The sequence below is a fragment of the Enterococcus sp. DIV2402 genome (assembly GCF_017426705.2).
GTDB classification, from domain to species: Bacteria; Bacillota; Bacilli; order Lactobacillales; family Enterococcaceae; genus Enterococcus_F; species Enterococcus_F lowellii.
In genome coordinates this window covers 2,302,160-2,417,502 of record NZ_CP147251.1, presented here as the reverse complement: position 1 = coordinate 2,417,502, position 115,343 = coordinate 2,302,160, and the positions used below count along the sequence as shown (strand labels likewise).

Annotated in this window: 107 protein-coding genes, 1 pseudogene, 2 CRISPR repeat arrays and 1 other annotated feature (2 of these 111 running past the window's edge); of the genes and pseudogenes, 92 read left to right on the top strand and 16 right to left on the bottom strand. The window is 35.5% G+C overall.

Annotated features, from left to right (window positions below):
• From ptsP to DOK78_RS11720, 3 genes are all read left to right on the top strand, one after another.
• Positions 1-11 carry the 3' end of a phosphoenolpyruvate--protein phosphotransferase gene (gene ptsP, locus DOK78_RS11730; protein ID WP_207940180.1) on the top strand. 1,720 nt of this gene lie to the left of the window's left edge, so only the last 11 of its 1,731 coding nucleotides appear in the window; its start codon lies beyond the left edge, outside the window; its stop codon occupies positions 9-11.
• Positions 12-166: 155 nt separating this feature from the next.
• Positions 167-1,000 (top strand): SPFH domain-containing protein, encoded by an 834-nt coding sequence (locus DOK78_RS11725; RefSeq protein ID WP_243430406.1) that lies wholly within the window; start codon positions 167-169, stop codon positions 998-1,000.
• Between the two features lie 2 nt (positions 1,001-1,002).
• Positions 1,003-1,152, top strand: coding sequence for a hypothetical protein (locus DOK78_RS11720; RefSeq protein WP_207940181.1), 150 nt, complete (start codon positions 1,003-1,005; stop codon positions 1,150-1,152).
• 146 nt (positions 1,153-1,298) lie between these two features.
• Here DOK78_RS11720 and DOK78_RS11715 read toward each other — a convergent pair whose 3' ends face one another.
• Complete coding sequence (locus tag DOK78_RS11715; protein WP_339076401.1) at positions 1,299-2,270, bottom strand: dipeptidase; 972 nt, start codon at positions 2,268-2,270, stop codon at positions 1,299-1,301.
• Positions 2,271-2,502: 232 nt separating this feature from the next.
• Between DOK78_RS11715 and DOK78_RS11710 the strand changes: the two genes are divergently transcribed.
• The 4 genes from DOK78_RS11710 to DOK78_RS11695 all read left to right on the top strand — a co-directional run bounded on the left by DOK78_RS11710 (position 2,503) and on the right by DOK78_RS11695 (position 6,034).
• Positions 2,503-3,543, top strand: a complete 1,041-nt coding sequence (locus tag DOK78_RS11710) for a glycosyltransferase (RefSeq protein WP_207940183.1) — start codon at positions 2,503-2,505, stop codon at positions 3,541-3,543.
• A complete protein-coding gene (locus DOK78_RS11705; RefSeq protein ID WP_207940184.1) occupies positions 3,540-4,772 on the top strand; it encodes a glycosyltransferase in 1,233 nt (410 codons plus the stop codon). The genes DOK78_RS11710 and DOK78_RS11705 overlap by 4 nt, the downstream gene beginning before the upstream one ends.
• 66 nt (positions 4,773-4,838) lie before the next feature.
• Positions 4,839-5,717, top strand: coding sequence for an NAD(P)-dependent oxidoreductase (locus DOK78_RS11700; RefSeq protein ID WP_207940185.1), 879 nt, complete (start codon positions 4,839-4,841; stop codon positions 5,715-5,717).
• An 86-nt stretch (positions 5,718-5,803) separates the two neighbouring features.
• Positions 5,804-6,034, top strand: a complete 231-nt coding sequence (locus DOK78_RS11695; protein WP_016175387.1) for a YkuJ family protein — start codon at positions 5,804-5,806, stop codon at positions 6,032-6,034.
• Between the two features lie 33 nt (positions 6,035-6,067).
• Here the strand turns inward: DOK78_RS11695 and DOK78_RS11690 are convergent, their stop codons facing one another.
• A complete protein-coding gene (locus tag DOK78_RS11690) occupies positions 6,068-6,913 on the bottom strand; it encodes a GIY-YIG nuclease family protein (protein ID WP_207940186.1) in 846 nt (281 codons plus the stop codon).
• 337 nt (positions 6,914-7,250) lie between these two features.
• Here DOK78_RS11690 and DOK78_RS11685 point away from each other — a divergent pair, with 337 nt between their 5' ends.
• The 12 genes from DOK78_RS11685 (at position 7,251) to DOK78_RS11630 (ending at position 16,652) form a co-directional block, all read left to right on the top strand.
• Entirely contained in the window at positions 7,251-7,691 is a 441-nt protein-coding gene (locus tag DOK78_RS11685; protein WP_207940187.1) for a MarR family winged helix-turn-helix transcriptional regulator, read from the top strand.
• Positions 7,692-7,701: 10 nt separating this feature from the next.
• Positions 7,702-8,670: a beta-ketoacyl-ACP synthase III gene (locus DOK78_RS11680; RefSeq protein ID WP_207940188.1), complete on the top strand. Its 969-nt coding sequence runs from the start codon at positions 7,702-7,704 to the stop codon at positions 8,668-8,670.
• Between the two features lie 53 nt (positions 8,671-8,723).
• Entirely contained in the window at positions 8,724-8,948 is a 225-nt protein-coding gene (locus DOK78_RS11675) for an acyl carrier protein (RefSeq protein ID WP_207940189.1), read from the top strand.
• A 116-nt stretch (positions 8,949-9,064) separates the two neighbouring features.
• A complete protein-coding gene (gene fabD, locus DOK78_RS11670) occupies positions 9,065-9,988 on the top strand; it encodes an ACP S-malonyltransferase (RefSeq protein ID WP_207940190.1) in 924 nt (307 codons plus the stop codon).
• Positions 9,989-9,997: 9 nt separating this feature from the next.
• Positions 9,998-10,735 carry a 3-oxoacyl-[acyl-carrier-protein] reductase gene (gene fabG / locus DOK78_RS11665; RefSeq protein ID WP_207940191.1) on the top strand — a complete coding sequence of 246 codons (738 nt, stop codon included), beginning with the start codon at positions 9,998-10,000 and terminating at the stop codon, positions 10,733-10,735.
• Between the two features lie 15 nt (positions 10,736-10,750).
• The gene (fabF, locus tag DOK78_RS11660; RefSeq protein ID WP_207940192.1) at positions 10,751-11,986 is read left to right on the top strand and encodes a beta-ketoacyl-ACP synthase II; all 1,236 of its coding nucleotides are present in this window, start codon (positions 10,751-10,753) and stop codon (positions 11,984-11,986) included.
• A 2-nt stretch (positions 11,987-11,988) separates the two neighbouring features.
• Positions 11,989-12,474: an acetyl-CoA carboxylase biotin carboxyl carrier protein gene (gene accB, locus DOK78_RS11655; protein WP_207940193.1), complete on the top strand. Its 486-nt coding sequence runs from the start codon at positions 11,989-11,991 to the stop codon at positions 12,472-12,474.
• Positions 12,475-12,485: 11 nt separating this feature from the next.
• Positions 12,486-12,905, top strand: coding sequence for a 3-hydroxyacyl-ACP dehydratase FabZ (gene fabZ, locus DOK78_RS11650; protein ID WP_207940632.1), 420 nt, complete (start codon positions 12,486-12,488; stop codon positions 12,903-12,905).
• Between the two features lie 7 nt (positions 12,906-12,912).
• Positions 12,913-14,277 carry an acetyl-CoA carboxylase biotin carboxylase subunit gene (locus DOK78_RS11645; protein ID WP_207940194.1) on the top strand — a complete coding sequence of 455 codons (1,365 nt, stop codon included), beginning with the start codon at positions 12,913-12,915 and terminating at the stop codon, positions 14,275-14,277.
• 11 nt (positions 14,278-14,288) lie between these two features.
• The gene (gene accD, locus DOK78_RS11640) at positions 14,289-15,155 is read left to right on the top strand and encodes an acetyl-CoA carboxylase, carboxyltransferase subunit beta (RefSeq protein WP_207940195.1); all 867 of its coding nucleotides are present in this window, start codon (positions 14,289-14,291) and stop codon (positions 15,153-15,155) included.
• Positions 15,155-15,940, top strand: coding sequence for an acetyl-CoA carboxylase carboxyl transferase subunit alpha (locus tag DOK78_RS11635; RefSeq protein WP_207940196.1), 786 nt, complete (start codon positions 15,155-15,157; stop codon positions 15,938-15,940). Before accD ends, DOK78_RS11635 begins: the two co-directional genes overlap by 1 nt.
• Before the next feature lie 187 nt (positions 15,941-16,127).
• A complete protein-coding gene (locus tag DOK78_RS11630) occupies positions 16,128-16,652 on the top strand; it encodes an acyl-CoA thioesterase (protein WP_207940197.1) in 525 nt (174 codons plus the stop codon).
• 40 nt (positions 16,653-16,692) lie between these two features.
• Here the strand turns inward: DOK78_RS11630 and DOK78_RS11625 are convergent, their stop codons facing one another.
• On the bottom strand, positions 16,693-17,091 hold the full coding sequence (locus DOK78_RS11625) for a VOC family protein (RefSeq protein ID WP_207940198.1): 399 nt from the start codon (positions 17,089-17,091) through the stop codon (positions 16,693-16,695).
• Positions 17,092-17,269: 178 nt separating this feature from the next.
• Between DOK78_RS11625 and DOK78_RS11620 the strand changes: the two genes are divergently transcribed.
• Positions 17,270-18,115 carry a transporter substrate-binding domain-containing protein gene (locus DOK78_RS11620; RefSeq protein ID WP_207940199.1) on the top strand — a complete coding sequence of 282 codons (846 nt, stop codon included), beginning with the start codon at positions 17,270-17,272 and terminating at the stop codon, positions 18,113-18,115.
• Between the two features lie 14 nt (positions 18,116-18,129).
• Entirely contained in the window at positions 18,130-18,819 is a 690-nt protein-coding gene (locus tag DOK78_RS11615; protein WP_207940200.1) for an amino acid ABC transporter permease, read from the top strand.
• A gap of 372 nt (positions 18,820-19,191) precedes the next feature.
• On the opposite strand, the gene argH is transcribed toward DOK78_RS11615, so the two are convergent.
• Entirely contained in the window at positions 19,192-20,562 is a 1,371-nt protein-coding gene (argH, locus tag DOK78_RS11610; RefSeq protein WP_207940201.1) for an argininosuccinate lyase, read from the bottom strand.
• Positions 20,563-20,576: 14 nt separating this feature from the next.
• Positions 20,577-21,779 carry an argininosuccinate synthase gene (locus DOK78_RS11605; RefSeq protein ID WP_207940202.1) on the bottom strand — a complete coding sequence of 401 codons (1,203 nt, stop codon included), beginning with the start codon at positions 21,777-21,779 and terminating at the stop codon, positions 20,577-20,579.
• Positions 21,780-21,984: 205 nt separating this feature from the next.
• On the opposite strand from DOK78_RS11605, the gene DOK78_RS11600 reads away from it, so the two are divergent.
• The 25 genes from DOK78_RS11600 (at position 21,985) to DOK78_RS11480 (ending at position 49,649) form a co-directional block, all read left to right on the top strand.
• Entirely contained in the window at positions 21,985-23,445 is a 1,461-nt protein-coding gene (locus tag DOK78_RS11600; RefSeq protein ID WP_207940633.1) for an amidase, read from the top strand.
• 107 nt (positions 23,446-23,552) lie between these two features.
• Positions 23,553-24,077: a YqeG family HAD IIIA-type phosphatase gene (locus DOK78_RS11595; RefSeq protein ID WP_207940203.1), complete on the top strand. Its 525-nt coding sequence runs from the start codon at positions 23,553-23,555 to the stop codon at positions 24,075-24,077.
• Positions 24,077-25,186 carry a ribosome biogenesis GTPase YqeH gene (yqeH, locus tag DOK78_RS11590; RefSeq protein ID WP_207940204.1) on the top strand — a complete coding sequence of 370 codons (1,110 nt, stop codon included), beginning with the start codon at positions 24,077-24,079 and terminating at the stop codon, positions 25,184-25,186. Before DOK78_RS11595 ends, yqeH begins: the two co-directional genes overlap by 1 nt.
• 10 nt (positions 25,187-25,196) lie before the next feature.
• A complete protein-coding gene (gene yhbY, locus DOK78_RS11585) occupies positions 25,197-25,508 on the top strand; it encodes a ribosome assembly RNA-binding protein YhbY (RefSeq protein WP_207940205.1) in 312 nt (103 codons plus the stop codon).
• 60 nt (positions 25,509-25,568) lie between these two features.
• Positions 25,569-26,168: a nicotinate-nucleotide adenylyltransferase gene (locus tag DOK78_RS11580; RefSeq protein WP_243430471.1), complete on the top strand. Its 600-nt coding sequence runs from the start codon at positions 25,569-25,571 to the stop codon at positions 26,166-26,168.
• On the top strand, positions 26,158-26,745 hold the full coding sequence (gene yqeK, locus DOK78_RS11575; protein ID WP_207940207.1) for a bis(5'-nucleosyl)-tetraphosphatase (symmetrical) YqeK: 588 nt from the start codon (positions 26,158-26,160) through the stop codon (positions 26,743-26,745). The genes DOK78_RS11580 and yqeK overlap by 11 nt, the downstream gene beginning before the upstream one ends.
• A gap of 32 nt (positions 26,746-26,777) precedes the next feature.
• Positions 26,778-27,119, top strand: coding sequence for a ribosome silencing factor (rsfS, locus tag DOK78_RS11570; RefSeq protein ID WP_207940634.1), 342 nt, complete (start codon positions 26,778-26,780; stop codon positions 27,117-27,119).
• Between the two features lie 2 nt (positions 27,120-27,121).
• Positions 27,122-27,850, top strand: coding sequence for a class I SAM-dependent DNA methyltransferase (locus DOK78_RS11565; RefSeq protein ID WP_207940208.1), 729 nt, complete (start codon positions 27,122-27,124; stop codon positions 27,848-27,850).
• A gap of 297 nt (positions 27,851-28,147) precedes the next feature.
• Positions 28,148-29,382: a CRISPR direct-repeat array (repeat unit 32 nt; unit sequence GTTGCAGTCTTCATGACTGCATGGATTGAAAT).
• A gap of 256 nt (positions 29,383-29,638) precedes the next feature.
• Positions 29,639-29,876, top strand: a binding site (T-box leader).
• Positions 29,877-29,936: 60 nt separating this feature from the next.
• On the top strand, positions 29,937-31,304 hold the full coding sequence (gene trpE / locus DOK78_RS11560) for an anthranilate synthase component I (RefSeq protein ID WP_207940209.1): 1,368 nt from the start codon (positions 29,937-29,939) through the stop codon (positions 31,302-31,304).
• Positions 31,301-31,861, top strand: coding sequence for an aminodeoxychorismate/anthranilate synthase component II (locus DOK78_RS11555; protein ID WP_207940210.1), 561 nt, complete (start codon positions 31,301-31,303; stop codon positions 31,859-31,861). Before trpE ends, DOK78_RS11555 begins: the two co-directional genes overlap by 4 nt.
• A complete protein-coding gene (gene trpD, locus DOK78_RS11550) occupies positions 31,862-32,875 on the top strand; it encodes an anthranilate phosphoribosyltransferase (protein ID WP_207940211.1) in 1,014 nt (337 codons plus the stop codon).
• Positions 32,875-33,642, top strand: coding sequence for an indole-3-glycerol phosphate synthase TrpC (trpC, locus tag DOK78_RS11545; RefSeq protein WP_207940212.1), 768 nt, complete (start codon positions 32,875-32,877; stop codon positions 33,640-33,642). Before trpD ends, trpC begins: the two co-directional genes overlap by 1 nt.
• Positions 33,629-34,240, top strand: coding sequence for a phosphoribosylanthranilate isomerase (locus tag DOK78_RS11540; protein WP_207940213.1), 612 nt, complete (start codon positions 33,629-33,631; stop codon positions 34,238-34,240). The genes trpC and DOK78_RS11540 overlap by 14 nt, the downstream gene beginning before the upstream one ends.
• Positions 34,221-35,408 (top strand): tryptophan synthase subunit beta, encoded by a 1,188-nt coding sequence (trpB, locus tag DOK78_RS11535; RefSeq protein ID WP_207940214.1) that lies wholly within the window; start codon positions 34,221-34,223, stop codon positions 35,406-35,408. Before DOK78_RS11540 ends, trpB begins: the two co-directional genes overlap by 20 nt.
• On the top strand, positions 35,405-36,169 hold the full coding sequence (trpA, locus tag DOK78_RS11530; RefSeq protein WP_207940215.1) for a tryptophan synthase subunit alpha: 765 nt from the start codon (positions 35,405-35,407) through the stop codon (positions 36,167-36,169). The genes trpB and trpA overlap by 4 nt, the downstream gene beginning before the upstream one ends.
• Before the next feature lie 638 nt (positions 36,170-36,807).
• The gene (ilvB, locus tag DOK78_RS11525; protein WP_207940216.1) at positions 36,808-38,514 is read left to right on the top strand and encodes a biosynthetic-type acetolactate synthase large subunit; all 1,707 of its coding nucleotides are present in this window, start codon (positions 36,808-36,810) and stop codon (positions 38,512-38,514) included.
• A 1-nt stretch (position 38,515) separates the two neighbouring features.
• Positions 38,516-38,989, top strand: coding sequence for an acetolactate synthase small subunit (gene ilvN, locus DOK78_RS11520; protein WP_207940217.1), 474 nt, complete (start codon positions 38,516-38,518; stop codon positions 38,987-38,989).
• Positions 38,990-39,055: 66 nt separating this feature from the next.
• Positions 39,056-40,051, top strand: coding sequence for a ketol-acid reductoisomerase (ilvC, locus tag DOK78_RS11515; RefSeq protein WP_207940218.1), 996 nt, complete (start codon positions 39,056-39,058; stop codon positions 40,049-40,051).
• Between the two features lie 24 nt (positions 40,052-40,075).
• Positions 40,076-41,332 carry a threonine ammonia-lyase IlvA gene (ilvA, locus tag DOK78_RS11510; RefSeq protein ID WP_207940219.1) on the top strand — a complete coding sequence of 419 codons (1,257 nt, stop codon included), beginning with the start codon at positions 40,076-40,078 and terminating at the stop codon, positions 41,330-41,332.
• Between the two features lie 84 nt (positions 41,333-41,416).
• Entirely contained in the window at positions 41,417-42,457 is a 1,041-nt protein-coding gene (locus DOK78_RS11505) for a hypothetical protein (RefSeq protein WP_207940220.1), read from the top strand.
• A gap of 9 nt (positions 42,458-42,466) precedes the next feature.
• A complete protein-coding gene (locus tag DOK78_RS11500; RefSeq protein ID WP_207940221.1) occupies positions 42,467-43,723 on the top strand; it encodes a tetratricopeptide repeat protein in 1,257 nt (418 codons plus the stop codon).
• A 10-nt stretch (positions 43,724-43,733) separates the two neighbouring features.
• Entirely contained in the window at positions 43,734-44,291 is a 558-nt protein-coding gene (locus tag DOK78_RS11495; protein WP_207940222.1) for a YpiB family protein, read from the top strand.
• A gap of 270 nt (positions 44,292-44,561) precedes the next feature.
• Positions 44,562-45,928: direct repeats of the CRISPR family, unit length 32 nt; unit sequence GTTGCAGTCTTCATGACTGCATGGATTGAAAT.
• A gap of 662 nt (positions 45,929-46,590) precedes the next feature.
• A complete protein-coding gene (locus tag DOK78_RS11490; protein ID WP_207940223.1) occupies positions 46,591-47,667 on the top strand; it encodes a hypothetical protein in 1,077 nt (358 codons plus the stop codon).
• Positions 47,664-48,830, top strand: coding sequence for a nucleotidyltransferase (locus DOK78_RS11485; RefSeq protein WP_207940224.1), 1,167 nt, complete (start codon positions 47,664-47,666; stop codon positions 48,828-48,830). The genes DOK78_RS11490 and DOK78_RS11485 overlap by 4 nt, the downstream gene beginning before the upstream one ends.
• A 99-nt stretch (positions 48,831-48,929) precedes the next feature.
• The gene (locus DOK78_RS11480) at positions 48,930-49,649 is read left to right on the top strand and encodes a YebC/PmpR family DNA-binding transcriptional regulator (protein ID WP_207940225.1); all 720 of its coding nucleotides are present in this window, start codon (positions 48,930-48,932) and stop codon (positions 49,647-49,649) included.
• 41 nt (positions 49,650-49,690) lie between these two features.
• On the opposite strand, the gene DOK78_RS11475 is transcribed toward DOK78_RS11480, so the two are convergent.
• Complete coding sequence (locus DOK78_RS11475) at positions 49,691-50,020, bottom strand: hypothetical protein (protein WP_207940226.1); 330 nt, start codon at positions 50,018-50,020, stop codon at positions 49,691-49,693.
• Between the two features lie 127 nt (positions 50,021-50,147).
• Here DOK78_RS11475 and DOK78_RS11470 point away from each other — a divergent pair, with 127 nt between their 5' ends.
• The 3 genes from DOK78_RS11470 to cls all read left to right on the top strand — a co-directional run bounded on the left by DOK78_RS11470 (position 50,148) and on the right by cls (position 52,717).
• A complete protein-coding gene (locus tag DOK78_RS11470) occupies positions 50,148-50,318 on the top strand; it encodes a hypothetical protein (RefSeq protein ID WP_207940227.1) in 171 nt (56 codons plus the stop codon).
• A 132-nt stretch (positions 50,319-50,450) separates the two neighbouring features.
• On the top strand, positions 50,451-51,092 hold the full coding sequence (locus DOK78_RS11465; RefSeq protein ID WP_207940228.1) for a hypothetical protein: 642 nt from the start codon (positions 50,451-50,453) through the stop codon (positions 51,090-51,092).
• A gap of 56 nt (positions 51,093-51,148) precedes the next feature.
• Positions 51,149-52,717, top strand: a complete 1,569-nt coding sequence (cls, locus tag DOK78_RS11460) for a cardiolipin synthase (protein WP_243430409.1) — start codon at positions 51,149-51,151, stop codon at positions 52,715-52,717.
• Between the two features lie 42 nt (positions 52,718-52,759).
• Here the strand turns inward: cls and helD are convergent, their stop codons facing one another.
• The gene (gene helD / locus DOK78_RS11455; protein WP_207940229.1) at positions 52,760-55,030 is read right to left on the bottom strand and encodes an RNA polymerase recycling motor HelD; all 2,271 of its coding nucleotides are present in this window, start codon (positions 55,028-55,030) and stop codon (positions 52,760-52,762) included.
• Between the two features lie 100 nt (positions 55,031-55,130).
• Here helD and DOK78_RS11450 point away from each other — a divergent pair, with 100 nt between their 5' ends.
• The 6 genes from DOK78_RS11450 to DOK78_RS11425 all read left to right on the top strand — a co-directional run bounded on the left by DOK78_RS11450 (position 55,131) and on the right by DOK78_RS11425 (position 62,670).
• Positions 55,131-55,970, top strand: coding sequence for an aminoglycoside 6-adenylyltransferase (locus DOK78_RS11450; protein WP_207940230.1), 840 nt, complete (start codon positions 55,131-55,133; stop codon positions 55,968-55,970).
• A gap of 14 nt (positions 55,971-55,984) precedes the next feature.
• Entirely contained in the window at positions 55,985-56,509 is a 525-nt protein-coding gene (locus DOK78_RS11445) for a GNAT family N-acetyltransferase (RefSeq protein ID WP_207940231.1), read from the top strand.
• 212 nt (positions 56,510-56,721) lie between these two features.
• The gene (gene asnB / locus DOK78_RS11440) at positions 56,722-58,581 is read left to right on the top strand and encodes an asparagine synthase (glutamine-hydrolyzing) (protein ID WP_207940232.1); all 1,860 of its coding nucleotides are present in this window, start codon (positions 56,722-56,724) and stop codon (positions 58,579-58,581) included.
• Between the two features lie 136 nt (positions 58,582-58,717).
• Positions 58,718-59,986: a carboxylate--amine ligase gene (locus tag DOK78_RS11435; protein WP_207940233.1), complete on the top strand. Its 1,269-nt coding sequence runs from the start codon at positions 58,718-58,720 to the stop codon at positions 59,984-59,986.
• Between the two features lie 6 nt (positions 59,987-59,992).
• Positions 59,993-60,718, top strand: coding sequence for an aspartate/glutamate racemase family protein (locus tag DOK78_RS11430; protein ID WP_207940234.1), 726 nt, complete (start codon positions 59,993-59,995; stop codon positions 60,716-60,718).
• Between the two features lie 113 nt (positions 60,719-60,831).
• Entirely contained in the window at positions 60,832-62,670 is a 1,839-nt protein-coding gene (locus DOK78_RS11425; RefSeq protein ID WP_207940235.1) for an FAD-binding protein, read from the top strand.
• 53 nt (positions 62,671-62,723) lie between these two features.
• On the opposite strand, the gene DOK78_RS11420 is transcribed toward DOK78_RS11425, so the two are convergent.
• Positions 62,724-63,329: an NUDIX hydrolase N-terminal domain-containing protein gene (locus tag DOK78_RS11420; protein ID WP_207940236.1), complete on the bottom strand. Its 606-nt coding sequence runs from the start codon at positions 63,327-63,329 to the stop codon at positions 62,724-62,726.
• A gap of 75 nt (positions 63,330-63,404) precedes the next feature.
• Between DOK78_RS11420 and DOK78_RS11410 the strand changes: the two are divergent.
• The 3 genes and pseudogenes from DOK78_RS11410 (at position 63,405) to thrS (ending at position 66,290) form a co-directional block, all read left to right on the top strand.
• Positions 63,405-63,772, top strand: a pseudogene (locus DOK78_RS11410) (DUF488 domain-containing protein).
• A gap of 35 nt (positions 63,773-63,807) precedes the next feature.
• Positions 63,808-63,984 (top strand): 2-hydroxymuconate tautomerase, encoded by a 177-nt coding sequence (locus DOK78_RS11405; RefSeq protein WP_207940238.1) that lies wholly within the window; start codon positions 63,808-63,810, stop codon positions 63,982-63,984.
• A gap of 371 nt (positions 63,985-64,355) precedes the next feature.
• Positions 64,356-66,290: a threonine--tRNA ligase gene (thrS, locus tag DOK78_RS11400; RefSeq protein ID WP_207940239.1), complete on the top strand. Its 1,935-nt coding sequence runs from the start codon at positions 64,356-64,358 to the stop codon at positions 66,288-66,290.
• A gap of 191 nt (positions 66,291-66,481) precedes the next feature.
• Here thrS and DOK78_RS11395 read toward each other — a convergent pair whose 3' ends face one another.
• On the bottom strand, positions 66,482-67,930 hold the full coding sequence (locus DOK78_RS11395; RefSeq protein ID WP_207940240.1) for a helix-turn-helix domain-containing protein: 1,449 nt from the start codon (positions 67,928-67,930) through the stop codon (positions 66,482-66,484).
• Positions 67,931-68,253: 323 nt separating this feature from the next.
• On the opposite strand from DOK78_RS11395, the gene DOK78_RS11390 reads away from it, so the two are divergent.
• The 16 genes from DOK78_RS11390 (at position 68,254) to ribF (ending at position 86,205) form a co-directional block, all read left to right on the top strand.
• A complete protein-coding gene (locus DOK78_RS11390; RefSeq protein WP_207940241.1) occupies positions 68,254-72,036 on the top strand; it encodes a vWA domain-containing protein in 3,783 nt (1,260 codons plus the stop codon).
• A gap of 1 nt (position 72,037) precedes the next feature.
• Positions 72,038-72,820 (top strand): pilin N-terminal domain-containing protein, encoded by a 783-nt coding sequence (locus DOK78_RS11385; RefSeq protein WP_207940636.1) that lies wholly within the window; start codon positions 72,038-72,040, stop codon positions 72,818-72,820.
• Between the two features lie 76 nt (positions 72,821-72,896).
• Positions 72,897-74,375 carry a SpaH/EbpB family LPXTG-anchored major pilin gene (locus DOK78_RS11380; protein WP_207940242.1) on the top strand — a complete coding sequence of 493 codons (1,479 nt, stop codon included), beginning with the start codon at positions 72,897-72,899 and terminating at the stop codon, positions 74,373-74,375.
• 94 nt (positions 74,376-74,469) lie between these two features.
• Positions 74,470-75,660, top strand: a complete 1,191-nt coding sequence (locus tag DOK78_RS11375; protein WP_207940243.1) for a class C sortase — start codon at positions 74,470-74,472, stop codon at positions 75,658-75,660.
• A complete protein-coding gene (locus DOK78_RS11370) occupies positions 75,657-76,505 on the top strand; it encodes a class C sortase (protein WP_207940244.1) in 849 nt (282 codons plus the stop codon). Before DOK78_RS11375 ends, DOK78_RS11370 begins: the two co-directional genes overlap by 4 nt.
• Before the next feature lie 160 nt (positions 76,506-76,665).
• Complete coding sequence (locus DOK78_RS11365; protein ID WP_207940245.1) at positions 76,666-78,042, top strand: helix-turn-helix domain-containing protein; 1,377 nt, start codon at positions 76,666-76,668, stop codon at positions 78,040-78,042.
• 166 nt (positions 78,043-78,208) lie between these two features.
• Entirely contained in the window at positions 78,209-78,646 is a 438-nt protein-coding gene (locus DOK78_RS11360; protein ID WP_207940246.1) for a DUF4234 domain-containing protein, read from the top strand.
• Positions 78,631-79,002, top strand: a complete 372-nt coding sequence (locus DOK78_RS11355; protein ID WP_207940247.1) for a DUF2752 domain-containing protein — start codon at positions 78,631-78,633, stop codon at positions 79,000-79,002. Before DOK78_RS11360 ends, DOK78_RS11355 begins: the two co-directional genes overlap by 16 nt.
• A 129-nt stretch (positions 79,003-79,131) precedes the next feature.
• Positions 79,132-79,605, top strand: coding sequence for a ribosome maturation factor RimP (rimP, locus tag DOK78_RS11350; protein ID WP_207940248.1), 474 nt, complete (start codon positions 79,132-79,134; stop codon positions 79,603-79,605).
• Between the two features lie 20 nt (positions 79,606-79,625).
• Positions 79,626-80,768: a transcription termination factor NusA gene (gene nusA, locus DOK78_RS11345; protein ID WP_207940249.1), complete on the top strand. Its 1,143-nt coding sequence runs from the start codon at positions 79,626-79,628 to the stop codon at positions 80,766-80,768.
• Positions 80,769-80,785: 17 nt separating this feature from the next.
• On the top strand, positions 80,786-81,082 hold the full coding sequence (rnpM, locus tag DOK78_RS11340; protein ID WP_207940250.1) for an RNase P modulator RnpM: 297 nt from the start codon (positions 80,786-80,788) through the stop codon (positions 81,080-81,082).
• The gene (locus DOK78_RS11335) at positions 81,075-81,377 is read left to right on the top strand and encodes a YlxQ-related RNA-binding protein (protein ID WP_207940251.1); all 303 of its coding nucleotides are present in this window, start codon (positions 81,075-81,077) and stop codon (positions 81,375-81,377) included. The genes rnpM and DOK78_RS11335 overlap by 8 nt, the downstream gene beginning before the upstream one ends.
• A 12-nt stretch (positions 81,378-81,389) precedes the next feature.
• Positions 81,390-83,825 (top strand): translation initiation factor IF-2, encoded by a 2,436-nt coding sequence (gene infB / locus DOK78_RS11330; protein ID WP_207940252.1) that lies wholly within the window; start codon positions 81,390-81,392, stop codon positions 83,823-83,825.
• 31 nt (positions 83,826-83,856) lie between these two features.
• A complete protein-coding gene (gene rbfA, locus DOK78_RS11325; protein ID WP_207940253.1) occupies positions 83,857-84,204 on the top strand; it encodes a 30S ribosome-binding factor RbfA in 348 nt (115 codons plus the stop codon).
• Positions 84,205-84,328: 124 nt separating this feature from the next.
• Positions 84,329-85,249, top strand: coding sequence for a tRNA pseudouridine(55) synthase TruB (gene truB, locus DOK78_RS11320; protein ID WP_207940254.1), 921 nt, complete (start codon positions 84,329-84,331; stop codon positions 85,247-85,249).
• Between the two features lie 14 nt (positions 85,250-85,263).
• Positions 85,264-86,205 carry a riboflavin biosynthesis protein RibF gene (gene ribF, locus DOK78_RS11315; RefSeq protein WP_207940255.1) on the top strand — a complete coding sequence of 314 codons (942 nt, stop codon included), beginning with the start codon at positions 85,264-85,266 and terminating at the stop codon, positions 86,203-86,205.
• Between the two features lie 30 nt (positions 86,206-86,235).
• Here ribF and DOK78_RS15800 read toward each other — a convergent pair whose 3' ends face one another.
• The 4 genes from DOK78_RS15800 to hemW all read right to left on the bottom strand — a co-directional run bounded on the left by DOK78_RS15800 (position 86,236) and on the right by hemW (position 89,908).
• Positions 86,236-86,496 (bottom strand): DUF3923 family protein, encoded by a 261-nt coding sequence (locus tag DOK78_RS15800; protein ID WP_422389683.1) that lies wholly within the window; start codon positions 86,494-86,496, stop codon positions 86,236-86,238.
• A 139-nt stretch (positions 86,497-86,635) separates the two neighbouring features.
• Complete coding sequence (locus DOK78_RS11310) at positions 86,636-87,616, bottom strand: CAP domain-containing protein (protein ID WP_243430411.1); 981 nt, start codon at positions 87,614-87,616, stop codon at positions 86,636-86,638.
• A gap of 275 nt (positions 87,617-87,891) precedes the next feature.
• Positions 87,892-88,665 (bottom strand): HAD family hydrolase, encoded by a 774-nt coding sequence (locus DOK78_RS11305; RefSeq protein WP_207940258.1) that lies wholly within the window; start codon positions 88,663-88,665, stop codon positions 87,892-87,894.
• 79 nt (positions 88,666-88,744) lie between these two features.
• The gene (gene hemW, locus DOK78_RS11300) at positions 88,745-89,908 is read right to left on the bottom strand and encodes a radical SAM family heme chaperone HemW (protein WP_207940259.1); all 1,164 of its coding nucleotides are present in this window, start codon (positions 89,906-89,908) and stop codon (positions 88,745-88,747) included.
• A gap of 241 nt (positions 89,909-90,149) precedes the next feature.
• Here hemW and hrcA point away from each other — a divergent pair, with 241 nt between their 5' ends.
• The 8 genes from hrcA to DOK78_RS11260 all read left to right on the top strand — a co-directional run bounded on the left by hrcA (position 90,150) and on the right by DOK78_RS11260 (position 98,822).
• Positions 90,150-91,190, top strand: a complete 1,041-nt coding sequence (gene hrcA, locus DOK78_RS11295) for a heat-inducible transcriptional repressor HrcA (protein ID WP_207940260.1) — start codon at positions 90,150-90,152, stop codon at positions 91,188-91,190.
• 91 nt (positions 91,191-91,281) lie between these two features.
• Entirely contained in the window at positions 91,282-91,776 is a 495-nt protein-coding gene (gene grpE / locus DOK78_RS11290; protein ID WP_243430473.1) for a nucleotide exchange factor GrpE, read from the top strand.
• Between the two features lie 49 nt (positions 91,777-91,825).
• Positions 91,826-93,649 (top strand): molecular chaperone DnaK, encoded by a 1,824-nt coding sequence (dnaK, locus tag DOK78_RS11285; protein ID WP_207940262.1) that lies wholly within the window; start codon positions 91,826-91,828, stop codon positions 93,647-93,649.
• Positions 93,650-93,817: 168 nt separating this feature from the next.
• Entirely contained in the window at positions 93,818-94,978 is a 1,161-nt protein-coding gene (dnaJ, locus tag DOK78_RS11280) for a molecular chaperone DnaJ (RefSeq protein WP_207940263.1), read from the top strand.
• Positions 94,979-95,275: 297 nt separating this feature from the next.
• On the top strand, positions 95,276-95,761 hold the full coding sequence (locus tag DOK78_RS11275; protein ID WP_207940264.1) for a hypothetical protein: 486 nt from the start codon (positions 95,276-95,278) through the stop codon (positions 95,759-95,761).
• The gene (locus DOK78_RS11270; protein ID WP_207940265.1) at positions 95,758-96,945 is read left to right on the top strand and encodes an efflux RND transporter periplasmic adaptor subunit; all 1,188 of its coding nucleotides are present in this window, start codon (positions 95,758-95,760) and stop codon (positions 96,943-96,945) included. Before DOK78_RS11275 ends, DOK78_RS11270 begins: the two co-directional genes overlap by 4 nt.
• Positions 96,946-97,629, top strand: a complete 684-nt coding sequence (locus DOK78_RS11265) for an ABC transporter ATP-binding protein (RefSeq protein ID WP_207940266.1) — start codon at positions 96,946-96,948, stop codon at positions 97,627-97,629.
• Entirely contained in the window at positions 97,626-98,822 is a 1,197-nt protein-coding gene (locus DOK78_RS11260) for an ABC transporter permease (protein ID WP_207940267.1), read from the top strand. The genes DOK78_RS11265 and DOK78_RS11260 overlap by 4 nt, the downstream gene beginning before the upstream one ends.
• A gap of 146 nt (positions 98,823-98,968) precedes the next feature.
• Here the strand turns inward: DOK78_RS11260 and DOK78_RS11255 are convergent, their stop codons facing one another.
• Both DOK78_RS11255 and DOK78_RS11250 read right to left on the bottom strand, forming a co-directional pair.
• Positions 98,969-99,706, bottom strand: coding sequence for an amino acid ABC transporter ATP-binding protein (locus DOK78_RS11255; protein ID WP_207940268.1), 738 nt, complete (start codon positions 99,704-99,706; stop codon positions 98,969-98,971).
• A gap of 1 nt (position 99,707) precedes the next feature.
• On the bottom strand, positions 99,708-101,861 hold the full coding sequence (locus tag DOK78_RS11250; protein WP_207940269.1) for an amino acid ABC transporter substrate-binding protein/permease: 2,154 nt from the start codon (positions 101,859-101,861) through the stop codon (positions 99,708-99,710).
• A gap of 254 nt (positions 101,862-102,115) precedes the next feature.
• Here DOK78_RS11250 and uvrB point away from each other — a divergent pair, with 254 nt between their 5' ends.
• The 5 genes from uvrB to whiA all read left to right on the top strand — a co-directional run bounded on the left by uvrB (position 102,116) and on the right by whiA (position 110,048).
• On the top strand, positions 102,116-104,101 hold the full coding sequence (gene uvrB / locus DOK78_RS11245) for an excinuclease ABC subunit UvrB (protein WP_207940270.1): 1,986 nt from the start codon (positions 102,116-102,118) through the stop codon (positions 104,099-104,101).
• Positions 104,102-104,119: 18 nt separating this feature from the next.
• Positions 104,120-106,945: an excinuclease ABC subunit UvrA gene (gene uvrA / locus DOK78_RS11240; protein ID WP_207940271.1), complete on the top strand. Its 2,826-nt coding sequence runs from the start codon at positions 104,120-104,122 to the stop codon at positions 106,943-106,945.
• A 260-nt stretch (positions 106,946-107,205) separates the two neighbouring features.
• A complete protein-coding gene (gene rapZ / locus DOK78_RS11235; RefSeq protein ID WP_207940272.1) occupies positions 107,206-108,090 on the top strand; it encodes an RNase adapter RapZ in 885 nt (294 codons plus the stop codon).
• A complete protein-coding gene (locus DOK78_RS11230) occupies positions 108,087-109,094 on the top strand; it encodes a gluconeogenesis factor YvcK family protein (RefSeq protein ID WP_207940273.1) in 1,008 nt (335 codons plus the stop codon). The genes rapZ and DOK78_RS11230 overlap by 4 nt, the downstream gene beginning before the upstream one ends.
• Positions 109,095-109,112: 18 nt before the next feature.
• A complete protein-coding gene (gene whiA, locus DOK78_RS11225; protein WP_207940274.1) occupies positions 109,113-110,048 on the top strand; it encodes a DNA-binding protein WhiA in 936 nt (311 codons plus the stop codon).
• Between the two features lie 69 nt (positions 110,049-110,117).
• Here the strand turns inward: whiA and DOK78_RS11220 are convergent, their stop codons facing one another.
• Positions 110,118-110,630, bottom strand: a complete 513-nt coding sequence (locus DOK78_RS11220; RefSeq protein WP_207940275.1) for a thioredoxin domain-containing protein — start codon at positions 110,628-110,630, stop codon at positions 110,118-110,120.
• A 183-nt stretch (positions 110,631-110,813) separates the two neighbouring features.
• Between DOK78_RS11220 and cdaA the strand changes: the two genes are divergently transcribed.
• From cdaA to DOK78_RS11195, 5 genes are all read left to right on the top strand, one after another.
• Positions 110,814-111,704, top strand: coding sequence for a diadenylate cyclase CdaA (cdaA, locus tag DOK78_RS11215; RefSeq protein WP_207940276.1), 891 nt, complete (start codon positions 110,814-110,816; stop codon positions 111,702-111,704).
• On the top strand, positions 111,704-112,897 hold the full coding sequence (locus DOK78_RS11210) for a CdaR family protein (protein WP_207940277.1): 1,194 nt from the start codon (positions 111,704-111,706) through the stop codon (positions 112,895-112,897). Before cdaA ends, DOK78_RS11210 begins: the two co-directional genes overlap by 1 nt.
• A 2-nt stretch (positions 112,898-112,899) precedes the next feature.
• A complete protein-coding gene (gene glmM, locus DOK78_RS11205) occupies positions 112,900-114,252 on the top strand; it encodes a phosphoglucosamine mutase (RefSeq protein WP_207940278.1) in 1,353 nt (450 codons plus the stop codon).
• Positions 114,253-114,351: 99 nt separating this feature from the next.
• Positions 114,352-115,281, top strand: a complete 930-nt coding sequence (locus tag DOK78_RS11200; protein WP_207940279.1) for an AAA family ATPase — start codon at positions 114,352-114,354, stop codon at positions 115,279-115,281.
• A 4-nt stretch (positions 115,282-115,285) separates the two neighbouring features.
• On the top strand, positions 115,286-115,343 hold the beginning of the coding sequence (locus DOK78_RS11195; RefSeq protein WP_207940280.1) for a DUF58 domain-containing protein. 956 nt of this gene lie beyond the right edge of the window; the window shows 58 of its 1,014 coding nt (coding positions 1-58); the start codon lies at positions 115,286-115,288; the stop codon falls past the right edge of the window.

Here is a 115,343-nt window from a genome sequence, read left to right as displayed (position 1 = left end):
TTGCTGAATAAGCATTAAAAAATTAATTTTAAACATCCTGTCTTTAGAGATGGGATGTTTTTTTATTTCTCAGCCTTTAGACTGGTTTTTAAATAATCAATTGATAGAAATAAAAAAACATGTAATAATTAAAACAACAACTAAATAAGAAAGAGTGGATAATAAGATGAAAAAAGCTGGAGTAAATAAAACCGGTACAAACAAAGCTATTAAAACAAGTCTGACGGCAGTTGTGGTATTAGGAGCGGTGATTGCAGGGGCTTTTGTTTTTTTTGAAAAGATTGAAAACGGTTATGTTGGGGTGCGTTATTCTATTAATGGCGGTGTACGTGACGAAACCTTAGGACAAGGAATTAAATTTGTAGGATTGGATAAAGTAACACAATATCCAATTCGCTTACAAACAATTCAAGCAGAAAGTGTTTCAATTGCCACATCAGATGGTAAAAAGACCTCTGTAAATATTAAATATGATTATAAAATCGATCCGACTAAAACATCAGCAATGTATAAAGAATTTGGTAACATTACTTCAGAAGATATTGAAGAAGGCTGGTTAAAATCAAAATTACAAAAAGAAGCAAGAGAAGTTTATTCTCAATATACTATTTTAGATATTTTATCTGGTAAATCTTCTGAAGCAGAAGGAAATTTATTAGCGAATTTTTCTAAGTCAGTTGAAACAAAAGGATTTGTTGTGGAAGATGTAACGGTAGGGGTTCCTGAAATTGATGCAGAAACACAAAAATCAATTGATGCGATTGTATTATCTGGGCAAGAAAACGAAAAAGCTAAATTAGATGCTGAAACAAAGAAAACTCAAGCAGATGCTAAAGCTTATGAAATTACTAAACAAGCCGAAGCCGAGGCAGAAGCAAATAAAAAAATTGCTGAATCTGTAACTGAAAATCTAATTAAATATGAAGAAGCACAAGCTCGCAAAGAACATGGCTGGGTTACAGTCAATGGTGCGAATGCTGTTGTGACAGATGGTGAGTAGATATGTTTTTCTTTATTTTTAGAATATTATTAATTGTATTAGCTGCTGTTGCCATCTATTCTTTAATAGTAGAATTAAAGAAAAAGAAAAGAGAAGATAAAAAGAAAAATATTTCTGACAAAACAGATGATGATAGCTGGAGTGAATTTTAAATATGAAAGAGTGATAGGTCTTATTTTAGGTCTATCACTTTTTTGTTATAAGGATTAGCGAAGTATGGAGTGACCAATAATTTGTATTGAAATTGCAAAAAGAATCTAATGAAATTGCCGTTAGACTCTTTTTGCATAAGAAAGTGTTAAATTAATAGTTCTTTATATAAACGCAACACATTTTGATGAAAAATCTTTTCAATTTCTGAGGTAGTAAATCCAGCTTTTTGAAAAGCATCATAAATAGTAGGGAAAATGGTTGCATCAGGTAATTCATGGCTAACTGGAATCCCATCAAAATCAGAACCAAAACCAATAACATCAATTCCACCAATATTCTTCATATGAATAGCATGTGTCACTAACTGATTAATAAGTGGTAATTTTTGTTGTCGGGTTCTTAAAAAATCTTCAGAAAAATTCAAGCCAATCACACCACCACGGTCAGCAATTTTTTTGATTAGCGAATCAGGTAAATTACGAAAGTGCGGGAAACATGCTCGAGCGTTAGAATGACTGGCTACAAAAGGTGCGGTGGTATGTGTCAGAACGTCTTCAACTAATTGATCCGATCCATGTGAAACGTCAATAATCATACCTAATTCGTTCATTGCCTGTGCAATCTCAATGCCTCTTTTGGTTAATCCTTGTTGAGATGAAAGTGTCTGTGTTTCAGAATTCCAATAACGTGCGTTAGGAAAACCAATCTCATTGGTATAGTTCCAAGTTAAAGTCAGCATGCGGACACCTAATTGATAAAATTCAGCTAACTTTTCGACATTGCCTTCAAGAGGTGCACCTTCTTCCATTGTTAATAAGGCACTTAAGATATGCTGCTGATCGTTCTGAATGATTTCTTCATAACGAGTCACAGGTCGAATGATTTGAGAATATTGTTCCATTTGCTGATAAAAGCAATTAATCATTGCTTTAGCTGTTTGATAGGGAGAGTCTTCAGCTTCTTTGTCTAAAAAAATAGCAAAATTTTGTAATAAATAATCACCTTGTCTCATTTTTTCTAAATCAATTTGTAAATTATTTTCAGCTAAATTGGCAGTTGAAGTGAAAATTCGCATAATTGTATCGCAGTGCATATCGATAACTTTCAAGTAAAACACCTCCAAAATGTATATTCACCGTATCATGAATTGTTAAAATAAACTAGTTATTTTTATAAAAATTCATGAAAATAAACGAACAGTTTTGTAATACTAAAAATAAAAAGCTTGAATTGACAGTCTTTTGAAAGTAAAGTGTAAAAATAGTCTGGAAACTAAGACTATAGTTGGAGTATTCTAAGGTGGGGCTATGATATACTGAATAATAAACATAACAAGGGAGGAGACTTTTTTGAAAGTACTTCTTTATTTTGAAGGAGAACGAATGCTGGAAAAATCTGGTATCGGTCGCGCCTTTGAACATCAAAAAAAAGCATTAACATGTGCAGGCGTCGATTATACAATAAATGCTAACGATGATTATGATATTTTACACATTAATACGTATGGCTTTAAAAGTCGTCAGATGATTCGTCGTACTAAAAAAAATGGTAAAAAAGTCGTGTATCACGCACATTCAAATGCTGAAGATTTTCGAAATTCGTTTATTGGGTCAAATCAAGTGGCTTCATTATATAAAAAATATTTAATTTATTTGTATTCTCATAGTGACCATTTAATTACACCAACTGTTTATGCTAAAAAAATTTTAGAAGGCTATGGTATTCGTCGACCAATTAGTGTGGTTTCTAACGGCATTGATTTAGATAAATATCAAGTAAGTAAAAAGAAAGAAGAAAAGTTTCGAGCATTCTTTCAATTGGATCCAGAACAAAAAGTGATTATTTCTGTAGGTTTATATTTCCATCGCAAAGGCTTGACTGATTTTATCGAAATTGCTAAACAGTTGCCTCAATATACCTTTATTTGGTTTGGGCATACTCCGATGTATACCATTCCAAAAGATATTCGGGAGATTGTTAAAGGAAATCACCCTGACAATGTAATTTTTCCAGGATATATTAAGGGAGAAATTATTGAAGGGGCGTATTCCAATGCTGATTTATTTTTCTTTCCTTCCTATGAAGAGACAGAAGGAATTGTAGTATTAGAAGCATTAGCAAGTCATCAAAATGTGCTTGTTCGAGATATCCCTGTATATGAAGGTTGGTTAAAAAAAGATTATAATGCTTATATGGGAACAACGAATGCAGAATTTTGTCAAAAAATTGAAGAAATTGTTGAGAAACAAGTGCCAGATTTAACGAAAGCTGGCTATGAAACAGCACAATCAAAAAGTATTCAGCAAATAGGAACAGAATTAAAAAAAGTCTATGAAACTGTGCTGAAGGGGAGTGCAGTAGACAGTCGGAGTTTGGAGGGAATGTCGTGAAGATTGGGTTCTTTACAGACACTTACTTGCCTCAAGTAAGTGGTGTTGCTACATCTATTCGGACACTAAAAGATGAATTGGAAAAAATGGGACACGAGGTATTTATTTTTACGACCACGGATCCTAATGCACCGGAATTTGAAGAAGGAATTATTCGAATGCCTAGTGTACCTTTTATTTCATTTAAAGATCGCCGAATTGTTGTACGTGGCATGTGGTATGCCTATTTGATTGCCAAAGAATTAGAGTTGGATTTAATTCATACCCACACAGAGTTCGGTGCCGGTCTTTTAGGTAAGATGGTGGGTAAAAAAATGCGTATACCAGTTATTCATACGTATCACACTATGTATGAAGATTATCTACATTATATTGCAAAGGGAAAAGTTGTTCGTCCAGTCCATGTAAAATATTTTTCTCGATTGTTTGCCAATCACTCAACTGGTGTAGTTTGTCCAAGCGAACGTGTAATTGAAAAGCTAGAAAGCTATGGCGTCGTAGCACCAATGCGAATTATTCCGACAGGGATTGAAATTGAGAAGTTTAAACGACCTGATATTACAGAAGAAATGAAACAAGACTTGCGTACAGCATTGGGCATTACAGAAAAAGAATTGATGGTATTATCGTTAAGCCGTATATCTTATGAAAAAAATATTCAAGCAATTATTCAAGGTTTACCAGAAGTACTCGCTGTTTTGCCGAATGTCCGAATGGTTATTGTAGGGAAAGGTCCGTATAAAGAAGAATTAGAAGAACTAGTTACCGAAAAAGGTTTAATGGAATATGTTCAATTTGTTGGTGAGGTACCAAATGATGAAGTGGCCTTATATTATCAAGCTGCAAATTATTTCGTTAGTGCATCAACCTCAGAAACACAAGGATTGACCTATACTGAAGCAATGGCAGCAGGGACACAAATGGTTGTTGAAGGTAATGATTATTTGAACACATTAATTAGCGATGCCTCATTTGGTGTCACATTTGAAAAAGATGAAGATTTTGCTTCTTGTTTTATTGAGTATGTTCAAGCGGGTATTCAGAAAAATCAAGAAATATTAGATCAAAAAATGTATGAAATTTCTGCCGAATATTTTGGAAAAGCTATAATTGAATTTTATAACGATATGATTACTTTTTATGAAGAAAATCATTCAGAAAATGAATTGACGGAAACGATGGATAAATTGAAAACACGTTTACGATCATTTAAAGGAACTTCAGAATAAATTATATTCAAGTTCACGTTTTTAGCGTATACTAAAAACGTGAACTTTTTTTGAGGGGGAATCGACATGAAAATTGGATTTATCGGAACAGGTGTCATGGGACATGCGATTGTAGAACATTTAATAGCGGCAGGTCATGATATAACTGTCTACAATCGAACAAAAAGTAAAACTGATGATCTAATAGCAAAAGGTGCTACGTGGCAAGATTCACCAAAAGCAGTAACAAAAGGAAGTGAATTGATTTTCACGATGGTAGGCTATCCACACGATGTTGAAGAAACCTATTATCATGCTGTCACAGGGATTTTTGCCACCGATGTGAAGGGAAAAATTTTAGTTGATTTAACAACAAGTACACCTTCTTTAGCTGTTAAAATTGCCCAAACTGCAAATGAAAACGGGGCAGAAAGTTTAGATGCACCAGTATCTGGTGGCGATTTAGGCGCAAAAAATGGAACACTAACAATTATGGCTGGCGGTTCAGAAGCCGCTTATCAAAATGTCCTACCTGTTTTTGAACAATTTGGTAAAACATGTATGTTGCATGGAGGCTCTGGAAAGGGGCAGCATGCTAAAATGGCCAATCAAATTATGATTGCTGGTACTATGACCGGGATGACAGAGATGCTTGTTTATGCAAATCAAGCAGGATTGGACTTGTCTAAAATATTGGATACCTTAGCTGGTGGAAGTGCAGCTAACTGGTCAATGATTAATTATAGCCCACGCATTTTGGCAGAAAATTATTCCCCAGGCTTTTTTGTAAAACATTTTGTTAAAGATTTGAAAATTGCTTTAGATGAAGCAAATAACATGGGAATCGACTTGCCAAGTACAACTTTGGCTGAACAACTCTATGAAAAACTAGAAAAGGCTGGTTATGGAGACGATGGGACACAAGCATTAATTAAACTTTGGTGGCAAGATGGGAAAAAATCTTAAAATTTAAAAAAATTTTGCAAAAACAATGCACGTAACCCAGTCATTTGATACAATGTAACAGAAATGAAAAAAGGGAGGGACTACGAATGAAAAGTTCGCAATTAGTCGCTATCATCAAACGTCTTGAAGCTATGATTGAAGCGCAAGACAGTGAGGTACAAGTTCGTCGTTTTGAAAAAGAAGGCGTTGAAAAATGTATCGTCACTTATGACAACTCGACAGAGACCTTTGAATTAACGGAAGCTGAATCTAATCAGCCGTATCAATTTGATAATGTTGATATTGTTGCAATGGAAATTTACGATTTAATTCAATAGTAAAAAGACGTCTAAAAAGGAAAAAGCGAAATGCTAGCCCTTTTTAGATGTCTTTTTCATATAATTCATTAAAATTAGTAAGGGGTCAATGGTTGTTTTCGTTAAGCTGAAAGGTTTTACTCTGCTTTCAATTGGTTGAAATGCTTCATTTAATGAGAGAATTTGCGTATGAATGATTTGACCAAAAGAAATTTGATAATATTTATTTGTTGTTTCAGTTAACGGTAGTGAAAAAATAAGTTTTTTTTGTTGTGAAAAACGCACGAGTTCTTTGTTTTGTAAGAAAAAATAGTTTAATATGTTAAGCTGTTCGGTTAGAGCTTGAGCGAGTTCAAAGTGTAAGTGTTCAGATAAATAAGAAATTCGTTGTTCCATCCAAGGAAGATAGCTTTGCTCAGTCCCTTGAAAAAAAGCGGTAATTTCATTTAACCGTTGATTTAATGGGATTTTTTGCATTTCAGGTAATTGTTTAATCAAAGCATGCATTGTAATGTGGTTGACCCAAGGCATTTGATAAATTTCACTCAGAACTTGACTTACTATCGGAATTTTTTTATATTGTCGAAAAGGGCCTAGACTATTTGAAGAAACCATTGAATTGATTTCAATACCCTTTGGAGAAACTGTCACATAACTATAACGTAACGAATGATTCATTTGTTGGTTATACAATGGATGATACGTTTGAATTAATTGGCACTCAAGTAATAAGGCATCAAGTTCGGTATCCACTTGGATAATATCAAAATCATGAATATTAAAAACCATGCGCAGCACTTTTTTTGAGTGCTGGCTATTTTTTTGAAAGTAAGAGCGGACACGTTGTTTTAAATTTTTGGCTTTTCCAACGTAAATAATCTCATCATATTGGTCTTTCATGAGATAAATTCCAGGTGTGGTTGGTAAAATCTTTACTTTTTCTTTTAAATTAGCCAATAGTTGATTTCACGCCATTTCTATAAGGAGATTTGACTCGAAGATAGCAGAAAATTCAAATTAAAACAAGTGGAAATAAAGTTATTAAGGTATTTTTTTAATAAATATGGTAAAATTGTTTTGAAAATCAAAGTATTTGAAAGGGGAATATTTTTTATATTTACAGAAAATAAGATGGAAATTTAAAAAAAACTGAAAATACTCTTGCTTTTCTAAAAAATATGAATTATAGTTTGATTGTCAAATGATTTGATAATCAAAGTATTCGGATGGTGAAGCAATGAAACCAGATTTTGAAAGAATTAATAGCTTACTAGTGGATGTCTTTAATGACATTTTAGTAATCGAAGAATCAGAATTGAAAAAATCACGATTCAATGACCTTTCGATTACCGAAATGCACACAATCGAAGCGATTGGTATGTACAAAAAAAAGACAACTTCTGAAGTTGCAAAAGAACTTTCAATTACAGTGGGTACATTGACCATCGCGATTAACCGATTAGTGAAAAAAGGTTACGTTGAAAGAATTCGTAGCGAAGATGATCGACGAGTTGTCAAATTATCGTTGACAAAAAAAGGGAAATTATTGTATCGTGTGCATCAACATTTTCATAGTCAAATGATTAAAGAAATTTTGGTAAACATGGAAGAAGAGGAACAACATGCTTTATTAAAAGCGTTGGATAATCTTCATCAATTCTTACAAGAATATAAGTGAGCGTATGTATATGACAAATTTTGGACAGATTACTGCAACAGCCAGTTACGTGCCTGAAAAAATTGTAACGAACGATCAGTTGGCAGAAATCATGGACACAAGCGATGAATGGATTTATTCTCGCACAGGAATAAAAACACGACATATTGCGACAGACGAGAATACTTCTGATCTATGTATCCATGTTGCTAAGCAATTAGTACAAAAAAGCGGTACAGCTCCAGAGGAATTGGATTTTATTCTTGTTGCAACAATGTCCCCAGATTACAATTCACCTTCTGTGGCATGTATGGTGCAAGGGGCAATCGGTGCGACAAATGCGTTAGCGTTTGATTTAAGTGCAGCGTGTGCCGGCTTTGTCTATGCGTTGTCGATGGGTGAAAAAATGATTCGTACAGGTTCAAAAAAAGGATTAATTATTGGCGGCGAAGTACTTTCGAAAGTTTTAGACTGGCAAGATCGCTCAACAGCGGTATTGTTTGGTGACGGAGCAGGTGGTATTTTATTAGAAGCAACAGAACAACAACACCTCTTAAAAGAAAGCTTACATGCAGATGGTACAAGAGGCATGTCATTGACTTCTGGTTATCGTGCGATTAATAGTCCTTATGGATCAGTGAATACTAGTCAGAGTTCTTGTTTAACAATGGCTGGACGAGACATCTTTGATTTTGCGACACGTGACGTAGCAAAGGCAATTGATGAGCTTATTAGTGAAGAGAAAGAAGAAATTGATTATTTCTTACTTCATCAAGCAAATTCGCGTATTTTAGATAAAATTGCGCGGAAAATTAAAGTTCCTAGAGAGAAATTCTTACAAAATATGGATAAATATGGAAACACATCTGGAGCAACAATTCCGTTGTTATTAGATGAATCCATTGCCTCAGGAGTCTTAACATTAGGTAGCAACCAAAAAGTGGTACTTTCAGGTTTTGGTGGTGGGTTAACATGGGGAACCGTGTTGCTGACTTTGTAAACCTGTAGTCATATAAAATTAAAAATGTACAAAACAATTGGAGGAATATAAACATGGTATTCGAAAAAATTCAAGAAATCGTAGCAGAAGAATTAGGTAAAGATAAAGAAGAAATCAAATTAACTACAAACATCCAAGAAGATTTAGAAGCAGATAGCTTAGATTTATTCCAAATCATCAACGAAATTGAAGACGAATTTGACGTGAAAATCGAAGTTGAAGACGGCATCAAAACTGTTGAAGATTTAGTGAAATACGTAGAACAACAACAAGCTTAATTTTTAAGGCTGGGCCAAAAGCCTAGCCTTTCCTTTTATATAGAAAATCCAACGTTGAGTAGATATGAATCGAATACTTATCCTCAAATATCAACGGGAATTTAAAGGAGAGAAACATGAAGACAGCTTTTTTATTTAGTGGTCAAGGTGCACAATATGTTGGCATGGGACAAGAATTATTCGATCAGGAAGAAATTGTTCGTCAAACATTTGCTGAGGCGAGTGAAATCTTAGGCTACGATATGGCAGAATTATGTTTTACAGAAAATGAACGATTAAATCAAACAGAATATACTCAACCAGCGATTCTAACGGTTAGTGTGGCTTTTTGGCGTGTATTAGAAGCAAAAGGTTATCATGCAGATGCTGTTGCTGGATTAAGTTTAGGTGAATATACTGCTTTAGTAGCCAGTGGCGCATTAGACTTTAAAACAGCAGTTGCATTAGTTGCCAAACGCGGTTCATACATGGCAACTGCAGCACCACAAGGAACAGGTAAAATGGTAGCGATTATGAATGCACCTATTGAAACGATTGAAGAAGCGTGCAAACAAGCGAGTGAACAAGGAATTGTGTCACCAGCTAACTACAATACACCACAACAAATTGTCATTGGTGGAGAAGTTGCAGCAGTAGATCAAGCACTTGAGTTGTTAAAAGAAGCCGGTGTGAAACGAATGATTCCATTAAACGTTAGTGGTCCATTCCATACAGCTTTATTGAAGCCCGCCGCAGACAAGTTGAAAATTGCCTTAGAAGAGGTTTCTTTTAATGAAATGGCTGTTCCGGTTATTAGTAACACTACTGCTCAAGTAATGCAACAAAACGAAATTAAAGAGTTATTGGAACGTCAAGTGATGTCACCAGTTCGTTTTTTTGAAAGCGTAGCAACGTTAAAAGAATTGGGAATTGAACGTGTGATTGAGATTGGTCCAGGAAAAGTTCTTTCAGGTTTTATCAAAAAAATTGACAAAACATTAGTGATGTCTCGTGTAGAAGATGATAAGACGCTACAAGAGACAGAGGCATTATTATCCTAGGAGGAAAAAATGGAATTAAAAGATAAAACGGTTTTTGTTACAGGTAGTACGCGAGGCATTGGTTTAGCCATCGCAAAAGCATTTGCCAAAGAAGGGGCAAATATTGTCTTAAATGGTCGTCGTGATATTTCAGAAGAACTAATTGCTTCTATAGAAGAATTTGGTGTGAAATGTGTGGGCGTTTCTGGCGATATTTCAGACTTTAAAAATGCAGGCGAAATGATTAAAGAAGCAGAAGAAAAATTAGGGGCGGTAAATGTCTTAGTCAATAATGCAGGCATCACTAATGATAAGTTGTTGCTTCGTATGACAGAAGAAGATTTCGAACAAGTCTTGAAAATTAATTTGACAGGTACATTTAACATGACCCAACAAGTCATGAAAAAAATGTTGAAACAACGTGAAGGCGTAATCATTAATCTTTCAAGTGTTTCAGGATTGATGGGAAATGCAGGCCAAGCAAATTATGCAGCAAGTAAAGCAGGTGTTGTTGGTTTTACTAAATCAGTAGCCAGAGAAGTAGCGCCACGAGGCATTACTTGTAATGCGATTGCTCCTGGATTTATCCAAACAGACATGACAGATGTTTTATCTGATAAAGTGAAAGAACAAGTAACACAAACGATTCCATTACAACGTTTTGGAAACGTAGATGATGTTGCTCAAACTGCTATTTTCTTAGCAAAAAGTCCATATATCACTGGTCAAGTCTTAAATGTTGACGGTGGATTGGTCATGCACGGTTAAGAGAGGAGAAAATTTATGAATCGAGTAGTAATTACAGGTTATGGTGTCGTTTCACCAATCGGAAATGATCCAGAAACATTCTTAACAAGTTTAAAAGAAGGTACCAATGGAATTGGTCCAATTACAAAATTTGATGCAGAAGCAACAGGAATTTCTGTTGCAGGTGAAGTCAAAGATTTTCCATTAGAAAAATATTTTGTTAAAAAAGATACGAAACGTATGGATGAATTTTCACTTTTCGGTATTCATGCAGCTTTAGATGCCATTGAAATGGCACAACTAGATACGAAAGCGATCGATGCAGATCGTTTTGGTGTGATGGTTGGTTCAGGCATCGGTGGCTTACCAACAATTCAAGATCAAGTAACACGAATGAATGCGAAAGGCCCTAAACGTGTCTCACCCATGTTTGTACCAATGTCAATCGTAAATATGGTTGCTGGAAACATCGCATTACGTGTAGGCGCTAGAGGAATTTGTACTACGACAGTAACTGCATGTGCGTCAGGTACACATTCTGTCGGAGAAGCGTTCCGTAATATCAAACATGGTTATGCAGACGTTATGCTTGCAGGCGGTTCAGAAGCAACGATTTGTGAAATCGGTATTGCTGGATTTGCTTCCTTAACAGCTTTAACAACTGAATCTGATCCGAATAAAGCATCTACACCATTTGATAAAGACCGTAGTGGTTTTGTTATGGGTGAAGGAGCTGGAGTTCTATTATTAGAATCCTTAGAACATGCTCTAGCGCGTGGTGCAAATATTTTAGGTGAAGTTGTAGGCTATGGTGCAAACTGTGATGCGTATCATATGACTGCTCCAAATCCTGATGGTTCAGGTGCAGGTAAAGCGATAAAATTAGCCATGTCAGAGGCAGGGATTGAACCTTCAGAAGTTGGTTATATCAATGCTCATGGTACAAGTACACCAGCTAATGATGTATCAGAAGCAACTGCTATTCATTATGGATTAGGAGATAGTTATAAAGAGACGTATGTAAGTAGTACGAAATCTATGACTGGTCACTTATTAGGAGCAGCTGGTGGAGTGGAAGCCGTTGCGACATTATTAGCGTTACAACATCAATTTATTCCACCCAATATTAATGTGACAGAACAAGATCCAGAAATTGACTTAAACGTTGTGATTAATGAAAGCAAACCTGCAGAATTAACCTATGCGATGAGCAATTCACTTGGTTTTGGTGGTCATAATGCAGTTATTTTGATGAAACGTTGGGAGGCATAAGGATGGAACTGAATGAGTTAAAGGACTTACTTTCTCTTTTTGATCAATCCACATTAACTGAATTTAATCTAAAAGATGGAAATTTCGAATTATATTTAAATAAAAATAGCGTATCACGCACACAAAATACTGTGCCGGTAGTACAATCAGCACCAGTACAACAACCTCAAGTAATTGAAGCAGCTGTTCAACCAGCTTCTGCACCGGTTCAAGCTACACCAGCACAACCAGTGCCAGAAGTAATTGCGGGAACAGAAATTGTTTCACCCCTAGTAGGTGTAGTATACTTAAAACCAAGCCCAGACAAACCAAACTTCAAACAAGTTGGCGATCGTGTCCAAAAAGGCGAAGTTGTTTGTATTGTTGAAGCAATGAAAGTCATGAATGAAATTACAAGTGATATTTCGGGTGAAGTTGTAGAAGTTTTAGTAGAAAACGAACAAGTGGTTGAATTTAACCAACCGCTGTTCCGTGTGAAAGAAGGTTAATTATGACTGTATTGAATATTCAAGAAATCAAAGAGATTATCCCTCATCGTTATCCGATGTTATTGATTGATCGCGTAGAAGAATTAGTAGACGGCGAACGTGTTGTTGCTAAGAAAAACGTAACAATCAATGAACCATTTTTCCAAGGTCATTTTCCTCACGAACCAGTAATGCCTGGTGTCTTAATTGTTGAAGCGATGGCTCAAGCTGGCGCAGTAGCATTGTTATCATTAGAGCAATTTCGTGGTAAAACAGCTTATTTCGGTGGAATTGATAAAGCAAAATTCCGTAAAAAAGTAACACCAGGAGATACACTAATTCTAGAAGTGGAAATTATCAAAGTAAAAGCTTCTGCTGGAATTGGTAAAGGTGTAGCGAAAGTGGATGGCAAAAAAGTTGCCGAAGCTGAATTAACCTTCATGATTGGATAGGTGACTTATGTTTTCAAAGATATTAATTGCAAATCGCGGAGAAATTGCGGTACGTATCATTCGTGCTTGTCGTGAATTAGGCGTACGAACAGTCGCAGTTTACTCAGAAGCAGACAAAAATGCATTACATGCTGAATTAGCAGATGAAGCCATTTGTATTGGCCCTGCTAAAGCTTCCGATTCTTATTTGAACGTGCAACAAATTTTAAGCGCAGCTATTGTAACAAAAGCTGAAGCAATTCATCCTGGTTTTGGATTTCTTTCCGAAAATAGTCGTTTTGCCTCAATGTGTGAAGAGTGCAATATTGTCTTTATTGGACCGAAAAGCAAAACAATTGATGATATGGGAAATAAAATCAATGCACGTCGTTTGATGATTGAAGCCAATGTACCAGTCATTCCAGGTAGTGATGGCGCTGTTGCGGATGTGGAAGAAGCACTGACGATTGCTGAAGAAATTGGCTATCCTGTAATGTTAAAAGCTGCAGCAGGCGGTGGAGGTAAAGGAATTCGTAAAGTTTTAACAAAAGAAGAATTACCTCAACATTTCTCATCTGCACAACAAGAAGCTAAAGCGGCCTTTGGTAACGACGATATGTATATTGAAAAAATCGTATATCCAGCTCGTCATATTGAAGTACAAATTTTAGGTGATAACTTTGGAAATATCATTCATTTAGGCGAACGTGATTGTTCATTGCAACGTAACAATCAAAAAGTTTTAGAAGAATCACCTTCTGTTGTTATTTCTGCTGAAAAGCGTCAAGAAATTGGTATGGCGGCAGTTCGAGCAGCTCAAGCTGTAGATTATCAAAATGCAGGTACCATTGAATTTTTAATGGATGAAGCCGGTTCATTTTACTTTATGGAAATGAATACACGAATTCAAGTAGAACATCCTATTACAGAGATGGTTACTGGTGTGGATCTAGTAAAAAAACAATTGGAAATTGCTAGTGGTGAAGAGCTAGGCTTAAAACAAGAGGATATTGTGTTAAAAGGCCATGCGATTGAATGCCGTATTAATGCCGAAAACCCTGCGTTTAACTTTGCACCATCGCCTGGTAAAATTCATAACTTATTGCTACCAAGTGGTGGGATGGGCTTACGCGTTGACAGTGCGATGTATTCAGGTTATACGATTCCACCATATTATGATTCAATGATTGCAAAAGTTATTGTTTATGGAGATAATCGTTTTGAAGCGTTGATGAAAATGCAACGTGCTCTAAGTGAGTTAGTTACAGATGGTGTTGTGACTAATGCAGAATTTCAACTGGATTTAATTAGTCATCCCAAAGTAATTGCTGGCGATTATAGTACAGCATTCTTACAAGAAGAATTTTTACCAAATTGGACGCCTGAAGTTTAGGAGGGAAATCTATGGCATTATTCAAGAAGAAAAAGGATTATATTCGTATTAATCCAAATCGAGACACAACGCCAATCAATGAACCTTCTGTGCCAGATAATATGTGGGCGAAATGTCCAAGTTGTAAACATACCCTTTATACCAAAGAAATTGGGGCAGAAAAAGTCTGCCCTAATTGTGGTTATAATTTCCGTATTACAGCTTGGGAACGAATTGCTTTGACGATTGACGAAAAAAGTTTTGAAGAATGGGATACGGACATTGAAACAACGGATCCGTTAAACTTTCCAAATTACAAAGAAAAAATTCAACAAATGCGTGAAAAAACGCATTTACATGAAGCTGTATTAACCGGCAAAGCAGTTGTTTTAGGTGAAGAAGTTGCTTTAGGAATCATGGATTCTCATTTTATCATGGGAAGTATGGGAACGGTTGTAGGTGAAAAAATTACCCGTTTATTTGAAAAAGCAACTGAATTAAATTTACCCGTTGTTTTGTTCACTGCTTCTGGTGGTGCAAGAATGCAAGAAGGTATTTTTTCATTAATGCAAATGGCAAAAATCTCGGCTGCGGTTAAACGCCACAGTAACAAAGGCTTATTTTATCTAACGATTTTGACTGACCCTACGACGGGTGGTGTAACTGCAAGCTTTGCGATGGAAGGCGATATTATTTTAGCTGAACCACAAGCTTTGATTGGTTTTGCAGGTCGTCGCGTGATTGAGCAAACAATTAAGCAAGAATTACCAGAGGATTTCCAGAAAGCTGAATTCTTATTAGAACATGGCTTTGTTGACCAAATTGTGCAACGTACAGAACTACGTGATCGCATTCATTCTTTGGTAAAAATGCATACGATGAAAGGATGGCGTGAATAATGGGTAGACCAGCACATGAAATTGTTCAATTAGCGCGCGCAAAAGAGCGCTTGACTGCATTGGACTACTTTGAACGCATCTTTGACAATTATCAAGAATTTCATGGAGACCGTTTATTTGCAGATGACGAAGCAGTTGTCGGTGGTGTCGCTTTATTAGATGACAAACCTGTCACTGTTATTGGTATTCAAAAAGGACGTAATCTACCTGAAAACTTGAAACGTAATTTTGGTTCACCACACCCTGAAGGTTACCGTAAAGCATTGCGCTTGATGAAACAAGCAGAAAAATTTAATCGACCGGTTATTACTTTTGTAAATACAGCAGGTGCATTTTGTGGAATTGGCGCAGAAGAACGTGGTGAAGGCGAAGCAATTGCTCGTAATTTATTAGAAATGTCAGATTTAAGTGTCCCAATTATTGCCATTATCATAGGTGAAGGTGGTAGTGGGGGTGCCTTAGCATTAGCCTTAGGCGATGAAGTTTGGATGATGGAACATTCAATTTATGCCGTGTTATCTCCAGAGGGATTTGCTTCAATTCTTTGGAAAGATGGTAGTCGTGCCAAAGAAGCAGCTGATTTAATGAAAATCACTGCACAGGAATTAAAAGAATTAGGTATTGTTGAACGTGTGATTCCGGAAACATTTCGTGGTGAGCCTTTGTCAGAAGCTGCAATAGTAAAGCGAATGAAATCAGATTTGATTCGAAAGCTAAAGGAATTATCAGCAAAAGATTTACCAGAATTGTTAGAAGCACGTTATCAACGTTTTAGAAAATATTAAACAAACGATAACATCCGAACTAAATGGAGTGTGAGACGTTAATTCTCTTTTGAATTTGCGACGAGAACCTGCTAGGTAGCAGGCGGCACACTCTCTGTAGTTCGGATATTTTATTGTTAATAGATGTATGTTATAATTTTGGTTCTTATAATAAAATTTGTGCTAAACTACAGCTGAGGTGATTTATTTGCAAGAAACTTATTGTCGATTATCGAAAGTTATTCAAACGCATCGTATTTTTCCATTTGATTTGAATCCGTTTGGTTTTTTATTTGGTGGAAAACTAATGACTTTGATTGATGATGCAGCCTCCATTTCAGTTACAAGACATTGTCGAAGAGGCGCGGTAACGGCATCGTTAGACCAGTTGAATTTTTTAAAACCATTACATAATAACCACTCTGTATGTATCGAATCGTATGTGTCTGGAGCACATAATCGATCAATGGAAGTATTTGTCAAAGTAATTGGAGAAGACTTGGTGACTGGTGAACGTTATCTAGCAGCAACGTGTTTTACAACGTTTGTTGCAGTACCTTCGCATATGAATGAAGAAACGGAATTCACTGTTCCAAAAGTAATTCCTGAAACCGAGGAAGAACAATTGGTTTGTGGTGGCTACGAAAAACGTCGAGCTAGTCGCTTAGAAGAACGTAGCGCGTATAAAGAATTCGCTGCTAAATTATCAATTGATTTACCATGGTCAGAATAAGAAAAGCCGAAATTCAACAATTTTGAATTTCGGCTTATTTTTATACTTGCATCCAGGTTGGTTCAAGTGTATTTCCATCTAAATCGATTACTTCTAATCCATACATTTGATCTTCAGGAATGCCCATATCTACTTTATAAACACTACCACCATTTTCTTCAGCAATTTTGCCAAAGTTTTTAACTTCTTCGGCACTATTCAATGAAAAAGCAATTAACGTTGCACTTTGTGTTTTTGTATCTGCAATTGTACGATCTTTGATGAATAATTGATAAAATGAATGATCTAATAACATAATCCAGAAATTATCATCCCAAACCATTGAACTTGTTTGTTCAGTTGAAAACTCCTCATTTTTTTTGAAACCCAACTTTTCATAAAAAGCTGTAGAAGCAGCAACATCTTTTACGGGGAAATTGACAAATACCATTGTAGACATATAAATTCCTCCAATCCTTTTCTTTATTATCGTTTGAAAAGCTAAAATTTGCAAGAATATATACGAAAACAACAAATAATGCATATTTGTTGTTTATTTTTTATTAATTATATGATAAAGTGCATATATAGTTAAAAAAAGAAATATTTATGTATAAATATTAAAAGGGGAAATTAGTATGAAAAAAATAATTGGTTTAACGAGTATCGTAATAGGTTTATTTGCTTTAGCAGCTTGTGGTGGTGGTGAAACAGCTGGTTCAGGTTCTAGTAAAGCTTCTGAAGCAACTAATCAATTAGAAGAAATTAAAGAAGCAGGCGTGCTTAAAGTGGGAACATCTGCGGATTTTGCACCTTTTGAGTTTCATGCAATGATTGATGGCAAAGATACCATTGTTGGTGCTGATATTGATATGGTGAATGCTTTAGCGAAAGAACTAGGTATTCCTAAAGTTGAGTTTTCTGATATGGAATTCAATGCCGTTTTAGCTGCTTTGGAACAAGGTCAAGTGGATATTGCTGTCTCTGGTATTTCTGCGACAGAAGAACGTAAGAAATCAATTGATTTTACAATGAATTATTTCTTACCAGAACAAAAAGTAATCGTGCATAAAGATAACTTAGATAAATATAAAGAAGTTAGTGATTTAAGTGGTAAAAAAGTGGGTGCACAAAAAGGTTCGATTCAAGAATCAATTGTAAAAGATCAACTACCAGATTCTCAGATTGTTTCTGTTCCAAAAGTACCTAGTCTAGTTCTTGAATTAAAACAAGGTTCTATTGACGCTTTAGTTGCAGAAAGTGCCGTTGCCGAATCATATGTTGGACAAAATGATGATATCGCAATCGCTGATGTAGCTTTAGAAACAGCGGAAGATGAAGCATACGCAATTGCTTTGCCAAAAGGTAGCACTGAATTACAAGAAGCATTAAATGAGGCGCTACAAAAATTAATTGATGACGGGGAAATTGCTGAGTTTGTCCAAAAAAATACCGATTTAGCAAATGAGAATGCCTCTAAGTAGAAGGGGAGAATATTATGGATTACTCTTTTTTATCTACGTATTATAATTATTTTATTTCTGGCACACTCGTGACCTTGATTATTTCATTTATCACGATTATCTTAGGTACGATATTGGGCGTTATCTTTGCTTTAATGAAATTGTCGTCTGTACGTCCTTTCCGTTGGCTTGCAAATATTTATATTGAAGTTTTTCGTGGAACCCCAATGTTAGTACAAATTTTGATTAGTATTGGATTGCTGCATAAAGTTTTTAATTTGCCAACAATTCCAATTGGCGTGTTAGATATTGACTTTGGTCGCTTATTACCAGGGATTATCGCACTGTCTTTGAACTCTGGTGCTTACGTTGCTGAGATTGTTCGGGCAGGAATTAATGCAGTAGAAGTTGGGCAATCAGAAGCAGCAGGGTCGTTAGGATTACGACCAGCTCAAACCATGCGTTACGTTATCTTGCCACAAGCAATGCGTAATATTTTACCGCCATTAGGAAATGAGTTCATTGTCTTGATTAAAGATTCATCTTTACTTTCGACAATTGGTATTTATGAACTGATGAATAGTGCTCAAATTGTGATTACTTCGTCCTTTATTCCAATGAAGCCACTGTATGTTGCGGCATCTATTTATTTCATTTTAACTTTCACTACTTCACAAATTTTGAAGATATGGGAGAAAAAATTAGGCAAAGGCTATCGCCGGTAATTTTATTACAACAAGCAATCCCTCTATGTGAGTATTCACTTACATAGAGGGATTTTTGTTTAAAAATTAAGTAATGTTTATTTAAATTTAGAAAAAACAGCTGATAGATATAATTGGATAGCTAATTTATAAAGAAGACATCGAACGGTTCATCCTAACCATTAAATGGCTCGCTACAGAAAAGTTATCAGCAGCATCTATCAAATGGATTTCTTACTACAATCATTAACGAATCCAAACGAAACTTGGCTGTCGTTCAGTTCAATCCCATGAACGACAAATCGCATAAACCCCGACCAAATTTCTTCGGTCCGGGTTTGGTGTAACTATTGAGACGCACGTTAGAACATAACTGTCTAGCGTGCGTTTATTTTATAAGTGTTGTTTGGCTTGTTCAATTTGTTTTTCAATTTGTGCAAAACCGGTACCACCTAATGAGTTACGATTTTTGACAGCTGTATAAGAACTTAATTTATCATATAAATCTTCTTCGATAGTAGGAACAATAGATTGATATTCTTCAAGAGGAATATCTTGAAGATAAATACCTTTTTGAATACAAGAAAAAACTAACTTACCAACAATCTCATGTGCTTCTCTAAAGGGAATCCCTTTATTTGCGAGGTAGTCGGCTAATTCGGTAGCATTGGAAAAATCTTTTTCCGTAGATTCTAACATATGTTTTTGATTAACTTGCATCGAAGCAATCATTCCTGACATAATAGTCAAACTTTTTTCAACGGTTTCTACTGTGTCAAACATCCCTTCTTTGTCTTCTTGAAAATCTTTGTTGTATGCAAGAGGTAAGCCTTTCATCACCGTTAATAGACCAAATAAATCACCATAGACGCGTCCTGTTTTCCCACGAATTAGTTCGGCCATATCTGGATTTTTTTTCTGAGGCATAATCGAACTACCTGTCGAAAATGTATCTGATAATTGAACAAATTGAAATTCGTGACTACACCATAGGATAATTTCTTCGCAAAAACGAGAAAGGTGCATCATTAAAATTGAAGAATTGCTTAAAAATTCTAAGATAAAATCACGATCACTGACCGCATCTAAACTATTAGCATAGACTGAACCAAACCCTAATTCTTTAGCTGCGAATTCACGATCGATAGGGAAAGTGGTTCCAGCTAAAGCAGCTGCTCCTAATGGCGAACAATCAATTCTTTTTAGATTTTCCGATAAGCGTTCTTGATCGCGTGTGAGCATTTGGTAATACGCCAATAAATGATGTGCAAATGAAATTGGCTGTGCATGCTGAAGATGCGTATAACCAGGCATGATTGTTTCAATATTTTCTTCTGCTTTAGTGACCAATACTTTACGTAAGTCGTGAATTTTTTCTAAAATATCTTGCACCTTTTCTTTTAAATAAAGATGCATATCTGTTGCAACTTGGTCATTTCTAGAACGAGCGGTATGTAATTTACCAGCTACGGGTCCAATTTCTTCATGTAAAAAAGATTCAATATTTAAATGGATATCTTCATTTTGTACAGTATAATCCAATTCGTCATTGGCAACTTTTTGCTGAATGATAGTTAATCCATCAATAATTTGTTGGCCTTCTTCTTGAGAAAGTATCTTCGTATGAACAAGCATTTTGACATGTGCTAAACTACCTAAAATGTCTTGTTTTGCTAATGCTTGGTCAAAGAAGATAGATGCGCCAAACGCATCTATCCAATCTTCATTTTTTCCATCAAAGCGACCACCCCAAAGTTTCTTCATGTAGTGAACCTCCGTTATGCATTGTTTTGTTTTGCTTGAATTTCTGCATGTACTTTACTTGGTAAGCCCCAAAGTTTAATGAAACCAACGGCTGCATCTTGGTCAAATGTATCTGCAGAAGTGTAAGTTGCTAAGTTTTCATCATATAAGCTGTTTTCTGACTTTCTACCTTCACAAATAATATTGCCTTTGAACAGTTTGACACGAACTACACCATTCACATATTCTTGTGTACTCTTTAAGAAAGCAATTAGTGCATCAGTTAAAGGATTAAACCATAAACCATTATAAATTATTTGAGCTAATTGTTGTTCAATGATTGGTTTAAAATGAGCTAATTCGCGAACAAATACTAAATCTTCTAATTCTTTATGAGCTGCCATCAACGTCATCGCGCCAGGACATTCATAAACTTCTCTGGACTTAATCCCAACTAAACGGTTTTCAATGTGGTCAATACGACCAACTCCATGATTTCCAGCTAATTGATTTAATTCTGCTACAAGAGAAGATAAATTCATTTCTTTCCCATCTAATGCTACCGGTACACCTTTTTTGAATGTAATTTGTACAATATCTGCTTGATCTGGTGTGTCTTCTAATTCTTTTGTTAGCTCATAAGCCCCTTTAGGAGGAGTTGCCCATGGGTCTTCTAATACACCACATTCACATGCACGGCCCCATAAGTTTTGGTCAATTGAATAAGGATTATCCAAGTCTGCAGGGATTGGCACACCTTTTTCTTGTGCATAAGCAATTTCTTCTTCACGTGACCATTTCCATTCACGAACAGGAGCAATGACTTTTAAAGAAGGGTCTAAAGCTGCGATAGCCACTTCAAAACGAACTTGGTCATTTCCCTTACCAGTACAACCATGTGCAATAGTTGTAGCATTTGTTTCATGTGCTAATTCAACTAATTTTTTTGAAATTAATGGACGTGATAAAGCAGAAACTAAAGGATAAGAATTCTCATAAAAAGTATTTCCTTGTAAAGCAATTAAGGCGAAATCTTGTGCAAATTCTTCACGAGCATCAATTGCATAAGACGCGCTAGCGCCAACTGTTAAGGCTTTTTGACGAATCGATTCTGTATTTCGACCTTCACCAACGTCTAAACAACAAGCAATAACATCGTAACCTTCGTCAACCAACCATTTTACAGAAACAGAGGTGTCTAATCCTCCAGAGTAAGCTAAAATAACCTTTTCTTTCATATTTATATAATACCTCGCTTTTAATGTGATGACGTTATAGTATCAGAAAATATTCTAATAGGCAATAGAAAAGAGAATAAATATTCAATATATGTAAATAAAAAGGGTAAATATACATTTATAAATAATTTAGAAATCAAAATATGCAAAAAAATTATGAAATTTTATTAATTTATGTTAAAAAGAAAGGGAGGTGAAGTAGATGATGAAAGATGGATTATTTTGGGCAGAACAATTAAAAATAAAACAAATATCTTTTCAAGAATATGTAGAAGAAATTGAACGTAAGGTCTTAAAAGAAAACCCACTGTTAAATGCCTTAGTCACATTTGATAAAGAGTCAGCATTGAAGCAATATAATGAAACAAAAAATATTCAAGAGACACCTTTTGCAGGATTACCGATTCCATTAAAGATGTTAGGACAATCTAAAAAAGATTGGTTAACGACATCTGGCAGTCGTTTATTTATTAACCAACGTGCATCATATACGAGTCATTTTGTTCATTCATTAGAAAAAAATGGTTTCATTCCTTTAGGACAAACCGCTGCACCAGAATTTGGTTTTAAAAATGTAACGGACGCTAATATTTATGGCGATACGAGAAATCCCTGGAACTTAGCATATTCAGCAGGCGGTTCAAGTGGAGGAGCTGCTGCTGTTGTAGCTGCTGGTTTTTTTCCGATTGCTGCTGCTAGTGATGGAGGTGGTTCCATTCGTATTCCAGCTTCTTTTAATGGATTAATTGGGTTAAAACCAACGAGAGGAACGATACCAGTAGGACCTACAGGCTGGCGTGGCTGGCAAGGAGCCTCCATTTCTTTTGGATTGACTGTTTCGATGCGTGATACACAAGCACTGTTTTATGGGATGAGAGGAACAGAGCTTGCTGCACCATATCACGCGCCCCAAGTAGAGTGGCAACATCAACAAGCTACGCAAAAAAAATCATTGCGGATAGCTTTTTCAACAATTTCTCCAGTAGGTACAACAGTTTCTGAAGAGGCGATTCAGGCGGTGAAAGAAGCGATTGACTTTTTAGAAAGTCAAGGACATGAAGTGACAGACATTTCTTATCCAGTTGACGGACCACGATTGATTCGTGATTATTATCAAATGAATGGGGCGGAAACAGCAGCTATGTTTGAAGAGATTTCACATGGATTACAGCGTGAAGTTACCAAAGAAGACATGGAGTTGATGACTTGGGGGATTTATCAATATGGCACCAAATTATCGGCAGCAAGCTACGTCCATTCGTTGCAATCGTGGGATGAAGCAGCATACCAGATGGAGACCCTTTTTGAAACATATGATTTATTTTTGACACCAACTACTGCATATCCCGCACCTAAAATAGCTACGGATTTACAAAGTGATGAGATTCGTACACGCTTAGCAAATGCAGCAGAGCTCTCAGCAAATGAAGCAGCTCAAGTCGTGTATGATATGTTTGAAGCAAGCTTAGCATTGTCGCCATACACGCAACTAGCTAATTTAACAGGACAACCAGCCATTAGCTTACCAACTTTTGTCACAAACGAAGGATTACCATTAGGCATTCAATTTATGGCGTCTAAAGGACGAGAAGATTTACTTTTACAAATCGGTTGGGCCTTTGAAGAGAACCAACAGTTTAAACTTCCTAAAATTTATCGCAGATAATGAAAGTTTTAAGTAGATAACTTTTATTTTGTAACATTTTATTGTATAATCAACGGTTGAGGAGTACATCGGAGTACTCCTTCATTTTTTGACTACGAGGAGAAAATATGTTTTCAAATTACAAACCAACTTGGATGGTAGATGCGATTTATAAAGTGACACCTGAACAATTAAATAAGCATGGTATCAAAGCTGTGTTGACTGATTTAGACAATACTTTAATTGCTTGGAACAATCCCGATGGTACAGAAGAATTACGTATATGGCTTGAATCCATGAAAAAAGCTGAAATTCCTGTCATTGTGGTGTCAAACAATAATGCTGAACGTGTCGGACGAGCACTTCAAGCTTTTGAACTTGATTTTGTTGCACGTGCATTAAAACCTTTTGCGAAAGGAATTAATAAAGCATGTAAGGATCTTGGCGTAGAAAAAGATGCCATTGTAATGGTAGGCGATCAAATAATGACTGATATCCGGGCAGCTAATCGTGCTGGTGTGAAGAGTATTTTGGTACGTCCGGTTATTGATACAGATAGCTGGAAAACACAATTAAACCGTAAAATGGAAAAAAAAATTATGAACTATCTTTTAAACAAACATCCAGAAATGAAATGGCAAGGTGAAATATAATGACAGAAACAATTCAATGTATCGGTTGTGGGGTAACTATCCAAACTGAGAATAAAGACGAATTAGGCTATACACCTAATGCCGCATTAGAAAAAGGGTTAGAAACAGGAGACGTTTATTGCCAACGCTGTTTTAGATTGCGTCATTATAACGAAATTCAAGATGTTTCTTTAACAGATGATGATTTTTTACGTCTATTAAATGAATTAGGGCAAAAGGACGCATTAATTGTCAATGTGGTGGATATATTCGATTTCAATGGCTCCCTTATTCCAGGATTACACCGTTTTGTAGGAAATAATCCAGTGTTATTAGTAGGGAACAAGGTGGATATCTTACCTAAATCATTAAAAAAATCAAAATTAACACAATGGATGCGTGAACGGGCCCATGAAGCTGGTTTACGCCCAGTGGATGTTTTGTTGACGAGTGCGAAAAAACCACATGAATTATCGACGTTATTGGATGCGATTGAAGAATATCGTGAAGGACAAGATGTCTATGTTGTGGGAGTAACGAATGTTGGAAAATCAACGTTGATTAATCAAATTATTCGTCAATCAGCCGGTGTCCAAGAATTAATTACTACTTCCCGTTTTCCAGGAACAACATTAGATAAGATTGAAATTCCTTTAGAAGATGGTCAGTTTTTAATTGATACACCAGGGATTATTCATCGACATCAAATGGCTCATTATTTAGGGAAAAAAGATTTAAAAATTGTTGCACCACACAAGGAAATTAAACCAAAATCTTACCAATTAAATGCTGAACAAACATTATTTTTAGGTGGATTGGCACGCTTTGATTTTATCCAAGGTGAGCGTAGTTCATTTATTGCATATGTTTCAAATGATGTAGAAATTCATCGAACAAAATTGGCAAAAGCAGATGAATTTTATAACAAGCATGTAGGAGGACTTTTACAACCACCGCGTGCAGAAGAAGTTTCTGAGTTTCCAGAACTTGTTCGCTTTGAATTTTCAGTGAAAGAAAAAACAGATATTGTTTTTGCTGGACTTGGTTGGATTACTGTAACAAAACCTGGTGTTGTTGCAGGTTGGGCTCCAAAAGGGGTCGACGTTCTAAAAAGAAAAGCATTGATATAAGGAGAAAAACATGGAATTAAGAGGAAAACAAAAGCGTTTTTTACGCAGTGAAGCACACCATTTACAACCAATTTTTCAAGTAGGAAAAGGTGGCTTAAATGATGCAATGATTACTCAAATTGGCGAAGCGTTAGAAAAACGTGAACTAATCAAAGTATCCTTGCTACAAAATACCGATGAAATTGCTGAAGATGTAGCAGCTGAATTAGAAGCTGCTTTACACTGTGATATTGTTCAAATTATTGGACGCGTCTTAGTGGTATTTAAACCATCATCAAAAGAAAAATATCAAAAAATTTCATCACGTGTTCGTTCAATTTAATGAAGGAGGTCTTTTGAGTTGCAAGGTGAAACTTTTAGTCGTGTACAAACATTTACAAAAATGGAACCAATTCGTACCTCACCGCGAAAGCAAGTAGGGATTCTTGGCGGGACATTTAATCCCGTCCATATCGCTCATCTCATTACGGCCGATCAAGTGGGAAAAGCTTTAGGTTTAGAAACTGTGGCGTTAATGCCTTCGAACCAGCCCCCACATCAAGATGAAAAAAAGACGATTGATGCAGTTCATCGTTTGCAAATGTTGGAATTAGCGATTGTTGATAATCCGCTACTATCCATTGAACCGATTGAATTACAACGTGCAGGTAAAAGCTATACGTACGATACTATGAAGTTATTGACAGAACAAAATCCAGATACCGATTATTATTTCATAATTGGTGGTGATATGGTGGAGTATCTACCCAAATGGTATAAAATAGATGAGTTAATGCAAATGGTGAATTTTGTCGGTGTTCGTCGACCTAATTATCCGACTGAAACAGAATATCCAATTATTTGGATTGACGTACCACTGATGGATGTTAGTTCTACTCAATTGCGTAAAAAAATTGCACAAGGTTGTTCTGTAAATTACCTCGTTCCGCCAAATGTGGTAAACTATATTCAAGAAAAGGGGCTGTACCTAGATGAAATATAGTGGAAATTATACCCAATTAGAACGAGAATTATTGATGCAATGCGTGCAAATGCAAATGAGTGAAAAACGTTTCCGACATGTTTTAGGTGTGGAAGAAACCGCAATTGCTTTAGCAGGACGATATGGTGCTTCTCTTGAAAAAGCAAGTATCGCTGCATTGACGCATGATTATGCCAAAGAACGTTCTGACGATGAATTTAAATTAGTTATTCGCCGTGATAATTTTGATTTAGATTTGTTAAATTGGGGAAATGAGATTTGGCATGGGCTAGTAGGTGCTAATTTTGTTCAACGTGAGCTAGAAATAGATGATGAAGAAATTCTACAAGCTATCCGTGTGCATACAACCGGAGCTGCCGAAATGTCGTTATTAGATAAAATTATTTATGTGGCAGACTATATTGAACCTGGTCGTAATTTTCCTGGAGTAGAAGAGGCGCGAGAAATTGCCTTGAGAAACTTAGATAATGCAGTTGCTTATGAAACGAAACATACACTATTACATCTTGTAAGTAAAGAAGTACCAATTTATCCAAAAACAATTGAAACATATAACAAATGGGTTGCAAAAAAGTAACCAAGGAGGGAATTATCATAGATAGTAAACAAATTTTAGAAATCGCTGTTCGTGCAGCTGATTCTAAACATGCAGAAGACATTATGGCATTAGACGTACATGAAATTTCATTATTAGCAGATTATTTTGTAATTTGTTCAGGAAACAGTGAGCGTCAAATTAATGCGATTGTTGATGAAATTATTGAACAAGTAGAAAAACAACAAGTAGAAGTGAAACGCGTAGAAGGTAAAGATGGTGGCAAATGGGTATTAATCGATTTAAGCGACGTTATTATCCATGTATTCAGCAATTCTGAGCGTGATTTTTATAATCTTGAAAAACTTTGGTCAGATGCACCATTAGTTGATATCAATGAATGGGTCGTTGAGTAATCATGGCTTATGAAACTTTTGCATTCGTTTACGATGAGGTAATGGATACTGATTTATATAAACGTTGGCTAGATTTTTCATTACGTCATCTTGGCGAGCGCAAGCAAATTTTGGAGTTAGCTTGTGGTACAGGTGCATTAGCAGTTGAATTTGCAAAAGGTGGTTTTGATGTGACTGCCTTAGATTTATCAGAAGAAATGTTGATGATTGCAAGTGGACGCGCACAAGAAGCAGAAGTAGCTATTCAATTTGTTGAAGGAGATATGTTAGATTTATCTGATGTCGGTACTTATCAAGCAATTACTTGTTTTTCTGATTCTATTTGTTATATGCAAAATGAAATGGATGTTCAACAAGTTTTTGATGGCGTATATCAAATCCTTGAAAATGATGGGATTTTTATTTTCGATGTACATTCAACCTATCAGATTGATGAAGTATTCCCTTCATATAGTTATCATTATCAAACGGAAGAGTTTGCTTTTTTATGGGATAGCTATCAAGGCGAAGAAGCCCATAGCATTGAGCATTTCTTGACATTTTTTGTTCAAGATGAAGACGGTCATTTTATTCGTGAAGATGAATTGCATCAAGAAAGAACGTATTCATTAGATACCTATCTAATGTTGCTAGAAAATGCTGGTTTTAGTCATGTTGAATCATATGCTGATTTCATTGATAGTGAACCGAATGAAAAAAGTCGTCGTTGGTTTTTTGTTTGCCATAAATAGTAAGAAGACTGAGGAAAAACTCAGTCTTTTTTATTTTGAAAATAGTTGTTTAAATTGAAGCGTGGTATACTTAGTTAAAGTAACTAGTAATTTTCTCAATAAGAAATTAGTGCGAATAGTAAGCTCCCATAAAATCCCTAGGAGATTCGCACCAATAAAATGAACGAAAGTGAGAAAATGATGAGAAATAAATACGATTATATCCTATTTTGCCTATTTTGAGACAAAAAATAATTATAATCGGGCGATATTCATCAAAAGTAACGCGTTTTTGTCTTATTTTTACTAACAATCGCCGTTGCAGTCTTCATGACTGCATGGATTGAAATCAAAGTTTGGGCGATATCAGTCTAAGCGATATCGGTTGCAGTCTTCATGACTGCATGGATTGAAATCCATGTCTTACCATCCTCCATGACCTTTATTTTTTGTTGCAGTCTTCATGACTGCATGGATTGAAATTTGAGCAGATACGTTGGGCGCTGTCATGTCTCCCGTTGCAGTCTTCATGACTGCATGGATTGAAATAATTGGGCTGACAGAAAATTGTAGTCGTCCGGATAGTTGCAGTCTTCATGACTGCATGGATTGAAATCATAGTTAACGTTATTTTTACCTGCTAATTTGATGTTGCAGTCTTCATGACTGCATGGATTGAAATTACGACATCCAGTATATTATCAAACGACATATCAACGTTGCAGTCTTCATGACTGCATGGATTGAAATGGGTCAGTGCTATATTTCTTCAACGTAACGGGTTGTTGCAGTCTTCATGACTGCATGGATTGAAATCACGTTATACCCAAGTTCATCCAAGGTTCGGAGGGTTGCAGTCTTCATGACTGCATGGATTGAAATTTTGCTATATTGATCTTGAACTAATAGTGAAGCAGTTGCAGTCTTCATGACTGCATGGATTGAAATTACTACCGGTTGGAAAACAATATCGGACTTATGTGTTGCAGTCTTCATGACTGCATGGATTGAAATTTATTGCCAATAGGCGGCGAAGCTTGTTTATTACCGTTGCAGTCTTCATGACTGCATGGATTGAAATCGAATCCAGTCACCTATACCGCCTACAAAATCTTGGTTGCAGTCTTCATGACTGCATGGATTGAAATTATAGATGCCAAAGATTTGCTATGGTTTAAGATTGTTGCAGTCTTCATGACTGCATGGATTGAAATAGAGAATAAAGCTGAAATCAGTAATTATCAGTTATTAGTTGCAGTCTTCATGACTGCATGGATTGAAATTCCAAGCAAACGAGACCAAACATAATTCGATGGATGTTGCAGTCTTCATGACTGCATGGATTGAAATCTTGGGGTCCCTGTAACCCAGCAATCCCTTGTGGACCGTTGCAGTCTTCATGACTGCATGGATTGAAATAAGTCTTCAACGTCCTGCATTATCTCAGTTAATTGTTGCAGTCTTCATGACTGCATGGATTGAAATCACAAGTTGAGGCATACTCACGCTACGCTTCTTTTAGTTGCAGTATTCACAACTTCATAGATTGAAATTTTCTAAAATATTCTAGGTGATTTGTCACTAACTCGTTGCAATTGTCATAACCCTGTAGAGTAGATCTCTTACAATTTGATTAAGAAGGGTATCATGAATATTTATTTTTACTAAAAATTTTCAAAAAATAGTTCTCGTATTAGCTGTAAAATACGAGAACTGTTTTTGTTATAGATATCCTTAAAAAATAATTTTTAATAAAATAATAAAAATATGTTGACAATTAGATGAGAAGAATGTAATATTCTGATTAAATATTAAGCGGACAAAAGAAGAGTAACTTTTTTGATACTTTACAGGGAGCTGACGGAGGGTGCGAGTCAGTAAGTTAAAAAGAGTGAATGGGCTTTTGCGCTGAGGCATTGAACTGAAGTAGGTGACTCCGGGAACTCCCGTTATAGAGGAAAATCGTTGATAGACGATTGATAACGAGAATTTGAATAAAATTATTCAAATTAATTGAGGTGGCACCGTGAATTTATTCGCCCTCAGACTTACTTTTAGTGAGTCTGAGGGCTTTTTTGTATTTAGCAGTCATGAAAGGATGAATAAAATGAAAATTACTCGACAAATACAAGGGGATTATTTAACGCCGGTATCTATTTTTTTAAGAATTCAACATGATAAAAAATTTTTATTAGAAAGCAACCCTCGTGAAGCTGAAGAAGGAGCACGTTATTCAATTGTTGCACTTGATCCTGTTAAAGTATTACGTTATCAAGAAGGGATTTTTTCAGTAAATGGCGAAAGTTTTCCTTGTTCCGATCCACTAAAAGAATTGGAGAAGCACATCCTTCATGACGAAGAAATAATTCCTGAAATTCCATTCCAGGGTGGAGCGATTGGGTACGCGGGTTATGATGTGGCTGCTTGTTATGAAAATATTGGACAAATTCCAAAAGATGAATTAGATGTACCAGATATCTATTTCTACGTTTTTGAAACTTTTGTTGTATACGATCATCGTACTGAAATAGTGACTATCGTTCATTCAAATGCCTACAGCAAAAAAACAGTCGTTGAAATGGAAACGCGTATTCAAGAGATTGTTGGCTTTTTACAAACACCAACATCAAAAGAATTAATTGAGAAAAAAGACATCAATTTACCATTCACTAGTAATGTTAGTCAAGAAGAATTTGAAAATCGTGTTCGTAAAGCGAAAAAATTAATTGAAGAAGGCGATTTATTCCAAATTGTTTTATCACAACGGCTACAAGCCGAATTTGAGTTAGATCCATTTGATTATTATCGCTACTTACGTCTCTCCAATCCGTCTTCGTATATGTATTTCCTCAATTTTGAAGAATTACAAGTGGTAGGTTGTTCACCAGAAAGTCTTGTTAGTGTAAAGAATGGACTTGTGACAACTAATCCGATTGCTGGTACTAGAAAGCGAGGCGCAACAGTTGAAGAAGATGTGGCGTTAGCAGAAGAATTATTAGCAGATGAAAAAGAACGTGCAGAACATATGATGTTAATCGATTTAGGAAGAAATGACATTGGACAAATTGCTAAACGTGGGACTGTACGATTACCAATAAATATGACCATTGAAAAGTATCGTTATGTCATGCACATTGTTTCTCTAGTAACTGGAGAGCTAAAAGAAGATTTAACACCAATGGATGCATTAAGAGCAACCTTACCAGCAGGTACTGTCAGTGGGGCTCCGAAAATTCGTGCTATGACTCGTATCTATGAATTAGAACCAGTCAAACGAGGCATGTATGCTGGGGCTGTGGGATATTATTCTATGGATAATCAAGCCGACTTTGCAATAGCCATTCGTACCATGCTAATTAAAGATAAAAAAGCTTATATTCAAGCAGGTGCAGGCATAGTGGCAGATTCAGATCCAACAGCTGAATATTATGAGACATTACAAAAAGCTAAAGCCCTTTTGGAGGTGGGAAGATGATTTTATTAGTTGATAATTATGATTCGTTTACACACAATTTGGCACATCAATTTAATGCAGAACTTGTCATTTTACGAAATGATGATCCTGCATTAATTGAAACAGCTAAAAAAGCATCCGCAATTGTCTTTTCACCTGGGCCAGGAAGACCAGATGAAGCTGGTTTAATGGAAGAAATCATTCGTCGTTTTTACAAAGAAAAACCGATGCTAGGTATTTGCTTAGGGCATCAAGCATTAGGAGAGGTTTTCGGCGGGAAAATTAGTATTGCTACAAAAATTATGCATGGGAAAGTTTCTAAATTAAAGCATGAGCAACAAGGATTGTTTCGTGATGTAACTTTAGATACAGATATCATGCGTTATCACTCATTAATTATTGAACCAGATACATTACCAGAAGTTTTTGAAGTATATGGGTATGCAGATGATGAAATTATGGCGATTAAGCATAAAGAATACCCTGTTTATGGATTACAATTCCATCCAGAATCAATTGGTACAATAGAGGGTCAGACAATGATTGATACATTCCTAGAGGTAGTGGAGGATAAATAAATGAAAGAAATATTTGAAAAATTATATCAAGGAAATGATTTGACTGAATCAGAAATGACCCAATTAGCAGAAATGATTTTTACAGGTGAATTAAAAGATACACAAATTTCTGCTGCATTGATTGCTTTAAAAATGAAGGGCATTACATCAACAGAAATGGCTGCAATTGCCAAAGTTATGCAAAAAAATGCTTTAACAATTGAAAATGCACCAACTAATGCAATGGATAATTGCGGAACTGGTGGCGATCATTCGAACAGTTTTAATGTGAGTACAACAACTGCTTTTGTTTTAGCAGCAGGTGGGATACCAATGGCAAAACATGGGAATCGTAGTATCTCTAGTCGTTCTGGTAGTGCCGATGTTTTAGAGGAACTAGGCGTGAAACTGACGACATCACAAGAGCAAATTAGCCAACTATTAAATGAAATTGGAATTGCCTTCTTATTCGCACAAGCAATGCATCCTAGCATGCGTTATGTCATTAATGTTCGCCGTGAACTAGCAACGCCAACTATTTTAAATTTAATTGGTCCACTAACCAATCCAGTAAACTTGGAAACACAGCTAATGGGAACTTTTGCGGAAAGCTTACTCAAAGAAACAGCAGAAACGCTTGGTAAGCTTGGACGTAAACGAGCGATTGTTTTGCAAGGAGCATATGGGATGGACGAAGCTAATTTAGCTGGAGATACAAAATTTGCATTACTAGAAAATGGTAAGGTTGAAGAATTCACGATTTCTGCTGCGGATGCGGGATTACCAGAATATCCTTTAGAAGCAATAGTTGGCGGAGATTCTAAACGTAATGCAGAAATTCTTGTTTCAGTTTTAGAGAATCAACCATCACCTTTTCTAGATACCGTTTTATTGAACGCAGGATTAGGTTTTTATGCAAATGGAAAGGTGAATAGCGTAAAAGAAGGCGTAGAAGAAGCGAGAAAAATCATTGCTTCTGGGGCTGCTCGCGAAAAATTAGCACAATTAATTGAGAAACAAAAGGAGGTCCAGTAATGGATTTTTTAGAGAAAATTTTAATTGAAAAATGTAAAGAAGTCGCGCAATTACCAATTGTTGAACGAAAAAATCAAGCAAAAGCCTATCCTTTTTACCAGCAAGTAAAAGAACATCCAGAAAAACTTCATGTAATTGGAGAAATTAAGCGGGCTTCTCCTTCAAAAGGAGAAATCAATGTCGATGTTGATATTGTCGCACAAGCAAAATCTTATGAACAAGCGGGTGTTTCAGCAATTTCAGTTTTAACCGATGAAGTATTTTTTAAAGGAAATATGACAGATTTACAAACAGTTGCTAAAAATGTTCAAGTACCTGTTTTGTGTAAAGATTTTATTATCGACGAAAAACAGTTATTCCGTGCAAAAAACGCAGGAGCAAGCATGGTCTTGTTAATTGTTGCAGCATTACCTTTCGATAAACTAAAAGAATTGCATGAAAAAGCAATATCTCTTGATTTAGAGGTTTTAGTTGAAACACATAATACTGAAGAAATGGAAAAGGCACACGCAATTGATGCTAAAATCATTGGCGTAAACAATCGTAATTTAAAAACATTTATTGTAGATATTCAGCACAGCTTAGATTTAGCTCAGCCTGATGATGGTCCAATCTACATTAGTGAATCTGGCTTTGTTACCGGTGAAGATGCCAAACGAGTAGCAGAAGATTATCATGTTATTTTAGTTGGAGAGACGTTGATGCGTGCAGAAAATCCAAAAGCAAAAATTGCAGAATTGCGAGTGAGTCGTCATGACGAAAATTAAAATTTGTGGCTTGATGGATAAACATACAGTAGATGAAGTATGTCGTTTGGGAGCAGATTATCTGGGGTTTGTCTTTGCAAAAAGCAAACGCGAGGTGACATCTGATCAAGTACGATTAATGACGACTGATGTACCCGTGACAATTCAAAAAGTAGGAGTATTTGTGTCTCCAACTATTGAACAGTTACAACGAACCGTTCAAGAAGCTGGATTAGACTTGGTTCAAATTCATGGAGACTTTCCTAACGGGTCATGTGGTGTTCCTACGATTCAAGCGAAAAGTGTAAATGGAAACGAAAAAGAGTTTAAGACAACCGCTGATTTTTTACTATTAGATGCACCACCGAAAGAGTTTTATGGAGGAAATGGCGAAACATTTTCATGGAAAGCTGTTCAACTGAACTTGTTGCCTCAAGAAAAATTGTTCATTGCTGGTGGATTGACAGCAGAAAATGTTCAACAAGCAATTACCTATTTTCAACCATTTGGCGTCGATGTATCTAGTGGTATCGAGACAAATGGTGTGAAGGATTTAGCGAAAATTCAAGCATTTATTAATCAAGTAAAGGAGTATGACCATGTATCAACAACCAGATAATAAAGGATTTTACGGTAATTTTGGTGGGCAATTTGTGCCTGAAACTTTGATGTATGCCGTGAAAGAATTAACACAAATTTATGAAGAAGCAAAAAATGATCCAGAATTCCAAACAACATTGGACTACTATTTAAAACAATATGTTGGTCGTGAAACGCCTTTGTATTATGCTGATAATTTAACCAAACATCTTGGCGGAGCCAAAATTTATTTAAAACGTGAAGATTTGAACCATACCGGAGCGCACAAAATCAATAATGCGATTGGTCAAGTATTGTTAGCAAAACGTATGGGAAAAAATAAAATTGTTGCCGAAACAGGTGCTGGTCAACATGGCGTAGCTACTGCAACTGCTGCAGCACTCTTCGGCATGGAATGTATTATTTTCATGGGTGAAGTAGATGTGAAACGCCAAGAGTTAAACGTTTTTCGGATGGAATTGTTAGGAGCAAAAGTCGAAAGCGTCCTTTCAGGTAGCCGTACGTTAAAAGACGCTGTAAATGAAGCGTTACGTTACTGGGTGGCAACGGTAGAAGATACGCACTATGTATTAGGCTCAGCCTTGGGTCCACATCCATTCCCAGAAATCGTTCGTGACTTTCAAAGTGTGATTGGGACTGAAGCAAAGCGCCAATATTTAGAAGTCGAAGGAAAATTACCTGAAGTAGCATTAGCATGCGTCGGTGGCGGAAGCAATTCAATTGGTTTGTTCTATCCATTTATCAATGATGATGTCCGATTAATTGGGGTGGAAGCAGCTGGAAAAGGTTTGGACACTGAAGAACATGCTGCTTCAATCACAAAAGGTGATGTTGGTGTGTTACACGGAAGTAAAATGCACCTTTTACAAGATGATGATGGACAAGTATTAGAAGCCTTTTCTATTTCAGCTGGTTTAGATTACCCTGGCATAGGACCAGAACACTCGCACTTGTATACTTCTGGAAGAGCAGAATACAAAACAATTACTGATGAAGAAGCACTTGAAGGTTTCCATTTGTTATCACGTACAGAAGGTATCATACCAGCATTAGAGAGTTCACATGCAATTGCCTATGCAATGAAATTAGCGAAAGAAATGTCGTCAGAAGAAAGTATTTTAATCTGTTTATCTGGTCGTGGGGATAAAGATGTGCAACAAATCAAAGAAAGGATGGCACAGGAATGAAATCATTAACACATGTATTACAACAAAAAAAAGACAATGGAAATAAATTATTTATTCCGTATATTATGGCTGGTGCAAATGGCTTAGGACGTTTGGCTGATGAAATTGAAATGTTAGCTGACAGTGGAGCAAGCGCAATTGAATTAGGTGTGCCTTTTTCTGATCCAGTAGCTGATGGACCTGTTATCCAACTAGCAGGGATTCATTCGCGCGAACGTGGAACAACTTTAAAGAAGATTATTACTTTTTTAAATGAATTTAATTCGCCAGTTCCTTTAATTTTGATGGGCTATTTTAATTCTTTTTTTCATTATGGCTTAGACAAATTAGTAGAAGATTTAAGTTCGACAGATGTCAAAGGAATAATTATTCCGGACTTACCTTATGAGCATCGAGAAATGTTTTTAGAACCAGCAAAAGATAGTGATATTGCGTTTATACAACTGGTGACTCTAACTAGTTCCGATGAACGAATTGAACAATTAGTAAGTGATGCGGATGGATTTATTTACGCAGTAACAATTAACGGAACAACCGGTGTTAATCGAAACTATCAGGATAACCTTTATCAACATTTGCAAAAAATCACCGAAAAAAGCCCAATCCCAGTTTTAGCAGGATTTGGTGTGTCGAAACCAGAGCACGTTCAAACATTTAACAATTATTGCGATGGTGTCATTATTGGAAGTTGTATTGTACAAACTTTAGAACAAGATGGCGTAGATCAGACACAAGAATTAATTGAATCGTTATTTGCATAAAAAGGAGTGCGACAATTTTGTCGCATTCCTTTTTTTAGAATACATTTACTTAACATTCATTTGTTTTTCATGTACAATGGTAAAAAGTTGTTAAATTCTAATTCTTTTTTCATTTTTAAATCCACAGTGTGGTAAAATTTACCATTTGTGCAGAAAATAAAAAAAATTCAGAAAACTTATTGACTTTTATTTTGATTAACGTTATATTGTAAAAAATCAACAAAATAAACCAGAGATAAAAATAGATTTTTCAACTTGTAAGGAGACGATTCACATGCACAAAGAAAGACAATACTTATTGGTCATTATTAGGTAAGTGGACTTAGAACACGGAAAAAAATCCGGTTGTTTGAGTCCTATTTGTGTTAGTGAATGGGATTCTTACAAGAGAGCATCCCATTCTACTTTGTTAGAAGGATGCTCTTTTTTTCAGAAAAATCTGGCATAAGGAACTAGGAGTGGTACGATTAGAAGTGACCAAATAAAAGTAAATATTGAAATATCTAATGAAGAAATAGCTGAACGTGAACAGACATGTTTCAAATTAAAACATGGTTGGTTAGTAGCTATACAGCATTAGTAACATCTGCCCATACAGGTGGAATTATGCGAGTACCAAAAGACTAGGAGGAAAATTAATGAAGAATCAAGATCAAGAAATAGCTCAAAAAATGTCAGGAGCACAGCTTTTATTAAAAAGCTTGCAAAAACATGATGTTGAATTAGTTTTTGGGTATCCTGGTGGTGCGGTTCTTCCATTATATGATGCTTTATACGATGCAGAAATTCCCAATATCCTAACAAGACATGAACAAGGTGCAGTACATGCGGCAGAAGGATATGCCAAAGCAACAGGCAAACCTGGTGTAGTAATTGTAACAAGTGGTCCTGGAGCAACAAACGTTGTGACGGGGATTGCAGATGCGATGGGCGATTCTGTTCCTCTAATTGTTATTACAGGACAAGTTGCAACACCTGGTATTGGGAAAGACGCTTTTCAAGAAGCAGATATTTTAGGAATTACACTACCCATCACAAAACATAATTACCAAGTTCGTGATGTGGAAGAATTAGAAAAAACCATTGATGAAGCTTTTCATATTGCAACAACTGGTCGTAAAGGACCTGTTGTTATTGATTTACCAAAAGATATTTCAATTATTGAGGGCACCTATACGCAACGGACGAAACCAGTCAATTTGATTAGCTATCAGCCAACAACCAATCCTTCACAATTACAAATAACTCGCTTGATGGAGCAACTCAAAAAAGCGAAAAAACCAATTGTATTAGCTGGTGCGGGGATTACGGCTGCAAATGCGGCAAAAGAGTTACAAGAGTTTGTTGAACGTTACAAATTACCGACTGTCACAACTTTACTTGGTTTAGGAACATTGCCAGCAGATTGTCCGTACTTTTTAGGTATGGGCGGAATGCACGGAAGTTATGCTTCCAACATGGCGTTAGCTGAATGTGACCTACTCATTAATATAGGTAGTCGTTTTGATGATCGTTTGGCTACGTGTCCAAGTCAATTTGCAACAGGAGCAGTGATTGCGCATATTGATATTGATCCAGCTGAAATTGGAAAAATCATTCCAACAGATATTCCGATTGTGGGAGATGCAAAAAATGCTTTAGAAAAATTATTAGCTTTTGAACCTTTTGAAGTGGATAGTCAAGCATGGCAAGAACTTTGCATAGAACGCAAACAAAAATACCCATTTAAATATGATCGTGAAAACAAAGATGAGATTAAGCCACAACGTGTTATTGAAAAAATTGGAGAAATTACAAAAGGACAATCTTTTGTCTCAACTGACGTTGGTCAACATCAAATGTGGGTTGCACAATATTATCCATTCAATTTTCCAAATCAATTAATTACAAGTGGTGGACTTGGAACGATGGGCTTTGGAATACCAGCTGGAATTGGAGCACAATTTGCTTATCGTGATCGTCCTGTAATTGTTTTCGTTGGTGATGGTGGTTTCCAAATGACTAACCAAGAATTTGCTATTTTAAATGAAAATGGTTTGAACGTTAAATTTGTATTAATTAACAATGGTTCTTTAGGAATGGTTCGTCAATGGCAAGAACGATTCCATAATGAAAGACGTTCTTCTTCTGTTTTTGATGGACAGCCAGACTTCATTAAATTAGCAGAGGCTTATGGCATTGATGCTGTACGTATCATGAATCCTGCCACTGTCGATAGTGAACTAGAAGCAGCCTTTGCAAAAGAAGGGCCAATGTTGATTGAAGTAATTGTTTCAAATTCGGAACACGTTACGCCAATGGTTCCTGCGGGAGTTCCTAATGATCAGATGATAGGGGTGGAGTGAAATGAGACGAATTATAACAGCAATCGTGTATAATAAATCTGGTGTACTTAGTCGAATTACGAGTGTATTAAATCGTCGACAAGTAAATATCGAAAGTATTTCAGTCGGCGTAGTTGAAGCAGAAATTTCTCGGATGACAATTGTTATTAATGTGAACACTTTGTCAGAAGCAGAGCAAGTAACAAAACAATTAAACAAACAAATCGAAGTTGTGAAGGTATCAGATATTACGGATGATCCACACATCGAAAGAGAATTAGCTTTAATTCAAGTAAATGCACCAATGAGTGTTCGTTCTGAGATTCAAGCAGTTATTGCACCATTTCGTGCTGATATCGTTGATGTGGCACAAAAAACTATTATTGTCCAAGTGGCAGGTACTCATGACAAAATTAACGCATTTATTGATGTGTTACGTCCATATGGTATCAAACAATTGGCAAGAACCGGTATTACCGGAATAAAAAGAGGTTAAACGCATTAAAATGCTTTTAATATATATAAAATAAAAGAAGATTATAACTTTGGAGGGAATAGATTTATGGTAAAAGTTTATTATGAAGATGCAGTAGTAGAAAATGCACTAGAAGGAAAAACAATTGCGGTTGTGGGATACGGTTCTCAAGGACATGCCCATGCACAAAACTTAAGAGATAATGGCCACCAAGTTATCATCGGAATTCGTGAAGGTAAATCAGCAGAAGCAGCCCGTGAAGATGGCTTTGATGTTTTTGAAGTAAGTGAAGCAGCAAAACAAGCAGAAGTAATCATGATTTTAGCACCAGATGAAATTCAAGGTTCACTTTATGAAAAAGAAATCGCACCTAACTTAGAAGCAGGAAATTCATTAGTATTTGCGCATGGATTTAACATTCACTTTGATGTTATCACTCCTCCAGCAGATGTTGACGTATTTTTAGTTGCACCAAAAGGACCAGGCCATCTAGTTCGTCGTACATTTACTGATGGATTTGCTGTACCAGCATTATTTGCGGTATACCAAGATGCTACTGGCAAAGCGAAAGAAACAGCATTATCTTACGCTAAAGGAATTGGTGCAACTCGTGTAGGTGTTTTAGAAACAACATTTAAAGAAGAGACTGAAACTGACTTATTCGGTGAACAAGCAGTTCTATGTGGTGGCTTAACTAGCTTGATTGAAGCAGGTTTTGAAACATTAGTAGAAGCTGGTTACCAACCAGAATTAGCTTACTTTGAAGTATGTCATGAAATGAAATTAATCATCGACTTAATTTATGAAGGTGGATTCGCTAAAATGCGTAATTCTATTTCAAACACTGCCGAATATGGTGACTACGTTTCTGGACCACGTGTTATCACAGAAGTTGCTAAAGCAAACATGAAAGAAGTCTTAACAGACATCCAAAATGGTACATTTGCAAACAACTTTGTAAAAGATAACGAAAATGGTTTCCCAGAATTCAAGAAAATGCGCGCAGAACGTGCTGGACACCAAATCGAAGCTGTTGGTGCTGAATTAAGAAAAATGATGCCATTCGTAAAAACAATCGACTAAGACATAAGTAGGGGTGTGAATAATTTGGGGTTAGTAACAAGAAATGATGTAGACCAAGCGTATCAGCTACTCAAATCAGCTGTTGCTCATACACCATTACAATATGATCGATATCTATCAGAAAAATATCAAGCAACAATCCTACTAAAACGAGAAGACTTACAAAAAGTACGTTCATTCAAATTGCGTGGCGCTTATTATGCGATTAAAAAGCGTCCGCAAAGTGAATTAGAATCAGGTGTTGTGTGTGCGAGTGCCGGAAATCATGCGCAAGGAGTTGCTTATACTTGTCGAGAAATCGGAGTACAAGCAGTCATCTTTATGCCAAGTACAACCCCACAACAAAAAGTATCACAAGTTTCTTTCTTCGGTGGCAATAATGTCACGATTGAATTAGTAGGAGATACCTTCGATGCTTCGGCAGCAGCAGCTAAAGCTTTTGCAAAAGAAAAAGGAATGGCATTTATCGATCCTTTTGATGATCCAGCAATTATTGCTGGTCAAGGAACGTTAGCAGTTGAAATGATGGCAGATGCATTAGCAGAAAGCTATCAGCCTGACTATGTATTTGCAGCAATTGGCGGTGGTGGCCTAATCAGTGGTGTTAGCACGTATGTTAAAGATGTTAGTCCAGTAACTAAGATTATTGGAGTGGAGCCAAAAGGAGCCCCTTCTATGCAAGAGGCTTTTGATTACGGCGCACCTGTTGCCTTGAAACAACTCGATAAATTCGTAGATGGAGCAGCTGTAAAAGAAGTCGGACAACTTACCTATCAACATGCGAAAGAATATGTTGATCAGCTGATGACTGTAGATGAAGGCTTAGTTTGTTCTACAATTTTAGAATTGTATAGTAAACAAGCAATTGTCGCAGAACCTGCGGGTGCATTAAGTGTGGCAGCATTAGAATCGATGCAAGCTGAAATTAAAGGGAAAACGGTTATTTGTATTATTAGTGGCGGTAACAACGACATTAATCGTATGGCCGAAATTGAAGAACGTTCATTGATATATCAAGGATTGATGAATTACTTTGTTATCAATTTTCCTCAACGCCCAGGAGCATTGAAAGAATTTGTTAGTGAAGTGTTAGGTCCAGATGATGATATTACTCGTTTTGAATATACGAAAAAAATCAATCGTGGATCAGGGCCGGTTGTCTTAGGTGTGTTATCAAAAACACGTGAAGATGTTCCAAGTCTATTTGAACGCATTGCTGAGTTTGATCCTGCCTATATTGATTTGAGTGAAAACCAATCGTTATTCACCTTATTAGTCTAATGAAAAAAGCAAAATCTTTCGGGATTTTGCTTTTTTCTGTTCTTTAAATAAACGTGTTATAATACATAACAAGGAGGGAGAAAGATGCAGTTAAATTATCAAAAAAATAATGCAACAACAGCTATTGTTTATGGTGAAATTTTATCTTCAAGTATTCATCCAGAAATGTTTGCAAATAAACATATTATTGTTTTAACAAATCAACGCTATTACGATCATTTTTTTGAAAAAATTCAACACATATTTTCTCCACAAGCAATTGATTGGTATGTTTGTAGTAACTTGATTTATGGAAATCATGTTCGGGAATTAATGGATGTATTAGACTTTTTAGGTCAATTTTCTCCAAATAAAGAGTATTTATTTGTTGCTTTTGGAAACGAAGGTGTCATTCAGTTGACTGGTTTTATTCAAAAGACTACTATTTTATCAGGTAATTTTTGGGTCTTGCCTACCACCTTGCGTTCATTCGTAGCAGCTCTTGTTGAAGAACGGTTTATTTGTAAGCAATCGATGGAAATGTTGTTAACAGAAAAGAATTTACCAGAAAAAATTTTTTTAGATCAAACCATTGTTGCTGGACAAAATGATGGGAAATTAGTGGATTTACAAGCATTTATTCGTGTAGGCCTAGTTTATAATTATGCATTTCTACAAACACTATTTAAAAATTTCCCAAATAGAAAACAAGTGCAATCAACTTCTTTTATAGCCTTTGTGTCCCAAGTCATAGAGAGTTATCAGCAAGCTTCAAAAGAAATTGAAGGATTCGGTAAAATATTCGAAGAGGCATTTTATCATACAGAAAATGGCCATTTGCTCTCAGAAAATATGAAACGCTTTTTAGGAATGGTATTGCATTTATTTTGGAATTTAGAAATTATAGAAACAACTTTTCGAATTAAAAACTTTATGATTTGGTTAAAGCATTTAGGCTTTCCGATTGTTTTTCCAGAGCAGATTTCGGTTGCTGAATACTTGCAAAATGTGTTACATTTACAGAAAAAGTACCCACAGTTGGTGGTTTTGTCAGAAATTGGTACAATAGGAAGAGAGCAATCAATAACTGAAAATCAGTTAATACAATCGATGGAACATTATCAAAAAATGATTGCCGAGATTTGAGGGAAGAAAATGACATACAGTGAAAAAATGCTTCAAGCGTTACAAAATGAAGATTTAGCTGAAGCACAATTATCTTTAGAAGAAGCATTACAAAAAGATGATGATGCTATTTTGGCAGAATTAGGAGAAGAATTATTAGCTATTGGTTTTTTAGAAGAAGCCAAAGCAGTTTTTATTACATTAACAGAGCGTCAACCAAGCGAAGATGCCTATAATTTACCACTTGCAGAAATTGCAATTGAGAATAACGAGATGGAAGAAGCGTTTGAATATTTAGAAGCCATTTCTAAATCAAGCGAGACATATCCACAAGCTTTATTGATTACAGCTGATTTGTATCAAGTGTTAGGAATTCCTGAAGTGAGCGAAGCAAAATTAAAAGAAGCGGCTCAATTATTGCCAGAAGAGAATTTAATTCAATTTGCTTTAGCGGAATTATATTTTTCAATGGATAAGTTTGTTGAAGCAGAACAAATCTATCGGAAACTGTTACAAGATGAGACTTTAGATGTCACAGGAATCTCACTTGTCGAAAGAATTGGATCATCGTTAAGTATGCAAGGGAAATTTGAAGAAGCAGTTTTATTTTTAGAAGAAGCATTGGAAGACGAACAAACAGATGATCGTTTATTTCAGACGGCTTTTGTCTATTTACAATTGAAAGAAAATGAGAAAGCTATTTATTATTTACAACAATTGCGTGTGATGAATCCGCAGTATCAAGCATTATATTTATATCTAGCAGAAGCATTACAAGAAGAAGAGTTATTAGAAGAAGCACAGGCAGTAATTGAAGAAGGGATTCAAGAAAATCCTTACCAAGTTGATTTTTATCATTTCGCTTCTGAAAATAGCTATCGATTACATGATGTAAAAAAAGCAGAAGATTACCTAGTAAAAGCGTTAGAAACTGGCGAAAAAGCAGATGAGACATTATTAACATTAAGTAATTTGTACTTAAATGAAGAAATGTTTGATGAAGTGATTGATGCCATTAGCCGTATGGAAGATCAAGATAATCCGTATGCTTTATGGAATCTAGCCCATGCTTATAACGAATTGGAAGAATTCGATTCTGCTACAAAATATTATGAAGAGGCAAATATTGCCTTAAACCATGAGCCTGAATTTATGAAAGAATATGGTATTTTCTTACGTGAAGAAGGGCGCTTAGAGGAAGCGCGTCATCTGTTGTCTCATTATTTAGCTCATGAACCAGGTGATTTGGAGGTACAGTCTATTTTAGACGATTTATCAGAAAGATAGGGTGAAAAAAATGACCATCAATGTTGCAGATAAAAAACGTTTTTTAAATTGGTTGGTGTCACATGAGTCTTTTTCACGTCGAGAAGTTTCTTGGATTTTGAATTATTTAACAAATCATGAAACAATATTGAAAAATGTTCATTTTGTTGAACATGCAGATAAAACACCTCGTGGGATTTGTGTTCAAGCAACTACCCTAGAAGGTGAACCAATATCATTATTTTTAAAAGATAAAGTCTTTACAGATAGTGATCAAATTTTTCATGAAATCCGGTTGAATTGGAAGCATCCACTATATTTAGAATGCCGCTTTAATCGTTCATGGGAAAATGAATTCTTTTTAGCTGTTTTAGAAGATAATCCATATCATCGTTGGAATGAAACATTAGACGCTGATGTTGTGTCAAAACTAGAAGAATATTTTTTCACAGAAGATGTAGAGATGAAAATTGCAGATTTATATAGACAAATCGATCAAGCCTTAGAAAATGATAATCACGAATTGTTTCTACAATTATCCACCGAGGTTAATCAGCTATTAGAAAAGAAAGCATTAGTGACTGAATAAAAAAGATCCAAGGACAATTTTTAGTTGTTCTTGGATCTTTTTGTTCTTTTTCATGATAAAATAAAGTAATAAAAAAATAATAAGGTAATGAGTGCGAATCCTAAGCTCCCATAAATTCCCTAGGAGATTCGCACCACTAAAATGTCATTAAATGATAAAATGATGAGGAAATAAATACGATTATATTCAATTTTACCAAAAAATATATATAATTGGGCGATACTCATCAGAAAATGTGTCCTCTTCAGACCATTTTCTCCATAAATCGCCGTTGCAGTCTTCATGACTGCATGGATTGAAATGTTGCAACTCGGCTAGCACAGGGAATAGCTCAACGGGTTGCAGTCTTCATGACTGCATGGATTGAAATAGTCAATGGGTATTGGAACAGGAGGCAGAGCGATGAGTTGCAGTCTTCATGACTGCATGGATTGAAATGGTAAAAACGTACGTTGCGCCGTCAAAGTAATGGGTTGCAGTCTTCATGACTGCATGGATTGAAATACCGATTGCATCAAGAGCTGCACCTTTTGCTTTATGTTGCAGTCTTCATGACTGCATGGATTGAAATATTCCACCACTTGTCAGCTTCGTATTTCCCTTCCGTTGCAGTCTTCATGACTGCATGGATTGAAATAAAGGACGATGAAGATATAGAACAGTTGCAAAAATTAGTTGCAGTCTTCATGACTGCATGGATTGAAATTTGCGGTTGAAACAAACAATCTTTATTTAGTACCAGTTGCAGTCTTCATGACTGCATGGATTGAAATGCCAATACACTTACAACAAGAACAGAAGCGCAATCAGTTGCAGTCTTCATGACTGCATGGATTGAAATTAACAAATAAGCCCGCTTGGATTTAGACTGATTCAGTTGCAGTCTTCATGACTGCATGGATTGAAATTAGCTTTTTACCATGTCCTTCGACAATCTTTTCTGTTGCAGTCTTCATGACTGCATGGATTGAAATATTTCCATATTTATCTCTTGAAGCGAACCAACTTCGTTGCAGTCTTCATGACTGCATGGATTGAAATTTTCGCAAGTACCAAATGCATAGATTTTTTAGCGTTGCAGTCTTCATGACTGCATGGATTGAAATCATACAACCCGTAGAGGTTTTAAAACGAGACGAGTTGCAGTCTTCATGACTGCATGGATTGAAATAATTGGATAGTGTTTCCTTGTCTGTAACTCTTGCTGTTGCAGTCTTCATGACTGCATGGATTGAAATAGGTGTATACTCCTGCATAGCCCAACTTGCACTGTTGCAGTCTTCATGACTGCATGGATTGAAATATACTCTCGACAAGCAGAACCACTCATTTCTAAATGTTGCAGTCTTCATGACTGCATGGATTGAAATAAAGCTTCTCCCCTTTTTAAATGGGGAAACTACAGTTGCAGTCTTCATGACTGCATGGATTGAAATCTATGCTTGTGAGGGTGTTTTTTTGTCTTCTTTTGTTGCAGTCTTCATGACTGCATGGATTGAAATTACAAAGGAATCTTCTGTTTCTGTTGCGACATCTGGTTGCAGTCTTCATGACTGCATGGATTGAAATTAATTTACCGCCTAATGCCAAAGTAAAAATCTCTTCGTTGCAGTCTTCATGACTGCATGGATTGAAATAAACTATGTACACCCCACGCCTTTATCATCAGCGTGTTGCAGTCTTCCACCAGCATAAACGGTAGTTTGAAAATCAATAATAAGACTTATTTAGGGGTCATTCAAAAATTGCAACATAAAAATGTAAATGATTTTAATGAACTATGTGTATCCTATATAAATTGCTCACAGAATTTGAAGGATGAGTTAGAGTATAACAATATAAATTGTTTTATCGCTGTTGTTTATATGCTAAAATAATGATTATATTCTATACAATGAGTTGGATTAAAATAACGAGTTTGAAAAGCTTCTACTAGGTGTATGTTACAAATTTTATAAGGTGTGAACAGAAATATAGAATTAAATATTCCTGTTGTCGTTACAGTCTTCATGACTGCATGGATTGAAATACTTCTATAAATTTTTGCATACCACACCTCCTACGTTGCAGTCTTCATGATTGTATGATGAACTATGTAAATGCGATGTCTTATGTTTGTATTAAATTTTCATTGCTAAAATATATAATCTGCACATGAAAAATGCGATAGGTATTTTTGTCAGACTCAGTGAGTAATCTGAAAACGGCATTAAATTAGTAGTAGCATATTTTAAACTCCTTATGATGTAACAAGGAGTTTATTTGTATAGAGAAAAATAGTTAAAATAGGAGGAACATTATGAAAAAAATTTTCTCCACACTTGCATCACTTATCTTCGGAGGAACAATTGGTTTGTTTTTTGTTTGGTATACGATTATCTATCAGCAATGGGGAATATTTCAGTATTTAGTACTGATGTTTGCGGTTTGCTTCTTTTTTGTCATTCATCTTGTTATTCATGAGGTGGGACATTTAGTTTTTGGAAAGTTATCGGGTTATCAATTTAGTAGTATTCGTTTTTTTTCTATGGTGTTAACTAAAAACAAAGACGGAAAATTTTCTTTTCATCGTTTTAACGTTCCAGGAACTTTAGGGCAATGTTTGATGATTCCGCCAAAACAAGAAAAATTTGTGTTTAAATTATATTTATTGGGTGGAGGATTAGGCAATTTATCAATGAGCCTGCTAGCTTTGCTTATTTTGGGTGTTCATAATTCGTATGCTTTATTTTTTAGTTTAGTTGGTGTTTTTATGGCAGTAACAAATTTAATTCCTACAAGTTTTAATGATGGTATGAGTTACCGCTTAGCAAATTCTAGCAAAGAGCAAAGGGATTTATTATATCTTCAATTGCAAGTGAATTATCTGACTTCTTTAGGATATGCATATGATGAATTACCTGAAGATTACTTTCAACCTATTGCTAGTAATCCGAAGCATACATATTTTAATGATTGGCAGACATTTTTAATTGCTGGACGTTATTTAATTTATGGTGAATGGGAAGAATATCGTCAGTCCTTGGAATGCATTTGGCAAAATCAGGAGGATCTTATTTTACCTTATCGACTGGAATTGAAGAAAGAATTGCTTTTTGCATTATGCTTAACTAATCCAGATGATGAACGAATCACTGTTTTATGGAATGATAAGCAACTAAAACAAACGTTGAGACAACCATCTATTAGTCATCAACGATTGAAAGCTGTGTATACAAAATATGTTCTGAAAGATGATTACGCTGCGCAGGCGATGATGAAAGAAATTAAGCAAAAAAAATGGACGGCATTAAATCAAGGAGACCTTCAATCAGAATTGAAAGTCATTCATCAGCTTGAACAACATTTTTTGGTAGAAAAAGAGGCGAAAGAATGAAAGCATGTGGCATTATTGTTGAATACAATCCTTTTCATAATGGACATAATTACCATGCAAAAAAGGCTCGAGAACTATCAAAAGCTGATGTTGTCGTTGCAGTAATGAGTGGTAATTTTTTACAACGTGGAGAGCCAGCGGTTATTGATAAGTGGATGCGTGCCAATGAAGCCTTACAAAATGGCGTGGATTTGGTAGTGGAATTGCCCATTCAATGGTCGTTGCAGTCAGCTGATTATTTTGCGCGTGGGGGTATTTTACTGTTGCAAGCGTTAAAATGTGAAAGTTATTGCTTTGGTACAGATGCAGCTAGTGAATTTGATTATCAAGCATTTGGGAAATTTGTAAAGGAAAATCAGAAAACCATTAATCAAACTTTTCAGCAGTTAAGCAATCCAACAATGACCTATGCACAAACGATGACGGAAGTTTATCGAGAGCTTTATCCGCAATTATTATTAACAGGAGAGCAACCGAATCATGTTTTAGGATTAACTTATGCTCAAGAAAATGCACAGTATACGAATCCAATGAAAAGTATTCCTTTACCCAGAATTGGGGCAAGCTATCATTCAAAAGAAATTCACAATGAAATTGCAAGTGCTACAGCAATTCGTAAAGCGATAATTGAGGGCCTGTCGGTTGAACAAGTGGTCCCACAACAAACCACGAGTGATTTGCAGGCGTATCAAATCACTTGGAATAATTATTGGGAATTTCTTAAATATCGGATTATAATCAGTTCGGTTGATGAGCTAAGAGAGATTTATCAAATGGTTGAAGGATTGGAATACCGTTTGAAATCGTTAATTTATGAAGCAAACTCTTTTGAGGAATTTGTTCAAGCAGTAAAAACGAAGCGTTATACTCAAACGCGAATCCAACGTTTATTATGTTATGTTTTGCTAAATATTAAAACGAGCGATATTAAAGAAGCATGGGAAAGTAACTATTTACATGTGTTAGGTTTCACTGAAAATGGGCAACGTTATCTAAAAGAGAAAAAAGCGGTGATAGACTACCCAGTGCTTTCTAAAATTGGAAAAAAAGAAGAGCAAGCATACAAATTAACCGTTCGTAGTGATAAAGTCTATCAAATGGCAAATTCAGATGTATTAGAACAAAATTTTGGTAAATTTCCAATTCGTAATAATCCTATGTAAGAAAGTACTTCACAGAATCGCTTCTGCCAAGTATAATGATAAAGGATAAATTTCATCAAATATATGATGAAATGAAAAAATAGAAAGCGAAGTGAGATTATGGGTCGTAAATGGGCAAATATCGTAGCTAAAAAGACTGCGAAAGATGCAAACAATAGTAAAGTTTACGCTAAATTTGGGATTGAGATTTATGCAGCAGCGAAATCAGGTGATCCTGATCCTCACTCAAACCAAAAATTAAAATTTGTTATCGATCGTGCAAAGACATATAATGTACCAAAACATATTATTGATCGTGCAATTGAGAAAGCAAAAGGTTCAGGTGATGAACAATTTTCTGAATTACGTTATGAAGGCTTTGGGCCAAACGGTTCAATGGTGATTGTTGATACGTTGACAAATAACGTAAACCGAACTGCTGCAGATGTACGTGCTGCTTTTGGTAAAAATGGCGGAAATATGGGTGTCTCTGGTGCCGTTTCGTATATGTTTGATAACACAGCGTTATTTGGTTTTGAAGGAACGGATGCAGATGAAATTTTAGAATATCTAATGGATAAAGACATTGATGTTCGTGATGTGGAAGAAGATGATGGACAAATTATGGTTCATGGAGAACCAGAAGACTTCCATGCTATTCAAGAAGCTTTAAAAGAAAAAGGTATCGAAGAATTTAACATTGCTGAAATGGAAATGATTCCACAAAATGAAGTAATGTTAACTGGGGAAGACTTAGAGAAATTTGAAAAAATGATTGATGTATTGGATGATTTAGAAGATGTTCAAAAAATCTTCCACAACGTTGATTTAGGCGAATAAAAAAAGAAGTTGTTGAAGTAATCTCTTCAACAACTTCTTTTCTATTCTAAATTCTGCTCTGCTTTAAGAGCTTCGGCAGCATAATATTCTTTGACGGATAAACCATGAGGTAAAATAGTTACATCTGGGTAACCTTTTAAACTTTTTTCTTTATTTAAAGTGATGGATTCAATGAATTTTTCTGGTTGATGAATACGAACATGTTCTACCCATTTAAAACTATCAATGGGAATTTTAGGTTCTGGTCTTACCTGTTTCTTTGGAGTAGATTGTGTAGAAGCTTCGGCTTTTTTTATGACAGTTTCGGTTTCTGTCTGTTGGGAAACGGATGATTGCGCTTGGATATTTGGGATATGATTAGAAATTTTCAAAATAACTCACACTCCTTTTTTATAGTTATTACTGTTATCGGCTACTTTACAAAGAAATTTAGCTGAAATAGGCAAGAAATGCGTTTATTTTGATTGTTTGTTATAATAATAAAAAGGACGTGATTAGATGCCAAATCGATATGCAAAAAACTGGATGGAAGCTTCTAAAAATTTACGAACAGGCAAGAAAAAAGAGAGCCCATTTGGTAAAAAAAAGCTGACTGATAAAGAAAAACAAGCTCGAAATCGTAGCAGAGGATTTTTAATGGGAGCAATTCGAGAATTAAGGAAAAAATAATTAGTTAATGAGGATGAGGCGTAAAAACCTCATCCTTTTATAAGTGAATTTTGAAAATACAGTAGTTTGATGTTCGCATTATATGGTATGATAAGGAAAATGTGTTCTATTTATGTAACAGGGGGATGAGCAGTGGAGGACAAAATTGTGTTACAACCCTTTGATCGGATTTTAAGTGGCTATGATCGTTTATCTGAGGTTGCTGTCTCAATTGAAGATTGTGGAAAGCTTTATCGAAAATATGAGTCATTAGGAGTTCAAGGGTATCGGGTATGGAGTTATCAGGGAGCAAGCTATTTAAATTATTATTTACATTGTTCTGTTGATCGTGTGCCGACACTGATTTATAAAAATAAATATTTGATTCCATTGATTTTTCGCTCTTCTAAAGAGTCAGAAGCACTTTTTGATGCGCCTTATCGTATGGAAGGATTCTTTGCCTTGCTGGATTGGTTGGTTGAGCATCGACCACAGAAAGCGTTAATTGATTATGATAAAGAGAAAGAAAAAGAAATTCTTTATTGGGTAGTAGATAGCTCGTATATTGCGTTTCGTCTTTACGAAATTATAGAAGGTGCTGGTTTCCCATTAAGTCATTTCCGTTCAGCAGATGAATTTGAAGGTTGGAATCGAATTTATAGTTTAATCAATAGTGATAGAATCGGTCGTCATAGTCGGTCATTTGACCCAAGTAATCCTGAACAATTATCAGAACTACAAATGATTTTAAAGATAGTAAAATTAAAATATCCGAAGACAATGCTATTTGTGTAAAGAGAAGCTGAATATGTTCAGCTTTTTTCTTTGCGTAATAAAAGGAGGAAGAAAAAATGAACGAGTCGGACGAGCCGATTTATTTATTGAAAAAAGGGAAAAAGGGCTTGTTGCAACTGGTATTTAGCCGAGTGGGAATTGTCATTGTTGTTTTGCTTTTGCAAATTTTGATGCTACTAGCATTTTTTCAGTACGTTTCCACCAATTATGTACATGTTTTTTATGGTGGTGCAATTGTCGTAACTATTTTTGGATACATGTTTTTATTGAATAGTTCAAGTGATGGCAGTGTCAAATTAACTTGGATGATCTTGTTTACGGTGCTTCCGATTATTGGTATCTTTTTTTATTTTTATATGCGCTTAGAATTAGGACATCGTTTAGAAAAACGTCGCTTGATTCGTTTGAAAAATGAAAGTAATAATCTTATTCAAACTAGTTCAACGGTCAAAGAAAAAATCAAAACGGAAAAAGACTTGTTGGGTGTTGCGACTTTCTTATCGGGAACAGGTTCATACCCAGTCTATGAGAATTCTGAATTAGTGTATTTCCCAACAGGAGAAGATAAATTTTACGATTTATTAGAGGAATTAAAAAAAGCTGAATCATTTATCTTTTTAGAATATTTTATTGTTGGTGAAGGGAAGATGTGGGGAAAGATTCTCGAAGTCCTGATTGAAAAAGCAGCTGCAGGTGTGGAAGTTCGCTTTTTATATGATGGATTTAATGAGTTTTCTTTATTGCCACATAGTTACCCCAAAAAATTAGCTAAATTAGGAATCAAATGTAAAGTCTTTGCACCGCTGTATCCTTTTGTATCAACGGTTTATAATTTCAGAGACCATCGCAAAATCTGTGTGATTGATGGAAAGGTTGCGTATACTGGAGGCATTAATTTAGCAGATGAATATATTAATGAGGTCGAACGTTTTGGTTATTGGAAAGATACGGCGATTAAAGTAAAAGGCGAAGCAGTAGAGAGTTTTACATTGATGTTTTTACAAATGTGGGCAATGGATGATGGTGTGTTAGATTTTGAACATTGGTTACAGAGACCTCAGCCAGAAATTGAAAAATCAGGGTATGTTATTCCATATGGTGATGCGCCGTTAGACGATGATCGTGTGGGAGAATTTATTTATTTTGATATTTTAAATAAAGCAACAGAATATGTGCATATTATGACACCGTATCTAATTTTAGATGGTGAAATGGAGACAGCATTGCGTTTAGCAGCCAAACGAGGGGTAGATGTTAAAATTATCTTGCCACACATCCCAGATAAAAAATATGCCTTTGCATTAGCAAAAAGCCATTATAAAAGTTTATTACAAGCTGGTGTTAAAATTTATGAATTTACGCCAGGATTTATTCATGCAAAAGTTTTTGTTAGTGATGACAGAAAAGCTACTGTAGGGACAGTTAATCTAGATTATCGCAGTTTTTACCATCATTTTGAATGTGGATTATATATGGAAGATGTTGAGACATTAGCCGATATTGAACAGGATTTTCAAGAAACTTTAATTCAATCTCAAGAGGTAACTATGCAAGATGCGTTAAAAGAAAAAAGGTCTATCAAAGTTTTAGGGTGGATGTTAAAAGTTTTTGCACCATTAATGTAAAAAAAAACACTCAAGTTCAGCAAAATGAACTTGAGTGTTTTTTTAAATCAACTGATAAGTGGCTGAACTTGCATTAGCTAGTAAAGGACTGTCTCGTCCAATAGTCAGGAGAGATAATTCATGCATGGCACGTGTAGCAATGGTATATAAAACTAATTGGTCTTGTGTTGTTTGGAAATTTTTTCCAATATTCCAAGCAAAAACGCGGTCAAATTCTAATCCCTTTGCTAAGAAGGCTGGAATAATCATAATTGAACGTTTCATAAAATCTTCTTCAGAAATAATTAATTGAACTTTTGTTTGCATTTCTTCTGAAAGTTCAGCGTATAAAGCCTCACATTCTTCCGTTGTTTTACAAATAATTGCCGTACGCCAGCGCTGATTTTTATCTGTATCTTGTAATTCATTAGACAACCAAGCAAGACTTTCTGCATTTGTTACTTTTTTTACGAGGCGCGGTAAAGGTCCTCTTCTAGCGGTTGTTTTTACTTGATCTTCTTGAGATAAGAATTGATTAGCAAATTGTGTGATTTCTTCTGTTGAACGATAACTTGTCGTTAATTGATAACGAGTAACTGATTGTTCAGGGAAGAGCTGATCTAATGAATGTACGATAGTTTCATTTCCAAAAACTTTTTGATTCAAGTCACCACATAATGTCATACCTGCGCGAGGATATAGTTCGCGTAATAAAGCAACCTGTGCAGGTGGAAAGTCTTGCATTTCATCAATGAAAATGAAGCGAGCTTTTTGTTCGACATGTACAGGATACAAACGACGTAGTAGCAAAATAAATAATAAAGCATCTTCTTGTGTAAGTTGCTTATTTTTCAAATGTTGACGCGTTTGGTTGCTTGCCAGGACCCAATCTTCACTAGAAATAGCGGCTTTTTCTAATAATTTTGGTTGAATTTGTTTTAGAAAATGCAAATATTGTTTAGGAAAATTAATAAATTGGAAACGTTCTACTCCACGAGTTAATGCACGGAATTTTTTACGTACGATTTGACGACGGACTTTGTTAAACAGTTGACGTTCTTTTTCTTCGGAATCTTCCAAATTGGGATCATTTTCAAAAATCTCTTGCACTTTTTCTCGTGTCGCTTCTTTGACCCAATCTTTTTTTGCCTCATCTTTTTCTAACCCACCGATTTTTTTCAAAACTTTTGTTTGTAATAATTGTGTACGTTGATAAAGTGGCAATTGGTCATTTGTTTGTTGATACCATTGACGTAATTGTTCTTTGGTAATATATGTTTCACCTTTGATTTTTAAGTCACGGAACAATGGACCAAAAGGGGTAATCCCCTCGACGTAACGTGGAATTTGTTGCACTAGAGTCAAGCCATTTTTTAATTTTTCGACACGATCATTTGCACCAGTTAAAAATTGTTCTTCCTGTTGTTCTTCTTGAACAATTTCATAATTAGGCAATAAATTTTGTAAAAAGGAACGGAAAGTTCTTGTTGGTACTTCACTTTCACCTAAAGAAGGTAAGACCATCGCGATATAATCAGAAAAAAGATGGTTTGGTGAAAATAATAAGACCTGTTGATCATCCAACCATCTACGATTACGATAAAGGATAAAAGCAATCCGTTGTAATAAAGCAGATGTTTTCCCGCTACCTGCAATCCCTTCAATTAAGATAACTTTATTCGTAGTATCACGAATAATTTGATTTTGCGCTTTTTGAATGGTTGACACGATATTTTTCATTTGTGAAGAAGAAGCTTCATCTAGAATTTCTAATAAAAATTCATCATTAATGACTTCAGATGTATCAACCATTGAAAGCAAGTGTCCGTCTTGAATTTTAAATTGACGTTTTAATAATAAATCGACTTCAAATTCATCCGTGTCTGTTTGGTAAAAAGTGGTTCCAAGCTCGCCTTCATAATACAAATTAGCAATAGGCGCACGCCAATCGATGACAATAGTATTTTCTTTGTTGTCTCGCAAAGAAGCAATCCCTAAATACAAGGTTTCTTTGGCTTCGTTACCTTCTGTGAAATCAATCCGCGCAAAATAAGGACTGTTTGCCATAGTGGTTAATGTTTTAAGTCGTTTTTCTTGTGATTCTGCTGTTTTATAGCGGAGCATTAGTTCTTGCTCATGTTGTTGGTACTCTAACACTGATTCATAAAAGGCTTCTTCGGAACCAATATTGATTTTTTTATCGGAAATTTCTTTTAACTGTGAGTTTAAAGAATCTTCTAACGTTTCTTGTTGCTTTTTGATCATTTCTTGCTCATTGTGAATCACTTTAATGGTAGATTCGACCTGTTGTTGTTCTAGTAAACGTTCGTTCATACAGACAACCTCCTAAAAAATATAGCCATAAAATTATAGCATATAACGACTATCAATGGGACCAAAACGTGTTAAAATGAGAAGAAAAGGAGAGGGTTACTTGCGAAACGAAAAAGAAATGATGACATTGCTTTTAACTGTTGCAAAAAAATTAGGCGTAAAGGCCGTTGCACTTAGCGGATCACGTGCCAATCCTAAAGTACCTCGTGATTCATTTCAAGATTATGATATTGTTTATGTGGTAGAAAATAAAGACGAATTATTAGAAGACAGAGGCTGGTTGGCTTCTTTTGGTGAATTGTTAATCATGCAGACACCTGAAGAAATGACCTTGTTCCCACCAACCTTAGGGGAACGATTTACTTTCTTAATGTTATTCAAAGATGGCAATCGAATCGATTTAACCTTATGTCCTCTTTCCTCCGTCACACAATGGATGAGAGAAGAACCACTTTTCCAAATAATTTCTGACCCAGAAAATGTGTTACTTCCTGTACCAAAGCTAAGTGATGCAGTCTATTGGATAAAAGCACCTGATGAGGCGATGTTTCAAGACTGTTGTAATGAGTTCTGGTGGGTATCGACTTATGTAGTTAAAGGAGTAGCGCGTCAAGAAGAAGTGTATGCAATCGATCATTTGTATGGGATTTGTCAACAAGAATTGCTGCGATTATTAAGTTGGCAAGTTGTTTTGGAAAAGGGTGCGCTGAATATTGGGAAAAATTATAAATATTTGTTTACTCATTTAGCAAAAGCTGACCAAGAACGATTTCAATCGCTACTGGATTTTTCAAATGCTTCCACAATTACAGAGTCGCTTTTATTAACGCAAGCTTTTTTTCATGAACAAGCGCAAGGATATGCGGAAAAAACCACCTTTTATTATGATAAAAAAACGGCAGAAAATGTGATGGACTATACGAAAAATAACTTGCAATGAAAAGGAGTGAACGAATGTTAATTTTTAAACAACCTTCTATGGAGTATGCTAGTCAAATTGAACAGTACAAACAAGAATTTCAAAGAAGTAAGGATACCATCGACGGGAGTTCTTTTTTAGAACACATGCCTTCGATTGAGCAATGGCTAAATTTGTTGGAATTATTTCGTTCAAAAGCTACGGTTCCGGAGAATTATGCGCTATCTGAGACTTGGTTAGTCATTCGTCAAACAGATGATTGCTTAGTAGGAATGAGTAATCTACGGTTTGAATTAAGTAATGCCTATTTAAAAAATTTCGGTGGCCATATTGGTTATTCCGTACGACCAAGCGAACGAAAAAAAGGGTACGGAAAAATCATTTTAAACGAGACACTGAAGCAAGCGAAAACACGTGAGATTGATACAGTGCTTGTGACCTGTAACGATATAAATTATGCGTCTGCTAAAATTATTGAGGCCAATCAAGGTGTTTTAGCTGAGAAAGTAATAGATAGTTCTGATCAGATGTTAGTAAGACGATATTGGATAACGTTGTAAAAGGACAAGGAGATTGTCCTTTTTTTATTTATGTGCCTGTTTATATGGTATATTCATGAAATTTTCATTTTTTGTTTAAAAAAAACCAAATTTTTTGTATACTCCTAGACTATCTTGATTAGGTATTCTATACTATACTAGACTATTATTGTGGTCAAAGCGGGAAATTGATTATGAGATAGATAATTAAATATTTAGATAGGTGGATTTATATGTGCGGAATCGTTGGTTTTGTGACGAGCAAATACTCAATAGAAGAAAAAAAAGAACAAATTAGCCAAATGATGGATCGAATTATCCATCGTGGACCGGATAGTTCCGGTGAATTTGTAGATGAACACGTAGCGCTAGGTTTTAGACGTTTAAGTATCATTGATTTAAAAAGTGGCGATCAACCTATTTTTAATGAAGATAGAACAAAAGCGATTATTTTTAACGGAGAAATCTATAACTTCCAAGAATTAAGAAAAGAATTAGAAGCAAAAGGACACATTTTTACTACAAAAGCAGATACTGAAGTAATTTTACACGGATATGAAGAGTTTGGGACAGATATCGTTAAAAAATTACGTGGGATGTTTGCTTTTGCCATTTGGGACCGTGAAAAACAAGAATTATTTGGTGCCCGTGATCACTTTGGAATTAAACCTTATTACTACTATCAAGGTAATGAGACATTTATGTTTGGTTCTGAAATTAAAAGTTTCTTAGATCATCCGGATTTTGTCAAAGAAATCAATCCTCGAGCTTTGAAACCTTATATGACGTTTCAATATTCGGCCATTGATGAAACGTTTTTCAAAAATGTGTACCGTATTCCAGAAGGGCACTATTTCTTTGTGCGCAATGGTGAATTAGAAATGACGCAATACTGGGATGCACAATTCTCAGAAGAAGACATGACACTAGAACAAGCAATTGATTTAATTGATGAAGCCGTTCAAGAATCTGTTGCGGCACATTCAATTAGTGACGTAAAATTGGGTACGTTCTTATCAAGCGGTGTAGACTCAAGTTTTGTGACTTCCGTAAGTAAACCAAACTATACATTTTCGATTGGTTTCGGTGATAAGAGTTACAATGAATCGCATGAAGCGAAAAAGTTAACTGAGCGTTTAGGGTTACGTAATTTTTCAAAATTAGTTACTAGTGAAGAAGCTTTTGAAGCTTTTCCAAATATCCAATATCATTTGGACGAACCAGCATCAAATCCTTCATGTGTCCCATTATATTTCTTAGCAAAATTAGCTCGTGAACAAGTAACCGTTGTACTTTCAGGAGAAGGTGCCGATGAATTGTTTGCTGGATATACAGATTATGGGTTTGCGACAAAAGCAAAATCAGTGCGTGTTTTTGCCGAAAAATTGAAAAAATTACCGAAGAAATCACGTTACCGTTTAGCTCATACCATTAAAAAAATGCCAAACTTCAAAGGAAGCTTACATTTATATAAATCTTTAGCTCCAGCAGAAGATTTCTTTATTGGACAAGCCTTCGTTTTTGAAGAAGAAGAGGCAGATATCTACTTGCAACCGAATTTCCGTAAGAGTGAGACAGTACGTGAAATTGCTCAAAGACAATACGATAAAGTACCGGATCTACCAGAAGTGAAGAAAATGCAGTATTTAGATATTCATCAATGGATGCCGAAAGATATTTTATTAAAAGCAGATAAAATGACGATGGCACATTCTTTAGAAGCACGTACGCCATTATTAGACATTCGTATGATGGAATTAGCAGAACGTATTCCTGTGAAATATCTATTGAATGCTGAAAATACGAAATATGCTTTTAGAAAAGCGGCGAATCGTCATTTGCCAGATGAATGGGCAGATCGTGAAAAACTAGGTTTCCCTGTACCAATTAAAGATTGGTTGCATGAGGAAAAATTCTACAAAGAAGTGCGTGGTGTATTCGAAGCAGATTTTGTTCCTGAATTTTTCAATCAAGAAAAAATTCTTGATATGTTAGATAAAAATTATACGCAGGAAATTGATGCACGTCGTAAAATTTGGACAATTTATTCTTTCTTAGTTTGGTATAAAGTCTATTTTATTGACGAAAAATAAGAAAGAGATTGTCTTGTATTTCTTGATTTGTGTTATACTGATGAAGATATTATGCTGATTGTACTTACAATCGACGCAATCATAGCGATAAACAACATGAATCAGCTTGGGAAATTTTGAAGTATCTAATTCAAGAATGAATGAACGAAAGAATGTGATTTTAACAGTGAATGAAAAGATTAAGGAACAATTTCAACCTATTTTATTAGGTAGCGATATCAATGTTTATGGGATGGCGCGTTCCTTCTATGAAGAGTATGGAATTGTCTCAGAAGCCCATAGTGCTGCTTTCCTTTCTGCAACAAAGTACAGTAAAATCGTAAACGTACATGCGCACCAAGGTTTCAGTGAACCAGAAGGATTTATTCAAACAATGCGAGAATTGATGAAGCAATATGCGAATGATTCACGTAAATTGTTATTAGTTCCTTGTGGGGATGTCTACACTGAGTTAGTAACTCATTTTAAAGACGAATTATCTCAACGATTTATTTGTCCAACAGTAGATGCAAAAACGCAAGAAGTGTTATCAAATAAAGTTTCTTTTTATGAGACGTGTGAAACATATGGCTTGCCCTATCCAAAAACACTAATCATTACCAAAGAACTTTTCAAAGAAACACCATCAGTAAGCTTACCATTTGAATTTCCAGTAGCTTTAAAACCAGCAAACAGTGTGGAATATTTAGATATTGATTTCGAAGGTCGTAAAAAAGCTTTTATTATTGATACCCAAAAAGAACTCGATGACGTATTGGCTAAAATTTATCGTGCAGGATATACTTCAGAAATGATTTGCCAAGATTTTATTCCTGGAGATGATTCACGTATGCGTGTGTTAAACGCCTATGTGGATCAACAACATAACGTTCGCATGATGTGTTTGGGACATCCGTTGTTAGAGGATCCAACACCACAATCAGTTGGGAACTATGTTGCAATCATGCCGGATTACAATGAAGATATTTGTAAGAAAATCAAATCCTTTTTAGAAGAAATTAAGTATTCTGGTTTTGCAAACTTCGATATGAAATATGATGAACGTGATGGCGAATATAAATTATTTGAAATTAATTTGCGTCAAGGGCGTAGTAGTTTCTTTGTGACTTTAGGCGGATATAATTTAGCAAAATATTTAGTAGAAGATTATATTTTGGAGACGCCTTTTACAGAAACAGTTTACGGTAAAGGCGATAAATTATGGATTGGTGTACCAAAACGTATATTGAAAAAATATATTGCTGAAGGTCCTGATAAAGACGAAGCAATGAAATATTTAAAGAATAAGCAATATGGTTCAACCATTTTTTACAAAGAAGACATGAGTATCAAACGCTACTTACTTGTACAACATATATTTTACTCGTATTATGGACGATACAAAGAATACTTTAGAAAGAAATAGATGTGTATGAAAAATTTTTTTGCAATTTTAGGTGGAATGGGGACATTAGCAACAGAAAGCTTTGTCCATGTGTTAAATGAGCGTACGCCCAATCATTCAGATCAAGATTATTTGAACTATGTATTGATTAATCATGCAACCGTACCTGATCGAACAGCTTTTATTTTAGGAAAATCAGAAGAAAGTCCAGTTGCTGCTTTAAAAGAAGATATTCGTCAATATTCAGCTTTGGAACCACGCTTTTTTGTGCTCACGTGTAATACAGCGCATCATTTTTATGATGAATTAGTAAATGAAACGACTATTCCCTTATTGCATATGCCACGTCTAGCGGTTCAAGCGATTTTAAAGAAATTTTCTAATTTAAACCGCCCAATTCGTGTGGGTGTCTTAGCAACTGAAGGTACAATTCAATCAAAAGTCTATGAGAATGAATTGAATGCTTTTGAGAATATTGAGACAATCATACCTCAGCAAGAAATTCAACAACAAGTAACGAATCTGATTTATCGTGACATTAAAGAACAGAATTTTTTAAATGAAGAATTGTATTTCTCTATTTTAAATCAAATGATTGACGAGCAACAGTGTGATGTCGTCTTATTAGGGTGTACAGAACTTTCTTTAATGCAAGAAGCGACCCAAGATGAAACGCATCCGATTGTTGATGCACAGTCTGAATTGGTGGACGAAACAATCCGTTTAGCATTAGAATTTCGAGCAGATAGTTAATACTATCTGCTTTTTTTTTGTGAGATTGTGAATTAATTATAAAATCCGCTTGCCTTTTCATTGAATGCGTTTTATACTTTATTAGTGAATAAATAAACAATAGGGGTGGTTATATGAAAAAAATAGGAAAGATTGTTGGTATGCTTTTCTTTTTGTTTGTGATTTTTGTATCAATATCTGCGTGTACAAACAATGAAACAAAAATAGAAGAACAAGGAACATATAAAGCGGGAACATTTGAGGGACAAGGGGAAGGTAAGAATGGTCCAATTGTCGTCGAGGTGACGTTTACTACTGACAAAATAGAAAAGATTGAAGTAATTGAACACCATGAAACAGAAGGCTTGAGTGATAAATCACTTCAAGAAATTCCCGAATCCGTCGTTGAATACCAATCTTTGGGTGTTGATACAGTAAGTGGTGCTTCTTTGACGAATGAAGCAGTTTTGGCTGCAATCAGTGAAGCTATTGAAAAAGCTGGTGGAGACACAGAAGCTTTAAAAGAAGTAGCCGTTGAAAAAGAACAATCAAATGAGGTCATCGAATTAACTTCAGATGTTGCGATTATAGGTGGTGGTGCTGCCGGGATGTCTGCTGCATTACGTGCAGATGAGTTAGGCTTAAAAACAGTTTTATTTGAAAAAATGAGTTACTTGGGTGGCGCTATTTCCATTAGTGGTGGGAATCAAGTCGTTATGGGATCAAAACTTCAAGAAGAAGCTGGAGTCAAGCAAGATAATGTTGATAGTATGGTCAACGATTTTATGAAAAATGGCGATGAAAAAAATGTTCCTGAATTATTAAACCTTTATGCAGAAAATGTAGGTTCTACGACTGATTGGTTACATGAATATGTGGGTATTCAATATGAACCAGATTTACACAAACTGGCAGAATACAGCTACGATAGAGAACTAGCATACACAGATGGTGGTCCTGGTTTTGCTAAAACAGCGCGTGAAAAGATTGAAAAAACCAAGATTGATGTTCATTTAGAGACGCAAGTCAATGAATTGACGGTCGATGATAATGGAGCAGTCAATGGCTTTGTTGCTCAAGCGACTGATGGTACAACCTATCAAGTAAAAGCTAAATCAGTAATTATTGCTTCTGGTGGCTATGGAAATAATCAAGAATTATTAACAGATAATTTGAAAAATGTATTGTATTACGGACCAGAATCTTCCACAGGCGATGGCATTATTTTAACTGAAACTGATGAAATTAATGCAGCTACACGTTTGATGGAGTATGGAAAAACCTATCCAAATGGTGTCGAAGTGTCAAAAGGAAAAGCCAAGTCTACAATTGCTGGTAATATTGCAGTGTTTAAACAAAATGCTATTTTAATTAATGCGAACGGCAAGCGTGTGGTTAATGAACGTGCAAGTAATCGAGAAATTTTGGAAGTCGAATTAGCTCAGCCAGAACAAATGCTTTATTTATTAATGGATCAAGAAGCATTTGATTTATTTAAACCAGCTGTTGCAGAAGCGGGAATTAGTGAAAATGATATTGAAAAATGGTTAGAGAATAATGGTTCAACCACACCTTATTTCTTCCATGGTGACACGATAAATGAACTAGCAGAAGCTGCAGCTATTGATGCGACTACTTTGAATCGTACAATTGAGACGTATAATGGATACGTTGAAGTAAAAGAAGATAAAGATTTCCAACGGCCAGTTGAATTTATGCCGAAAAAAATTGGTGAAGGACCGTATTATCTTGTTGAACAAAAACCACGTTTTGCTACAACGATGGGTGGTTTAGTTGCTAATGAACAATTACAAGTAATCAATAAAGAAGGAGAAATTATTCTAGGCTTGTACGCAGCAGGTGAAATTGTTGGTGGCGTGATGGGAGATGATTCTCCATCTGGGGCAAATAATGCTTGGGCGTTGACTTCAGGCAAGCTTGCTTCAGAATCATTAGCAGAAAAAATAAAATAAGCGAAATCCCCAAACTAGACTAGGTAGTTTGGGGAATTTTGATGGATTTTTTTTTACTCAAAATAACAAGTCTCGTGTTGTGAAAACAATTGGATTAACTGTTCTTTGGTTGTACGTTTCTTTGAAAGTGAGGGTAACTCATTTAAGCCAAAATATGCCATTTGTGAAGTTTCAATATTTTTTTCGAATGCTTGAGAATTAGATACAACTTGACAAGCAAAGACGAGTTTATAATACTGGAAGATTTGTGGAATATCTTTTCGTAAATTGGTATCAAAAACGGCTAACAATTTATTTGGAGTAACTAGTAAATTTGTTTCCTCTTGGACTTCTTTGATGATATTTTCTTTTGGCGATAAACCAACATCACCATATCCGCCCGGCAAGGACCATTCTTTCGTTTTTGTATCTTGCACTAGTAACACCTTATCTTGTTTGGTGATAAAGGCACGAACATCTATTTTGGGTGTTTGGTAACCAATTTCATGAGCAAATAATTCTTCTATAACTTCGAATGGTTCGTTACCTAACTGCTGAATGAGTTGTAAAGAAAGCTGTCGTAATTCTGTATAGCGTTCTTGATCAAATGCATCTTTTCCGTAGACTAAGCCTACCTCGGCAATCGCAAATAATCGCTTATAAATTGCTAAATAGTCCATCGTACACCTCCGAATAGTTATGATACTTTATTCTATCATTCGATTGCAGTATACTATAGAGGAGTAGGTGATTTTATGGGAAATTTAACGATTAAACGAGCATATGACACAGTCCAATCAGTTGATGGTAAGCGAATTTTAGTGGATAGAATTTGGCCAAGAGGAATAAAAAAGAAAAATTACAACTAGATTTATGGGCAAAACAAATTGCACCAACTAAAGAGCTTCGACAAGAATTTAACCATGAGCCGGAAAAATTTCAATGGTTTACAAAACAGTATCTTGAAGAATTGGCAGAAAATTCCTATACATCTGAGTTCGTAACTACTATCAAAAAATGGCTGGAAAACCAGAATGTTACGTTGATTTATAGTGCAAAAAATCCTCAATATAATCAAGCACAAGTTTTGCTTGAATTTTTACAAGAACAGCTAAAAAAATAGTATAATAAAGGCATGCTTATAAAGGAGGAAGAACCATGCCATTTGTCCATATTGAATTATTAGAAGGAAGAACACCCGAGCAATTAGAAGCAATGATGAAAGAAGTAACAGAGGCAGTTCATAAAACAAGCGGAGCACCAAAAGAAAATATTCATGTCATCATTAATGAAATGAAAAAAGGAACTTATGGAAATAATGGAGCTTGGAAATAATTTTATTTCTTACTTGCAATTTTCTGTAAGAAGTGGTTAAATAAGACCATAATTGATTGATGAGAAAGACAACTGCACTTGAGAGTCTTCAATAAGAGAGGAAAAGCTAGGCTGAAACTTTTCTAGAAGAAAACCAGGGAATGACCACTTTCGAAACTTTTGTTGAAGCAAAAGCGGTCGTACCGTTATCACGTTTGAGGAACACGCTTATTTATCGTGTTTAAAATTAGGTGGAACCACGAAAGTATTCGTCCTAGTATCGCTATGCGATACTAGGACTTTTTTGTTGCAAGTCATCTTTAAATAGATGAAACAGGAACTTGTAACGTGGTTGATTTTCTTATCAATCAGCAATTGAAGGAGGAAATAGCATGTTAAAAATCACTTTTCCAGATGGTGCCGTAAAAGAATTTGAATCTGGAATTACAACGAAAGAAATCGCCGAAAGCATTTCTAAAAGTTTAGCTAAAAAAGCTTTAGCCGGAAAATTCAATGGAGAATTAATTGACTTAGATCGTACAATTGAAGAAGACGGTTCAATTGAAATCGTAACACCAAATCATGAAGAAGCCTTAGCTTTATTACGTCACTCAACTGCACATTTAATGGCGAATGCCATGCGTCGATTATATCCAAGCATTCATTTTGGGGTAGGTCCAGCCATTGATTCTGGATTTTATTATGACACTGATAATGGTGAACAACCAGTAACGGCCGAAGATTTACCGGCAATTGAAGCTGAAATGATGAAAATTGTAAAAGAAAACAACCCGATCACTCGCCGTGTTTTAACCAAAGAAGAAGCGCTAGGATTATTTGCTGGCGATCCTTATAAAGAAGAATTAATTAATGAACTACCCGAAGATGAAATCATCACAGCTTATGAACAAGGTGATTTTGTTGATTTATGTCGTGGACCTCATGTACCATCAACTGGTCGTATCCAAATTTTCAAATTACTTTCAGTCGCAGGTGCATACTGGCGTGGGAATTCTGATAACCATATGATGCAACGTGTTTATGGAACTGCCTTCTTTGATAAAAAAGATTTAAAAGAATTTATCCGTATGCGTGAAGAAGCCAAAGAACGTGATCATCGTAAATTAGGGAAAGAATTAGATTTATTTATGTTATCACCTGAAGTTGGTTCTGGATTACCATTCTGGTTACCAAAAGGCGCAACTATTCGTCGTACAATCGAGCGCTACATTACTGATAAAGAAATTAGCTTAGGGTACCAACATGTATACACACCAGTTATGGCAAATGTAGAATTTTACAAACGTTCTGGTCACTGGGATCACTACCACGAAGATATGTTCCCACCAATGGACATGGGCGATGGTGAAATGTTAGTTTTACGCCCAATGAACTGTCCACATCATATGATGGTCTATAAAAACGATATTCATTCTTATCGTGAATTACCAATCCGTATTGCAGAATTAGGGATGATGCATCGTTATGAAAAATCTGGAGCATTATCTGGTTTACAACGTGTACGTGAGATGACTTTAAATGATGGACATACCTTTGTTCGACCAGACCAAATCAAAGACGAATTCAAACGTACATTAGATTTGATGACATCTGTCTATGCGGATTTCAATTTAACAGATTATCGTTTCCGTTTAAGTTATCGTGACCCAAAAAATACTGAAAAATATTTTGATGATGATGCTATGTGGAACCATGCGCAAGCAGTGTTAAAAGAAGCGATGGACGAGTTAGAATTGGATTATTTTGAAGCAGAAGGTGAAGCAGCCTTTTACGGACCTAAACTTGACGTTCAAGTGAAAACTGCATTAGGAATGGAAGAAACATTATCAACTATTCAATTAGACTTCTTATTACCAGAACGTTTTGATTTAACATACGTTGGTGAAGATGGTGAAAATACGCATCGCCCAGTAGTTATTCATCGCGGGATTGTTTCGACAATGGAACGTTTTGTTGCTTACCTAACAGAGATGTACAAAGGCGCTTTCCCAACTTGGCTAGCACCAATCCAAGCAACAATTATTCCTGTTTCTGTTGAAGCACATAGCGATTACGCTTATGAGGTCAAAGAAATGTTACAAACAAAAGGTATCCGTGTAGAAGTAGACGACCGTAATGAAAAAATGGGTTACAAAATTCGTGCCTCACAAACACAAAAAATTCCTTACCAAATTGTTGTAGGGGATCAAGAAGTAAATGATGGTACCGTAAATATCCGTCGTTACGGTAGTAAAGAAACTGCCGTTCAATTATTGCCAGAATTTGTGGAAGCAATTGTTGCTGATGTGAATAATTTTAGCCGTTAATAACAAATGTAAAGAGACGACGGTACAAATACAAACAAAATTAAAATACCCGAACGATATAAGAGAATCTCCTTAAAGAAGTCTCGCTATTGTTCGGGTATTTTTTTGTTAAAATGACTTGTATTGCAGTCTTTTTAGTGTGAAATTTATATTTTTAAAACAGTTATAAAAAATTTAGAGAGTTTTGCTTATTATAAATTTGATTCTTTAGTATGAATTAGTAGCTCTTTTATTATTTCTACAAGATGTTGATAGTCTTGTTGCGTTAGTAATCCTTGAATGAGTATTTGATGCTGATACATAGAACTTGCCGTTTGGGGATATTTAGTTGTACCTACGATTAAATCACTTTCTTCAGGTTTATTTACAAAAACAATATTATATTTACTAGCAAAATAAGAGTTTATCCCATTTTTTATATGTTCTAAAAATAAATCAGATAGATCAGTATAGAGATAAATATTGATTTTTGGTAGAAGTCTTTTCGCAGATAATAGATATTGACATAACAAGACACTTTGCATTTCAAAATGATTGTGCGCCCATGTCCCACATTGTTCGGAAAAGTCATACCATAGTTTTTGAACTTGGGTAAAGAAGTAGGGCTGCGCATGCTCTTTGATTTTAAAGCCAATACCTGGAAATGAGAGAAGTAGTTTTTGATCTATTTTAAAAAAGAAACTTCCTAAGTATAGTCGAATAAAATTTTGATAAATGAATTCAGCCTGAGTATCGTCAAAAGGAGCGACATGTTTTTCAAAAAGAGCTATCCAAAGTTTGTAGTCGTGCTCCAATTCTGGCGTATACAGATTATCGAAACCTAAAGGAATTGTATAGTTCGATAAATTTGAGTTGTGAACCATTAGCAAAAGGAAATACCATTCTTCATTGTTCCAATCAGTAAGAAAATCAGGTTTAGCTGGAAAATCTATATCTTTAATAAAAGGAAATTTCATTTCCTTAAAATAGAAGGAATAATTTCTTTCAATTGCTGAACAACAGATAAACAATTGTAGGCCTAAAATTTCTTCTTGTACAAAAGTAAAGTTTAAATTTAGTGAGTGGCTGATTTGCTTTGCTAGATTAAAATATTTTTCTTTATTTTCTATCCAGGGAATATTTGATAATTGCCGATGCATCATAAATAAGATAAAAAAAGAAAAACAACGAATAGTTGATTCTTTCCCACGGATTTTTAATTGATGTGAAACTGTAATATGCAAATCGTAATTGTTTATCGTGTTATTGATTTCTTTCACTTTTCTTTTAATGGTTGAGAAGCTGACAAAATAATGATCGCGTAATTCTTTAACTGAAACAACTCGTTGAATAAGTACCTCTTTAAAAATACAATAGGCAATATCCTCAGATAATATCAAGTTAAATAAGTCCTGAAAACTACAAGTTGGATGCCGTAATAACCGAATCCCATGTCGTTTGTTAATAACTAGAGTCATTTCTTTCTCTGTATAACACTTTTTTATATCATCTTGCAGTTTTTTACATAATTTTTTTACCTGTGTAATATTAGAATAACCAAGTAAAAATAATAGATTTTCACTTGAAATATAATCTGTTTGATTATCTAACAGTTGAATAATATCAAACATAATCCACACAGATGAATCAAAACCGAGCATGCTTTACCCTCCCCTTTGTGAAAAAAATACTATTTTAATGATAACTTATTTTTTTATATACAATATGTTCTAAAATGAAACATCTAAAGGTGCAAAAACGAGATTTTTCAGATGTGAGGAATTTATGTTGGAGGGTTTTTAAGACATTAGATTATGATAATGCTTTGAAGTAGCTAATTATAACGTTTAATAATTAATATAAAATTATAAAAAAGGGATATTTTTTATAAAAATGTCTCTTTTTAGCTTTTCTGAGGGGTTGATTATGAAATATATTCCCCAATTTAATTGTTATAAGATAAAGGCGAGAAAGGGGGAGGAGAATGAGAAAGAAGCACTTTATAGGATTTGTTTTACTCGTATTAATTATCAATTTTTTATTACCACTAACCCAAGCATATCAAGTTTTTGGTGATGAAAAAGAAACTATTTCTGAAAAAATAATTGATACACCTGAATTAAAAATTAACTATGTTTCAAGTGAAACGAACGAGAAAATTAATTGGAAATTTAATTATTCGTATCAGAAAACTGCCAATACGAAACAAAAGCTAAAGTTGGAATTGATTGCCGATGGAAAAAGTATTCCTTTTCAATCAGTTGATGGCTGGAACTATGAGAATAATTGGTTTGTTCAAGATGAATTTTCAGAAACAGCTACTGGTACAGTGGAGCTAGTAACTGAGCTTTCAGTTACAAATGTCATGCTGAGAATACAAGCAGATGAATTATCCGAGACTGAAACAATTACAACAGATGTTTTTACATCCGAGATAGAAGGACCACATCAATTACGTCTGCCAGTTGTGAACCCAAAAAACGAAATCCCTGTTGAGTCAACCACGATTGAAAGCTCTGAAATAGAAATGACGAATACACAGCAAGAAGAAGCTGTTACAGATGACAAACCGAATTCAACAGCTCGTACGGAAAGTGAACAAGAATCATTGGACAGCACAGAACCGTCCCAAACAACGACAAGTTCTGAAAAAGAAACAACAGAAGAAAATTTAGATGCCAATAGCGATACATTTGAACCTAATGGAAATTTCAGTATTGCGAGTTCGCTTGATAGTTTAACGAATTATCCAGCAATCAATCCAGAATATACAACGAACGAAAATGGTACTTATCCAAAACATTACTGGAATCCAACAAATAACCAAACTGTTAGAAATCATCAAGGAAAAAAATTCGGAGCAAGTGGTTGGGATGGAAACAATAGTTGGGATGGAAATTCTAACAATGTAACAGATTCTTATATCGAATATGGTGGTACTGGACAAGATGCTGACTTTGCTATTCGTAAATATGCCAAAGAAACCAGTACTCCAGGATTATATGATGTCTATTTGAATGTACGTGGAAATCAGAAAGAGAATATTGAACCGGTAGATATTGTGCTGGTTGTTGATATGTCTGGAAGCATGGAGCCTAGTAGCAGTAATGGCTGGAATGACCGAGCTGGAGCAGTTCGTGCAGGTGTAAAAGAATTTTTTCAGCTGATTAATCAAGCGGGCATTGGCAATTACGTAAATGTTGGGTTTGTAGGTTATTCGAGTCCTGGGTATGTTGATTTAATTCAGCAACCAATTAAACCTGTATCCGATACTCAACATGTAACAAATATTAATAATGCATTGAGTCAAACGTTTAATGGTGGCACATTCACTCAAAATGGAATTGAAAAAGGCAATGATATGCTTTTATCCAGTACCAACAGTAACAAAATGATGATTTTACTGACGGATGGCGTTCCTACCTTTTCAAAAAGAGTGACACAAGCAGTTATGGAAAATGGTACCGTTTATGGGACAAGTTTTCATAATTCACATCAAGATCAGCCAGGGAATACATCTGGATTACGAAGTGGGGCGTTTAATTCTTGGTCAAACTATACTGCGGGGACTAGTAGCAACAGCGACCCAAATATCATACCGCCTAATAGTGGTAATGGAAGATATTATGATACAACTAATGGCATTAGAATTTGGAATACTTGGGCAGCTACATTAGGTGCGGCCAAAATAGCCCAGAATAGTGGCTCTATTCTTCATACATTAGGAATTCAGTTAGGAGCCGATCTAAATTATTTAACTGAAGCACAAGTAAGAGCAAGAGCTAGTTTACTTGCATCACCTGGATTATATCGAGATGCAGAAACAACGGCAGAAGTGACTGATTATTTATTAGAACAAGCTCAAAATGTAGTCGCTTCGTTTAATACGATTGTGGATGGTTCGATTATTGATCCAATTGGTACCCAGTTTTCTTATGATTCAACTAATGTCACAGTTCGTAGTGTTGGAAGTACCAATATCTCAAATTTACCTACTGCAGCAATTTCTAATGGAAAATTAGATGTAACAGAGTTGAATTTAGGAAAAGGACAAGAAGTTCAATTTCACTATCAAGTACGTATTAATACGGAAGATGAGGATTTTACTCCTGAAAAATGGTACCCAATGAATGGTCCAACTAAATTAACACCAGATGGAAATAACCCAAATAATCAAATAGATTTTGGTATACCATCTGCCAAAGCTCCAGGTATCAAGTTGAACTTGAAAAAGATTTGGGAGGAATACGATAAAGATACCTCCCATCGTCCAGATTATTTAGATTTTTCTGTTGAACGTAGTAAAACGATTACTAATGAAGCGTGGAAAACGGGGTATCTTCGCCTAGTGTCTTCTGAGTCCGATACGTGGGAAAGACAAAATATTGAAAAAATTTCTAAAACACAAGGTGGTCAAGAAACATTGTGGTTGCCTAAATTTAATAATCAAGGCAACGATTTTATTTATAAATTTTCTGAATTAAATGTGCCCGATGGCTATGAAGCAACTTCTAATGAAGACGGAACGACTTGGATCAACAGAAAAATTTTCACTCCATTAGGGCTAAAAATAGTTAAAATTTCTGACCAAGAATCTCAACCGTTGACAGGTGCTCAATTTAAATTAACCGGTGGAAATCTTCCAAATGAAGGCGTGCTGTTAACCGATAAACAGGATGGTACGTATCAATTAGAAGAGACGAAACTAGAATTGAATAGTGAATATGCTTTAACAGAAATCCAAGCGCCAAATGGTCACACACTATCTAATGATCAATGGATTATTAAAGTAAGTGATACAGGCGTAGTCACGATTAATAATAAAAAAGACGGTATTACAATTGAAGGAAATACCATTCACTATACTATTGAGAATCAATTTAAAAAGTTATTAATAGCAACTGAAAAATATTCCAAAGAAAATAATGAGCAGTTAAATGGCGCGCGTTTAACTTTAAGAAAGTACGAAGACAGTTGGAATGGTACTGGTACAATTGTAGGCGAACCTGATGATTTGATTGCCAATGATGTCACTTCAACTAAGTCTCTTACACCTGGGTTTTATAGTCTTCAAGAAACCGTTACACCTACTGGTTATAAAGTCGATGATACCATCTTTAAATTTCAAGTAGACATTGAAGGGAATTTAAAAGATGAACAAGGGACGATAATTCAAAGGGATACACTCCCTTCATCAGATGGTTGGTATCTAAGTAATGACAATAATAAAAAAGTATTTGTCTTTGCTAAATACAATCAATTACGCCAATTTGAATTTTCAATTCTGAAAAAAGATGCTCAGACAAATCAAAAACTTGCGGGAGCGGTCTTTGAGGTTCGAAAACAAGGTGAAGATCAGCTTCTTGCCAAACTAACTACCAACAGTGAAGGTACTGGGAAATTTATTGCGGATGATTCGGATGACCTATTCTTATTTAAACCAGGGACTTACTTAATCAAAGAAGTAGCTGCTCCAGAAGGCTTTGTGGTGCTTGAAGAGATCTTTAAAGTAGTTATTTCTGACACAGGCATAGTCACTGTTAATTATGGAAATCAAGCAATGAATGAAGAAGCAATTGAAGTTGTTTTAAAAGATGAAAGCAACAATACAATTGAAGTCACCATTGCCAATACGCCAAAAGGATTGTTACCAGCAACGGGTGGTCAAGGGAGAAAGGTATTTGTTATTAGTTCATTACTGGTAGTTGGTATCGGAATTGTTATTGGCGGATATTATGTTTATCGCAATCGAAAGGAGCTAGAGTAAGATGAAAAAAATTTTTTCAACTGTCATAATCCTGCTCGTTATTTCTTTTGCGTCAACTATTTATCCGACGTCTATTCATGCGGAAGAAAAAGAATCCGCCATTGAATTTGTTTTACACAAAAAAATGTTCAAAGATTTCAATGCTACGCCAGATTATACACAAAATACCGGTCTGGAAATGGATAGTAACGATGGAGAAACGTATGGGTTAAATAATGTTACTTTTGAAGTCTATGAGGTTACAGATTGGGTTGCAGAAGAATTGCAAACACAATCATTAGAAACTTTAATGACTAAAGTAATGAATACACCGATGCAAGAATTAAGAGGAAAATTTTCTAGTGATGTAAATAATCCGTTGCTTCAAGAAGTGGTGACAACTACTGTAGCAAATGAAGATGGAGTAGCTATTGTAAACGTAACGCCTGCTATTAATAATAGTGCGTATCTATTTTTAGAAACAAAAGCACCCGCAATAGAGGGACAAGAAATCCGTGAATTAGCAGCACCAATGCTGGTAGTATTGCCAATTGAAAATCCATCAGTATCTGGAAGTTATCTTTCAACAATTCATTTATATCCTAAGAATAGTGGTGTTGAGCTTCCTAAAAAACCAGAACCACCAAAACCTGAGCAACCGACACCGGAAAAACCCAGCAAGCCTGGGAAACCATCGTTGCCAATTACCGGAGAAGCAAAGTCAATGATTAGTATCTTAGGTATTGCTTTATTGACGATTGCGTTTTTGCTTTATCGAAAACAAGTAAATAATCAGACGAAATAAAAAAGTTATTAGCGAATTCCCCAATTTTCAAAAAATAGTATCCAAAATTATTAATAAGCATTTAGGAGGAAATTAAATGAAAAAGGTTGTAAAAAGTATTTTTATGTCTTTATTGGTATTACCACTATTGGTGGGAATTTTTGGTTCTGCAACAGCTTATGCAGATGATGCGAAAGTTCCGGTGACATTACACAAAGTGATTTTTAATGATGAGTATCCAGAAGGGTATCCTCGTCAAAATACAGGGAAGGAAATGACTGATTTTGGTGGAGAAGCTTTACCTGGAGCAGTTTTCACTGTTTATGATGTGACCACACAATATCATGCAGCGGTTGAAAATGCAGACCAAGCAACCGCACAAGCTGCAGTTATTGCTGCTTATACGGCTAATCCTAATAGTTTCACTGGTTTAACTAGTGTTACGACCAATGAACTGGGAGCAGCAACTTTCAATTTACCAGAAAAAAGTGGTGGATTAGATGCAGTCTATTTATTTGTTGAAACTAAAACACCTGGGAACGTGACAGTCACTCAAAAAGCGGCTCCAATTGTATTAGCATTACCAGCATATGCTTTTGATGCGAGCACAGAAAAATTCACAGATGAAAAATTAGATCATGTGCATTTATACCCTAAAAATATCACATCAAAAGATACAAAAACTGTTCAAAATATCGATGAATTTGACATGATTACTGAAGATGGCACTCGTTATAATATGGAAAGAGGACAGAAGATTGCCTTCCGCTTAACATTAAATATTCCTAGCGACATTGCAGATGTTACCTATTCTGTAACGGATACACCAACAGAGGGCTTGCAATTTATTGCAGATTCTTTGATTGCTGACGGATTAACTGCAGGGAGCGATTATACAATTACTGCCAATGGAGATGGTGGTTTCACACTAGCATTAAACTCCAATTCAGCAACTGTTCAAGCATTAGCAGGTAGCACACTTATCATTGATTACCAAATGGAATTAACAAAAGATTTGGTTCCGGATGCAATTGAAGGAAACAAAGCAAATGTCAAAATTGGTGATACTCCGCAACCAGAAGTAACACCAAAAGAAAAATTCCAAACTGGCGGGAAGAAAATTGTAAAAAAAGATGCGCATACTGATAAAACGTTAGCAGGTGCAGAATTTGTAGTGATTAATCAAGCGGGTCAATACGGCGAATTTGAATTAAACACTGCCGGTACAGCGTATGCTTTAATTGGTTGGGTAGATACAGCAACTAGTAAAAGTACGATTACTTCATTAGCGAATGGTTCTGTCAATGTTATCGGTTTAAAAGATGGAGAATATACATTAAATGAAACCAAAGCGCCTTCTGATAAATATGTGAAAATTCCTGACGGTACCATTAAATTTGAAGTCAAAGTAGGAACGTATGAAGAAGCACAAGTAATTACCGTACCCAATACACCTAAAGGCTTATTACCATCAACAGGGGGTAGCGGAATTTATATTTACCTAGTAATTGGAGCAGCTCTCATGTTAGGTGCATATAGTTGGTTTAGAAAATCTAAAGCGCAAGCAGAAGCTTAGCGGGAAATTAGATTTTCTCTATCAAAGGTCACTTGAATAAAAAGGTAACTTCATTTTCGGAGTTACCTTTTTATTTAGAGAAAAGGAGCTAAAGATGGATCAAAACTTGAAAAACGAACGAATAAATCTTTTATTGAAACTACTGATGGCGTTATTATTTCTAACTGGTGCAGTGACTTTTAGTTATCCCTTCGTAGTAGACGCTATTAATAACTATTATGACCAGAAGACGATTGAAAAAATGCATCGCGAAAATCAAGAACAATTACTGACTGAACGAGAAGAACATTTATCGAAAATGAAGCAACAAAATGACGTACTTCGGACTAATAAACAAACGACCAATATTCCAGGAATGGGCTTAGTGGAGGATCCTTTTGAAGAATCTATTGGCAATACGCCGAATCCTGATCGCCAATATTTTTCAGACCATACAATTGGCGCCATCTATATTCCTAAAATCCATGTTAGTCTCCCGTTGTTTGATGAAACCAATTCACTGTTGTTAGAAAAAGGAGCGACAGTTTTACAAGGAACTTCTTTACCAATTGGTGGAAGTGATACCCACTCGGTAATTACTGGTCATAGCGGTTTACCCAATAAATTATTATTTACTGATTTAGAAAAGTTACAACAAGATGATGTGTTCTATCTTGACGTTGCTGGAGAAAAATTAGCCTATCAAATTGAGCAGTTTAACACAGTACTACCACATGAATTAGAGGATTTGAAAATTAAGGAAGGGAAAGATTTAGTAACGTTGGTGACTTGCACACCTTATATGGTGAATACGCATCGCTTATTAGTCACGGCTCATCGGATTCCTTATATAGAAGAAGTCATGGAAAAAGAAAAAGAGCAAACAGAAAAGTACCACTATCAGCGATTTTGGTTATTCATGTTGGCTATTCCAGTAGTTTTAGTTTCCATTGCTTATTGGATGTGGCGCAAATTTGTTTATTATCAAAGCGGAAAATATCGTTATGATTTTCAATTTATCTACCTTAAAAATGGAGAACCATTGGTGGGACAACGATTTATTTTATCGAAACGACACAAACAGATTGCCATAACAACCAGTAATCAAGATGGCAAGGTATGTTTTTCTCAAATTCGTGGCGGTTGCTATTGGGTAACGCCTGCAAACCGAGAGCAGCCCAAAATTAAAGGGTATATATTTCGTTTAAAAGAGAAGCAATTCCTATTGAGAAGTCGTTCGATTATTCGAAAGGATAAGCGAGCTGATACTACTTGCTATTGGATAGAGGAAGGAAAACGAAAATGAAAAAATCAAAGCGACAGTTGTTTTCTCGTATTGCTGTTATCTGCTTATTTTGTACGGGAGTCATGGTTATGACCTATCCATTTTATGTTAACGCATTAAACAATTTTTTAGACCAACAACAAATGACATATTATTTAACAAAAGAAAAAAATGTGGCAGCAGAACGCCAACGACTAGAAGTCGAAAACGAGCGTTTGAAAACGGAAGGCCTTGCACCAGGTGCCGATCCTTTTAGTGAATCTCCTTCCCAAAAAGCAGATGAGCAATATTATCAGCAACATTTTATCGGAAAAATTAACATTCCAAAATTGGCCGTTGAATTGTCTTTATTTGATACAACCACGCCATTATTGTTGGAAAAAGGTGCCACTGTATTAGATGGGACGAGTTATCCTGTGGGTGGAGATGGAACCCACGCAGTCATTACTGCTCATCGAGGATTGCCGGAAAGAGAACTATTCACCAATCTTCCTAAATTAAAAAAGGGCGACCTCTTTTTAATAGACATTTTAAATCAAACATTAGCTTATGAGGTGAGGGATATTCAAGTAGTGGAACCGCATGAAACCTCTTTACTACAACTAGTTGCTGAGAAAGACTTAGTAACTTTAGTAACCTGTACGCCCTACATGATTAATTCACATCGTTTGTTAGTCACTGGTGAGCGTGTTCCTTATACAGCAAACGTTCAAAAAGAACAAGAAGCAGGAAATCGTCAACGATTTTGGGAGCAAATTATCATAGCCGTAGGAATTGGTATTTTTCTAATAGTTAGTATAGGCATGATTGCACATCAGATTTATAGATTTAAGTTGAAAAATAATCCAAGCTCCAAGAGTGAGTAGTCGTTTCTATGGGATAAATGTTATTAAGACATAACTGAAAGATGCGAGTATTTCAAATTAGTCATAAATTGATTTATAGAATGCTGAAAATTGAGGAGGAAATTTATGTTTGGTTTCGCTAAGATTAACTTATGGAATACACAAACTGAGGAGGAAGTGTATGTTTGGATTCTCTAAGGAAATACTTTTAAAAAAAGAATTACTCTATTTTCTAGACAAACAAGAAGAAGGCGTTTCAAGTAAAGATATTTCAGATTATATACAATCACTAACTAGTCAAACGGTTCGAAAATATCTAAAAGAAATTGCTGAAAGTATTTCAGAACTCTATTCACCAGAACAAATGCAATTAAATATAGGCACTCGTTATGGAAGTTATTTATTACGAAAAGGAACCAATTTTGATCGTTATTTTGAAGAACTTTATACTAAAAATATTGTGTATCACATCTATCAACAACTAATTTTGCACCGTTCGTTCCTTACGTCAGACTTCTGCCAAAGACATGCAGTTAGCATGTCTACTTTACGTCGCATAATTAAGAAGATAAATGATGCATTGACTGATTATCAAATTCATTTGAAAATTGGCACAAAAGTTACCGTTGTCGGTAATGAAAAGCAAATTCGCGTCTTCTTTTTTATGTTTCTTTATACTGTTCATCGAAAATTATCTTCTATACAATGGATTGATTCAGAAAAATATCTGAAATTAGGTCAGCAAATTTGTGAAGCTTTCTATATTTTTACCGACAATGAACATATGGAAATTCTTGGTATATGGCTGTTCATCAATCAACAATCTGATCAATTAGGAAAACCGATTGAATCAAACGTGTTTGAAAACTTTGCTTCAATTGTCTTACCCGATAGCGAACTGTCTTTGGATACTTGGGAGTTTATATTGATTGTTATGTATGTATTAGATTTAGTTGAATTTGAACCAGAATTAAATTTTGAAAAGATACATCAAAATTCTTTTTCTGATAGTGCTCGAAAATGGCTTCTTTTTTATGAAAATCGTGTTCGACAAATGATGCCGAAAGAAAAGGAAAATCTCTATTTGCAAATGTATAAATTATCTATACTCGATCAAATTGTTCCGACTTCTGAAAAGGTAAAAGCCGTTTTTTCAATCTTTGATGAAGCGAAAGTGCAAGAAATCTATCCTTATTTTTGGATTGAGTTTGAAAAAATGTGGGAAGCATTTGTTTCTCAATATACTCTATTAGATACTAAGAAATACAAGCAATTTTTTTTAGAATGGACATTGCAATATGCTTCAAAAGAAAAACTTTTTCCAATTATCCAAATGTATTTAAAGTCTAGTTTGCCAAAAATAGAGATTCAGTTAATGAAAAAGACGATTGAACATAAAATGTTGAATACGGCACAGATTGTTTTTGTTTCTGAGGAAAAAATTGCGGATATTACGTTGTCTACGGAAACCACCCAAAAAGGTATGTTAATAAATGCTAATTTAACTGAAAAAGATTTTTCAGTAATAAAAGAAGGAATAATGAAGTTGCTTCAATAACTAGTAGTTTATAGAGCATAGAAATTTTTTGCTTTTAAAAAGAGAATGATGAAAAATGGTTCTGAATGGTTAAATAAAACTAATTTTATTTAAAAATCCCCATATTTTCTTATCAATTTGTTTATTTCATTGTATACTAAGTTGAGACAAACAAAGGAGAGAAATTATGCAAAATAGACGTCTTCTTGGACGCGAGCGTTCAGTATTACTGGTAGTTGTATTAACTTTAATCACATGCGGTATTTATTTCTTTGTATGGATGTATCAAGTAACCAAAGAATTAACAGAATATACAGAGGATTATCGTTTAAGTCCAGGATTAGCTGTGGTTTTTACATTATTAACATGTGGTTTTTACACGCTTTATTGGTGGTATCGCATCAATAATTTAATGATGACCGCTCAACATGAAACAGGGTATCAAGTAATGGCTGATAACAAATGGCTATTTCTATTATGTAGTGTTGTTGGTTTTAGTATCATTAATATGGCGATTATTCAATCTGATTTAAATCTTTTATGGGAGCGTGCAGAAGTTGCAGAAGAACCTCCAATAGAAGAAACACCTTTTCAGTCTTCAGATGACGAATGGACCGATTATTAATGTGTATTTTTAAATGGATGACAGGATTGCCTTGTCCAGGTTGTGGGATGACACGAGCATGTCTACACGTTCTTTCAGGAAATTTTGAAGAAGCTTTTTATTATCATCCGCTATTCTGGTTAGTTCCGATCGTTTTTGGAATCGTCATCTTTCAAAAGTATTCATTGATTTCAAAAATATATCATTCTAAATTATTTTGGAGTAGTGTCCTTAGCTTAATTGTAGGTGTATATATTTATCGAATGCTGCAATTTTTTCCAAATCAAGCACCGATGGATTTTGAAACACAAGCATGGATACCAAGACTATTCGCTACGCTATGGGAACAAATGACTACTATAGCGCGCGAAACTTGAATTTATACCAAAGTTATGTTATATTCATAAACGTAATGATAGTAGAGGTGAGTGAGGGCGATTTTTTCCCTCACTCTTTTTATGGAATGAAGCAAATTTCATTCATTGAAATAAAGGAGGCGATAAATTTTGAGTACTGTGGTGGAAACTGTAACCGAGTTAGTAACCCCTATTTTAGAGGAACAAAATTTTGAGTTAGTAGAAGTAGAATTTGTGAAAGAAGGCAAGAATTGGTTTCTTCGTGTCTTCATTGACAAAGAAGGTGGCATCGATATTGAAGAGTGTGCCTTTGTCAGTGAGCATTTGAGCGAAAAGTTAGACAGCATTGATCCTGATCCTATTCCTCAAGCATACTTTTTAGAAGTTTCTTCTCCAGGAGCAGAACGTCCATTGAAGAAAGAAGCAGATTATCAACGAGCATTGGGTGAATACATCCATCTCTCTCTTTACCAACCATTAGATGGAGAAAAACAATATGAAGGATTTTTACAATCCTATGATAATGCTGAACTTATTCTAAAAATTAGAATTAAAACAAGAGAAAAAGAAATTACTGTTGATCGCAAAAATATTGCGAAAGCTCGTCTAGCTATTCAATTTTAAACACGGAGGAATCAAAGACAATGAGTAAAGAAATGTTGAACGCATTAGATGCTTTAGAAGCTGAAAAGGGAGTTTCTAAAGAAATTGTTATTGAAGCATTAGAAGCAGCATTGATTTCTGCTTATAAACGTCATTACGGACAATCACAAAATGTAGAAGTGGAATTTGACCAAAAAAAGGGAAATATTCACGTCTATGCGGTCAAAGAAGTTTCTGAAGAAGTTATGGACTCTCAATTAGAAGTCTCTTTAAAAGAAGCCATCACAATTAATCCTGCTTACGAAATCGGTGACAGAATCCGTTTTGAAGTAACACCAAAAGACTTTGGACGTATTGCCGCACAAACAGCAAAACAAGTTATTTTACAACGTGTACGTGAAGCAGAACGTAACATCATCTACACTGAATTCAGTGCATATGAAAAAGACATTATGCAAGGAATTGTTGAACGCCAAGACAATCGTTATATTTATGTAAATCTTGGAAAAATTGAAGCTGTTTTATCAAAACAAGATCAAATGGTTAATGAATTTTATCAACCACATGATCGTATCAAAGTCTACGTTTCACGTGTTGAAAATACTTCAAAAGGTCCACAAGTCTTTGTAAGTCGTAGTCATCCAGATTTATTACGTCGTTTATTTGAACAAGAAGTGCCAGAAGTGTATGATGGTATTGTAGAGATTGTCAGCATTGCTCGTGAAGCAGGCGATCGTTCAAAAATTGCTGTTCGTTCACATGATGCAAATATTGATCCAGTAGGTACTTGTGTGGGACCCAAAGGACAACGTGTACAAGCCCTTGTTAACGAATTAAAAGGCGAAAATATGGATATCGTAGAATGGAATGAAGATCCAGCTGTTTTCATTGCAAATGCGTTAAATCCAGCAGAAGTAAGTGATGTTATTTTTGATGCAGAAAATCCAAAAGCATGTACCGTTGTAGTGCCAGATTATCAATTATCGTTAGCAATTGGTAAACGTGGACAAAATGCACGTTTAGCTGCTAAATTAACTGGCTATAAAATTGACATTAAGTCAGAATCAGACATGAAAGATTTTTATGCACAACTAGACAATGAAGAAATTGTAGAAGAAATTGATGCAACTATTGATGAAGCAGAAGTTATTTTAAATGACGACGCAACATCAGTAGACGAATAACATCTGGAGGGATTCTAATGAAAAAAAGAAAAATTCCTTTGAGAAAATCAGTTGTATCAGGTGATATGTTTCCCAAAAAAGAATTGTTGCGAATTGCCCGCTCAAAAGAAGGTGAAGTTTCAATTGATCCAACTGGTAAAAAACCAGGTCGTGGTGCGTATATTGCCATTGAACCAAGTGAAGCGCAACTTGCATGGGATAAACGCATTTTAGACCGTGTGTTAGAAGCCAAACTGACGGATGAATTTTATCAAGAATTATTAGATTATGTAACACACCAAAAAGCGCGTCGAGAGTTGTTTGGCAATGAATAGACAAAAAGCGCTCAATATGTTAGGACTAGCAATGCGTGCTGGTAAACTGGTAACCGGTGAAGAAATGACGATTAAAGAGGTGAAATCGCAAAAAGCGAAACTTGTTTTAATCGCCCATGATGCTGGTAAGAATACACAGAAGAAAGTAAAGGACAAAAGTTCTTTTTATCAAGTTCCTTGTCTTGACCATTTCGACTCAAATGAACTGAGCCAAGCTATCGGTAAAGACCGTATGGTGGTTGGCATTCTGGATAGTGGATTTGCCAAGAGAATCGAGGAATTAATATTAGGTTAGGAAGGTGATTGCATGGGGAAAAAAAGAGTATACGAACTTGCAAAAGAAATTAACAAATCAAGTAAAGAGATTGTCGATAAAGCACAATCACTAGGCTTTGACGTGAAAAATCACATGGGAGTAATCTCAGATAGTGAGGAGAAAAAATTACGTCAAACATTAGGCGGAGGTGCAGCACGACCAAATAAACCAGCATCCCAAAAACCAGTAAACCAACAAAATAACGCACAAGGCGATAAGAAATTCCAATCGCAAAGAAATAATCCTAACTTCCAAAACCGTCAAAATCAAAGTGGAAACCAAAATCGTTCAAATAATCAAGGGCAACGCACTAACAATCAAAACCGTCCGACACAAGGACAAAATCAAAATCGCCCGACACAAGGACAAAATCAAAACCGTCCAACTCAAGGACAAAACAACCAAACTCGTCCAGCACAAGGTCAAAATAATCATCAAAATCGCTCAACTACTGCACAAGGACAAAGCAATAATCAAAACCGTTCAAATACAGGACAAGGGCAAAACAATAACCAAAATCGTAACCGTAACAATAACTTCAATAATCGTAACAGTTTTGGTGGCAATCAAAACCGTAATAAATTTAACAAAAAAGGGAAAAAAGGAAAACAACATCCTCAATCCAATAAACCTGCAGTGCCAGCACGTAAGTTCCGTGAATTACCAGAAGTTTTAGAATATACAGATGGCATGAACGTAGCAGATATTGCAAAAAAAATCTATCGTGAACCAGCTGAAATTATCAAAAAACTCTTTATGATGGGCGTTATGGTTAACCAAAACCAACCATTAGATAAAGATACAATTGAGTTGTTAGCGACAGATTACGGCATTGACCCACAAGAAAAAGTTCAAGTGGATATTGCAGATATCGATAAATTCTTTGAACCAGAAGAGTTAAAAGAAGAAAATCTTGTGTCTCGTCCACCAGTTGTAACCATCATGGGGCACGTTGACCATGGTAAAACAACATTACTTGATACATTACGTCATTCACGTGTTAGTGTAACAAGTGGCGAAGCAGGCGGTATTACCCAACATATCGGTGCGTACCAAATTGATATTGATAATAAACCAATTACTTTCTTGGATACTCCAGGACATGCGGCGTTTACAAGCATGCGTGCACGTGGAGCAAGTATTACAGATATTACGATTTTAGTTGTCGCAGCAGATGATGGTGTAATGCCTCAAACAATTGAAGCAATTAACCATGCGAAAGCAGCGAACGTTCCAATTATTGTTGCTGTAAATAAAATCGATAAGCCAGCAGCTAATCCACAACATGTGATGCAAGAATTAAGTGAATATGAATTAATTCCTGAAGCATGGGGTGGCGATACAATTTTTGTTGAAATCTCAGCAAAATTTGGACAAAATATTGAAGAATTATTAGAAATGATTCTATTAGTTGCGGAAGTAGAAGATTTGAAAGCTGATCCAACTCAACGCGCAATCGGTACAGTAATCGAAGCTCGTTTAGACAAAGGAAAAGGTCCTGTAGCGACTTTATTAGTACAACAAGGTACGCTACACGTAGGAAATCCTATCGTTGTCGGTAACACGTATGGTCGTGTCCGTGTGATGACGAATGACTTAGGCCGTCGTGATAAAACTGCTGGTCCAGCAACTCCAGTTGAAATTACAGGATTAAATGATGTACCTCAAGCAGGTGACCGTTTTGTTGTCTTTGAAGATGAGAAAACAGCTCGTGCAGCCGGTGAAGAACGTGCGAAACGTGCGTTAGTGGAACAACGTGCATCAAGTTCTCGTGTCACATTAGACAATTTATTTGAAAGCCTAAAAGAAGGCGAATTAAAAGACGTGAATGTTATTATTAAAGCTGACGTTCAAGGTTCTGCCGAAGCTTTAGCTGCTTCATTGAAGAAAATTGATGTGGAAGGCGTTCGTGTAAATATTGTCCATTCAGCAGTTGGTGCGGTGAATGAAAGTGATGTCACTTTAGCTGCAGCAAGTAATGCGATTATCATTGGATTTAATGTACGTCCAACGCCACAAGCGAAACAACAAGCTGATGCGGAATCAGTAGATATTCGCTTACACCGTATTATTTACAAAGCAATTGAAGAAATTGAAACAGCGATGAAAGGGATGCTTGATCCTGAATTTGAAGAAAAAATTACAGGTCAAATGGTCGTTCGTGAAACGTATAAAGTTTCTAAAATTGGTACAATTGCTGGTTGTTACGTAACAGAAGGCTTTATCCGTCGTGATAGTGGTGTTCGTGTGATTCGTGATAATATTGTTATCTACGAAGGTGAACTAGCTAGCTTGAAACGTTTTAAAGATGATGCCAAAGAAGTAAAATTAGGCTTTGAATGTGGAGCGATGATTGATAAATTCAACGACATCAAAGTAGATGACGTAATCGAAGGATTCGTTATGGAAGAAATTAAAGCAAAATAATTAATTACGTTAGAAAATAGGAGGTCTCTCAATGGCCAATTATCGTGATCGTAGAGTTGCTCAAGAAATTTTGAAAGAAGTTAATCAAATCTTGAGAAGAAAAGTTCGTGATCCTCGTGTGCAAGACGTCACTATTACAGATGTTCATGTGACCGGAGATTTACAACAAGCAACGATTTATTACAGTATTTTATCTGACTTAGCTTCAGATAAGCAAAAAGCGCAAAGTGGTTTAGAAAAAGCAACAGGTTTAATTCGTCGTGAATTAGGTCATGAGTTGTCGCTTTATAAAACACCTGAATTAATCTTTGAATTAGATGAATCTGTCGTGTATGGCAATAAAATTGACGAAATGATTCGTAATTTAAACAAAGACTAGTCGAAACGGAAACGAGACAGGATTGTTTCGTTTCCGTTTTTTGTTTGAATGAAATTGTATAATACGCAAGTGAAGAACGATATGTTATAATAATTGAGGCTAAAAAATAAATTGAGGTGTATCCATGAACGGCATTTTACCCCTATGGAAAGAACGCGGTATGACAAGTCATGACTGTGTATTTAAACTAAGAAAAATTTTACATACAAAAAAAGTAGGACATGGTGGAACATTAGACCCAGATGTCGATGGTGTTTTGCCAATTTGTATTGGCAAAGGAACCAAAGTTATTGAATTTCTCAGTGATTCAGGAAAAATTTATGAAGGTGAAATCACGCTTGGATATAGTACAACGACAGAAGATGTTTCTGGTGAAATTGTTGAAAAACAAGCGGTTGATGTGCCTTTTTCTAATGAACAAATTGACAAAGCAATGCAACAATTGACTGGAGAGATTACGCAAATCCCACCGATGTATTCAGCAGTGAAAGTTAATGGGAAACGATTATATGAATATGCAAGAAATGGGGAAACAGTCGAACGTCCCAAACGTAAAGCTCAAATAGATCTTTTTGAACGGACAACTGAACCTATATGGGATGAAGTTGAAAAAACGCAATCTTGGCGGTTCCGTGTAGTTTGTGGTAAGGGAACCTATGTCCGCACGTTAGCAGTAGATACTGGAAAAGCATTAGGCGTGCCTGCCCATATGTCTGATTTGACGCGTACAGCCAGTGGTGGTTTTACCAAAGAGCAGGCTGTCACCTTAGCACAAGTAGCAAAGGCGATGGAAAACGAAAGCATCGAACAAATTTTATTGCCAATTGAATTTGGTGTGAAAGATTTTAAACGGATTGATATTACAGAAGAGTTATGGAACAAAGTCAAAAATGGGATGCGTTTGCCGTACCAAGAATTTGGCTTTACTGACTTGCCTAAGGAACCTTTTGCAGTTTTTTATCATGCCAAAGTGGTTTGCTTATATCAGCCGCATGAAAAACAAAAAGGAATTGTGAAACCATTAAAAGTATTACAAACAGAGTGAGGAGCAAAAGCAGAATGAAAGTAATTGAAATTCGTCATCCTTATGAAAAAGCGATGATTCCAAAAGATGATGTAGTTTTAGTCATGGGCTTTTTTGACGGTGTTCATCAAGGTCATCAAAAAGTTATTCAAGAAGGGAAAAAAATTGCCGATGAAAAAGGCTTAAAATTAGCCGTAATGACCTTCAACCAACATCCATCTATTGTTTTTCAAAAAGTCCAACCAGAATTAATGCGTTACTTAACAAGCTTGGATCAAAAGAAACGACTAATGGAACAACAACAAGTCGATTATTTGTATATTGTGGAGTTTACTTCAGCATTTGCTAATTTAAAACCACAAGATTTCGTGGACCAATATATGGTTGACTTAAATGCTGCTTGTGTTGTTGCGGGGTTTGATTATACGTACGGACCAAAAGATGTTGCGAATATGTCTTGTTTAGCAGATTATGCTAAAGGACGCTTTGAGATTCTAACAGTTCCTAAAGAGAGTTTAGCGGATCGTAAAATTAGTTCAACACGTATTCGTGAAAACTTAGACGCTGGACATATGGAAGAAGTGACAGAATTATTAGGTTATGTCTATGAAATTGATGGAACCGTTGTACATGGTGATGCCCGTGGACGAACATTGGGTTTTCCAACTGCTAATATTAAAACCAAAAGTACCACTCGTTTACCTAAAGAAGGTGTTTATGTAACGGAATTGAAAGTTGGTGATACCTGGTATCCATCAATGGGCTCAATCGGACATAATGATACCTTTGAAAAAGGGCGACAATTAACAGTTGAAGTATACATTTTAGACTTTAAAGAAGATATCTACGGTGAACAAGTCTCTGTGCGTTGGAATCATTTTTTACGAGGCCAAGTTGCTTTTGATGGAGCTGAAAGTTTAATTAAACAATTAAAACAAGATGAATGCGACACACGCACTTATTTTGACTTAAATTAAGAAGAAGGATTGATTGCTAATTACAGCGTATCAATCCTTCTTTCGTTTTTTCTGTTGTTTTTTAAGACTGACCCCCCAAGTAAGTTGGCAAAGAAAAACAAACAGAAAGAGGACAAAAATAAGAATGAACGAAATTAGTCGAAGTTCAATTGTTTGGATTGTATCAAAAGTGTCTGTTTTTTGAAAGAAAATATATCCAATTGCAACAACAAATAGAATAGACCATAAAATATTTATACCTAACCAAAACGTTTTCAATTTCCCGCACCTCCTATAACTATTAATTATCATAACAAAAAATGAACATTAATAATATAGAAAATTCTGAAAATAAAAGAATTGCAGAATTTTACGAAGTGTAATAATGCGCTAAATTAGCTAACTCAAAAAAATAAGCCTTTACTTTGAATAAAGTAAAAGACTTGTTTTTTTATTTGTAGAACAATTCTGTAAAATAAGGCTGATTCTCTTCGTTAAAAGAAACGCCAATGCCTAGATTTTCAAAGCCATTATTTAAAATATTTTTACGATGACCTTCTGAATTTAATAAGCCTTGATGCGCAAAGATACTGCTTGCTTGACCATACGCCAGATTTTCGCCAGCTAATGTATAAGAAATTTGATCCTCATTCATACGATCGAAGGGAGATTGTCCTTGTAGATTCATATGGTCAAAATAATTATTATCAGCCATGTCTTTGCTATGCTTGCGTCCAGTTTCTTGCGCTTGATCCGACCAATTTAAAACAGATAATCCTCGTTTAACACGAGAAGCATTCGTCAAATCAAATAATTGTCTCTCGAAACCAGTTTGTAGTTCAGTTGTTTGACTTGCATAAAGATAATTTTTATTTAATTCTAATTGCTGTTCAATAATTTGAATAGCAGTGAGTTTGTCACCGTCATGCAAATCATAAAAGAAGGTGATGAAATTATTGTCTATTTGATACACATCATATTCACCTTCACTGTTGATTAGATAATTATAGAGTCCTTTACGAATAGACTCTTCTGGTTCTCCCAGCAAATCACGGATGGTTTGTTTAGTAGTCCCCATTTGAATATCCAGAGTGGAAGCAAGTAATTCTTGATTGGTAAACAACCCTCGAACAATATTGTCTTGGTCATATGCAACCATCATAAAATTTTGATAATTTTGATGATAGCTTGCCCATTGGGTGCCATATTCATTTTGTGTTTGATTAAGAGCAGTACCGTACATGGCTTCGACCTCTTGTTGGCTGTCTCCAATTTCAATATTACCAACTGAAAAAGTTTGAGATTCGGGTTGGGATAATTCTAAAGGTGGGGGTGTTGATTCCTCATTTGTTATTAATTGAGAAACAGAATGTTGAACAAGCTGTGTTCCTTCCGTAAACAAATCAAACCAAAAGGCCCGTGTAAAAAACAATAAGGCGACTATACAGAGAAAATAAAAAGTTCGTTTTAAGATAAAAAACACCTCCTACTAAGTATACTATACTGGATAATTAAGCAATTAGATAAATTGGGAGCCTAAGAGATGCTTTTTCTTAATTCTTTTTTATAGTATAAGCAAAAAAAGCGATGAAATAGGTCTATTTAACAGTAAAATATCCGAACGAGAGAGTGTGCTCCTGTAGTCTAGCAGGATTAGCGCTACTCATTCTAAATCGTTCGGATATTTTTCTCTTGTTTTTACTTACGTTACACTTGTTCAATTATCGGTAAAATTTCTTTTAATGAAGCAACTTCATAAGTAGGCTGCACAGTAACCGGTGTTTGTTGATGATGATTAATCCAAATATTTGACATGTTCGTACGATTCGAACCTAAAATATCTGTCATTAAATTATCGCCTATCATAATTGATTGCTCTGGGGATGCATTAGCTGTCTCAAGTGCAAATTCAAAAATTTTAGGATCGGGTTTACCAACCCCAACTTCACCTGAAATAATAATATGCGCAAAATAAGGCGCAATTTCGGGTGTAATTGCTAGCTTTGTTCGTTGCAAAGAAGGTGAGCCATTTGTCACTAGTACAAGTTGATATTTTTCTTTTAATTGGTCTAATACCGTAAAAGTATCTGAATAGACGAACGGATGTTTTTTACGCTCTACAACAAATTGTTGTGCCAATTGTTTTCCTAAAGCTAAATCCTCAATACCACAAGCTTTTAAACCATTTGTCCAAGCGTCCACTTGATAGGTATGGATTAATTGATGCATTTGTTGAAATTCTTCTCCAGGATCATCGAAGGTTCCCCATAACCCTTCAAAAGGATTAATACCAATCATTTGCGTGAATGCATACGTAGGGTAGCTTTGATATAATTTTGTTGCTTCTTCTCTAACCGCGTTCTCTAATACTTTTGAATCAATTGTGGCAACTGTTTTACAAGTTTCTTGAAATGCAGTTTTAATACTATGTTTGTCCCATAATAATGTATCATCTAAATCAAAAAAAATAGTTGTAATCATCTGTTTTCCCCTTTGTAGAGCCATGATAAGCTACATTCTAGCAAAAATTAATTGAAAAAGAAATCCTTTTTTCAGTCAGTTACTTAGGTAGTAAAAATTTTTCAAAAACTTCATTTCCTATAAAAAGACCTTGCTGCGTCAATTGTATGCGATCATTATTGACCACCAGCCAATTTTTTTCTATTAATTCAGGTAAAATTTTACCGTAGACATCCATAAATGAAACATTAAATTTCTCAGCAAAATATTTTTGAGAAATACCTTCTAATTTTCTCAGTCCCAAAAACATCTCTTCTTCAATTTGATTTTCTTTAGTTAACAGCTCTGTTTCAACAATTGGTAATTGGTTGTCGCGTAAAGGGCGTAAATAATGTTGAATCGGTCCAAAGTTTTTATAGCGCTCATTTTTCAAATAGCCACTGGCACCTGCACCGAAACCATAATAATTTTCATTATTCCAATACACGAGATTATGCTGTGATTCTTTGCCTACAGCAGCAAAGTTACTGACTTCATATTGACGATGACCAGATTTTTCCATGGCTTCGATCGCTTCTTCAAACATTTGACTTTCAACTTCTTGTGAAGGGAGTTCTAAGCGGCCTTGTCGTACCCAGTTCATAAATTGAGTTTTATTTTCTAAAATCAATGAATACATTGAGTAGTGAGGCAAACCCAATTCAATGGCGCGATGTAGCGTATCGCGAAAATCTTCCAACGTTTGTCCAGGTAAAGCGTAGATCAAATCAATGCTGACATTATCAAACTGATTTTTTTCAAGAACGCGAATTGTTTCATACACATCTTCTGCCGTATGTTTACGACCAATCTTTTTTAATAAACGATTGTTAAAGGTCTGCACACCCATAGATAAACGATTGACACCATGATGTTTCATGACTTGTAATTTTTCTTCAGTTAAATCACCTGGATTAGCTTCAACCGTAAACTCTTTCGTTGTGTTGGTTGGCAACAAGTGATGAATACCGGTTAATAAAACATCTAATTGTGTGGCAGATAAAGAAGTGGGCGTCCCACCTCCAATGTAAATTGTTTCAGATTGATCGGTAGGATGGACTTGCAACGTTAGTTCAATTTCTTTTAAAAGTAGTTGAATGTATTCGTCCACAGGTTGCCCTTCTAAAAAAACTTTATTGAAATCACAATAGTAGCAAATGTGTTCGCAAAAGGGAATATGGATATATGCCGATGTATTTTTAACTTGGGGTGTTTCTTCAAACATAAATGTGTTTCCTCCAGTATCACAGGTTCTGTGATCGATTGTATTCGAAAAACAGTGTACCATATTTTATATAAGAGGCGATATGTAGAAGTCTTTAATTTAGTCAAAAAGAAAATTAGCACTCTGTCTAGAAGAGTGCTAATTTTTGAGAGTTTCTTCTTGACTTCTATTTTAAATATGATATATTTATACATGTAGTTAGCACTTGATAGACAAGAGTGCTAATCAAGAGGTGATAAATTTGTTAACAGAAAGACAAGAAAATATCTTGCGTCTGATCATCCAAAATTATACAAATTTAGGCCAGCCAGTTGGCTCGAAAAAATTAATGGAGGATGGCATCGAAGCAAGTTCAGCGACGATTCGTAATGAGATGAAGACGCTTGAAGATTATGGATTACTTGCTAAAACACATTCTTCTTCTGGTCGAGTTCCTTCGATGACTGGTTATCGGTATTATGTCGATCACCTATTGACACCTTCGAAAGTAGGTAACGAAGATGTTGCACTGATTAGGCAGTCTTTTGGCAAAGAATTTCACGAGATTAATGAAATTATTCAACAGTCTGCCAATATTTTATCTACCTTGACAAGTTATACGGCATTGTCGCTTGGACCAGATGTAAAGGATCGAAGGCTAACGGGTTTTCGAATTGTTCCTTTAAACAATCGCCAAGTCATTGCAATTATTGTCACAGACAAAGGAAATGTGGAAAGCCAAGTCTTTTCAATTCCGAAAAACTTAAGTAGTGATGACCTTGAAAAAATGGTTCGTATCATTAATGATAAATTGATTGGGCAACCCCTGATGAATGTTTATCATCGTTTACGAACTGAAATTCCGATGATTCTGCATAAATATTTTCAAACGACTGATGGTGTTCTGGATTTATTTGATGGCATGTTAAATCATATTTTTGAAGAGAAGGTTTTTGTCGGTGGACGGATGAATTTATTGAACTTCGAACACAACCAAGACGTGGAACAATTTAAGTCAATGTATTCATTTATGAAGAATTCAGAAAACTTAAACCAATTGTTAGCACCACGCGATGGCGCCATTCAAATTCGAATTGGCTCCGAACTTGGGGACAACCTATTGAATAATATGAGTATGATTCAGGCAAGTTATGACATTGAAGGACACGGAAAAGGAACCATTGCTTTATTAGGGCCTACGAGTATGCCTTATTCGAAAATGTTTGGTTTAGTCGATGTATTTCGCCAGGAATTAGCTTTAACGTTGGTTAATTATTACCGGTCGTTAGATTCGGTTAATTAGCTAGTTAATCAATAGCATGATTTCAAATAGAAGGGAAGTTAGTCCATTGTCAGAACAAGAAAAAACTTCTGAAGAAATTATTGAAGAAGTAATGGAAACAAACGAAGAAGAATCGACAGAGGAAACAGAAGTTGTTTCTGAAGCCGATGAACTGAAAAAACAATTAGAAGAAACTGAAGACAAATTCTTACGTGCGCGCGCTGAAATCGCAAACATTACGAACCGTAATCGCAACGAAAGAGAATTGTTACAAAAATATCGTTCACAAGATTTAGGTAAAAAATTATTACCTGCCATTGACAATCTAGAACGTGCGATGAACGCGGAAGTAACTGATGAACAAAGTATCAGTTTGAAAAAAGGTGTGGAAATGGTATTAGAAAGTTTACGCCAAGCTTTGAAAGAAGAAGGTATTGAAGAAATTCCAGCTACTGGAGTTGCTTTTGATCCAAATCTACATCAAGCTGTACAAACTGTGCCTGCATCAGATGACTATCCGTCAGATACGATTGTAGAAGTCTTACAAAAAGGCTATAAACTACATGATCGCGTTTTACGTGCAAGTATGGTTGTTGTGGCACAATAATAAAATTTGATAATTTAATTGAAATGAATACACAAAGGAGATCTTTAATATGAGCAAAATTATTGGTATTGACTTAGGTACAACAAACTCAGCTGTTTCTGTATTAGAAGGCGGAGAAGCTAAAATTATTACAAATCCAGAAGGTAATCGTACAACACCATCTGTAGTCTCTTTCAAAAATGGTGAAATTCAAGTCGGTGAAGTAGCTAAACGTCAAGCAGTGACAAATCCTAACACAATTTCATCAATCAAACGTCATATTGGTGAAGCTGGTTATAAAGTAGAAGTAGAAGGTAAAACATATACACCACAAGAAATCTCAGCAATGATCTTACAATACATCAAAGGTTTTGCAGAAGATTATTTAGGTGAAAAAGTTGAAAAAGCAGTTATCACTGTACCTGCTTATTTCAATGACTCACAACGTCAAGCAACTAAAGACGCTGGTAAAATTGCTGGTTTAGAAGTTGAACGTATTGTTAACGAACCAACTGCAGCAGCCTTAGCTTATGGTTTAGATAAAACCGACCGTGACGAAAAAGTATTAGTATTTGACCTTGGTGGTGGTACATTTGACGTATCTATCCTTGAATTAGGCGACGGTGTCTTTGATGTATTATCAACAGCTGGTGATAATAACCTAGGTGGAGATGACTTTGATAACAAAATCATCGATTATATGGTAGCAGAATTCAAAAAAGAAAACGGCATTGACTTAAGTAAAGATAAAATGGCTGTTCAACGTTTGAAAGATGCCGCTGAAAAAGCGAAAAAAGATTTATCAGGTGTAACAAGTACACAAATTAGCTTACCATTTATTACAGCTGGCGATGCTGGTCCATTACACTTAGAATTAACATTAACTCGTGCAAAATTTGATGAATTAACTGCAGATTTAGTAGAACGTACAAAAGTTCCTGTACGTCAAGCATTAAAAGATGCTGGTATTTCTCAATCTGAAATTGATGAAGTTATCTTGGTTGGTGGTTCTACACGTATTCCTGCAGTTGTAGAAGCTGTCCGTAAAGAAACTAGCAAAGAACCTAACAAATCAGTAAACCCTGATGAAGTAGTAGCAATGGGTGCTGCGATTCAAGGTGGGGTTATCACTGGTGATGTTAAAGATGTCGTATTACTTGATGTAACACCACTTTCATTAGGTATTGAAACAATGGGTGGCGTATTTACAAAATTAATTGATCGTAATACAACAATCCCAACAAGCAAATCTCAAGTATTCTCAACAGCAGCTGATAATCAACCAGCCGTAGACATCCATGTATTACAAGGTGAACGTCCAATGGCTGCAGATAACAAAACACTTGGAAGATTCCAATTAACGGATATTCCACCAGCACCACGTGGAATTCCTCAAATCGAAGTAACTTTTGATATCGACAAAAACGGTATTGTAAATGTTTCTGCGAAAGATTTAGGAACTCAAAAAGAACAAACTATTACGATTAAATCTTCTTCTGGTTTATCAGATGATGAAATCGAACGTATGGTGAAAGATGCTGAAGCAAATGCAGAAGCAGATAAAGCTCGTAAAGAAGAAGTTGATTTACGTAATGATGTAGATGCTTTACTATTCACTGTTGATAAAACATTGAAAGAGCTAGAAGGTAAAGTAGATGCCGACGAAGTGAAAAAAGCTGAAGATGCACGTGATGAATTAAAAGCGGCTGTTGAAGCGAACAACATTGAAGAAATGAAAACAAAACGTGATGCGTTGAATGAAATCGTACAAAACTTAACAGTTAAATTGTATGAACAAGCCGCTCAACAACAAGCACAACAAGATCCTAATGCTGCTCAAGGTGGCGCAGATGATGTGGTTGATGCCGATTTTGAAGAAGTAGATAACGACTAACCTCGTTACTTGTGAAAAGCCAAAGTCATCCGCTTTGGCTTTTTCTTCTGGATTGAAGAGATGAAAATAAACATTTTTTCAAAGGATTTTTTCAAAAGGATGTTCCTTCTTTCGGATTTATGATAAAATACGAAAGACTGTTAAAAGCAAGAAAACGGAGGGAAGCCAATGGCAACAAAACGTGATTATTACGAAGTCTTAGGTTTACAAAAAGGGGCTTCGGACGACGAAATTAAAAAAGCGTATCGTAAGCTTTCCAAAAAATACCATCCAGATATTAATAAAGAAGCAGATGCAGAAACGAAATTTAAAGAAGTTTCAGAAGCATATGAAATTTTAAGCGACCCACAAAAACGTGCAGCCTATGATCAATATGGACATGCCGGTACAGATCCAAACTATGGTGGTGGAGCTGGTGGTTTCGGCGGATTTAATGGCGGCTTCTCAAGTGCTGGTGGATTTGGTGGTTTTGAAGATATATTTGAATCATTTTTTGGTGGAGGAGGCCGTACAGTAAATCCTAATGCCCCTCGACAAGGAGAAGATTTACAATATTCAATTAACCTAAGCTTTGAAGAAGCAATCTTCGGCGTAGAAAAAGATATTCAATACAAACGTGATGAAACATGTCATACATGTGGTGGAAATGGCGCGAAACCAGGAACCCAACCTGAAACATGTCATAAATGTCATGGCTCAGGTACAATCAATGTGGAACGTCAAACACCACTTGGTCGAGTAATGAGTCGTCAAACCTGTGATGTTTGTCATGGTACTGGTAAAGAAATCAAAGATGTTTGTGAAACTTGTCATGGCACTGGACATGAAAAGAAAACGCACAGTGTGAAAGTAAATGTTCCTGCTGGAGTAGAAAATGGGCAACAAATGCGTTTAGCTGGTCAAGGTGAAGCTGGTACAAATGGTGGTCCTTACGGTGATTTATATGTTATTTTCTATGTAGAAGAAAGTGATATTTTTGATCGTGATGGTGCGGAAATTTATTATGAATTACCGCTAAACTTTGTCCAAGCTGCATTAGGTGACGAAGTTAACGTACCAACTGTTCATGGCGAAGTTAAACTAAAAATTCCTGCTGGTACACAAACAGGTACTAAATTCCGTCTACGCGGTAAAGGTGCTCCACGTCTACGTGGTAATGGCAATGGTGACCAACAAGTAACAGTGAAATTGATTACGCCGAGAAACTTAAATGAAAGTCAAAAAGACGCGTTACGTCAATTCGCTGAAGTAAGTGGTCAAAAAACAACAGAACAACAACCAGAAGGCTTTTTTGATAAAATGAAAGATGCGTTTGGAAAGAAAAAATAAATAATTTTAGTAGTAGAAAATCTATCTTAAAAATAGATTTTCTACTATTTTTTATAGAGAAAAAGTCTCTGTAGCTAATCTGAAATTAATCTATATGATTTGATTGATGAAGTGAGCGTCATTTCAAGTTTTTTATAACGCTTAGAATATTTTTTTAAACAAACTAACATTTTTGAAAGGTTGATAAATAAAGTAATGTGGTACACTATAATTAAAGATAAAAGAATAATTAGTTATAATTGTGATTTTTTTAACTTACAATTGTTCTCTATCAAATAAATTAAAAGGAGCAAATTTATGGAAACTGTTAGAAATTTAAAAAAGGCTAAAACTTGGAATATGGTCTTATTAGTGTTATGTAGTATTTTTTTAATCATTACTTTGTTTAGTTTACCTACAGCTTTAAATCCCGATCCCTCATTATATAATGAACAACTACTAGGTCCACAAGCGTCACAACTATATGAACAAGCTAATAGTTTGCAATCTAAAGTGTATGCATCGATTGATGTAGTGATTTCAATTGCTATTGTCGTGTTACTTTTTTTAAATAATCAGAAGTTAAAAAGAAGAACTTTAGCATCTAAAACACCGTATTATTTATATCTAGGTTGGGCTGTAGTGGGCATTGTTTATTCTCTGTTATTTACTCCTTCAGTTGATTTAGGTGAAATGACTCAAATGATGACTATCATAACCTTAGTCGTTCAAATTTTGCTAGCTTTACCAGCAATTTTAGCCTTGATTTATTTATTTAAAGCAGACACCGAGGAGGAAATATGAAGAAGGAAAAACGTAAAAAATTAAGTAAAAAGAAACAAATTATAGTAAGCATAGCAGCAGCTATCGTTGCGATTTTAGTCATTGTTATGGCATATATCTATAGTCGTCCAACACAAGCAAAAGAAGATTCATATCAAGTTGTAACTCTTGCAAAGGCTAATCCACTAATCTTTAAAGGTGTTGTTACACCTGCCACCACAGAGGCTTTTTATTATGATCAATCAAAAGGTGATATATCAGATATTTTAGTCCAAAATGGTCAAGAAATTAAAGCCAATACGGCTGTTATGGCATATGAAAATAAAGCTGTTCAAGAGCAGATTGATGAACAAGAACAAAGTTTAGAAAAATTAAACTTTTCTATCCAAACGGCACAGCAAAATTTGGATAATGCCTATGTGAAAAAACAAGAAATTCAAGACAAGCTATATACGGCTTCTACACAGTTTGACAATGCTGATAACAGTACACCTGAAGGACAAGCAATTCGTCAAGAAGAACAAGTAAAAAAAGAGCAATATACGGAAGCTTTATCGGCACAAGATGATGTTATTTTACAAGCACAACAAGCATTGGATTCTGCTTATTTAGATGCGAATAGTGCGAATGAAAGTATTGAAAGTACCCAAAATAAGATGATTACTAATGTTTTTGCTAAAGGTGATGGAATTGTGACGATAGACATGAAAGGAGAGGCGAATCCTGCTGTTCCGTTGATACAAGTGATTAGTAAAGAGACGGTTGTTGAGGCCAAAGTTACAGAATATGACTATAATCGTTTGCAAAAAGATACACCAATCACAATCCAATTAACAAATGACAATACAAAAATTGATGGAACAATTACAAAAATTAATCCTCTACCTGATTCATCTGAAGCAACTCAGACGAGTATTGCGACATATACTTTTACTGTCAAACCAGCTGAAAATATTCAATATGGGTATAATTGCCAAATTATATTGCCGATAGATGAATTGCGTATTCCCGAAAGTGCTTTAGTAACCGATGAAGAACAAGTATCTGTTTTTGTTGTTAAACACGGTAAAGCACATAAGACCCCCGTTTCAATCGAAAAAAAAGATAGTTTTGTCGTTGTAAAGAAAGGTTTATCTGAAAAAGAAAAAATTATTGAAAATCCTGATAATAAACTAAGTGATGGTCAAGAAGTGACGGTGAAATAGATGATTGACTTACAGCATATCAATAAATATTATCAAAGTGAAGAAGAGAGTCTACAAGTTCTTAAAGATATTAATTTACACATTGAATCAGGTGAAATGATTGCGATTATGGGACCTTCTGGTTCAGGAAAATCCACATTGATTAACTTATTGGGCTTTATCGATAAATCTTTCGAAGGAGAGTATTTATTTGAAGGAGAATCTTTTATTACTTGGTCAGATGACGCTCTTTCAAAAATACGTAACCAAACAGTAGGCTTTGTCTTTCAAAACTTTAGTTTGATTGAAAATAATACGGTATATGAAAATGTCGAATTACCCTTGCTTTATAATGGTTATAGTTTCCATCAAACAAAACAAAAAGTTTTAGCAGCCTTGGAAATGGTAGGATTAACAGACAAAGCAACTAAATATCCTAAGCAATTATCAGGGGGGCAACAACAACGAGTGGCAATTGCTCGTGCGGTAATTAATGAACCTAAATTTATTATTGCTGACGAACCAACTGGGGCTTTAGATACACATACTTCAGAAGAAATTATGAAACTTTTTGTCCAACTAAATCAAGAAAAAAAATCCACGATTATTTTAGTTACGCATGATCCAGAGATGATTCCGTACTGCACACGTTTAATTCAAATTCGAGATGGTGCCATTATGGAAGATAAGGAGTTGAATCGATGAATATTTATGTGAATTGGCGGACATCGATTCGTTCTGTTTTTAAAAATCGTAAACGCAGCCTACTAACAATGTTTGGAATTATTATCGGTATCGCTGCAGTCATTACCATTTTAGCAATCGGTCGTGGCTTTGAGAAAGATACGATTAAAAATTTAAATAGTGGAGATTCTGATGCAATTGAAATTCAAGTAAATTTTACTCCAAAAAATGAAAGTTTATATACAAGTAACGTTAATTTTTTTAACGATACAGACCGAGAAGTTATTGACCAAGTAACTGGAGTCAAGACGGTTACTTATCCTAAAACTGAGGGGACAATCTATAAAGAAATCAGCATTGCAGATAAAAAACAAACCAAGCAAATTTCTTTAGTAAAAAAATCGGTACAGGAAATACTTATTGGAAGAGCGTTAACTACTTATGATAATGATATAGAAAATAATGTGGTAGTTATTGATTCAGTAACCGCTAAAGATTTATATCAAACAGTTGAAAATGCATTAGAACGTGGATTTGAAATTGAAGGCCATTTATTTCAAATTGTAGGAATTTATCAAGGAAACGAAATGGAAAGTATGTTTTCGATGCCTGAGAGTAATATTTCTATTCCAGAGAAAGTTTATGAACGTTACTTTGCAAATGATTCTTCTAGTTCAACCTTAGTAGTTACTTTAGAACAAGATGCTACACCAGCAACTGTAACCACTGATGTAATTAAACGCTTAGAAGAAAAAGGGACGATGAAAAACTTCGGGGAATATATAGTTTTTGATACTGCTATGTTAACGGATGGTATCAGCCAAATATTAGGAACGATTACTTTATTTATTTCCTGTGTAGCAGGGATATCGTTATTAATTGCTGGTGTAGGAGTAATGAATATGATGTATATTTCAGTTTCTGAACGAACCAAAGAAATTGGTATTCGACGAGCTTTAGGAGCGACTCGCAATTCTATTCGTTTGCAGTTTCTTCTAGAAGGAGTAACTTTGACCTTAGTAGGCGGAATTATTGGATATGTCATTGGTATTGCTTGTGCCTATCTGATTGGTTCGTTAATCGATGTTTCAGTTTCCATTGATTTCTTTACAATAGCGTTAGCTGTAGGGGTGTCTAGTGGAATAGGTATTGTTTTTTCTGTAATGCCTGCTTCTGAAGCTGCTAAAAAAGATTTAATCGAGATTTTAAGATAGAAAAAAAGAGACAATAATATAAGACTCATTAACAGTAAAATATCCGAATGATATAGAGTGAATTACTAACCTTTTAACAGGCAGTGTATTTTCTATATCATTCGGATATTTTTATCTTGTTTTCTTTATATTACAGTCTCTTTTTTTTAGATGTTTAATACTTTATCTAAGAAATCTTTGGTACGTTCATGTTGAGGATGATTGAAGAGTTGTTCTGGAGAACCATCTTCTAGGAAGTTACCGCCATCAATAAACATTACTCGATTGGCTACTTCTTTAGCAAATCCCATTTCATGCGTAACGATGACCATCGTCATTCCTTGTTTGGCTAATTTTTTCATAACGTTTAGTACATCGCCAACCATTTCTGGATCAAGTGCTGAAGTTGGTTCATCAAACAACATAATATCAGGATTCATTGCCAATGCACGAGCAATCGCCACACGTTGTTTTTGACCACCTGATAAATTATCTGGATACATATTTTTCTTATCTGCTAAGCCCACTGTTTCGAGTAATTTAGTAGCTTGTTCTTCCGCTTCTTTTTTTGAAGAGCCTTTCAAATCCATAGGAGCTAAAACAATATTTTCTAGGACAGAAAGATGAGGAAATAAGTTAAAATGTTGGAATACCATTCCGATATGTTGACGTACTTGGTTAATATTAGTTGTTTTATCCATTAAATGTGCGCCATTAATGATGATATCGCCGCTTGTAGGCTCTTCTAAGCGGTTTAAACAACGTAAGAATGTAGATTTACCAGAACCAGAAGGACCGATGATACAAACGACGTCACCCTCTTTAATTGAAGTGCTGACATTATTTAAAACAGTATTATCTCCATATTTTTTTACGAGATTTTCAACAAGAATTTTTTCTTTCATCTTAGTTCACCTTCTTTTCTAACACTTTGGCAAATTTCGTTAAAGCAGTAATCACAATCAAGTACATAATAGCAATAATTAAGTAAACATACGTACTTTGCATAGTTCTTGCCACAATAATTTTACCCGTTTGTAATAATTCCACCACACCGATAACAGAAATGATTGTCGTATCTTTTAATGAGATAACAAATTGGTTCACGAAAGAAGGAATCATAATGCGAATTGCTTGTGGTAAAATTATTTTTTGCATCGTACGTAGATAAGAAAGTCCTAAGCTTCGGGAAGCTTCCATTTGCCCTTTAGGCACGGCATTAATACCACCACGAACAATTTCGGCAATATAGGCACTTGCATTGAGCGTTAAGGTAATTACTCCCGCTGCAAAGTCGGGAATTGTAACGCCAATTGCATCAGATAATCCAAAGAAGATAAAGAATGCTAATACCATCATTGGAATACCACGAATAATATCGACATAGATTGAAGCGAAGACACGTAGACCTTTAATTGGTGCTACACTAAATAGTCCAAAAATTACACCTACGACTAATGCTAAAGCAAAAGAAATCAATGCTAAAGCAATTGTTTTGCCAAGTCCTGTTAGTAAGACTTTATAGTTGTTTTTAATTAAACCAGTGAATGTTGATTCGTTCACACTACTTTCAGCTTTTTTGCCATCTTGAATGTAGCGAGAAACAATTTCATCATATTCGCCGGTACGTTTCATTTCAGCTAAGGCCTCGTTGAACATTTCTAATAATTCAGGATTTTGTCCCTTTTTAACTGCAAATCCATATTCACCACCAGATTCACGATCAATTGGCGTTTCTAATTCTTGTCCTTGAGCAATGGCGTAACCAATTACTGGGTAATCATCCATCAAAGCGTCAATTGCACCTACACGAACAGCGTCATATAATTGGTCTGCGGCATCGTAATATTTAAGATTATAGCCGTATTTATCTTTATTTTTTTCTAAGAAATCAGCACTTTCCGTACCAACTTTAGCACCAACCGTTTTGCCATCTAAATCTTCATAAGCAGTAATATCTGTTGTTCCGGTTTTAACCGCTAATTGAATACCACTTTCAAAGTAAGGCTCTGAGAAATCAAATGATTCTTTTCGTTGCTCTGTGATAGACATGCCAGCAATCATGGCGTCAGCTTGATTACCTTCGACTGCCTGGACAGCTCCAGAGAAACCGATGTGGTTAAAACGAATGTTAAATCCTTGCAATTCAGCAGCGCGATTTAATAAATCAACATCGATTCCAATGTATTGATTATTTTCATCTTGAAATTCAAATGGAGCAAAGGCTGAATCACTCGCAATGACATATAAATCTTTTTTAGGTTCGACTTTTTTCATCTCACCAGCATCTGTTTCTTCGCTACCAGAAGTGATGTATTTAGCGACAATTTTGTCGTATTCACCAGATTCTTTCATTTTCTTTAAGCCAGCATTGAATTTTTCTAGCAATTCTTTATTTTCACCTTTTTTAACAGCAAAACCGTAAGAATTTCCTTTTTGGGGTTCACCAACTAATTTTAGTTGTTCCCCTTGATTGATTGCATATCCTAAAACAGGAAAGTCATCAAAGATTGCCACGACAGTTCCATTTTTAACAGCACCATATAAACCAGTTGCATCATCGTAGTTTTTGACATCAAACTCATATTTATCTTTGTTGTCTTCTAAAAAAGTTGCACTTTCTGTCCCAACTTTGGCACCGACCGTTTTACCTTTTAAATTATCCAAAGAAGTGGTTTCGTCGTCATCAGCTTTTACAGCCATTTGGATTCCACTGTCAAAATATGGATCTGAGAAATCAAAACTTTTTTTGCGTTCGTCGGTAATACTCATTCCAGCAATCATGGCATCCAGTTGATTTGATTGAACTCCTTGTACAGATGAATCGAACCCAAGAGGGCGCAAGTCAACGTCAAAATCTTGATCATCAGCGATAGCATTCAACAAATCGATGTCGATCCCAACGTATTCATTTTTTTCGTTTTGAAATTCAAAAGGTGCAAATGTGACATCCGTCCCTATTTTATAAGTTTTTTCAGCAGCGAGTGTTGTCGCGCTTGAAAAAAAGAATAACGTCATCATAAACGAAAATAATGAAATGAATAGAGTTTTTCTTTTCATATTAAATAATTCCTCCTAAGTGTCAGATATTACAAAATTATATATCAAAGCTTTTATAGTAGGCAAGAAAATAGCCGAAATTTGCGAAAAAAATCTTTTCTTCTAACACACAATGTTAGAAATAATCGCATATCATTCTTTTTTTATTGAAAAGTTATAAAAAATAGCGAAAGTATGTTCGCTGTGTTAAAATAATAAAAGTAGACGGTCTTTATATTTAAGACCCTTTAAAGAAGAAAGAGGGCATGCATTTTATGATTGAAAGAGATACTACTCATCATTTTGAATTAGTCTCCAAATATCAACCTGCAGGAGATCAGCCAGAAGCAATTAGAGAATTGACAGAAGGGGTACAAGCAAATAAAAAAGCACAAATTTTGTTAGGTGCGACTGGTACAGGAAAAACATACACCATTTCGAATGTTATTCAAAATGTCAATAAACCTACTTTGATTATTGCTCACAATAAAACTTTAGCAGGACAATTATATGGAGAGTTTAAGGAATTTTTTCCAAACAATGCAGTAGAATATTTTGTTAGTTACTATGATTATTATCAACCAGAAGCGTATGTTCCTTCAAGTGACACTTATATCGAAAAAGATTCAAGTATTAATGATGAAATAGATAAATTACGACATTCTGCAACGAGTGCATTATTAGAACGCAATGATGTGATAGTTGTTGCTTCAGTGTCGTGTATTTTTGGTTTGGGTTCACCTATGGAATATCAAAAACAAGTCGTTTCTTTACGTGTGGGGATGGAAGTTAGTCGTGATGAAATCTTACGTTCGCTAATTGATATTCAATTTGAAAGAAATGATATCGATTTTCAACGTGGTCGTTTTCGTGTAAGAGGAGATGTCGTGGAAATTTTCCCAGCATCACGTGATGAACGAGCATTACGTGTAGAATTTTTTGGAGATGAAATTGATCGGATCCGTGAAGTAGATGCTTTAACTGGAGAAATTTTAGGAGAAACTGAACATGTATCGATTTTCCCAGCAACACACTTTTTAACTGACAGCGAACATATGGAACATGCCATTGCGTCTATTCAAAAAGAATTAGATATGAGATTGGCAATTTTAAAAGAAAATAATCAGCTGTTAGAAGCACAACGTTTAGAACAACGAACAAATTACGACATAGAGATGTTGCGAGAAATGGGCTATACTTCAGGAATTGAAAACTATTCTCGCCATATGGATGGACGAAAAGAAGGCGAACCACCGTACACATTAATCGATTTCTTCCCTGATGATTATCTTATTGTGATTGACGAATCGCATGTAACAATGCCGCAAATTAGGGGCATGTACAATGGCGACCGTGCCAGAAAGCAAATGTTGGTGGATTACGGTTTTCGTTTGCCATCGGCTTTGGATAACCGTCCTTTGCGCCTAGAAGAATTTGAAAAACATGTCAATCAAATTATTTATGTTTCAGCAACTCCAGGACCTTACGAGCATGAACAGACAGATAGTGTTGTTCAACAAATTATTCGTCCTACTGGTTTATTAGATCCCGTCATTGAAGTTCGACCAATTATGGGACAAATTGATGATTTGGTTGGTGAAATTAATGAACGTGTAGAAAAAAATGAACGGGTGTTTGTCACAACTTTAACGAAGAAAATGTCTGAAGATTTAACAGACTATTTCAAAGAATTAGGCATTAAGGTTAAATATCTGCATAGCGATATTAAAACATTAGAACGTACAGAAATTATCCGTGACTTGCGTTTGGGAGAATTTGATGTCTTAGTTGGCATTAACTTACTACGTGAAGGTTTGGATGTTCCAGAGGTTTCGCTAGTAGCCATTTTGGACGCAGACAAAGAAGGATTTCTACGAAGCGAGCGTTCATTAGTTCAAACCATTGGGCGTGCGGCAAGAAATGCAGAAGGGAAAGTAATTATGTATGCAGATAAAATGACTGATTCAATGCAACGAGCAATTGATGAGACATCTCGTCGTCGAAGCATTCAAGAAGCATACAATGTTGAACATGGAATTGTACCAAAAACGATTATTAAAGAAATTCGCGATTTGATTTCTATTTCGAAAGTTGCTGAAGAAGTCGCCGATTATGATGTGAATTCATATGAAGACTTATCAAAAGAAGAAAAAGAATTATTGTTATTGAAATTAGAAAAAGAAATGAAAGAAGCTGCGAAAGCGTTGGACTTTGAAAAAGCCGCGACTTTACGCGATACTATATTAGAGTTAAAAGCTTAGTTTAACAGGAGGCAAGTTATGGCGAACGATAAAATCGTGATTCATGGCGCACGTGCGCATAATTTAAAAAATATTGATGTCACTATTCCACGTGACCAATTAGTTGTAGTAACTGGATTATCAGGTTCTGGGAAAAGTTCTTTAGCATTTGATACGCTTTATGCAGAAGGTCAACGACGTTATGTTGAAAGCCTTTCTGCTTATGCGCGTCAATTTTTAGGTCAAATGGATAAACCAGATGTGGATAGCATTGATGGCTTAAGTCCAGCAATTTCAATTGATCAAAAAACGACCAGTAAAAATCCTCGTTCTACCGTCGGAACGGTGACCGAAATTAATGATTATTTACGTCTTTTATATGCACGAATTGGGCATCCAATTTGTCCGAATGATCACACAGAGATTACCAGTCAATCTGTTGAACAAATGGTGGATCAAGTTTTGGAGTTACCTGATCGCAGTAAAATTCAAATTTTAGCACCAGTCATTACTCAAAAAAAAGGGCAACATAAACGCGTATTTGAGACGATTCAACGCGAAGGGTATGTACGTATTCGTGTCGATGGCGAAGTGTATGATATTTCTGAAGCACCTGAACTTGAAAAAAATAAAAAACATGATATTGCGATTATTATTGACCGGATTGTAGTGAAAGAAGGCATTCGCTCGCGTTTATTCGATTCTTTTGAAGCCGCATTACGTCTGGCAGAAGGCTATGCAATTGTCGATGTTATCGGGCACGAGGAATTATTATTTAGTGAGCACTATTCTTGTCCTTATTGCGGATTTACAGTGGGGGAATTAGAACCACGCTTGTTCTCATTCAATGCTCCATTTGGCGCATGTGCCGAATGTGATGGGCTAGGAATTAAGTTGGAAGTGGATATTGATCTAGTTGTTCCTGATCAGACAAAGACATTACGCGAAGGTGCATTAGTCCCTTGGAACCCAATTAGTTCGCAATATTATCCACAAATGCTAGAACAGGCTTGTTTAGAATTTTCCATTGATATGGATACACCGTTTGAAGAATTACCTGAAGAACAGCGTGATATTATTTTAAATGGTTCAAACGGAGAATTATTTCATTTCCATTATGAAAATGATTTTGGCGGTGTTCGCGATGTCGAAGTTCCCTTTGAAGGGGTCTTAACGAATATCAAACGCCGTTATCATGAAACAAATAGTGATTTTACTCGAGATCAGATGCGCTTATATATGACCGAGCTTACGTGTAAATCATGTCAAGGGTATCGTTTAAATCCACAGGCATTATCAGTTAAAGTAAATGGAAAGCATATTGGTGAAATTAGCGAATTAGCAATTAATAAAGCTGTGTCTTTTGTGGAAGGGCTGGAGTTAAGTACGCAAGAATCGATGATTGCCCGTCCAATTGTTAAAGAGATTGATGATCGTTTAAGCTTTCTCCAAAATGTCGGGTTGGATTATTTAACCTTAAGTCGCTCGGCAGGAACGTTGTCTGGGGGAGAAGCGCAACGGATTCGTTTAGCTACGCAAATTGGCTCTAATCTATCAGGTGTTTTATACATTCTTGATGAACCTTCCATTGGATTGCATCAACGTGATAATGATCGTTTATTAGATTCTTTAAGAAAAATGCGTGATTTAGGGAATACATTAATTGTCGTAGAACATGATGAGGATACAATGCGGGCCGCTGATTACTTAATTGATGTCGGACCTGGAGCTGGTCATGCAGGTGGAGAAATTGTCGCAGCAGGTACCCCTGCAGAAGTTGCGGCTAATCCTAATTCACTGACTGGACAATATTTATCTGGAGATAGAAAAATTCCTGTTCCAGCAGAGCGTCGTCCATCGAACGGCCAAGCTATTAAAATTACAGGCGCTTCAGAAAATAATCTTAAAAATGTGTCTGTTGAATTTCCATTGGGTCAATTTGTCGCTGTGACCGGTGTTTCTGGTTCTGGAAAATCGACTTTAGTCAATGAAATTCTGAAAAAAGCACTTGCACAAAAAATTAATCGAAACTCAAATAAACCAGGTAAATTCAAGAAAATGACTGGTTATGAAAGTATTGAAAAGATTATTGATATTGACCAAAGTCCGATTGGTCGTACGCCACGTAGTAATCCTGCAACATATACAAGTGTATTTGATGATATCCGTGATTTATTTGCACAAACTAACGAAGCCAAGATTCGTGGTTATAAAAAAGGACGCTTTAGTTTTAATGTAAAAGGTGGTCGCTGTGAAGCTTGTAAAGGTGATGGAATTATCAAGATTGAAATGCATTTCTTGCCTGATGTATACGTTCCATGTGAAGTATGCCATGGGAAACGTTATAATTCAGAAACACTAGAAGTCCATTATAAAGGGAAAAATATTTCTGAAATCTTAGATATGACGGTGGAAGATGCTGTTGAATTCTTCAAGCACATTCCAAAAATTCATCGTAAACTTCAAACCATTGTTGATGTTGGTTTAGGTTATGTGACTTTAGGACAACCCGCCACCACTTTATCTGGTGGTGAAGCCCAACGAATGAAATTGGCCAGTGAACTTCATAAGAAATCAAGTGGCAAGAGTTTTTATATCTTAGATGAACCAACAACTGGTCTCCATTCTGATGATATTGCTCGCCTATTAAAAGTATTAGAACGCTTAGTAGATGCAGGAAATACTATTTTAGTCATTGAACACAACTTGGATGTTATTAAGTCTGCGGACCATGTCATTGATTTAGGTCCAGAAGGTGGCGAGGGTGGAGGAACCATTTTAGCAACAGGAACACCTGAAGAAATTGCCCAAGTGAAAGAAAGCTATACAGGAAAATATTTGCAGACGGTTTTAGAAAAAGGTTAAATTTATAGAAAATTCTAATAAAAAGCTTGCTACAGTAGTAGAGGTTGGTTAGAATTAAAGACAGTTGGAATCTTCTTAATGAAATTCCACCTATAAGTTCTATCCGTTCAAATAGAAAAAAAGCGATCAGAAGAAATTCTAGATGGCTTTTTTTCTGTGAATAAAATAATAAAAATTCGCAATGATACGCCCGGAATGATATAATGGAATGTAAACATTGAATTGCACATAGATGCAATAGATGAGAGGAGCAAAAAACGATGGTAGAAAGTTTAGAATTAGTTATTATTACAGGAATGAGTGGTGCTGGAAAAACCGTCGCAATCCAAAGTTTCGAAGATATGGGGTATTTCTGTATTGATAATATGCCTCCAAGCTTAATCCCTAAATTCTGGGAATTAATTAAAGAATCTGGAAAAGTGACGAAAATTGCTTTAGTTGTTGATTTACGCTCACGTTCATTCTTTGAAGAAATTCAAAGTATGTTAATAGATATTGAAAATACCGCTTTTATTGATACGCGCGTATTATTTTTAGATGCTTCAAATAATGAATTAGTCTCACGTTATAAAGAAACCCGACGTACGCATCCACTTGCGATGGATGGTTTAGTTACAGAAGGTATTCGTAAAGAACGTGCCATCTTAGAGGATCTAAAGACACGTGCCTCTATTGTTATCGATACAACAAATTTAACACCACGTCAATTACGTGAGAAAATCAATCAAGAATTTCGTCATTCTCAAGATCATGGGTTCCGGATTGAAATGGTTTCGTTTGGGTTTAAATATGGCTTACCAATCGATGCTGATATCGCGATGGATGTCCGTTTTCTACCTAACCCGCATTACATTAGTGAGTTACGCCCATTAACAGGAATGGATACACCAGTGTATGAATATGTAATGTCTTTTGATGAAACAGAAGCGTTTTATCAACAATTTTTGAGTTTATTGAAAACTATTATGCCTGGATATGTGAAAGAAGGAAAAAGCAGTTTAACGATTGCTATTGGCTGTACAGGAGGACAACATCGTTCTGTAGCTTTAACCGAACGTGTTGGAAAAGCTCTATCTGAAGAATATAAAGTAAATATCACGCATCGCGATAAAGATAAACGAAAAGAAACGGTGAATCGCTCATGAAAATGAAAACTTACCGTATCAGAAAACCGAAGATTGTTGTAGTTGGTGGTGGTACTGGTTTACCGGTAATCTTAAAGAGTTTGCGCAATCAAGGTGTAGATATTACAGCAGTTGTGACTGTAGCTGATGATGGTGGAAGTAGTGGCCAATTACGTGATTCAGTAACTACCATGACACCACCGGGCGATTTACGAAACGTTTTGGTAGCTTTATCAGACATGCCCAAACTATATTCGGATATTTTTCAATATCGTTTTAACAAAGAAGATAAATTTCTGGCCAATCACGCTTTGGGAAATTTGATTATAGCCGCAATGTCTGAAATGCGTGGCAGTACGTATGAAGCCGTTCAACTATTAACGAAAATGATGCATGTTGATGCGCGAGTTTATCCTTCTTCTGATGAACCGCTTGTCTTACATGCTGTGTTTAAAGATGGTACCACTGCTGTAGGTGAATCTAAGATTGCTGTAGATCGTAAAACAATCGACCATGTTTATGTGCGTAATCATGCAAATGATGATGAACCTAAAGCAGCACGTAAAGTTGTTACATCTATCTTGGAAGCGGATATGATTGTGTTAGGTCCAGGTAGTTTGTTTACCAGTATTTTACCGAATTTAATGATTTCTGAAATCGGCCGAGCTATTCTTAAAACGACTGCGGAGACGGTCTATATTTGTAATATCATGACGCAAAAAGGAGAGACAGAACATTTTACAGATGCCGATCACGTGCGAGTGTTGCATCAACATTTAAAAGCCCCTTTTGTTGATACTGTCCTAGTAAATACCGAGCCTGTACCAGAAGGATACATGGATACAGAAACGTACGATGAGTATTTAGTACAAGTGAAGCATGATTTTAATGGGCTACGCGAAGAAAATTGCCGTGTTGTCTCTACTGATTTTTTAGAATTAAGAGATAATGGTGTATTTCATGATGGAGAAAAAGTCGTACAAGAGCTACTGCGAATTGTGTATGGCGCAAAAATAAAAAATTAGAGAGAGGAGAAGGATAAGATGTCTTTTGCAGCAGATGTAAAAAAAGAACTGACGAGTTTAGAAGTTCATCGCGAACATGCAAGAGCTGAATTAGCAGCGTTGATTCGTATGAATGGTTCGATTAGTTTATCAAACCAACAAATTATTTTGAATGTTCAAACAGAAAATGCTGCGATTGCTCGTCGAATTTATTCTCTACTCAAAGATCACTATGATGTGCGTAGTGAGTTATTGGTTCGTCGAAAAATGAAATTAAAGAAAAATAACGTCTATATCGTTCGTTTGAAACAAGAAACAAGAGCTGTTTTAGATGATTTAGGAATAATGGACGGATTAATGTTTCATAGTCATGTTTCAGGAGAAATTATGGGGAATGCTCAAAAAATGCGCTCATATTTAAGGGGCGCATTTATGGCGTCTGGTTCTATTAATAATCCAGAGACAAGTCGTTACCATTTAGAGATTTATTCGATTTATGAAGAACACAATCAAGATATTTGTAGTATGTTAAATTATTATGGTTTAAATGCACGTACGCTAGAAAGACGTAATGGATATATTTCGTATCTGAAAGGAGCCGAACATATTGCTGATTTCTTAACATTAATTGGTGCTACAAATTCGATGCTAAAATTTGAAGATGTTCGTATTGTTAGAGATATGCGTAATTCAGTCAATCGGTTAGTGAATTGTGAGACAGCAAATATGAACAAAACTATTGATGCGGCATCAAAACAAATCGAAAATATTCAATATATTGAGGATCGTGTTGGATTACAATCGTTACCGGAAAAATTGCAAGAAATTGCTGAACTACGTTTGGAACACCCTGAAGTGAGCCTTAAAGAATTAGGTGAGATGATTCCTTCAGGTGTGATTTCTAAATCTGGCATTAATCATCGGATTCGTAAAATTAATGAATTTGCGGATCGCTTACGTGAGGATACAAATTAAAAGAATGAAGTAGCTTTGAAACGCCCCTCAAAAGTTAATTTTGAGGGGCGTTTCAGTTAGTTAAACTATTTAATCGATATAACCTGTTAAGGTCTCTTGATCAATATTTTCATCAAAAATATGGTCGCCGATAACAATTGTAGGAACAAATTTGATCGTTGCTTGTTCTGTTTCTTCAACTAATTTTTGAGCATATTCTAAATGATTATGTTCGGATAAATGAAGCTCATTTTTAGCAAATTCAGCAACTTCTTCTAAAGATAAATTTCCCCATTGTGCTTGGGTAGCAAAAATTTTCGTTAAATCTGCCAGCGTTTGTTGCGCATGGTCTGTTGTTACGAAACGATGCATCACATTTCCTCGTTGAAGTGATTCTTTTGGTCGGTCGATTAATTTAATAATCCGTTGTATTTTGTTGGCATTCACTGCTTCATTTAAAAGTTCACGAGATTCTTCAAACCATTTTTTACAATACGGGCAACGAACATTAATAAATTCTAATAATTGTTTAGGTGCCAAATCACCAATAAAAATACCATTGTCTTTGTTGGTTTTATTCGTTTTAATCACTGAAATATCCATGGAAATTCCTCCCTTTGAAGTATAGTGTAACGAATTTTTGTGTGATTGAAAAGTCGTCTGTTTTGAATTTACTCGGAAAGTTTTCAAAAATTTTCAAAGAAGAGCTTTTTTTGTCGCCACCAGAAAAAAACCTATGCTATACTAATAGAAGAACGAGTCTTAGAATAAAGGAAGGCTGTTAGTATGAAACTTAATATTGGCGAATTATTTAACTTAGAATATTGGAGACAATTGTTATCTATTGATGTATTTTCATTACCTTTTTTAATAAATGTATTAGACATTATTGTTGTTTGGTATATTGTATATAAATTAATCCAACTGGTGCGTGGGACGAAAGCTATTCAATTATTTAAAGGAGTAGCGATGTTTATCGCAATTCGGTTCTTAGCTGAATTGATTGGATTACACACGTTGTCGTGGTTGATGGATCAAGTAATCACTTATGGAGTGATTGCGGCAATTGTTATTTTTCAACCAGAAATTCGACGAGGATTGGAACATTTAGGTCGGACGACTTTCTTTACACCTTCAAAAAATGAAAGCAATAAAGATGAAGAGATGATTAAAGCTTTTGATAAAGCAATTCAGTATATGTCAAAACGAAAAATTGGGGCATTAATTACGATTGAACGGAATACAGGATTAGAAGAATATATCGAAACGGGAATTCCGTTAGATGCAGATATTACAGGTGAATTATTGATAAATATTTTTATCCCGAATACACCTCTGCATGATGGGGCGGTCATTATACGTGATGGGAAAATTTCTGTTTCATGTGCGTATTTGCCACTGTCAGACAGTGTATTATTGCCAAAAGAATTTGGTACAAGACATCGAGCAGCATTGGGTGTTTCTGAAGTCAGTGATGCGTTAACAATTATTGTTTCGGAAGAGACTGGAAATGTGAGTATTACTTTGAATAACCGACTATATTCAGATTTAAGTCAAGAAGACTATTTGAAAATGTTAAATGAAGCTTTTATTTTGGAAGAAAAACCAAAAGAAAAGAAAAATATTTTTCAGACAATTTTAGATGAATTGAACAGATTGAATAAAGGAGGCAAGTGATGTTTACTAAGCAGAGAAAAAGCAACATCATGTATGGGTTGTTAGCTTTGTTGTTTAGCTTAGTATTATTTTTTAATGCTAATGGATCGAGCCTTCAAAGCAGTTTAATTACACCTAGCGCTTATGAAGAGACGGTGACTGATGTACCAATCCAAACAATCTATGATTCAGACAAATATTTTATTCAAGGATATCAGCCAACTGTCGATGTGAAACTGTCTAGTGTGAATCGCGTACAACTCAATGCTGAAAAAAACGATGATACACGAAATTTTCGCGTAGTAGCTGACTTAACAGATTTAGATGTTGGAACACATGATGTCTTATTGGAAATCCAAGATATGAGTAATAGTGTGACAGGTAAAATTGAATCTAGAATTTTTACAGTCACAATCGAAAAGAAAGTCACGAAAAAATTTCCTGTTGAAATCAATTATTCAGAAGAAAATTTGCAAGATGGCTTTCAATTAGATAAAATAGTTTCTGAGCCAAGTGAAGTAACTGTAACGACGGGTGAACAAACACTGAAAGATATTGCCAAAATTGTAGCTGATGTAGATGCGTTAGAAGATGCAACGAATAATCAAACTATTCAAGCGGCAGTTTATGCTGTAGATAAGAATGGTGAAATTTTACAAACAGAGATTAACCCTCAAACAGTAGATGTTAGTTTACAAGTGTCTGTGCCAGAAAAATCGGTTAGTTTATATGCTGCCCAACAAGGAACGCCACCAACAGGCATTTCACATTTTGATTTTTTAGTAAACCCTACACAAGCAATAATTTCTGGATCACAAGAGCTGTTAGATACAATTGAAAGTATTGGTGTTCCTGTAGATGTATCTGATGTGGAAAAAAGTACAAAGAAAGTAGTGACTATTCCAACTGAAGAAGGCGTTGTAGCAACACCGAAACAAGTGACGGTAGAAATCTCACCGGTATTTACAGAAGAAAGTAGTTCAACAAATTCATCGAGTGTCACTACAGAAACTGAAGATAGCCAAGAAGAAACTACAGAAGTGGAACAGTCTGTACCGCAAACTTCTGATGAATCAGTGCCATCTACTGAAGCAATAATTTCTTCAAACGAACCGGAAATGACTTCAAATTTTAGTGAAGAAACAATAGAAGAAAGTACTCGAGAATCATCTTCAGTAATTGAAGAACAAGAGACAATGGGAGAGGAACAATAATTATGGGAAAATATTTTGGTACGGATGGTGTTCGCGGCGAAGCCAATAAAGAATTAACACCAGAGTTAGCATTTAAATTAGGACGTTGTGGCGGTTATGTATTAAGTCAACACGAAACAGGTGATCAACGTCCTCGTGTTCTTGTAGGACGTGACACGCGTATTTCTGGACAACTATTAGAGAGTGCTTTAGTGGCAGGACTCTTGTCAGTTGGGATTGAAGTATTCCAATTGGGAGTTATTTCAACACCAGGCGTAGCGTATTTAACTCGTATTCAAAAAGCTAGTGCCGGAGTTATGATTTCAGCTTCCCACAATCCAGCACAAGACAATGGGATTAAATTCTTTGGAAATGACGGGTTTAAATTAGTCGATGAACAAGAAGCGGAAATTGAAGCGTTGTTAGATGCAGCGGAAGACACTTTACCACGTCCTTCAGCAGAAGGCTTAGGAACGGTAGAAGAATTTCCAGAAGGCTTATTGAAATATTCACAATTTTTGCAACAAACAATTAGTGGCGATTTATCTGGCTTAACTGTTTGTATCGATGCGGCTAACGGAGCAACGGCAACTTCTGTCAACCGTTTGTTCGCTGATTTAGAAACAGATTTCTATACAATGGGCACATCACCAAATGGATTAAATATCAATGATGGCGTTGGCTCTACGCATCCAGAGAAACTAGCAGAATTTGTTGTTGAAAAAGGCGCAGATGCTGGTTTAGCATTTGACGGTGACGGTGATCGCATCATTGCAGTAGATGAACGTGGACAAATCGTAGACGGAGATAAAATCATGTATATTTGTGCGAAATATTTGGCACAACAAAAACGATTGAAACAAGACACGATTGTCACAACTGTCATGAGTAACTTAGGTTTCCATAAAGCAGTCGAAGAAATCGGCTTAAAAGATGTCATTACACAAGTTGGAGATCGTTATGTTGTTGAAGAAATGCGTAAAAATGATTACAATTTCGGTGGCGAACAATCTGGACATATGGTCTTCTTGGACTTTAATACGACAGGTGACGGGATGTTATCTGGGATTCAATTATTGAGTATCATGAAACAAACAGGCAAAAAACTATCAGAATTAGCTGATGAAGTCACCATTTATCCACAAAAATTAGTGAATATTCGTGTCTCAAATAAAAATGGTGCGATGGACGTCCCTGCAATCAAAGCAGTCATTGATGAAGCCGAAGCAGAAATGAATGGCGAAGGTCGTATTTTGGTTCGACCTTCAGGAACAGAACCATTATTGCGTGTCATGGCTGAAGCGCCAACAGATGAAAAAGTAAATTATTATGTCGATAAGATTGCGGATATTGTACGCAGCGAAATCGGTTTGTAAAAAAACGAGAGAGAAATCGTCCTGATTTTTCTCTCATTTTTTATAAAAAATAGCAAGAAAATTCAGAAATCATTAAGTTTAGTTAAAAGGAGGAAGAAGATGAGCGAAGAATTAACGAAAAAAATACCTGAATTAATTGCCGAGGTTGAAAAGGTTATCTTAGGGAAACGAGAAGTTATCCAGTTAACCATCGCTTCTTTATTAGCTGGTGGACATGTTTTATTTGAAGATATTCCAGGAGTAGGAAAAACATTAATGATTAAAACCTTAGCTCAGGCTATTCATGGGAAATTTTCTCGAATTCAATTTACTCCTGATTTATTTCCCAGTGATATTTTAGGGGTCTCTATTTTTAATAGCCAAACCAATCAGTTTGAGTTTCGCCAAGGCCCTATTTTTACTACAGTTTTGTTAGCTGATGAAATTAATCGCACCAGTCCACGTACACAAGCCGCTTTATTAGAAGCAATGTCAGAAGGAAAAGTGACCATTGATAATCAAACGTATACTTTGTCGCCCCATTTTTTTGTTTTAGCGACTCAAAATCCGATTGAATATGAGGGAACTTATCCATTACCCGAAGCGCAACTTGATCGCTTTTTATTTCGTTTAAAAATAGGTTATCCGTCTTTTCAAGATGAGTTAACTTTAATGACTGGTAAACAGCAAGAGCCGAATATCCGTCGTATTTTGACAGAACAAGAAGTGGATGACTTGAAAGCATTAGTCGATACTGTTTTCATTCAAGAAAATGTTGCAAAATATGCGTTGCAATTAATTCAAGCGAGTCGTAATCATCAAGGTGTGACATTAGGAGTTAGCCCGCGAGGAAGTGTCGCTTTTATTCGTGGAGCGAAAGCATATGCCTTAACGGAAGGCCGGCAATATGTCATTCCTGAAGACTTGCAAAAGATTTTACCAGCTGTTTTTGGTCATCGCATTCAATTAAAAAATCGAAACAGTGAAGAAGAAAGAATCGCGATATTACAGCAAATTATTGAACGTGTTCCGGTACCTATTCGGAGGTGAGTGAATGAAACAAATCAAAAACTGGGGTAATGCGTTGATGTTAAGTTTGGCTTATTTTTTCA

What these genes read in the sequence shown, in the direction of transcription:
- DOK78_RS11420 (WP_207940236.1), bottom strand. Translation starts at nt 63,329, where the DNA reads ATGGACTATTTAGCAATTTATAAGCGATTATTTGCGATTGCCGAGGTA.
- DOK78_RS11645 (WP_207940194.1), top strand. Translation starts at nt 12,913, where the DNA reads ATGTTTTCAAAGATATTAATTGCAAATCGCGGAGAAATTGCGGTACGT.
- fabG (WP_207940191.1), top strand. Translation starts at nt 9,998, where the DNA reads ATGGAATTAAAAGATAAAACGGTTTTTGTTACAGGTAGTACGCGAGGC.
- DOK78_RS11480 (WP_207940225.1), top strand. Translation starts at nt 48,930, where the DNA reads ATGGGTCGTAAATGGGCAAATATCGTAGCTAAAAAGACTGCGAAAGAT.
- thrS (WP_207940239.1), top strand. Translation starts at nt 64,356, where the DNA reads ATGTTAAAAATCACTTTTCCAGATGGTGCCGTAAAAGAATTTGAATCT.
- DOK78_RS11270 (WP_207940265.1), top strand. Translation starts at nt 95,758, where the DNA reads ATGAAGAAGGAAAAACGTAAAAAATTAAGTAAAAAGAAACAAATTATA.
- DOK78_RS11625 (WP_207940198.1), bottom strand. Translation starts at nt 17,091, where the DNA reads ATGTCTACAATGGTATTTGTCAATTTCCCCGTAAAAGATGTTGCTGCT.
- DOK78_RS11485 (WP_207940224.1), top strand. Translation starts at nt 47,664, where the DNA reads ATGAAAGCATGTGGCATTATTGTTGAATACAATCCTTTTCATAATGGA.
- accD (WP_207940195.1), top strand. Translation starts at nt 14,289, where the DNA reads ATGGCATTATTCAAGAAGAAAAAGGATTATATTCGTATTAATCCAAAT.
- DOK78_RS11355 (WP_207940247.1), top strand. Translation starts at nt 78,631, where the DNA reads ATGGACCGATTATTAATGTGTATTTTTAAATGGATGACAGGATTGCCT.
- DOK78_RS11220 (WP_207940275.1), bottom strand. Translation starts at nt 110,630, where the DNA reads ATGGATATTTCAGTGATTAAAACGAATAAAACCAACAAAGACAATGGT.
- asnB (WP_207940232.1), top strand. Translation starts at nt 56,722, where the DNA reads ATGTGCGGAATCGTTGGTTTTGTGACGAGCAAATACTCAATAGAAGAA.
- DOK78_RS11390 (WP_207940241.1), top strand. Translation starts at nt 68,254, where the DNA reads ATGAGAAAGAAGCACTTTATAGGATTTGTTTTACTCGTATTAATTATC.
- truB (WP_207940254.1), top strand. Translation starts at nt 84,329, where the DNA reads ATGAACGGCATTTTACCCCTATGGAAAGAACGCGGTATGACAAGTCAT.
- DOK78_RS11405 (WP_207940238.1), top strand. Translation starts at nt 63,808, where the DNA reads ATGCCATTTGTCCATATTGAATTATTAGAAGGAAGAACACCCGAGCAA.
- dnaJ (WP_207940263.1), top strand. Translation starts at nt 93,818, where the DNA reads ATGGCAACAAAACGTGATTATTACGAAGTCTTAGGTTTACAAAAAGGG.
- DOK78_RS11335 (WP_207940251.1), top strand. Translation starts at nt 81,075, where the DNA reads ATGAATAGACAAAAAGCGCTCAATATGTTAGGACTAGCAATGCGTGCT.
- DOK78_RS11620 (WP_207940199.1), top strand. Translation starts at nt 17,270, where the DNA reads ATGAAAAAAATAATTGGTTTAACGAGTATCGTAATAGGTTTATTTGCT.
- uvrA (WP_207940271.1), top strand. Translation starts at nt 104,120, where the DNA reads ATGGCGAACGATAAAATCGTGATTCATGGCGCACGTGCGCATAATTTA.
- dnaK (WP_207940262.1), top strand. Translation starts at nt 91,826, where the DNA reads ATGAGCAAAATTATTGGTATTGACTTAGGTACAACAAACTCAGCTGTT.
- hemW (WP_207940259.1), bottom strand. Translation starts at nt 89,908, where the DNA reads ATGTTTGAAGAAACACCCCAAGTTAAAAATACATCGGCATATATCCAT.
- DOK78_RS11490 (WP_207940223.1), top strand. Translation starts at nt 46,591, where the DNA reads ATGAAAAAAATTTTCTCCACACTTGCATCACTTATCTTCGGAGGAACA.
- DOK78_RS11380 (WP_207940242.1), top strand. Translation starts at nt 72,897, where the DNA reads ATGAAAAAGGTTGTAAAAAGTATTTTTATGTCTTTATTGGTATTACCA.
- DOK78_RS11210 (WP_207940277.1), top strand. Translation starts at nt 111,704, where the DNA reads ATGTTTACTAAGCAGAGAAAAAGCAACATCATGTATGGGTTGTTAGCT.
- DOK78_RS11565 (WP_207940208.1), top strand. Translation starts at nt 27,122, where the DNA reads ATGGCTTATGAAACTTTTGCATTCGTTTACGATGAGGTAATGGATACT.
- grpE (WP_243430473.1), top strand. Translation starts at nt 91,282, where the DNA reads ATGGAAACAAACGAAGAAGAATCGACAGAGGAAACAGAAGTTGTTTCT.
- nusA (WP_207940249.1), top strand. Translation starts at nt 79,626, where the DNA reads ATGAGTAAAGAAATGTTGAACGCATTAGATGCTTTAGAAGCTGAAAAG.
- DOK78_RS11260 (WP_207940267.1), top strand. Translation starts at nt 97,626, where the DNA reads ATGAATATTTATGTGAATTGGCGGACATCGATTCGTTCTGTTTTTAAA.
- DOK78_RS11265 (WP_207940266.1), top strand. Translation starts at nt 96,946, where the DNA reads ATGATTGACTTACAGCATATCAATAAATATTATCAAAGTGAAGAAGAG.
- DOK78_RS11695 (WP_016175387.1), top strand. Translation starts at nt 5,804, where the DNA reads ATGAAAAGTTCGCAATTAGTCGCTATCATCAAACGTCTTGAAGCTATG.
- yqeH (WP_207940204.1), top strand. Translation starts at nt 24,077, where the DNA reads ATGACAGAAACAATTCAATGTATCGGTTGTGGGGTAACTATCCAAACT.
- fabF (WP_207940192.1), top strand. Translation starts at nt 10,751, where the DNA reads ATGAATCGAGTAGTAATTACAGGTTATGGTGTCGTTTCACCAATCGGA.
- rnpM (WP_207940250.1), top strand. Translation starts at nt 80,786, where the DNA reads ATGAAAAAAAGAAAAATTCCTTTGAGAAAATCAGTTGTATCAGGTGAT.
- DOK78_RS11365 (WP_207940245.1), top strand. Translation starts at nt 76,666, where the DNA reads ATGTTTGGATTCTCTAAGGAAATACTTTTAAAAAAAGAATTACTCTAT.
- cdaA (WP_207940276.1), top strand. Translation starts at nt 110,814, where the DNA reads ATGAAACTTAATATTGGCGAATTATTTAACTTAGAATATTGGAGACAA.
- glmM (WP_207940278.1), top strand. Translation starts at nt 112,900, where the DNA reads ATGGGAAAATATTTTGGTACGGATGGTGTTCGCGGCGAAGCCAATAAA.
- DOK78_RS11395 (WP_207940240.1), bottom strand. Translation starts at nt 67,930, where the DNA reads ATGCTCGGTTTTGATTCATCTGTGTGGATTATGTTTGATATTATTCAA.
- yhbY (WP_207940205.1), top strand. Translation starts at nt 25,197, where the DNA reads ATGGAATTAAGAGGAAAACAAAAGCGTTTTTTACGCAGTGAAGCACAC.
- infB (WP_207940252.1), top strand. Translation starts at nt 81,390, where the DNA reads ATGGGGAAAAAAAGAGTATACGAACTTGCAAAAGAAATTAACAAATCA.
- DOK78_RS11690 (WP_207940186.1), bottom strand. Translation starts at nt 6,913, where the DNA reads ATGAAAGACCAATATGATGAGATTATTTACGTTGGAAAAGCCAAAAAT.
- DOK78_RS11540 (WP_207940213.1), top strand. Translation starts at nt 33,629, where the DNA reads ATGACGAAAATTAAAATTTGTGGCTTGATGGATAAACATACAGTAGAT.
- DOK78_RS11385 (WP_207940636.1), top strand. Translation starts at nt 72,038, where the DNA reads ATGAAAAAAATTTTTTCAACTGTCATAATCCTGCTCGTTATTTCTTTT.
- DOK78_RS11375 (WP_207940243.1), top strand. Translation starts at nt 74,470, where the DNA reads ATGGATCAAAACTTGAAAAACGAACGAATAAATCTTTTATTGAAACTA.
- DOK78_RS11305 (WP_207940258.1), bottom strand. Translation starts at nt 88,665, where the DNA reads ATGATTACAACTATTTTTTTTGATTTAGATGATACATTATTATGGGAC.
- whiA (WP_207940274.1), top strand. Translation starts at nt 109,113, where the DNA reads ATGTCTTTTGCAGCAGATGTAAAAAAAGAACTGACGAGTTTAGAAGTT.
- DOK78_RS11675 (WP_207940189.1), top strand. Translation starts at nt 8,724, where the DNA reads ATGGTATTCGAAAAAATTCAAGAAATCGTAGCAGAAGAATTAGGTAAA.
- DOK78_RS11600 (WP_207940633.1), top strand. Translation starts at nt 21,985, where the DNA reads ATGAAAGATGGATTATTTTGGGCAGAACAATTAAAAATAAAACAAATA.
- trpE (WP_207940209.1), top strand. Translation starts at nt 29,937, where the DNA reads ATGAAAATTACTCGACAAATACAAGGGGATTATTTAACGCCGGTATCT.
- DOK78_RS11500 (WP_207940221.1), top strand. Translation starts at nt 42,467, where the DNA reads ATGACATACAGTGAAAAAATGCTTCAAGCGTTACAAAATGAAGATTTA.
- DOK78_RS11725 (WP_243430406.1), top strand. Translation starts at nt 167, where the DNA reads ATGAAAAAAGCTGGAGTAAATAAAACCGGTACAAACAAAGCTATTAAA.
- accB (WP_207940193.1), top strand. Translation starts at nt 11,989, where the DNA reads ATGGAACTGAATGAGTTAAAGGACTTACTTTCTCTTTTTGATCAATCC.
- rbfA (WP_207940253.1), top strand. Translation starts at nt 83,857, where the DNA reads ATGGCCAATTATCGTGATCGTAGAGTTGCTCAAGAAATTTTGAAAGAA.
- ribF (WP_207940255.1), top strand. Translation starts at nt 85,264, where the DNA reads ATGAAAGTAATTGAAATTCGTCATCCTTATGAAAAAGCGATGATTCCA.
- DOK78_RS11595 (WP_207940203.1), top strand. Translation starts at nt 23,553, where the DNA reads ATGTTTTCAAATTACAAACCAACTTGGATGGTAGATGCGATTTATAAA.
- ilvN (WP_207940217.1), top strand. Translation starts at nt 38,516, where the DNA reads ATGAGACGAATTATAACAGCAATCGTGTATAATAAATCTGGTGTACTT.
- DOK78_RS11425 (WP_207940235.1), top strand. Translation starts at nt 60,832, where the DNA reads ATGAAAAAAATAGGAAAGATTGTTGGTATGCTTTTCTTTTTGTTTGTG.
- DOK78_RS11200 (WP_207940279.1), top strand. Translation starts at nt 114,352, where the DNA reads ATGAGCGAAGAATTAACGAAAAAAATACCTGAATTAATTGCCGAGGTT.
- DOK78_RS11360 (WP_207940246.1), top strand. Translation starts at nt 78,209, where the DNA reads ATGCAAAATAGACGTCTTCTTGGACGCGAGCGTTCAGTATTACTGGTA.
- DOK78_RS11685 (WP_207940187.1), top strand. Translation starts at nt 7,251, where the DNA reads ATGAAACCAGATTTTGAAAGAATTAATAGCTTACTAGTGGATGTCTTT.
- cls (WP_243430409.1), top strand. Translation starts at nt 51,149, where the DNA reads ATGAACGAGTCGGACGAGCCGATTTATTTATTGAAAAAAGGGAAAAAG.
- trpA (WP_207940215.1), top strand. Translation starts at nt 35,405, where the DNA reads ATGAAATCATTAACACATGTATTACAACAAAAAAAAGACAATGGAAAT.
- DOK78_RS11495 (WP_207940222.1), top strand. Translation starts at nt 43,734, where the DNA reads ATGACCATCAATGTTGCAGATAAAAAACGTTTTTTAAATTGGTTGGTG.
- DOK78_RS11430 (WP_207940234.1), top strand. Translation starts at nt 59,993, where the DNA reads ATGAAAAATTTTTTTGCAATTTTAGGTGGAATGGGGACATTAGCAACA.
- DOK78_RS11635 (WP_207940196.1), top strand. Translation starts at nt 15,155, where the DNA reads ATGGGTAGACCAGCACATGAAATTGTTCAATTAGCGCGCGCAAAAGAG.
- uvrB (WP_207940270.1), top strand. Translation starts at nt 102,116, where the DNA reads ATGATTGAAAGAGATACTACTCATCATTTTGAATTAGTCTCCAAATAT.
- trpD (WP_207940211.1), top strand. Translation starts at nt 31,862, where the DNA reads ATGAAAGAAATATTTGAAAAATTATATCAAGGAAATGATTTGACTGAA.
- DOK78_RS11445 (WP_207940231.1), top strand. Translation starts at nt 55,985, where the DNA reads ATGTTAATTTTTAAACAACCTTCTATGGAGTATGCTAGTCAAATTGAA.
- DOK78_RS11700 (WP_207940185.1), top strand. Translation starts at nt 4,839, where the DNA reads ATGAAAATTGGATTTATCGGAACAGGTGTCATGGGACATGCGATTGTA.
- DOK78_RS11435 (WP_207940233.1), top strand. Translation starts at nt 58,718, where the DNA reads ATGAATGAACGAAAGAATGTGATTTTAACAGTGAATGAAAAGATTAAG.
- DOK78_RS11470 (WP_207940227.1), top strand. Translation starts at nt 50,148, where the DNA reads ATGCCAAATCGATATGCAAAAAACTGGATGGAAGCTTCTAAAAATTTA.
- DOK78_RS11370 (WP_207940244.1), top strand. Translation starts at nt 75,657, where the DNA reads ATGAAAAAATCAAAGCGACAGTTGTTTTCTCGTATTGCTGTTATCTGC.
- DOK78_RS11580 (WP_243430471.1), top strand. Translation starts at nt 25,569, where the DNA reads ATGGAACCAATTCGTACCTCACCGCGAAAGCAAGTAGGGATTCTTGGC.
- DOK78_RS11605 (WP_207940202.1), bottom strand. Translation starts at nt 21,779, where the DNA reads ATGAAAGAAAAGGTTATTTTAGCTTACTCTGGAGGATTAGACACCTCT.
- trpB (WP_207940214.1), top strand. Translation starts at nt 34,221, where the DNA reads ATGTATCAACAACCAGATAATAAAGGATTTTACGGTAATTTTGGTGGG.
- DOK78_RS11555 (WP_207940210.1), top strand. Translation starts at nt 31,301, where the DNA reads ATGATTTTATTAGTTGATAATTATGATTCGTTTACACACAATTTGGCA.
- DOK78_RS11615 (WP_207940200.1), top strand. Translation starts at nt 18,130, where the DNA reads ATGGATTACTCTTTTTTATCTACGTATTATAATTATTTTATTTCTGGC.
- rapZ (WP_207940272.1), top strand. Translation starts at nt 107,206, where the DNA reads ATGGTAGAAAGTTTAGAATTAGTTATTATTACAGGAATGAGTGGTGCT.
- ilvC (WP_207940218.1), top strand. Translation starts at nt 39,056, where the DNA reads ATGGTAAAAGTTTATTATGAAGATGCAGTAGTAGAAAATGCACTAGAA.
- yqeK (WP_207940207.1), top strand. Translation starts at nt 26,158, where the DNA reads ATGAAATATAGTGGAAATTATACCCAATTAGAACGAGAATTATTGATG.
- DOK78_RS11250 (WP_207940269.1), bottom strand. Translation starts at nt 101,861, where the DNA reads ATGAAAAGAAAAACTCTATTCATTTCATTATTTTCGTTTATGATGACG.
- helD (WP_207940229.1), bottom strand. Translation starts at nt 55,030, where the DNA reads ATGAACGAACGTTTACTAGAACAACAACAGGTCGAATCTACCATTAAA.
- DOK78_RS15800 (WP_422389683.1), bottom strand. Translation starts at nt 86,496, where the DNA reads ATGATAATTAATAGTTATAGGAGGTGCGGGAAATTGAAAACGTTTTGG.
- DOK78_RS11275 (WP_207940264.1), top strand. Translation starts at nt 95,276, where the DNA reads ATGGAAACTGTTAGAAATTTAAAAAAGGCTAAAACTTGGAATATGGTC.
- fabD (WP_207940190.1), top strand. Translation starts at nt 9,065, where the DNA reads ATGAAGACAGCTTTTTTATTTAGTGGTCAAGGTGCACAATATGTTGGC.
- DOK78_RS11255 (WP_207940268.1), bottom strand. Translation starts at nt 99,706, where the DNA reads ATGAAAGAAAAAATTCTTGTTGAAAATCTCGTAAAAAAATATGGAGAT.
- DOK78_RS11680 (WP_207940188.1), top strand. Translation starts at nt 7,702, where the DNA reads ATGACAAATTTTGGACAGATTACTGCAACAGCCAGTTACGTGCCTGAA.
- DOK78_RS11720 (WP_207940181.1), top strand. Translation starts at nt 1,003, where the DNA reads ATGTTTTTCTTTATTTTTAGAATATTATTAATTGTATTAGCTGCTGTT.
- ilvB (WP_207940216.1), top strand. Translation starts at nt 36,808, where the DNA reads ATGAAGAATCAAGATCAAGAAATAGCTCAAAAAATGTCAGGAGCACAG.
- argH (WP_207940201.1), bottom strand. Translation starts at nt 20,562, where the DNA reads ATGAAGAAACTTTGGGGTGGTCGCTTTGATGGAAAAAATGAAGATTGG.
- DOK78_RS11505 (WP_207940220.1), top strand. Translation starts at nt 41,417, where the DNA reads ATGCAGTTAAATTATCAAAAAAATAATGCAACAACAGCTATTGTTTAT.
- trpC (WP_207940212.1), top strand. Translation starts at nt 32,875, where the DNA reads ATGGATTTTTTAGAGAAAATTTTAATTGAAAAATGTAAAGAAGTCGCG.
- DOK78_RS11230 (WP_207940273.1), top strand. Translation starts at nt 108,087, where the DNA reads ATGAAAATGAAAACTTACCGTATCAGAAAACCGAAGATTGTTGTAGTT.